Here is an 83,735-nt window from a genome sequence, read left to right on the forward strand (position 1 = left end):
GACGACGAGGAGCCGTTGGACGACGAGGAGGACCTCTCCGACGAAGAGCCGCCGGCCCGGCGGGCGAAGGCCCGCAGCGGCGCGCGGCGCGAGAGCGCGTCCTCATCCACCCGGCCGGTTCGCCGGGTGCGGAGGTGAGTTGAATGACAGAGAAGCCGGAAAACGGGCCAGTCAATGGCCCGATAAAGGTAATCGTCCAGGAGTTGCCCCTGGACCAGCTCACCGAGGGGCTCCAGGACCTGGGTGCGGCCCTGGCCGAGCGGGCCCTGTCCTCGGTGACCGACAAGGTCGAGGGACTGACCGGCCGGCTGACCGACTACGTCGACGGCGACGGTTCGGGCCTGGTGAGCGCGTTGACAGGTGGCGGAGGCCTGGGAGGCCTGGCGGGCGCCCTGAAAGGCGGCGGGGGCCTGATGGGCGCGCTGAAGAGCGGTTCGGGCCTGGTGAGCCAGCTGTCGGGATCGGAGGGGCTCATGGGCCGGGTGAAGGGGGTCGCCAAGCTGGCGAAAGGCTTCACGGGGCTGAAGTCCGCGCTGGGCGGCCAGGACGGCAAGGGCGGCAAGGGGGGTAAGGGCGGGAAGGTGAAGCTCACCAACATCGTCGAATCACTCGACGTCGGTGCCCCGAGACGGATCGTCTACAACCAGTGGACCCAGTTCCAGGACTTCCCGAGCTTCACGAAGAAGGTCAACAGCGTCGACCAGCAGTCCGACGAGAAGGTCACGTGGAAGGCGCAGGTCTTCTGGTCGCATCGGATCTGGGAGTCGACGATCATCGAGCAGCTGCCGGACCAGCGGATCATCTGGCGGTCCAAGGGAGCCAAGGGCTACGTCGACGGTGCGGTGACCTTCCACGAGGTGACTCCCGATCTCACCCGCATCCTGCTCGTGCTGGAGTACCACCCGCAGGGGCTGTTCGAGCGCACCGGCAACATCTGGCGTGCGCAGGGACGGCGGGCGCGCCTGGAGTTCAAGCACTTCCGGCGTCATGTCATGTCGCACGCCATCCTGCACCCCGATGACATCGAGGGCTGGCGCGGCGAGATACGCGACAGCAAGGTCGTCAAGGACCACGAGACCGCCCTCCGCGAGGAGAAGGAGCGTCAGGACCAGGAGGAGGAGCCTCAGGGGACCGAGGAGGAGGCTCAGGGGACCGAGGAAGAGCTGGAAGAGGACGAGCGAGACGAGGGAGAGGAAGAGCCGCGAGACGAGGAACGGGACGAGGACGAAGAAGAGCCCGAGGACGAGGAAGAGCCGCGCGGCAGGGAGCGGGACGAGGAAGAGGAAGAGGAAGAGCCCGAGGACGAGGAAGAGCCGAGGGGCAGGGAGCGGGACGAGGAAGACGAGGACGAGGAAGAGCCCGAGAGGCCGCAGCGACGCGTGCGCCCGGTGCGGCGCCGGCGCGAGGACGCGGACGAGAGGCGTCGGCGTGACGACGCGGAGGAGAAGCCGGCTCCTCGCCGTCCTGCCCGCCGTACGGCCGCCGGCCGAGGGGCGTGACCCACCGGGCCGTCGAATGAGCACTGGAGGAGAGAGCCAATGACCATAGTGCAGCCTTCGGGGGGCGGGGCGGCAGGCCGCTCGTCCTCGTCATCGTCGGGCTTGGCCGACGTCATCGACACGATTCTCGACAAGGGCCTCGTGATCGACGCCTTCGTGAGGGTCTCGCTCGTCGGCATCGAACTCCTGACGATCGACGTGCGCATCGTCGTGGCCAGCGTCGACACCTACCTGCGGTTCGCGGAGGCCGCGAACCGCCTGGACCTCTCACAGACCGGCCAGAAGGGTCTTCCCGATCTCATCCAGGACATGACGGAGGGTGGGAGCAGGAAGAAGGTCAAGGGCGCGACCCAGGGAGCCCTGGACGCGGCGGGAGAGAAACTCCGTGATTTCATCGGCGGGTCCGACGAGGAAGAGGAAGAAGAGTCGGTGCCCCGCCGGAGGCGAAGGGGGGAGGACTGAGATGTCCAGCTCTACGGAAAGGTCGAGGACCGCGGGCACCGACCAGGCTGATCGGTCCGCAGTGAGCACCGGCTCCTACGTCTACGGAATCGTGCCGACGGACGTCGAACTCGACGACGCCCGCGGGGTGGGGGATCCGCCCGGGCGGGTCAAGCTGGTACGGCACGGCGAGATCGCCGCCCTGGTGAGCGAGGTCGCCACCAATCGCCCGCTCGGTAGGCCGCAGGATCTCAAGGCGCACCAGCAGCTGCTGGATGCCGCCGCGGCCGAGGTCCCCGTGCTCCCGCTCCGCTTCGGGGCGGTGATGGCCGACGAGGAATCGGTCGTCGACGAGCTGCTGGCCCCGCACCACGAGGCGTTCCTCGCCGGGCTGAAGGAGCTGGAGGGGCGGGCCGAATACGTCATCAAGGGCCGCTACGTGGAGCAGGCGCTCCTCGCGGAGGTGTTCGCGGAGAACGCCGAGGCCGTGGGGCTGCGCCAGGAGATCGTCGGTAAGCCGGAGGACGCGACGTGGGACGCGCGGATCCGGCTCGGAGAGGTGATCAACCAGTCGGTCGAGGCCAAGCGCGACGCCGATACGAGCGCGATGGTCGAGGCCCTCGTTCCGCGATGCGTCGCCATCGCCATGCGCGAGCCGACCCACGAGCAGGACGCCGTGCATCTGGCCGTTCTCGTGGAGACCAGCCGGCAAGACGAGCTCGAACAGGCACTGGACGAGTTCGCCCGTCAGTGGGAGGGGCGGGTCGACCTGCGCCTGATCGGCCCGATGGCGGCGTACGACTTCGTCATGACGCCACAGCAGGAGCAGGAGGGGGAATGACCGATGGACCTGATGAGTCTGACCTTCGGACTGCCGCTCATGCCGCTCCGCGGGCTGATCAGGCTCGCCGAGCTCATCCAGGAACAGGTCGAGCTTGAGACCCGCAGCCCCGCCGCCGTCCGGCGTCACCTGGACGAGGTGGAGGAGGCCAGGGCGAGCGGCCAGATCACTGATGAAGAGGCTGACCAGCGAGTGGAGCAGATCCTCGGGCAGATGATCGACCAGCCGGGCCCGCCAGGGTGACCATGCGGGACTCGGACGGATCCACCAGGGTGGCCACCCGGGACTCGGGCGGAACCGCCGAGGTGATCATGCGGGCCCTGGCCAGGTTCGCCGGTGTGATCGTGCGAGGTTCGGCCGAGCCCACCAGGGTGATCGTGCGGATCTCGGCCGGGCCGGCCGGGATGGTCGTACGGGCTTCGGCCGGGCCTGTCCGGGTGGTCGCAAGGGTTTCGGCCGGATCCGCCGGAGTGATCGTGCGGGAAGGAAGCCGAGAGAGGAGATGATCTCGTGCCTGCCAAGCGCAGATCGACGGATGAGCGCGCCACAGGCGCGAACGTCTCCGATGATCTCTACGAGGAGATCGACGACGAGCCTTTCGACGAGGACGAATACGAAGACGAAGACGAGGACGAGACGCCGAGGACAAAACGGTCCCGCAACCTGTCGGCGATGTCGGCCGGCGAGGTCGGGCAGCGTCACATCGCCGCTCTGACCGGGAAGCAGAGCGAAGGGGTCACACAGGTGCAGCCGGCGGAGGACGGCTGGGTGGTCCAGGTCGAGGTCGTCGAAGACCGCCGGGTCCCGTCCTCGGGCGACATCCTGGCGCTCTACGAGGCCGAGATGGACATGGAGGGAAACCTCCTGTCCTACCGCAGGTTGCGGCGCTACAGGCGCGGCAGAGGCGACAGCAGTGAGGCGTCGTGAGATGACCAATCCAGCTCGGTTCGGCCCCGGAACCTCCCCGGTTTACGGCGGGGGAGGTTCCGCGGGGCAGCGGTCGGGGTCAGGGTCGGGGTCGGCGAACCTCGGCGACATCCTGGAGCGGGTGCTCGACAGGGGCGTGGTGATCGCGGGAGACATCCGCGTGAACCTGCTGGACATCGAGCTGCTCACCATCAAGCTGCGACTGGTGATCGCCTCGGTGGACACGGCACGGGAGCTCGGCATCGACTGGTGGGAGCACGATCCGTGGCTCAGCTCCAAGAACCAGGACCTGATCGAGGAGAACCGCCGGCTCCGCCACCGGCTCGCCACCGTGGAGGGAGATGACGCCGTGGAGGAAGACCACACCGTACGGGAGGATCGCGCCGTACGGGGAAACCACAGGGAGCACCGATCCCTCGACCCGGCGGAGGAGCGCGGGAGGAGACGCTCGTCCGGAGCGGAGAGCCACCGTGACTGACTCGGGCACGTACGTCTACGCGGTCGCACGCGACGCGGGCCACGCCCGCCCGGCGGATCTGGCGGGTGTGGCCGGGACGCCCGTGCACGCGATCACGCACGGCGGTCTCGTCGCGTATGTGAGCACCGTTCCGCTGGAACAGTTCGGGGAGGAGCCGCTCCGCCGTTCCCTGGAGGATCTGGACTGGGTCGGGGAGATGGCCCGTGCTCACCACCGCGTCGTGGAGGCGGTGGCGGAGAGGGTGCCGACGGCCCCGGTCCGCCTCGCGACCGTCTACAGCAGCGAGGAGCAGGTGCGTGATCTGCTGGATCGGTGGCACGACGACTTCACGGAGGTGCTCTCCCACGTGTCCGGGCGCAGGGAGTGGGGAGTGAAGGCGTACGTGGACCCCACCGCGGCCGCATCCGCACCCGCGCCGGCCGCGAACGGGGGTGGCGAGGGCGCCGCGGAAACGGCCAGGCCCGGGACGGCCTATCTGAAACGCCGCCAGGCGAGCCTGCGCAACCGCGAGCAGAGGTGGCGCCAGGCGACGGCACGGGCCGAGCGCATTCACGCGGACCTGTCGGCCGTCGCCGTCGCGAGCCGGCTTCACCGGCCTCAGGACCCGCAGCTGTCCGGCCGGGACGAATGGATGGTGCTCAACGGCGCCTACCTCGTCGACGAGGGCAGGGGAGAGGAGTTCGCGGCCGCCCTGGACGCTCTCCGCGGGCAGGACGTCGACCTGGAACTCACCGGTCCATGGGCGCCCTACTCCTTCATCGCCCTGGAGTTCGACAGAGCAGATCTGGAGGTTTCCGGTGACGCATGAGACCCCGCGGGGTTCCGCACTGGCCGCCGAGGGCCGCCTTCCCGCCGAGCGCGTGGCCCTCGTCGACCTACTGGACCGGTTGCTGGCGGGTGGAGTCGTCGTGAGCGGAGATCTTGTCCTCTCCATCGCCGACATCGACCTCGTGCGGATCTCCCTGCGCGCGCTGATCATGTCCGTGCGGGAGGAGTCCGACGCACCAGACCAGGGAGGCCGGTATGCGCCGACCTGGAAGTGAGCCGGTCGTGAAGATCACCGGGCCGCTGGAGGACGCCCTGGAGATCGCCGAACCGTCGGAGGACGCGACGCGGCCGAACCGCTGGCGCCTCGGAACCGACCCCGAGACGGCCGAGCGCGATCTGTCCCGCCTCGTGCTGACCCTCGTCGAGCTCGTACGCCAGCTGGTGGAGCGTCAGTGCGTGCGGCGGATGGACCAGGGCGACCTGTCCGACGAGCAGGTCGAGACGCTGGGCCTGACGTTGATGCGCTTGGAAGACGCTATGAACGAGCTGTGCGAGCGTTTCGGGCTGTCTCCCTCCGACCTCAACCTCGACCTGGGACCGCTCGGCACCCTCCTTCCCGCCGACTGAGCGCGTTCACGCTCGACGCGTGAATCCTGAGGCCCGCATCGGGCCGCCGGCCGGGGTGAGTCCCGACGTCGGGTCCGGCCCGTACGGCATCGCCGCCTCACCCCTCCACGTCCGGGTCCACATATCGCGGATCAATGCCATTCGCGTGTGCTACTGAACCGATACGACGTGCAACATAACAAACCCCGACCGTAACGAATGCCCGACCGAGATAAGCCGGTGATGGTGAGGATGGAACGCCGAAAGATACTCGGAGGAGCTATCACCAAATACCGCCGAACTGCCTAATCGGTCGAAGAAACCCCCATTCGGATTGTATTCGCGCGTTTTAAAGCGATGCGGGCGTGGGATGCGCTGCCCGACGCCGGAAAGGCCGCGTGTGAGGTGTGTCTCGCCCTGGCCGGCGACAGGTGTGTCTCGCCCTGGCCGGCGACGATCCCGACCGCACCGCGTCCGTGGTCCGCGTGCTCCGGGACGGGAACCGGCGTAGGGGATCAGGAGACGATGTCGAGGGCATCGATCGCGACCGCCGGGCTGATGGTCAGGAAGGGCCGCTCGTCGCCGTCGTTCAGGTCGGTCGTGACGAACCGCTCGGGTGAGGAGCCCGGGCGGACGACCCGGCCGCCGCTGATGGCGAGGTAGGCGTTGAAGTTCTTCCGGGTGAAGCGATGCTCGCCGCCGGTCGGGACGTCGATCGCGATCAGGGGCCCCTCGTCGTCGGGCTCCGGATAGACGATCAGCTCGCGGTCGGAGGCCCAGACGGAGTGCGGGCCGGGGAGGGCGACGCGTTCCTCGTAGGAGCCGACCTCCTTGCCGGAGAGGTCGAGGACGACGGTGGTGAGGACGTCGTCCGGCGTCAGGTACGTCGCGGCGAGGAGCCGGCCGTCGGGGGACCAGCTGATGGAGGCCTCTTCCCAGTAGCCCTCGGCCGACCAGAGCGGCAGCCGGGTGCCGGTGGCGGTCTCGATCAGCGTGACGCCGGCGCTCTCGTCGCCGACGCCGGGGATGCCGGGGCCGGCGGAGAGGTCGGCCAGGACGGCGAGCCGGGTCCCGTCCGGTGAGAGCGCCGCGCGCATGAAGTCGTCGGAGACGAACTCCTGGCGGGCGCCGGTGGCCAACGTGTGCAGCACCACCCGCATGGGGCCGGCGCCGTCGTCCTGACGCGCCAGGAACACCAGCCGGGTTCCGTCGGACGACAGCGACACCGTCTCCCGCGAGAGGTGCGCCGGGAGGTCCGGGACGGTCACGAACGCGTCGCCGTCCAGCACGATCACGGCGTTCCGGTCGAGCCCCTGGACCGCGAGGACCATCCGAGCCGCCCGCACCGGCCGCGAAGCCAGCGCGTCGAATGCGACCTCCCACGATTGGTCGACGACCACGACACCTCCTCTTGCTGATCTTGCTGATCCGGAACGGAGCCTAGCCAAAAGATTGCGGAATTGGGGAGTTCCCGACATCTATCGCAAAAAGATCTTCTTGGTGTACCGTCCCGGCTGCAGACTTATGTCCTATTTATTCGGGGTGAATGCGTGCGACGTCTCTGCGTAATCATGACGGCTGTGCTAATGGCCGGATTCCTTGTTCCCGTTCATGAGATGTTATTCGCCAAATGGGCGGAGGCGGCCGCAGCATGCGCTCCGAACAGTAACGACTGGACGAACGGCCGCAGCGGTCAGAAACGCTGCGTCTTCAACGGCATGTACTCCACGCGTCGCCGCATCAACGATGTCTGCCTGAGCAACCGTCCCGCGTTCGGGACCCACATCTACCAGCAGCCCAACGAGTGCAGCGCGTCCGGCGGCGTCGAGGCCATCGGGCAGGCACGGGCCATCAAGTATCTGAACGACCAGCTCGGCGTCGCGGCCCCCGCGGTGCCCGGCGCGGTCATCAACCCCGAGAACCAGTGGGAGCCGACCCTCAGCGGCGGCAGCGACCGACCCGACATCATCTACTACGACCGCGCCGGCAGCACCTTCGCCCAGGTGATCGAGGCCAAGGTCAAGGGCAACCCGGACTACTCCGGCTGGGGCAATCAGGTCGCCCGGTACGCCGCCGTGCTCATCGCCAACGGCGTCAGCAACGTCAGCGCCGGTACGGTGCTCAACCGCTGGGGCACGTACGAGGACTGGTTCCAGGTCTACAACAGGAACCCCTCGTGCAAGGTCGGCGACAAGGACGGGTACCAGCTGTCCACGTACAAGGCCATCTCGCCGACTCCCGGCCTCCTGCACATCGAAGAGGTGAGGAAGGCGCGCAAGTGCGAGGAGACGAAGCGGCAGCCCCCGCCGGGCAGCCCGCCCACCCAGGTCCCGGCCGAGGAGGAGGACGAGGACGATGACGACGACAAGTGGCCCATCCCGCCGATCCTGATCCCGCTGATCGAGCGGGTCACGACCGTCGACCCGCCCTCGCGCGGCGGGGACGTGGGCGAGTACGGCAGCGTCGAGGCCGCCGCGGCCGCGCTGGCCGCCGGGGTCGCGGTGTTCCTCACCAGCCGGGAGGGCGCGCTGTTCCTGCGCGCGGCCGGCTTCCTCACCATCGAGGCGGCGCTGGCGATCGGCGTGGCCGCGCTGGTCATCCTCATCCTGTGGTGGTACTTCTCCGAGTACGGCGGCCTGGTGAAGGGCGAACCGCACTTCACCACCCTGGACGGCCTGGGTTACGACCTGCAGTCCGTCGGCGAGTTCGTCCTCGCCAGCTCCGAGAAGTGGGGCCTGGAGATCCACGGCCGGCTCAGCCCCGCCAGTGGCGGCCGGGACGTGTCGGTGATGTTCGACGCCGCGATGGAGGCCGGTGGCCACAAGGTCGAGTTCCACGAGGACGACCTGTACATCGACGGCAGGAAGCGCACGCTCGAGGCCGGCAAGATCCTTTACCTGGGCGAGAACGCGTTCATCGTGCAGAAGGACGGCAAGTGGGTCGTCATGTTCGACGGTCTGGAGGGACCGGCCCTGTCCTGGCGGCGGGGCGCCGCCGGCCTCTACCTGCCGCCGGCCGCCGACAGTGACCTCGAAGGCCTGCTCGGCAACGCCGACGGCGACCCGAAGAACGACCTGAAACTGCGGAACGGCACCCAGCTTCCCGCCAACGCCTCGCCGACCCTGCTGCACACCGACTACGCCAACTCGTGGCGGATCGACGACACCGAGTCGCTGTTCACCTACGGCCCGGGCGAGAGCACCGCGACCTTCACGAACCTGCAGTTCCCCTCCAGCATCACCACGATCCACGACCTGACGCCCGAGCAGATGCAGCTCGCGACCGCGCAGTGCGAGGCGAGCGGCGTCCAGCCGGGCGTCCCGTTCAACGACTGCGTCCTGGACATGGCGCTGACCGCGGACACCTCGTTCGCGGTGGCCGCCGCCGAGCAGAAGAACGTCAGCCTCGACCCGTCGGCGCAGGCCGTCGACGTCAACGGGGACCTGGCGATCGACTACGAGGGGACGCTCGGCAAGAACGTGCTGCCGTCGCGGGTGTCGGCCGATCCGGCGGTGAGCTCGTTCGCCGGGCCGTTCAGCGGGAGCGACTCCTACCGGTTCTTCGCGCAGTCGCTGCCGCTGCACCAGCGCGGGACGTTGAGCTTCGACCTGCTGACCGTCGGCGACTGGGCGTCCGACCCCGACACCGAGACGGTCAAGGTCGAGACCGACCGCGGCGACCCGTACACGATCACGCCGAGCCAGCTGACGCCCGTCGCGTCCGGGACGCTGGCGACGGGCCGGCCGTGGGCCAGATACCGCATCACGATGCCGGCCACCCACAAGAAGAGCCAGATCGAGTTCAAGGTCTCGGCCACCGGGGTGGCGGGTATCTCGAACCAGGCGTTCGGGCTCGACAACGTCAAGCTCGACCTCGAGGTCGTCCCGCCGCAGGCGTTCGCGGTGTCGCTGCCGTTCACGGCCTCGGACGGAGTGCCGGGCGAGGGGGCGGGCAACCTGGAGAGCGAGGTCGCGACCGACGAGTACCGGTTCACGCTGGACCGGCCAGGTTCGATCTTCGTCAACGCACAGGAGTGCCCGGGGTTCGGGCTCAGCTGGCAGTTGGTGAACGCCGCGGGCACGAGCATGGCCACCTCCTACCTGTGCGGCGCCAAGCGCGTCGACGGCCTGGTAGCCGGTACCTACCGGCTGCGCGTCTCGCCGTGGAACGACGCGTTCGGCCTCTACAAGCTCAGCGTGAACACGCTGGGGGCCGACGTCGTCACGACCGCGGCGATCGGCGGGCCGAAGGTGCCGCTCACGGTCACCGACCCGGGCCAGTACGGCACCTGGACGTTCGCGGGAACGGCCGGCCAGAAGGTCTCCGCCGAGCTCGGCGACGGCACCCTGAGCTCCCTCGGCGACGCCCAGCTGCGGCTGAGGAAGCCCGACGGAAGCTCCCTGGCGCAGGAGTCCTGCGGCAAGGCCTGCTTCGTCGACACCCAGACCCTGCCGGTCACCGGCACCTACTCGGTGACGTGGGATCCGAAGGACGCGAAGACAGGTTCGATCTCGCTGCGGCTGTTCGGAGTGCCCGGGGCGATCACCGGGACGGTCGCGGTCGGGGCGCCGTCCACGCTGACGACCACCGTCCCCGGGCAGAACGCGTCCTGGTCGTTCGCCGGGACGGCGGGCCAGCGGGTCGCGTTCGGGGTCAGCGGGCTGGCCGGCTCCGCCTCCGCCTCGATCAGCAAGCCGGACGGAACGCGGCTGTTCGGCTCCACCTACTGCCCGACGGCATGTGCCTTCGACACCGTCACGCTGCCCACGACCGGCACCTACACGCTGCTCGTCGATCCGAGCGACGTGCGGACGGGGCCGGTCACGGCGAGCGTGATCGAGGGTGACGTCACCGGCTCGCTGACCGTCGGCGGCGAGGCGGTGAAGCTGACCACGACCGGACCGGGACAGAACGCGTACTGGACGTTCGCCGGGACGGCGGGGCAGCGCATCGCGTTCGCCCTGACAGGCGGGACGTTCAGCGGGTACGCGTCGGTGCGCAAGCCGGACGGCACGGACCTGCTCAAGTCCACCTACTGCAACGCGTCGTGCGCGTTCAACACGGTCTCGCTTCCGGCGGACGGCACCTACACGCTTGTCGTGGACCCCTCCGGCACGGCCGTGGGCTCCATCTCCGCGCAGGTCACCGAGGGCGACGTCACGGGCACGCTGACCGTCGCCGGTGAGCCGGTGAAGCTGACCACGACAGGGCCGGGACAGGTCGCGACCTGGTCGTTCGCCGGGACGGCGGGGCAGCGGATCGCGTTCGCCCTGACGGGCGGGACGTTCAGCGGCGGGTCCGCGCTGGTGCGCGATCCGGACGGCGCGGAACTGGCCAAGTCCACCTCGTGCAAGGCGTCGTGCGCGTTCGACACGATCTCGCTTCCGGTGACCGGCGCCTACACGGTCGTGCTGGACCCGTCCGGCGCGGCGGTGGGTTCCATCTCCGCGCAGGTCGTCGAGGGCGACGTCACGGGCACGCTCACACCGGGCGGCGACCCGGTCAAGCTGACCACGAAGGGCCCCGGACAGAACCCGACCTGGTCGTTCGCCGGTAGGGCCGGGCAGCGGATCTCGGTCACGTTCTCGGGCGGGACGTTCACCAGCGGGTACACCTCCATGCGCAAACCGGATGGCTCGATCCTGGTGCCGTCGACGTTCTGCACGAGTTCCTGCTACTTCGACACGACCGTACTGCCGGTGGACGGCACCTACCAGGTGATGGCCGACCCGGCCGGTATCCAGGTCGGCTCGATCTCGGCCCAGCTCAACCTCGTGCCGCCGGACGTGACCGCGCAGATCACCGTCGGGGGAGCGGCGTCCACGCTGACGACCACCATCCCCGGGCAGCGCGGACTGTGGACGTTCAACGGGACGGCGGGACAGCGGGTCTCGTTCGACCTCACCGATTCGACGTTCTCCTCATCCTTGGACGTCATCGTCAAGGTCAGGAAGCCGGACGGCACCGACCTGGTCGCCGACACCAACTGCGGCACCGGCTGCCTGCTTGAGCCGGTCACCCTGCCCGCGGCCGGCACGTACACGGTGGACCTGCGGCTCAAGGGATCGAAGACGGGCTCGCTGACGCTGCGGACGTACGTGGTGGCCGACGTCGCCACCACGGTTGCGATCAACGGCGCCACCTCCCGGCTGACCACCACGGTCCCCGGCCAGAACGGCGCCTGGACCTTCACCGGCACCGCGGGCCAGTACGTCAACATCGCGTTCATGAGCGGGACGTTCTCCGGCGCCTACGACGCCGGGGTCACGGTGAAGGGGCCGGACGGGGCCGTCCTGCGGGAGGACACGTCCTGCGGCAAGCTCTGCGTGCTCGATCCGATCACCCTTCCCGCGACCGGGACGTACACGATCCTGCTCGATCCGGACAAGGCACTCGTCGGCTCGCTGACCGCGCAGCTCACCGAGGGCGACGTCACCGCCACGACCTCGGTCGGCGGCCCGGCGTCCACGCTGACCACGGTCGGCGCCGGCCAGCGCGCCATCTGGTCCTTCGCCGGGACCGCGGGCCGGCGGGTGTCGTTCAACTTCACCGGGACGACGCTCACCAGCCTGTACGACGCGTACGTGTCGGTGAAGAAGCCGGACGGGACCGTTCTGGTCGCCGACACCCCGTGCGGGCGTAACTGCCTGCTGGAACCGGTGGTCCTTCCGGTGGGCGGCACCTACACCGTCGAGTTCAGGCCGCAGGACGCCAAGACGGGTTCGATGACCCTGCGGCTCCACGAGGTCACCCACCTGACCGCGGGCGTCACCACCGGAGGCGTCGCCTCGACCTTCACCACGACGACGCCGGGACAGAACGGGACCTGGTCGTTCCCGGGCACGGCGGGACAGCTCGTGTCGTTCGTCTTCACCGACGCGAGTTTCGCCGGTTCCCTGGATGCCCAGGTGACGGTGAGGAAGCCCGACGGCACCGCGTTGGTGGCCGCGAAGTACTGCGGGAAGAACTGCTTCCTGGAGCCGGTGGCGCTTCCGGCGGCCGGTACGTACACCGTGGAGTTCGATCCGCAGGACGACAAGGTCGGCAAGCTGACCATGACGGCTCATGCGGTCACCCACCTGACCGGCACCGTCACCGTCGGAGGCGCCGCCTCGACCTTGACCACGACAAAGCCGGGGCAGAACGGCTCCTGGTCGTTCCCGGGCACGGCGGGACAGCGGGTGTCGTTCAACCTCACCGACGGGAACTTCTCCACCTCCACCGTCGCACGGGTGTCGGTGAAGAAGTCTGACGGCACCGTTCTGGTGGCCGCGACGTACTGCGGGCAGGGCTGTCTCCTGGAGCCGGTGGTGCTTCCGGCGGCCGGTACGTACACCGTGGAGTTCGATCCGCAGGACGACAGGGTCGGCAAGCTGAGCCTCAGGATCTACCCGGTCACCGACCTTCCCCCGGTCGCCGTCACCATCGGCGGCCCCGTCTCGACGCTGACCAGCACGATCCCGGGCCAGAACGGAGCCTGGACCTTCAGCGGCACCACCGGCCAGAAGGTCACCGTCACCTTCACCGGCAGCAGTTTCGCCGGTGCCACCGACGTCCAGGTCTCCCTGAGAAAACCCGACGGCACGGCGCTCGGCAATACCGCCTACTGCGGCCGCAACTGCACCATCTCGGCGACGACCCTGCCCGCCACGGGCACCTACACAATCGTCTTCAACCCCCAATCCGACAAGATCGGCTCCCTGACCACGAAGGTGGCGGTGTCATAACGGAGATCGTGATTTAGGCGCCCGGACGGGCGCCGGCGGGCACGGCCAGGGTGAGACGGCCGTGCCCGCCGCCATGTCGCCCAGCGGTGACCGGGGCCCGGCACCACACATTCGGCTTCCGTGGTCTTCCCCAGGTCGTTCGGCCACCCGTCCTCCGGGGGGTGTGAGAGATCGATTCGGCGGCGAACGCCCTGTGCGGCCTTGATTTTGGGTCTTGTAGCGGTCAGGGGCGGGGGTTACGATCCGCATAATTATTAGGAAACTTTCCTTTAGGAAAGAGCATCCACATGCGCCGATTAGCCTCTGTACTGCTGATTCTCGCCATGGCGACGGCCATGACCGCTCCGGCTGACGCCGCAACCCGTCTGACTGCGGCCTTTACCCTCACCGGAGGCCAAGGCAAGTTCGTGGTGAGCAACCCCGGCGCCACCCCGGTCACCGGCTGGTCGATCCAGTTCGACCTGCCGGCCGGGGTCACCGTCAGCAACGCCCAGAACGCCACGATCACGCAGAGCGGCACGCGGGTCAAACTCACCCCCGCCTTCTACATCAACACCGTGCGGGCGAACGGGAACACCGAGCCGTACAGTCCCACGGTCACCCTCAGCTCACCGGTCCAGCCGACGAGCTGCCTGATCAACAACGCCAACTGCGACGGCAGCGGCGACCCGCCGCCGCCGGACGCGCCGGTGACCGCGACGTACGCGGGCAGCGGCACGCAGGGGAAGTTCGTGATCGCCAACAACACCGACACCGCGCTCGCGGGCTGGTCGATCCAGTTCGACCTGCCGGCCGGAATCACCGCGAGCAACGCCCAGAACGGCTCGCTCAGCCAGAGCGGTCGTCAGGTCACGCTGAGCCCGGCCCACTACAACACGACGGTGGCGGCGCACGGGACCACCGAGCCCTACAGCCCCACGTTCACGCTCAGCGCGTCCGCCGAGCCCGCGAACTGCCGGATCAACGACGTGAGGTGTGACGGTGCGGTGGACTCGCCGCCCGCCGCGCCGGGGAACCTGCGTTCACCGGTCAAGACCACCAAAACCGTGTCGCTGGCCTGGGACGCCGCGGCCGCGGGAAGCCTCCCGATCGTCGGCTACCAGGTCTACAACGGCGCGGGCCTCGCCGCGACGGTCACCGGGACGAGCGTGACCGTCACCGGCCTGACCTCGAACACCGGATACACGTTCACCGTCAGGGCCAAGGACCGCAAGGGAACCCTGTCCCCGGCCTCCGCCCCGCTCGCGGTGACGACCAACAACGCCGGTGACGACACCCAGCCGCCGACCGCACCGGCGAACCTGCGCAGCACCGGCAAGACCTCGGCGAGCGTCTCGCTGGCCTGGGACCCGTCGACCGACAACAAGGGCGTCGCCGGCTACGACGTCTACGCGGGAACGACCCTGAAGGCGACGGTGCCCGGCACCTCGGCCACGGTGAACGGGCTGTCGCCGTCCACCGAGTACACCTTCACCGTGCGGGCCCGCGACCTGTACGACAACACGTCGGCACCCGGCAACGCGCTGAAGGTGAGCACCGCCGACATCATCGGCAGCGGATACGCCAGGATCGGCTACTTCGTCCAGTGGGGCATCTACGGCCGGCAGTACTTCGTGCGCAACCTCGACACGACCGGCGCCGCGGCGAAGCTGACCCACCTCAACTACGCCTTCGGCAACATCGACCCGGTGAACCTCACCTGTCTCCAGGGCGTCACCAAGGGCACCACCGCCAACCCCCAGGACCCGAACCAGGGAGACGGCTCGGGTGACGCGGACGCCGACTACGGCAGGCCGATGAGCGCCTCGCAGTCGGTGGACGGCGTCGCCGACACCGGCTGGGAGAAGCTGCGCGGCAACTACAACCAGCTCCGCAAGCTCAAGGCGAAGTACCCCAACCTGAAGGTGCTGATCTCACTCGGGGGCTGGACCTACTCGAAGTACTTCTCCGACGTGGCGGCCACCGACGCGTCCCGGCGCAAGTTCGTGAGTTCCTGCATCGACACGTACATCAAGGGAAACCTGCCGCTGTACAACGCCGCGGGCGGGCCGGGCAGCGCCGCCGGGATCTTCGACGGCATCGACCTGGACTGGGAGTGGCCGGGCTCCGAGGGCCACGTGGGCAACCACATCGGCCCGAACGACAAGGCGAACAACACGCTGCTGATCGCCGAGTTCCGCAGGCAGCTCGACGCGCTGACCGAGGAGACCGGCAAGCGCTACCAGCTCACCGCCTTCACCCCGGCCGACCCGGCGAAGATCTCCGCGGGCTGGGACCTGCCCGAGGTCGCCAAGTCCCTGGACGTCTTCAACGTCCAGGGCTACGACTTCCACGGTTCGGGCAGCGACAACTCGTGGGAGCCGAACCGGGCCGGGCACCAGGCCAACCTGTACGCCGACACCGACGACCCCTACTCCTTCCACTTCAGCGTCGAGAACGCGGTCAACACCTACCTGCAGGCCGGAGTGAACCCGCGCAAGATCACCATCGGTCTCGCGTACTACGGCCGCGGCTGGCAGGGCGTCGCCGACGGCGGGAAGTCCGGGGAGTGGCAGTCGGCCACCGGCGCCGCGCCGGGCCAGTTCCCCGACGAGGCGGGGACCCGCGGGTACGGCAACCTGGTGGCCGGCGTGCCGGGATGCACCGTGCGGCACGACGAGCAGTCGGTGGCGACCTACTGCTTCACCGGCAACGGCGGCCAGTGGTGGAGCTTCGACGACGCGTGGTCGATCGCTCGCAAGACCGCCTGGCTGAAGAGCAAGGGCCTGCTCGGCGCGATGATCTGGGAGATGTCCGGTGACCCCGGCTCCCTGACCACCGCCCTGGACGCCGGCCTGAGGTAATCACCTCCCCGGCGGGGAAACCGGGTTCCTCCGCCGGGGGCGCCGGGCCGGGCCGTACGGCCGTAGCACGACGGCCGGCCCCCCGCCCGGCACCGAGACCTGTCGTGGCCCGCCTCCGTCCCCGGGGCGGGCCACGACAGCCTTTTCCGGAGCGGATCAGGACAGAGCCGGAACGAGGGGCGGAGAGATCCCACGGAGGCGATGCGGAGCTCGCGTGAGCATGGCGCGGGGGCGGTACGGGAGCGGTGGGGAAATCGCGCGGGAACGACGGCGGAGCCGATGATTCGTGGGCGTCCAACCTGATCGTCGGGAACTCGTCCTGATATAGCGTCGCACTCATGACCGAACTCGACAGCCGCCTCCGCGCGGTGTGTGATCTCTCCGTCGCAGACGTCCGTGAGATGGCCGGCAGGCACGAATACGACGGTATGGTCCAGGATCTCTCGCCGGAAGGCGTCCGCTCGGGACTGGCCGCCCTGGGCGAGGGGCCGCTGCCCGACGACTCCTACGACGCGGCGCACCTGCAGATCTTCGAGGAGACCGTACGGGTCCAGTTCGGCGAGCTGGAGCTGTACCGCCGCAGCCCGCTCGATCACCTGAACAATCTCGACCTCGCCACCTACGACCGCGACTACGCCCCCGAGGCCGAGCGGACCGCCGCCAAGCACGCCCACCTCGCGCTCTGGCCCGAGGCCGTGGACCACGCGATCGCCTCGCTCGACAGGCTCAGCGCCCCGGTGGCGACCGCGCTGCTCGGGGCCGTACGCGGCCTGGCCACCGGGGTGCCGGCGGGCGCGGACGAGCACGCGCGCGAGGCGGCGCTGAAGGCTCACGCCCGCCTGGTGGAGCACGTCGAGGAGGCCTCGCGTTCCGGCGACCCGGACGCGTCCCTCGGCGCGGAGGGGCTGGCCCGGCTCATGGGCGCGGGCGACGGTCTCCCGGTGGACCTGGGCAGACTCGCCGAGCGTGCCGACGCCGAACGCGACCGGCTGATGGCCCGGCTGACGGAGTCCTGCGCCAGGCTGGGATTCGCCGGACGGCCGCCGCTGGACGTCGCGCGCGAGCTGGTCCGGCAGCATCCCGGCATCGACGACGTGATCGACGCGGCCAGGATCGGCACCGAGAAGGCGATCGCGTTCACCCGTGAGAAGGACCTGGTCCCCTACCACGACGGTGAGTGCCTGGTCGGCATCGCGCCCGAGTCCCGACGGTGGAGCATGGCGATGATGAGCTGGGCCGCGCCCGGCGAGCCGGACGCCCCCTCGTGGTACCACATCACCCCGCCCGACCCCTCCTGGCCCGAGCGTGACATCGAGGAGTGGCTGGAGGTCTTCAGCGAGACCACGCTGCCCGCGATCAACGTGCACGAGGTCGCCCCCGGGCACTTCTCCCACGGCCGTGCCCTGCGCCACGCCCGCTCCGACGTGCGGCGGACGCTGATGTCGATGGCCTTCGCCGAGGGCTGGGCGCACTACGGCGAGGAGCTCTGCGTCGAGGAGGGCTTCGCGCCCGAGGACCCGCGCTTCGAGATCGGCGTGTGGCTGGAGGCACTGATCAGGGTGACCCGGCTGGCCTGCGCGATCGGCGTGCATACCGGCGCGATGACCGTCGAGGAGGGCGCCCGCCGCTTCGAGGCGGACACCCAGATCGCCGGTCCCGCGGCGCTGTCGGAGGCGGCGCGGGCCACCTTCGACCCGACCTACGGCCGCTACACCTGGGGAAAGCTGGAGATCCTCCGCCTGCGGGAGAAGGCCAGGGCCGAATGGGGCGCCGGGTTCACCCTCAAGCGCTTCCACACGGCCATGCTCGACCTGGGCTCCCCGCCCCTCGGCCTGCTCGACCGCGCGCTCTGACGAGATCCGCCGTGACGATCTTGCGATCGTCACGGCGGGTTCCCGTCCCCAGCGCCTCCAGCGCCTCCGATGTCGGATCCCGCCGGTCCTCGACTGGTGGTCGTCTTCCCGTTAGCTTGTTGACCAACCGAGCGCTGGGTACGGTTACGGCTGGAGGCAGTGGGATGCGCGAACTGTCGGGCAAGATCGCAGTCGTTACCGGTGCGGCCAGTGGGATAGGCCGGGCACTCGCCCTGCGGCTGGCCGCGGAGGGCATGGCACTGATGCTCGCCGACGTGGACCCCGGAGGCCTGGCGGAGACCGCCTCCCTGCTCGACGGGGTCTCCGACGGGGGCAAGATTCTCACCCAGATCACCGACGTCTCCGACGCGGTGGCCGTACAGCACCTGGCGGATCGGACCTTCGGCGAGTTCGGCGCGGTCCATGTTCTCTGCAACAACGCCGGAGTGCTGCAGACCGGCCGGATGTGGACGAGCGAGCCCGAGGACTTCGCCTGGATGCTCGGCGTGAACCTCTGGGGCACGCTCCACGGAATCCGCGCCTTCGTGCCCCGCATGATCGCTCAGGACACCGAGGGCCACATCGTCAACACGGTCTCGGTGGCGGGGCTGTTCGCCATACCGTTCGGCGGCGCCTACTCGGTCTCGAAGTACGCCGCGCTCGCCGCCTCGCAGGCCCTCGCCCAGGATCTGGCGCTGGCCGGATCCAGGCTCCGGGTGACGGCGCTGTGCCCGGGCTGGGTCAAGACCGGCATCGGCCACTCCGACAGGGTCCGGCCGGAGAACCTGACGGTCGCGGAGCGCGCCGAGGACGAGATGGCCACGGCCGGCGTCGTCGACGGCCTGGTGGAAGGCGGGATGGACCCCGCGGAGGTCGCGCTGGCCGCGGTGAAGGGGATCCGGGAGGAGCGTTTCCTGGTCTTCACCCACGCCGGGCACGAAGAGGGCCTGCGTGAGCAGGCCGAGGCGCTGATCGCGGGAGGACTGCCCTCGTTCCCCCTCCTCGAATAGCCGATCGCGGGAGGGCCGTCTTCGTTTCCCCCATCAGTAGTTGATCGCGAGAGAGCCGCTCTCGTTTCCTCCCACCAGTAGTTGATCGCGGGAGGGCCGTCTTCGTTTCCCCCATCAGTAGTTGATCGCGGGAGGGCCGCTCTCGTTTCCTCCCACGAGTAGTCGATCGTGAGAGGATCGCCCCCGTTTTCCCTCCACGAGTAAGCGCGTTGACGAGCGCCGATAGACTGGACCCACCGCTTGAGTTTCCCTGGGGGTCTTTGGTGTCTGAGTTCGACACGGTCCTGGTCGTCGATTTCGGTGCGCAGTACGCGCAACTGATCGCGCGACGGGTGCGTGAATGCCACGTCTACTCCGAGGTCGTCCCGTCGACGATGCCGGTCGAGGAGATGATGGCCAAGAACCCCAAGGCCATCATCCTGTCCGGCGGTCCCTCGTCGGTCTACGCCGAGGGCGCCCCGGCCGCGCCCGCGGGCCTGTTCGAGACCGGGGTGCCGACCTTCGGCATCTGCTACGGCTTCCAGGTCATGGCTCAGGCGCTCGGCGGCGAGGTGGCCAGGACCGGCACCGCGGAGTTCGGCGGGACCCGGCTCGACGTGACCCAGGAGGGCGTGCTCTTCGCCGGGCTGCCCGCCGAGCAGTCGGTCTGGATGTCCCACGGAGACAGCGTCGCCGCCGCCCCCGAGGGCTTCGTCGTCACCGCCGCGACCGCCGGAACGCCGGTAGCCGCGTTCGAGCACCCCGAAATCGGCCTGTACGGCGTGCAGTTCCACCCCGAGGTCCTCCACTCGGACCACGGCCAGGCCGTGCTGAAGCACTTCCTCGACGCCGCGGGCTGCCGCCCCTCCTGGACGATGCTCAACATCGTCGAGGACGCGGTCGAGGCGGTCCGCGCCCAGATCGGCCCCGAGGGCCGCGCCATCTGCGGGCTCTCCGGCGGGGTGGACTCCGCGGTCGCCGCCGCCATGGTGCAGCGGGCCATCGGTGACCGGCTGACCTGCGTCTTCGTCGACCACGGGCTGCTTCGCAAGGGCGAGGCCGAGCAGGTCGAGCGCGACTTCGTGGCCGTCACGGGCGTCAAGCTCCGCGTGGTCAACGCCCAGGAGCGTTTCCTCAAGGCGCTGGACGGGGTCAGCGACCCCGAGGAGAAGCGCAAGATCATCGGACGCGAGTTCATCCGGGTCTTCGAGGACGAGCAGCGGGCCATCCTCGCCGACGGCCCCGTCGACTTCCTCGTCCAGGGCACTCTTTACCCCGACGTGGTCGAGTCCGGCGGCGGCACCGGCACCGCCAACATCAAGTCGCACCACAACGTCGGCGGCCTCCCCGACGATCTGCAGTTCTCGCTGGTGGAGCCGTTGCGCGCGCTGTTCAAGGACGAGGTCCGCCGTGCCGGCGAGGAGCTGGGCCTGCCCCCCGCGATGGTCTGGCGCCAGCCGTTCCCCGGCCCCGGCCTGGGCATCCGCATCGTCGGCGCGGTCACCCACGACCGCCTGGAGATCCTCCGCGAGGCCGACGCCATCGCCCGCGAGGAGCTTTCCCGGGCCGGTCTCGACCGGGAGATCTGGCAGTGCCCGGTCGTCCTGCTCGCCGATGTCCGGTCGGTGGGCGTTCAGGGCGACGGCCGCACCTACGGTCACCCGATCGTCCTGCGCCCGGTCTCCAGCGAGGACGCCATGACCGCCGACTGGTCCCGCGTCCCCTACGACGTGCTCGCGCGGATCTCCACCCGCATCACCAACGAGGTCCGCGAGGTCAACCGCGTGGTGCTCGACGTGACCAGCAAGCCCCCGGGCACCATCGAGTGGGAGTAGCCCAGGGGGCACGCGAGACCGTCGTGTAGTGCTGGGTCCGCAGCGTGTCCTTGGTGCAGGCGGTGAGCTCTGGGGTTCGGGGGTCTTTCGGGTCTTCACACCCTGGAAGGAGCCGCCCTCCTCATCTCACGCCGCCAGGGCGGCGCGAATGCCTGGTGGGCCTTGGCGAGGACCACTGCACGATCGGGTACCTGAGGGTCGCTGCCGGTCCTCCCCGTCACCCTGCATCGCGACTTATGGGGATCACGGTGTTATGCCGATGTTGGGGCTGGCGGCCTTGCCTTGTAGGTGCGAGAAGTGGTCTACCGGGTTGTGTTATGCGGATACGGATTGGGCGGTTGCCGGCGACGGCTCCTCGACCATCGGCGGCTTCAGGAAGCTGGTCCCCCAGGCGACCGCGATGGTGACCACGGAGAAGATCAGACCGGTGATCACGGTGGCGGAAGCGTTGTATGGGTCCGCGCGGCGAAGTACGCGAGCCCGGTTGGCCGGGCGAGATGCTCAAGGACTACCGGGACGGCCCACAGAACTGAGCGTGGACGGCTTCGACGGTAGGTCTTCTTCCGGCGGTCGGATCCGCAGCGAGCAGACCACAGATGCGATGGCCCCCGGCGAGAGTGTCGCCGGGGGCCATCGCATCTGTTCACCGGAGAGGGAGAACCAGCGGGGTTGTGTCTGTCAGGCCGTATGCCGTGACGTCACGGCCTTGTGTGATCGCGGTCAGGGCGCCGCGATGGTGTAGGTCGATCCCGCCTGGGTGGCGAAGGTGATCACGTTGCCGCTGACGGTGGGGGTCACGGTCCCGCCGCCGACCCGGTTGATCACGACGGTCTGACCCGGCCACGGGTTCTGCAGCTTGACGGTCTTGCCCGCCTCGCTTGTGATGTCGACGTAGGTGACGCGTCCGCTCTGGAAGGAGCTGGAGATCACCAGCGCGTCCTTCTCCCGGAGCTTGACGAAGCTCGCGTTCTTGTTCGTCGGCCACACCGGGAACAGGCGCACGATGCCGTCGTCGCTCTGCAGGAGCAGGTTGTTGACGGCCTCCGTCGCTCCGCCCTTCTCCAGACCGTGGAAGTTGTCGCGGATGCGCAGGTTGGCGGCCATCTTCGTGGTGATCTGGTTCTTGAGCTGGTCGATCAGGCTCTGCGCCGGGTAGCCCACCCGGGCCGCCTGGGTGAAGACCTTGGGGAAGCTGTTGTCCTGGCCCCAGGAGTTCATGACGTTCAGCGTGTTGATGGCGATCTGGCGGTCGGCGGCCGGGGAGTTGATGCCCAGGACCTCTCCTGGGTGGATGAACTCCAGATTGACCGTGTTGTCGCCCGGGTGGATGTTGCGGGTGTCGTTACCCGTGATCGTTCCCGGGTCGGCGAGCGCGTAGACGGTCTGCCCGTTGTAGACGGTCGTCGGAGTCGCCGGCAGGTGCTGCAGGATCTGCGTCCAGGTCGCCCTGTCCGCGGTGTCGACCCCCAGGTCGGTGCTCGCGTCGATGAGGCCCGTGAGGAGATACTTCAGCAGCCCGACGTCGGGGCTTGAGTTCTTTCCCCAGAGACCCTCGTGCGGGCCGGTGAAGAGGTTGTACCGCTGCGCGGCCGCGTCCCACTCCAGATAGTTCTTGAAGAAGGCGGCGACCTCCTTAATGAAGGGGTAGGACTTCGTGGACAGGAAGTTCCTGTCCTGGGTGTAGTCGTAGTACGCGACGAACTGCGACGCGGTGAACAGGGAGTTGCCCACCTGCTGGTGGTAGTTGTCGTCGGCCGTCGACCCGAAGGGCCCGATTCCGACGGGGAAGAGCAGGCCGCTCGGCATCCCGCCGCTCGGGAACCGGCTGCTGATGTAGCTCGGATTGACGCGGGTGAGGTCCTGCTGCGCCCGGCGCCTCGCCTCGGGGACGTACGCGAGGATCAGGTCGTAGTAGGGCAGGGCGAGGTCTGCCCTGTTGCTGGAGTAGGCGCCGTAGAAGTTGGCCACGAAGTTGTAGTTCAGGTGCATGTCGCCGCTGAACTGGGGTGAGTCCGTGGTGGCCCAGATCCCGTAGAGGCCGGGCGCGGTCTTGCCCGCCCTGCTGGAGGAGCCGAGCAGGTAGAGGGAGCCGTAGTAGTACTTCTCGAGCACGTCGTCGTTGAGATCGACGTACGACGTGAGCCAGTACTGCTTCCACCACTCGACGTGCTGGGCGTAGAGGGTGTCGAGCGACGCGGGGGTCTGGCCGTCGACGATGGTCCGGGCGCCGGGGGCCGGGTCGGCGGGGTTCTGGCCGCCGCCGGCGACACTCGTCACGATGCGGACGGTCTGGCCGGGCTGGAGGTCGAAGACCATTTTTGCGGTGGCCCCGCTCGCGGACGGGCTTCCCACGAGGTTCGCGCCGATCGCGCGGGTGGCCAGTGACGCCCGGGAGACCCAGCGTGAGCCCGTGGGGGTCGCCCGCGTGGCCCACGTGGTGGTGCCCGACACACCAGAGGTGTTGGTGAAGCCCGACCGGGCGTCCTGGGAGCCTGACCAGGTCTGGGCCTGGAGTTGCGTCGCGGTGGAGCCGTTGGACGTGATCTGCGTCACCACGACGTTGTCGTTGGCCGCCGTCCAGGTCTTCATCGTGACGGGAACGCCGCCGATGGTCATCGTGGTGTCGACGTCGCCCTTGAGGATGTTCTGCTCCTCAAGGAACGGGCCCGAGGTCGGCGGCGGTCCCGAGGTTCCCGGGCCGTAGAGCTCCAGCTGGCCGATGCGGGCGCGGGGGTTCTGCTGGGAGTCGGAGGTCGTGCCCTGGGTCGGTTCGCTGATGCTCAGCCGTACGTAGCGGGCGCTGACGGAGGTGATCGTCTTGTCGGTGACGTTCGCCGTGTTGTTGACGACGGTGTCGGCTGCGGCCCAGGTCGTGCCGTTGACGCTGGTCTCCAGCACGAAGTTCTTCGTGTTGTTGGCCGTCTCACCGGACCGTGCCGCGCCGTCGTGCCTGACCACGTAGCGGGCGATGGTCTTGGCCGATCCGAGGTCGAGCCTGATCGACTGGGGTTTTCCGACCTCGGAGACCCAGCCCTCGTAGCCGGCGGCCCACTGCCCGTTCACCGCCCGGCTCGCCGGGAAGCTGGGGTGCGAGCTGGAGGCCGTCGCCGACGATCCCAGGGCGAGGTTCGCCGAGGGCGTGCTGCCGCCCGCGGGCGCGATCGTCACGCCGCCGAGCGCGACCAGGGAGGGCGACGGGTTGCCGGCCCAGAAGTTTCCCTTGGAGATGTAGAACGTCTTGAAACCGTCACCGCCGCCGGAGGTGACGCCGATGTCGCCGTTGCCGAGGAGCGCGGTGTTGGGCATGCTCCGGCTGACGGCGTCGCTGTACGCCTGGTTGGTCCACTGACCCTTGATGCCGGTCAGCAGTTGCTGGACCTCGGTCCACTGTTGCGTCGGTGTGGGGGTTGCCGCCTGCGCTTGAGGCATCAGCGCGAGGTTCGTGACAACCGAGACGGTGAGGACAACGGACAGGGTCCGCAGGGGGTGCCATCGTCGTTTACCGATCACGACATGTCCTTTCTCGATGAGATCGGGGACGTCGCCCCGATCGAGCCGGGTGCCGGCCGGTTCCGGGCGGACCCGGCCGTTCCCCGGCGGATCCCGGAGGCCGGCCGGTTCCCCGGTGGTCGCCGGGTGCGGGCCGACTCCGATGGATCCCGGGCGCCGGCCGGCTCCGGTGGGTCCCGGTGCCGGCCGACGCCCGATGCCGTCGTGTCCTGCGGTCGTACGATCGTGCGGTCTAGCGGGGTGAGGTCTCACCGGGCAGCCCCGGGGGAGGGGAGGCCGGTGCGACGTTGAGGTTGGACAGCACTCCGACGCCGGGCACGCGCCCGGCGGCCGGCGCGACCGAGGCGGTGCCGAGGTCGGCGAATGTGGGGTCGACGTCGAACAGCGCGATGACCGCCTCGGCGGTGGCCGCCCCGCCGATGGACTCGCGGTTGGAGACCCCTCGTTCCGCGACCCGCACGCGGACGGGATCGCCGTCGAGGACCTCCATCGCCTGTCCCCAGAGCGCACCGGACGCCGACTGCGGGGTCAGTCTGAGCAGGGCGATGGCCAGGTCACGGCGGCCGAGCTTGGCGAATCCGTTCGCCGTCACCCCCGGCCACGCGCAGAACGCCCCTCCCGCGCCGTGGTCCGGGCGGTCGGAGAAGGAGGCGATGGGATCGTCCGGCGACAGAGCCCTCATCCAGGTGCCCGTCAGAAGGTGCTCGGTGACGAACGTGACCATGTCGCGGCGCTGGGTCTCGCTGAGGTCGTCGTGCATGGCGGCGGCCACCAGACCGAAGTCCAGGGAGTGGCCGATGGTCTCGACGCCGTCCGGGTGGCGGATCGACCAGCGTCCGCCCTCGGCGTAGAGGTCGAGCACCGCGTCGGCGAGCGTGCGGGCCTCCGCCTCCGCGCGGACGGCGTCGTCGTCGCGGCCGCGGAAACGGAGCAGGGCCGCCAGCGAGCGCATCATGGCCACGTAGGCGGCGTTGAACGAGGTGACGACGTTGATGTAGTTGGGGACGCATTCGAGGAGCCGCCAGGAGTCGTCGCCGAAGTCGGCCAGGACACCCCCGGTGGCCTCCCTGCGCCTGCCCTTCCAGCCGTAGGCGAGCCGCTCCAGGTGGTCGGCGACGGTGTCCCGACCAACTCGCTCGTCGAGGAACGCGAGGTCGCCGCTGACACAGATGTAGTGCTCCACCAGCCGGAACAGCGAGCAGTCGTTGGCGGCGTAGTAGTTGCCGAGCGGGCCTCCGTTCCTGGCGTCGATGCCGAACGAGTCTCCGTAGGGGCCGCTCAGGACGCGCCGGAGCCATGACTTGAGCCCGGCGGGTTCCAGGAGCGCGTACATGCGGCTCCACTCGGAGTGGTCCCAGTAGAAGGTCGTCGTGGGGCCGAGCCGGGGCCCTCCGGTGAGGAAGATCGGCTCACTCGGGCTCGCGTACAGGTTGCGCATGTACAGCACGGTCAGCGCGCCCATGTAGTAGGCCCGCGCGAGCTCCGGATCGTCGGCCCGCAGCGCGGGCAGATGCCCGCTGAAGTCGTCGTTTCCCGGGGTGAACATGTTGTCCCAGTGCCGGCGCATGCCCTGCTCGGTGCCGCGGAGGACATCGGTGAAGGCGCCGGCCGTACGGCCCGCCGCGGCGGTGACGTCGGCCTGGTCGGTCCCGTAGGCGCACACGACACCGATGGTGCGGGTCTCGCCGGGGCCGAGGGTGAGGGACCAGCTCGCCTGCGCGCCGCTTCCGAGCTCGCGGATCTCGGTGGGCTCCGTGTCGAAGGCGTAGGCCGCCCGCGCCGGTGAGCGCAGGTCGGTGACCGCGACGGCGCCGTCGGCGATCGACGAGCTCCAGCGTCGCGACAGCGACCAGTGCCGGGTCGTCGCCACCTCGCGGTCGTCGAGTACGAGGGTGACCTGCTGCTCGCCGAGGACGACCGAGACCGCGTGCCACCGCCCGGCGGTCAGGGAGGGGGCGTCGGCGTGCTCCCGTTCGCCGGAGATGCCGAACCAGAGCCGGCCTCCGTCGAGGCCGAGCTGGAGCGAGTCCGGGTGGTTGCCGTGGGTGAGGATGACGCCGTCGCCCTCCGGCGTGGACGGGCGGAACTCGAAGCTCAGCACGAGACCGTCGCGCAGCTCGAACTCGTCGCCGTCCAGCGTCCGTTGCGTCGACGGCTCCAGCTCGGCGTCGCCGGCGAACACGAAGACCGGGTCGCCGCCGGACGCGGGGAGGCACCGGATGTCGCGGATCGTGCCGCCGGCCGAGTCATACCGGGGGAGGACCTTGTCCTGGCTGAAGTGCGAAGGCAGCTCGTACTCCAGCAACATGGCCGCGTCGGCCTCGTCCCGCTGGATTCCGGGGACCCGCGGCCGGCCCAGGCGCATCCGCCGCGGTCCCGCGCCGAGCAGGTAGGGCAGGTGCTCGCTCTGGGCGCGGGTCGTGTCGCGGATCCGTTCCAGGGTGACGAAGTCGTGGTAGTCGCCCTCGGTCCACGGCACGTCGTAGAGCCAGCCCCAGCCCACCTCCGAATGGGACATCATCGCGAACAGGTCCTGGCTGACCGTGCAGGTCCAGGGGACGGCCCGTTCGTTGGTGACATCGACCTGCCAGAGCAGCAGGTTCTCCGACAGGGCCATGCGCGTGTCCGACCGTACGGTCACCTCGGCGGAGCGATGCTCCCGCTGCACGCCCCAGGGCTTCCACCGGTAGCGCTGCGCGGCGAGCGCGACTCCGTCGAGGCGGAGAACGCCGGTGTGGTAACCGAGGGAGAAGGGCGGAGCCGCCACCCAGGACAGCGACGTGAGGTCGTGGTTGACATGGCCCTGGCCGCGCTGGTTGCGCAGGGACGGCAGGTGCGCGAGCTCGGAGGCGTCCATCCACTCGCCGGCGACGTCGTCCAGGTCGGGGACGCCCGCGGGCCGCCCCTCGGCGGAGGGGCGGGTGGAGGGCGCCTCGCTGAAAGTGTCCGTTTTCATGGTCACTTCGACGACCCGGAGGTGAGACCGGCGATGAACTGCTTCTGCACGAACAGGTAACCCACCACCGGCACGATCGCGGCGAGGAACATGATGCCGAACAGCTGTCCGTAATCCACGGAATATTGACCAATCGTCAGGTACAGGCCGGTTGTGATGGTCTGACCCTGTAGCGGGCCGAGAATGAACAGCGGATTCAGGAAGTCGTTCCAGATCCACAGCGAGGAGAAGATCGCGACCGTCGCCGTGGCGGGCCGGACCAGGGGCATGACGATCCCCCACCAGATCCGCAGCCCGCTGGCGCCGTCGAGGCGGGCGGCCTCGATGATCTCGTTCGGAACGGCTCGCATGAAGCCCACGTACACGAACACCGCGAAGGAGAGGTAGCCGCCGCCCAGGTTGGAGAGGATCAGCCCGGGATAGCTGTGATCGAGGCCGAAGAACGTCAGGATCTGGATGGTGGGCAGCAGGATGACCTGCGGCGGGATCATCAGACCGGCCGCGAGCAGGGCGAGCACCGCCGCCCGTGCCTTCGTCTTCCTCCGGGAGATGTAGAAGCTGAACGCGGAGGCGAGGGGGATGAGCAGCGCCACCGAGAAGACGACGTCGATCAGGGAGTTCTGCAGGCCGAGCTGGATGAGGCCGTCGGGCCTGGCCAGCGCGGTGCTCAGGTTGTCGATCGTCGGCGGGATCGGCAGTGCTTCGGGGCTTTCGAGGATCTGCGACTGCGCCTTGAAGGCGTTGACGATCGTCAGGTAGATCGGGGCGACGAACAGCAGGGTCACGACACCCGCGATGACGAGGCGTGCCCGGGAGCGCAGCACGTCGTTGATGGCGGTCAAAAGTTCACCTCACGGCGGCGAAGGAGGCTCGTGACCGACAGGGCGATGGCCGCGGACATGGCGAGCACCAGCATCGCGACCGCCGAGGCGTATCCGAAGCGGTTGTCGGTGAAGGCGAGCTTCACGATGTAGAGCGCGGTGGATCGGGTGGAGTTCGCGGGGCCGCCTCCGGTGAGGACGGTGATGACGTCGTAGAGCTTCAGCACCGTGATCAGTGAGATCGTGACGCTGATGGTCATCCCGGGAGCGATCAGCGGGAACGTGATCCTGGTGAACCTCTGCCACGTGGTGGCGCCGTCGATGGCGGCCGAGTCGTACAGCTCCACCGGGACTCCCTGCAGGGCGGCGAGATACACGACGGTCGTGAAACCGGTGAGGATCCAGGTGACGACGACGCCGATGGACAGCAGCGCGAGGTTCGGGCTGCCGAGCCAGGCGATCGGCGAGTCGATCAGCCCGATGCGTTGCAGGGTGACGTTCAGCAGGCCCTGCTGGGTCAGGATCGTCTGCCACACGAAGCCGACGATCACTCCGGACAGCACCTGGGGCAGGAACGCGATCGTCCTCATGACCCGGTAGCTCAGGTTGGTGCGGTTCAGCATCATCGCGAACGCGATGCCGATGGCGTTGGCCGCGATCGTGACCCCCACCGCGAGGATCAGGGTGAAGCCGAGGCTGGCGTGGAGCTGATCGTCGTGGATCATCTCGCCGTAGTTGTCCAGGCCCACAAAACCGCTGGTGGCCCGCAACGGGTTCTCGTCGGTGAAACTGCTTTTGAGGCTGAGCAGGAGCGGTAGCACGAGGAAACACAGGTACAGGCCGAAAGCCACGGCGGCTAATCCGAAGAGTCCGTTGTCCCTGCTTGCTCGACTCTTCCGAGTCCGCATGTCACTTCCTTCAGGCCCGTGTCGAGGACTTCGAAAGGAGGTGCCTCAACACGGGTCGTCGTTCGTCGGCCGGTGGGGACTACTTGGTGGCGGTGTCCCAGGCCGTGTCGAGTTTGGCCATCTCGCCCTTGACGTCCGCGCTGGTGAACAGCGCCTGGCTGGCGGCGTAGAGCTGGTCGTTGAGGCCCGGCGGCATCGCGTCGTCGTTGCTGGCCCATCCGATGGAGGCGACCTTGGTGTTCTCGTCGGTGACGTAGGCGAAGGAGTCCTTGAACACCTGGCTGACCGTGACCTTGTAGTCGTCGAGGGTCTTGCCCTTGAGCATCGGGAACGCGCCGTCGCTCTCGATGAGCGCCTTCAGGTTGCCCGGGGCCAGCGACCACGCCTGGGCGAACTTGGTCGCGCCGGCCAGGTCCTTGGTCTTCGAGCTGATCGCCATGGAGCCGCCGACGGCGAAGGGGATGACCACGGAGCCGTCATCGGTGGGGACGGGGAACGCGCCGAAGTTGTCGGCGTTGTCCTTCGGGACGGAGCCCAGGAACCAGCTGCCCATCATGTACATGGCGGCCTTGCCGCCGGTGAACTGCGTGATCGAGTCGGCGTACTTCACGCCGAGCGCGCCCTTGTCGAAGTAGCCCTCGGTGACGAGCTTCCGATACTTCTCGACCGCCGTGACGACGTTGGCGTCCGTGAACTTGACCTTGCCCGCGTACCTCTCCTGCAGCCACTGGGGGTTCTTGCCCAGGACGTCCGCGCTCAGGACGCCGACCAGCGGCATGCTGGCCGCGAACGGGTCACCGCCGCCCAGCTCCATCGGGGTGATGCCGGCGGCCTTGAGCTTGGCGCACACCGTCAGGAAGTCGGCCCAGGTCTTGGGCGGCTCCACACCCGCCTTGGCGAAGAGCTCCTTGTTGTAGAAGACCTCCGGGATGATCTGGGAGTTCGTGGGCGGGATGTAGACCTTGCCCTTGAGCGCGTTGCCCTGGGGGAGCAGGAAGTTGGCGTCCACCCAGGTCTGGTCGTAGGGGACGAGCAGACCGGCGCCGGCGAAGGTGGACGGGGTGATCGACTGCAGAAGGTCCGGGAACTGGCCGGAGGCCTGCAGCTGCTTGGCGTATCCGTCCCTGTCGGTGCTCGGGGACGTGATCCGGTTGATCTTCACCCCGGGGGCCTCTTTCGAGGCGGCCGCGATCGAGTCGTTCCAGAAGGTCGAGTTGAGGCTGGGCGTCTCGAACGTCATGTAGGTCAGGGTGCTGGTGCCGCTGCCGGTGCCGCCACTGCCGGCGCTCGTACAGGCGGTGGTCAGGGCGAGGGCACCGACAACGCATGTGGCGAGCATGGTCTTACGTATCAAGATCGTCCTCCTTCGGTCGTGTCGCACGGTTGAGTTTTTCGTCGAGCATGGTCCGGCGAGCTGTATGCAGGCACCTTGCGATAACGTTATCCCGAGAATAGGAAGTTTCGCCGGTGTGTCAAGGGTGTTGCCCGGATCGAAACCCGACGGGGCACGGAAGTCGATATCCGGGTGGATAGGTTGGCACCCGGGAAAAAGGGGAGGATCGCAGCGATGACCGAGCGCACGGTTGAGGGCACCGCAGGGCGACGCCGTGGCAAGCGGCCCACGATGCTGGATGTCGCCCGCACGGCCGGAGTCGCGCTGCGCACCGTGTCCCGGGTGGTCAACGACGATCCCACCGTGGGCCAGGACCTGGTCAAACGGGTGCGCGCGGCCATCGTCACCCTTGACTACGAGCCCGATGAGCGCGCCCAGCAGCTGCGCCGGGGCGTCAGCGGCACCATCGGCGCCGCGGTGCGCAACCTCGCGGACGCCCACCCGGTGCTCAGCGCGATCGACCAGGCGGCGCGGAAGGCCAAGCTCACCGTGCTGGCCATGTCGACCGAGGACGAGGAGCAGCGCGAGCGCGAGGCGGTCATGTCCATGTGCCGCAAGCGCGTGGACGGGATCATCATCGAACCCATAAGCGCCAACCACCAGTATCTGGCGCCCGAGATCGAGGCCGGAATGCCCGTGGTGGCCTTCGACCGGCCGACCGGCGGGGTCCCCGCGGACGCCGTGCTGTCGGACAACGCCGCGGGCATCGGCACGGCCTTCCGCCACCTCGTCCAGCACGGGCACAACCGCATCGCCTACATCGGCGACCACGAGCGCATCTTCACCGGACGCGAGCGCGCCGCCTCCTTCCGCGCCTGCGTCACGGCCAACGGCGGCCCGCTGGAGGGCATGGTCCATGCCGGGGCCGTCGAGCCCGCGCGCATCGCCAGCGCTCTGACCACGGCATTCGATGGTCCCACGCCCGCGACCGCCCTCATCACCGGCAACGTCGCCACGACCGTGGAGGTCCTGCGCTACCTCGGCGCCGACGCCGGCCGGATCGCGATCGTCGCCTTCGACGACTTCCTGCTGGCCGACCTCCTGCGCCCCGCCCTGACCGTCATCGCCCAGAACAGCGCGACGATAGGGCGAACGGCCATCGAGCTGCTCCTGGCCCGCGCCGCCGATCCCACCCGGCCGGTCCAGAGCGTGACGGTCCCGGTCGAGCTCATTCCCCGGGGGTCGGGCGAGCTCCGGCCGTAGGCCGTCGGACACCCCACGCCACACCCCGCGGTCCCGCTCCGGAACCGGTCCGTCGGGCGCGATTCCATCTCTCCACCCGCGCGTCGGGCAATGTTTCTGTCATGTCACAGAAACCCTTTCCCCAAGGACTACCTGCCCTTATCGCGATAACGTTATCTTCACGTAGGGCGACCCCGCGCTGACCCGGGTTCGCTCTGCCTTTCGAGGGAGGGCTCCGGTGGGAGACGTACTGATCGACTTCGATGTCCCCGGCGAGATGCGCGACGGCACCGTCCTGCGCGCCGACGTCTTCCGGCCGACCCGCGACGGTCCCTGGCCCGTGCTGCTCGTACGGTCTCCCTACGGCAAGCAGGACCCGAACATCTTCAGGATCCTGGAGCCCCTGGCCGCGGTGCGCCGCGGATACATGGTCGTGCTCCAGGACACCCGCGGGCGCTCCGGCTCCGACGGAGACTGGGAGCCGCTGACGAACGAGCGGGCGGACGGGCACGACACCGTGCGCTGGGCGGCCGCGCTACCCGGCTCCAACGGGCTCGTGGGCATGTACGGTCCCAGCTACCTGGGCAACGCGCAGTGGATGGCGGCGGCGGGCGGCCCGCCGGAGTTGAGGGCCATCGTCCCGGGGTTCACCTGGTCGGAGCCCTTCGACGGCCTGTTCGGCCGCGGCGGGGCGGTCGAGCTGGGCCTCAGCGCGAGCTGGTCCCTCTCCCAGGGCCCCGACCTCCTCGCCCGCAGGTGGAAGGACTCTCCCGCTGACCTCCATCGCGAGCTCACCGCGCTGGTCTCCGAGATCGACGCCCTGGCGACCAGAACGTACTGGGAGCTGCCGTCCGGCGCGTTTCCCGCGTTCGAGCGGGCCGGGGTCCCGGACCTGGGCTACCAGCGGGCCCTCGCCGATCCGGAGGCCGCGGACGACTGCCGCGTCGCGGGCACCTACGACCGGGTCGACGTCCCCGTCTTCAACGTCGGCGGCTGGTTCGACGTCTTCCTGCAGGGAACCCTGGACAACCACATCGCGATGAGCGCCGCGGGCAGGCCGTCGACCCTGCTGATCGGGCCGTGGTCGCACCAGGGGCAGTCGGGTCAGCAGGGCGAGGTCAACTTCGGGGTGGCGGCCGACCAGGGAAGCATCGACCTCCGGGCCTCCCTGGGAGACCTGCGGCTCGACTGGCTGGACCGCCGGCTGAAGCCGGGCCGTCCCGCGGCTCCGGACGGCAGGCCGGTACGGATCTTCGTCACGGGGGTCAACCGGTGGCGCGACGAGGACGCGTGGCCTCTGGCCCGGAGCGTGGACACCCCGATGTACCTGCGCGAGGACGGCGGCCTCTCATTCGAGGCGCCTCGTGCCGGCAAACAGCCGGACACCTACCGGTACGACCCCGCCGATCCGGTCATCACCCTCGGCGGCACCCTGCTGATGTCTAGTGAGTTCCCTCCCGGCCCCTACGACCAGCGCCGCGTCGAAGAACGGCCGGACGTGCTCGTCTACACCGGCGAGCCGCTCGAAGCCGACCTGGAGGTGACCGGCCGCGTCCGCGTCTCGCTGGTCACCTCCTCCACCGCGCCCTCGACGGACTGGGTGGCCCGGCTCTGCGACGTCGGCGTCGACTCCGTGTCGCGCAATCTCACGGACGGGATCCTCCGTGTCTCGGGCGTGCCGGGCGAGCCCGCGGAACACGAGATCGACCTGTGGTCGATCGGTCACGTGTTCCTCGAAGGTCATCGGATCCGGGTCCAGATCACGTCGAGCAACTTCCCGAGATGGGACCGCAACCTCAACACCGGCGAACCGGCCGAGGCGGCGACCGTCATGAGCGTCGCGGACCAGACGGTGTTCCACGACGCGGTCAGGGCATCAAAGATCGTCCTGCCGGTCGTGCCGCCCGAAGACCTCGCTCGCTGACGGCCCCGCTCGCTGACGGCCCCGCTCGCTGACGGCACCGCTCGCTGACGGCACCGTCCACGGTTGACCGATGATGCCGACTGTCGCGTAAAGTAGCCGGAGTATCGCGTAGAGCAACAGGTGAATGCTCTTTCCTCACCGCCTTACTCGCCTCCCGGCCGGACCGTCGCCCGACCGGGGGGCGAGGTGGGGAGCCGTGCTGGTGAAAGGTGGCTGTTCATCCAGTTTCGTTATGTGTGGGGCGGTAAGTTGGGGCGGGTGTCCACGTCAGCGATCGATGTCAGGTCCCCCATGACCACACCCCGCACCCGGCTGGCATGGCTGGACGCGCTGCGCGGGCTCGGTGCCATCGCGGTGCTGCTGGAGCACATGCTGCCCTGGCTCCTGCCCGCCCTTCCACGGCAGTACGTGTTCAACGTGGGGATGTACGGCGTCCTGGTGTTCTTCCTGGTCAGCGGTTACATCATCCCGGTCTCGCTGGAGGGGCGCGGCGATGTGCGGGCCTTCTGGATCAGCCGGCTCTTCCGGCTCTATCCGGTGTATCTCCTGGTCACGGTCTTCGTCCTGGTGATGGCCTTCTGGATACCGGTCCGCAACCAGGTGCCCCGGGACCTGTCGGCCGTGTCCGCGCACATCACGATGCTGCTGGACGTCGTGCACGTCGGCGGCCTGGCGGACACCATGTGGACGCTCTCCTACGAGATGGTCTTCTACCTGGTGGTCACCGCGCTGTTCATCGGCGGGCTGCACCGCCGGAGCGGGACCCTCGCCATCGGGTTCGGCGGTGTGGCCGTCGTCGCGGGGCTGGTGCTGTCGGCGCCGCTGCTCAAGGGCCCCTGGCCCGCCACCGTGTCGTGCGTGATCTTCGTGGTGGGCGTGGTGTGCCTGGTCAGCGGCCGGTTCCGGGTCCCCGCCGCCTACGTCCTCGCCGCGACGGCCCTGGTCCTGCTGCTTTTCGCGGGCTTCGTGCCGTGGCTGGGCGCGGCGATCCTCGCGGTGATGTTCATCGGGACCGCGATCCGCCGCTGGGAGCAGGGGACGGGCGGGCTCTGGCCCGTCGCCGTCGCGACCGTGCTCGTGGCGCTGTCCCCGGTGTGGTCGATCCAGGCGGGCTGGTGGTGGGTCCAGCCGGCCGCGTGGTTCATCACGATGGCCCTCGCCGGTGGGACGTTCGCGGGCGCGATGGCTCTGCGCCACCGGAGCCTGCCCCGTTTCCTCGTCTGGCTGGGTCTGATCAGCTACTCGGTCTACCTCCTGCACCACCCGCTGCTGAAGCTCGCGTACGCCGTCGCCGGAGATGTGCGAGCCATGCAGCCGGTGGTGCAGGTGATGTTGTCGGCAGGTTTTGTCGCGCTGGTGCTCGGTCTGAGCTGGCTCACCTACCGCTACCTGGAGCTTCCCATGCAGCGGCTGGGCAAGCGGCTGGCTCAGCCCGGGTTGTCGGCCGGCGACTCCGCCGACATCTCCGAGTCCGTGGTGGGCGCGTCGACGAAGAGGTCCTTGTCCAGCTCGGATCCTACCGGGTAGATGTCGCCCGGCTCCAGACCCTTCGCGCCGCGCAGCGAGGAGACGGACACGACGTGGTAGCCCTGCTTCTGCAGCGCGACCAGAAGCTTCGGCATCACCTTGACGGTCTGCTCGACCCAGTCGTGCATGAGGATGACGCCGTCACGCTTGGCGTTCTTGAGCACCTCGTTGTAGATGGCCGTCTCGTTCTTGGTCGCCCAGTCGCGGGAGCCGCCGTTCCACAGCAGGATCGGCATCTTCATCTCGGTCGCGATCGCCTGCACCCGCGAGTCGAGCTCGCCGTACGGCGGGCGGATGATCGTCGGGTACTTCCCGGTGGCCTGCTTGACGATGGCCTGGGTCTTGTCCAGCTCCTCGCGGACCTTGTCCTCGGTCAGGTCACGCAGGTGCGGGTGGGTGTAGCTGTGGTTGCCGATCTCGTGGCCCTCGACGACCATGCGCTTGGCGAAGGCCGGGCGCGACTTCACGTACTGACCTTCAAGAAGGAACGTCGCCTTGGACTTGTACTTCTTCAGGGTGTCGAGCAGTTTGTCGGCGTACTTGCCGGGACCGTCGTCGAAGGTCAGCGCGATGCACTTGACCTTCGCGCAGTCGACGGGCGCGACTGGGGCGGCGGACTTGGCCTTGTCCGTCGTCGTGGCCTTGTCCGTCGTGGTGGGCTTCGCGGTCGTGGTGGGCTTCGCAGTCGGGGTGGGCAGCTCCGCGCTCCACGCGGCTGTCGGTGTGGCGACCAGGGCGACCGCGGATACGGCGGCCATCAGCAATTGGGCTGGAGACTTCATGAGGGGGAGCTCCGGACGTTGCGGGTGATAACAGAGGGACAGAAGAAAGCATCGTATCCGGACACTTCGCCCAAGAGCCGGTCGTCCGGGCTTCTGCCAGCCGCCGTTCAGACTTCTGCCAGCCATTACTCAGGGTGGAATCCGCCCCAAAGCCGATAAGAGATCACAACGCTTGACGGCGGCCGCGGCCGTGGGGATCCACCGTCGCGGCGGCATGGCCGGTCGGGGCCAGGTGGCCCCCGGCCAATCGGCTCTTTATGACACTTGGACTCATGGTGACGGAGAGTATCCGCTACGATCGCGGACCGTGAACGACTCGTCGGAACGGGGGGACGACGATGACCGCTGTCAACGGGCATGATCACTCCTTCTCCCCGATCGCGATCTTCCTCTTCGCAGGCCAGGGGTTGCGCATGACCGGTGGGGCGGTGGGTGCCCGGGTCGTCGTGGAGACCTCTGGCCCGCCCACCGCCTCGGCGGCGAGGTGTTTCTCGCCGCCGGCCCATCGCTCACCGGCATCCATCTCCTGGTGTCCGCGCTGACGCCGGACGTCCAGGCCACACCTGACTGAATTGAGCAGTTCCATGAATACGCGTCCCGACGTCGACGTCGTGGTCACAGCCTTCGACTGCACGGAGACGGCTCTGGTCGAGACCGTGAGACATGTTCTCGACCAGTCACTGAACAACCTGCGGGTCCTCGTCGCCTTCGACGGCGAGGACGGGCAGCTTGCCGAGGCGCTCGCCCGGCTGGCGGGGGAAGACCCGCGCGTCGTGCCGGTGCCGTACCTCTCGGATGAGGTGGGGCTCTCCGGCATGCGCGAGGCCGCCCTGAAGGTGTCGGTCGCGCCGGCGGTGATGTTCGTCAACGTGCTCAGCCTGCTGTACATGCACGCCTGCAAGAGCCTGCTCCTCGAAATCGAGGAGACCGGCGCGGACTTCGCGGTGGGGCAGGTCGGGCGTTGCCCCCCCAGGCGCAAGAAGATCAGATATCCCTCCGCCAGGTTGTTCTGCGACCGGATGACCATCGACGGGGTGGAGCGCAAACCGGCTTTCCTGACCGACGGCTTTGTGGAGAACAAGCTCTTCCGCCGCGATTTCATCACCGAGCACCAGCTGGCGTTCGACCGCGCCCTGCGGGACCCCGACCGGCTTTTTGCCATCGAGGCCTACCTGGCGAGCAAACGTGTCGCGGTCGTGCCCTGGCCCGTCGTCCGGCAGACGGCGGAGATCGCCGGCACGAAGACGGGCAGGAGCGGCCTCGACGCCTTCGCCGCGCGTCTCACGGCGGAGCGGCGGGCGATGGCGTTCCTGAGAGGTGAGGGACTCGGCCGGCTGGAGCCCCGTCTGATCCGGCGTTTCCTGCGGGCGGAGCTGGCTCCGATGCTGCGCCGCCTTCCGGGGCAGTCCGGCGAGTGGGTGACCGAGCTCCAGCAGATCACAGGTGACTACCTCGACGGTCTCCCGAAGAAGATGGTCCTGAGACTGCCGATGATGCTCCGGATCTGCCTCCATCTCCTCCGGGAGGGGCAGGTGGAGGAGATCAGGGAGGCGGCGCGGCTTCTCCGCGTGTCCTCACCGATCCCCCGCCGGGTCACGAAGATCGGCGATCGCGTCTACTGGGGCGTGCACGACCCCGCGGGTGACGCGCCCGCCGAGCTCGACATCTCCAGCCTGGAGCTCGATCGGAGACCGTTCTCCCGCGCCGCGATCAGGCATGAGATCGAGAGTGTGGAGCCCGGAGACCGGGGGGTCCGGATACGGGTGCGGACCTACGACCCCCTGGGCGTGCTGCCCGCGAAGGGGGCCTCCGGCGCGGTGGAGATCCGGGCGCCCGGCGGCGGACTGTGGCGGGTGCCGATCACTCTGCGACCGGCGGGCGAGCACTTCTGGAGCGAGTTCACGCTGAACCCGGGAAACGCGCCGCGTTCCCTGCGCGGCATCAACCGTACGACCGGGATCCGCCTGCTCATCCAGAAAAAGGGCGACTCGCACCAGGCGCCGCTGGTCGCCCCGGAACGGCCTCCCGTCCGCAGGGTCGTCTGTTCCCGGCGGCTGCTGCCCGATGCCGTGGTGACGCTCACCCGCATGACCACGACGAACAAGGTGGAGATCACCTGGACCTCCAGGAAGATCACCCATGCCTCGCGTCGCTGGAAGAAGTTGCGGACCGACATGGTGGGGCGGGTCAGCAACGGCAAGTCCAGGCTCGGCTTCTACCGGATCGTCATGAGGTTCGTCCCGCGGAGCAGGAAGCTGGTGCTGTTCGAGAGCTCGGAGGGCAGGGCCTACACCGGCAATCCCCGCTACATCTACGAGGAGGTCATGAGGCAGAAGATCCGCGTGCGCTGCGTGTGGTCGTATTCCTCCAACCGCTCGCAGTTCCCGCCGGGCACGCGCGTGGTGAAGCGGGGCGGCTGGAGGTTCATGTGGAGCCTCGCCAGGGCCGGTTACTGGGTGGAGAGCCACAACCTGCCCTACTGCTACGAGAAACGGCGCGGCACCCGCTACCTGCAGACCTGGCACGGGCAGACGTTGAAGACCATCGGGCTCAACACGCCGGGGCTCCGGGGGGACCAGTGGCCCGAGCGTCACCGATGGCAGCGGAGCGTCGATCGCTGGACGACGATCGTGGCTCCCTGCGAGGAGTACGAGCGGGTCTTCCGCGCGAGCACGGGTTTCTCCGGCGAGATCCTCCGGACCGGCTATCCCCGCAACGACGTCCTGGTGCGCTGCGCCGAGCCCGAGCAGCTCGCGGTGGCCAAGGAGGTCCGCGCCAAGCTCGGTGCCCTTCCCGGGCAGCGGGTGCTTCTCTACGCGCCCACGTTCCGTGATCGCACGAGAGGGGCGGGAACGTCGGTCCGGGTCGACCTGGACCAGCTCTCCGCGCGGCTGGGCGACGACTGGATCATCGCGCTGCGCGTTCACCCCTATACCCGGTACCAGCTTCCGCCGAGACTGCGCGGGTTCGTCGAGGACGTCACCGCCTACCCGGAGATCAACGATCTCATCCTGGCGTCCGACGCCCTGCTGACGGACTACTCGTCGGTGATGTTCGACTACGCGAACACCGGCAAGCCCATCCTGCTGTTCACCGACGACTACCACGAGTACGTGCAGAACGAGCGCGGTCTCAACCACCACCTGCCCGACATCGCGCCGGGGCCGATGCTGACGGAGACCTCCGAGCTGGCCGACGCCCTGGCGGACCTTCCCGCGACCGCCGCCCGGTATGCCGAGGCCTACGAGCGCTTCCGCAGGACCTGGTGCTCATGGGAGGGCGGCGGAGCCGCCAAGGCAGTGGTGGACGTCTTCTTTTCCGACCTCAAGAACCTCAAGGGGTGACGAGTGTCCAAGGACATTTTCATTCTCGCGCCCAACATCGACAACCTCGGCGGCACCCAGCGGGTGTTTCACGTGCTGGCGCAGGGGTTCGGAGTCCGGGGCCACCGGGTCCGGCTGGTGGGCATCGAGCGGGTCCAGTCCCCGTTCGGTTTCGATGACGGCCTGGCGTACGAGAAGACCATTCTCTACCGGGAGAGACGAGGGCGTCGTGACACTCCGGCGGTGCTCCTCGCCGACGCGAGGAAGCGCCTCACCGAGCTGTTCGCGCAGGCGGAGAGTGGATACCTGATCCTCGGAACGCCCTGGAGCGTCAAATGGGCGTCGGCGGTGCCCGCGCCGCACCTGTCCAGGATCGGTCAATATCACTCCTCCTACGAGCACGCGAAGTTCTCCTCGCCCTCCCACCTGGAGCTCATCCGGCGGCTCTACCCCAACCTCGCCAAGTCGGTGTTCCTCAGCGAGGACGACGCCCGTTCCTTCAGCCGTCACCGGGTGCCGAACGCACGGGCGATCGGCAACCCGCTGACCTTCGAACCCGAGTGCGTGGCGACCCCGGGACAGAGCCGCAGGATCGTGACGGTCGGCAGACTCGCCACCATCAAGCGCTACGACCTGCTCATCGCGGCGTTCGCCAGGGCGAGCGGCGAGGTTCCCGAGCGGTGGGAGCTTCACCTGGTGGGCGACGGTTACGAGGAGGAGCAACTCCGCGCGTGCGCGGCCGAGCACGGGGTCACCGACCGGGTCATCTTCCAGGGCCGGTGCAAGGACGTTCACTCGCACTACCGGGATGCCGCGATCTTCGCGCTCAGCAGCGAGCACGAGGGGCACCCGATGGCGCTGGCCGAGGCTGCCGCGCTCGGCCTGCCGAGCGTCGCGTTCGGCGTCTCGGGCGGCGTCAAGAACCTTGTCGCCGACGGCGTCTCCGGGCTTCTGGCGCCCCCGGGGGACGTCGGAGCCTTCGCCGACGCGTTGGTGAGGTTGATGCGGGCACCGGAGTTGCGGGCGCGAATGGGCAGCACCGCCTGTGATCACGTGCGCGAGTTCTCCCTGGAGAAAATTCTCGACAAGTGGGACTCGCTCTTCGCGGAGATCCAGCGCTGACCATGTCACATTCTTTCTTCGGGGGGAGATCAATGGGACGCACGCTGGTCACGCTGCGACGTATCGCCTCCGAGCGGCTGCCTTCCGCGTTCCGCGAGAGGTTCCGTGAGCGGTTCTGCGAGACCGAGGGCAGGGAACGGGCGTTCACCCGCGCCGCGAGGATGGCGTCGATCAGGTCGGCGGTCGCGGTCCGGCGGGGCGGAGGGGAGGGGGCCTCGGTGACGTACGCCGGTGTCCTCGACGGAGGCACCCTGAACCTCCAGGTCCGCCTCCCCTCCCGCGCCGGCCACGCGCCCGTGCGTGCGGTCAGGCTCGTGGCCGGGCGAGGACGTCGGCGGTGGCGGGGCGATCTCGACCTCGACGGCGACCTCGCCGGGGGCGCGATACGGCTGAGCGAGGACGGCGGCCCGCTGTCCCGGCTCGGCACGGGCCTCTGGCGAACCCGGATCGAGCTGACCCTCGCCGACGGCAGCGGCCTGGAGGTGCCCCTGCTCGGCCCGGTCGCGAACGTGTTGCCGGCGGGTCCGACCGTCGCGGCTTCACTCTGTCCCCGTACCGGCACGGTCTACACCGTCGACGCCGGTCTGACCGGGCACGTCACGATCTCGGCGTCGCGTCCCGCCCCGCAGGCACATGTCACCGGGGTGATCGCCGACTGGGACCGGGTCGTCGTCGAGGGACGGTTCGGCGGAACCGTGCGGACCGCCGGCGCGGAGGTGCTGATGCGCCGCCTCGAAGGGAGACTCGAAGGGAGAGGGGGGCGAGAGGTCTGCCACCGGCTTCCGGTGACGACGGACGGCGCGCTGTTCCGTTTCGAGGTGCCCGGCGGCTCGCTGGCCGGAGCGGAGACGACCTGGGTCTTCGAGTTCGTCTCACCCTGGACCGGAACCCTCAAGGTCGGCCGCTTCCTGGATGATTTTCGCCACCCCCACCGCGTCGTTCACCACGAGAGGCGTCCTCTGGCGACGTCCGAGAGATCCCTGCTCTACGTGCGGCCCGGATACTCCCCGGCGGGAAGACTCCAGCTCTCCTGCTCCCATTCGGAGGAACTACCGTGAAGATTGCCTATCTGCTGACCTGGGCGGATGTCATGGGAGGCACGGAGGCGGCGGTCCTCACCCTCGCCTCGCATCTCGCCGAACACCACGACGTCGAGGTGATCAGCGTCTTCCGCAGGGAGGCGGCCCCGTTCTGCGAGGTCTCACCCAAGGTCCGTCTGCGCTACCTGGTGGATGAGACGGGCCCGGTGCGACGCCCCTGCCGCGAGACGGCCATGGACGACGCCACCTGCGCCGCGCTCGCCGCGATGCCGAGCGAGCTCGTCGATCCCGCCTGGGAGGGCGCGTTCAACCGGTTGGCCGACGTGGAGGTGGAGCACGCGCTCCGCGGTCTCGACGCGGACGTCGTCGTGTCCTCCACGCCCGCATTGCTGTCGCTCATCGTCCGTCTCTGCCCGGAGCGCACGATCACCGTCCACCAGGACCATCGTTGCTCGGAGCTGAGAGGCCCGTCCGGCGAGCCGCTCCTGAGATTCGCCCCCCGGCTGGACGCGCTCGTCTCGCTGACCCACCGGACCCAGCTCTGGTGCGCGCAGTCGCTCAAGGACGCCGCGCCCCATCTCGCGACGATCCCGAACGCGCTGCCGAGCGGATACCGTCCGCGGTCCGGCCTGGACACCCGCACGATCGTCATCGCGGGGCGGCTGGTCGGTGAGAAGCGAATCGACCACGCCGTGCGGGCCTTCGCCGGGATCGCCGGCCGGTTTCCCGGCTGGTCGCTGCGGATCCTGGGAGACGGCCCCCTGACCGGCAGCCTGCGCCAACTGGTTCAGAGCCTCGACCTCCAGGACCGGATTCACCTGCTGGGCAGGTCTCCGCACATGGCGGAGGAGTGGGCGAAGGCGAGCATGTGCCTGCTCACGTCGACGAGCGAGGGCTTTCCGCTGGTGCTGACCGAGGCCCTCGCCGCGGGGGTCCCGGTGGTGGCCTACGACTGTCCCGGCGGAACGAGCGAGATCGTACGGCACGGGGTCGACGGCTTCCTCGTGCCCGAGGGCGACATCGACTCGCTGGCCGTCGCGATGACCAAACTGATGGAGAGTCCCGGCACGCTGCGCGAATTCGGGACGGCGGCGCGGGAGATCGGGGCCCGGCTGTCGCCCGAGCGGATCACGGGAGCCTGGCTGGAGCTTTTCGAGAGGCTGGGCGCGGAGAGGGACGCGCGATCCGGGCGCAGAGCCGAGCGGATCGCCCGTCACGCCCTCCGGTCGGTCTCGGGTTTTGTGCCCGTCGCCTCCGCCGATCCGGAGCCGGGGGGAGGACCACAGCTGCGGGAGCTCGAAGCCGATCTGATGAGGAAGGACCGGACCCTCACCCGCTCCGGCGCCCGTCTCTGCGTGATCCGCGACGACGTCACCCCCGAGGACGTCCTCCGGGCGAATCTGGAAGCCGTGACGAAGGTCCTCCACGACGCCGCCATCCCGTACGCGCTGGTCCGGGACACCGGGCCACGCCATCGGATAGCCGTCGAGGAGGAACACCGGGCCGCGGTGCTCTCCGCGATCGCGCGAGAGTTCGACGGCAGGCCCGTCTACGCCCAGCCGCTCAAGCCGACGATGTGCGCTCCTCCGGTCGCCCTGGCCGGACAGGTCGCCGGCTGGGGCGACGTCGGCGGTCTGCGGGTCTACACGATCTACTCGGTCGCCTCGCGCGCTCTTCGCCACGGGTCGGCGTTCGGCTGTGACGTCGAGTTCTGGGCCCCGACCGCGGACGGGGGGCTGCGGGCCGTGCGCCCCACCCTTCTCGGCCGCGAACTGCCCCGCGAGGCGATGCGCCCGGCGAAACTCACGGTGGGAGAGCGGAGCCACCCCACGTACGAACCCTTCACGCGGCCCTTCGTGGACGACGTCACCTTTCCGATCGACGTCGTCTACACCTGGGTGGACGGCGCCGATCCGGGCTGGCGCGCCCGGCGGGACGAGGCCCTGACCGGCCGGAGCGCGACCGCGGAGGCGGTCACGAACACGTCCGCGAACGCGGCCGACCGCGGCGACGGCCGCTACGCCAGTCGCGACGAGCTCCGCTACTCGCTGCGTTCCCTGGACATGTACGCGCCGTGGGTCCGTCACATCTGGATCGTCACCGACCAGCAGGTCCCCTCCTGGCTGGACACCTCCCATTCGAAGGTGACCGTCGTCGACCACAAGGAGATCTTCAGCGACGCCGGCGCTCTCCCCACGTTCAACTCGCACGCGATCGAGAGCCGGCTGCATGTGATTCCCGGGCTCTCGGAGAATTTCATCTACTTCAACGACGACTTTTTTGTCGGGCGTCCGCTGAGCCCGGACCTCTTTTTCCTGCCCAGCGGGATCCCCCTGTTCTTCCGGTCTCCGGCGACGGTTCTCCCGACGCCGATCCAGGAGGACGAAAAATCCTTTTACGCCGCCGCGAAGACGACGCGGGACATCATGGAACGGGAGTTCGGCTGCACGACGGCGAACACTTTCCTCCACGCTCCGTACGCACTGCGCAAAAGCGTGCTCTTCGAGCTCGCGGAGAGATTCGCCCCCGAGATCGCGGCCACGGGCCGGAGCCGGGTCCGCTCACGTGATGACGTCTCGGTGGTCTCATCGTTGCATCACTACCACGCCTTCCGCAGCGGGAAGGCCGTTCCCGGGGAGATATCCGTCGACTACATCGCGCTGGGACAGCGCGATCACCTGCCCCGGCTGACACGGCTGCTGACCCTCCGCGATCGAGACGCCTTCTGCGTCAACGACGCCGATGAGAGTGACATGTCCGAGGAGGAGAAGCGCCGTGCGATCTCCATCTTCCTGGCGAGCTACTTCCCGGTCGCCAGTGAATTCGAGGTCGGCAGCCCACGCAATCGGGCTCGGCGCTGAGCGGTCATATCGATTTCGCCATCGGGCGGGCCGTTTTGGCGGAGGCCCGCCCAGGGTTGGGCAAAGAATCGGCCACGGAGGGGCAGGCTAGGTCATGGCGAATCCCCGAGAGAGGCATTCTGAGCGCGACTGAATGGACGCCCTCGACCGGAGGACTTTCTTTGAAAGCGCCACTGCTCAGTGTCGTCGTGCCGTTCTACAACGTGGTGGGTTACATCGAGGAGTGCCTGACCTCCCTCGCCGCGCAGACTCTCATGGACGTCGAATTCATCCTGGTCGATGACGGCTCCATGGACGGCGGCGACGTGACGGCCAAGGAATTCGCGGCCCGGGACTCCCGGTTCCGGGTGCTGCGACAGGACAACCAGGGGCCGGGCCCGGCCAGGAACCTGGGGATCCGGCACGCGACCGGCCTCTATCTCGCCTTCGCCGACGGCGACGACGTCGTGCCGGAGACGGCCTACGAGCTCCTCGTCGGCTCGCTGGAGGAGACCGGATCCGACATCGCCTGCGGCGGGGTGCGCAGGATCACCCCCGAGGGGCTCGTCCCGTCCGCGATGTACGCCAAGTTGTTCAGGAAACCGGCACGGCGGACCCACATAGAGACTTTTCCCGACCTGATCCGCGACCGGACGGTGTGGAACAAGGTCTACCGCCGATCCTTCTGGGACGAGCACCGCCTGGAGTTCCCCGGCGGGTTCTACGAGGACGTGCCGGTCGCGATCGCCGCGCACGTCCTGGCGTCGAGCGTGGACATCCTGAACGAGGTGGTCTACCACTGGCGGCTGCGTGACACGGGCGACGCGTCGACCACCCAGCGCCGCATGGAGGTGGCCAACGTCGAAGAACGGGTCGCGTCCCTGCGCGGGGTGCAGAGGTTCCTCGCCGAGCGGTCGCCCCAGCTGAAGCGGGAGTTCGACGACATGGTCGTCTCCTGGGACCTGAAGTTCGTGAAGGACGCGCTGGAGGAGGCGGTGGAGGAGGGCACGCCGAACGACCTGGAGCGCCTCTTCGACGTCGTGGCCCCCTGCATCGACGCCCTCGACCCGCTGATGGTGGCCGCCCTGCCCGCCTCACGGCGGTTGGAGCTGTATCTCCTGCACCAGCGGATGGCGCCCGAGCTGCGCGAGGTCCGGAGATTCCGGCGGGAGGAGGAGGATGCGCGGGTCCTGCGCCGGGGGAGCAGGCCGCCCCGGTGGTACGCCGCCTACCCGTTTTTCGGGGACAGGTCCCGCGGCATTCCCGACCACCTCTACGACGTCACCCAGGAGCTGATCCTGCGGGTCCACACCGACCGGGTGCGCTGGTCGGGCGGGCGGCTCCTGGTCGAGGGGCAGGCCTCCATCAAGCGGCTCGACGAACGGCAGAGCCGGATCAAGGTGTGGATCGAGGGGAAGGGCAAGTCAGGGAAGGGCAAATCACGGATCTCGCTGCCGGCCCGTCAGGACGGTGCCCGGTTCGTGGCCGAGGTCGAGGGGGTCGCTCCCGGCCGGTGGTCCGTGCACGCGGAGGTCTCGGCCAACGGGATGCGCCTGAGCAGCCTTCTCGGAGCGAGCCCCCGTCAGCTGCCCAAGGGCGGGCGGGCCGGGGTCAGGGCGGCGCTGGGCCGGGACGGCCGCCTGGTGGTCGTGGTCCAGTCCGATCTCTGAGTCACCGCCCACTCTTGGTCAAGAACCAGCATGGAGAATTCCAGGCGGTTGCAGAGAGTCACGAGTTGATGGCCGAATGTCGCCATGCTGGAAGGCATGAGGGCCTATTCGTTGAACGACGTTCACGCGACCCGGAAACGAAGAGACTCCTGGTGGACCGTTTTCCTGGTCGACCCGGTGGCGTGCAGGCTCACGCTGTTCGTCGCCAACCACACGGCGATCACACCCAACGGGCTCACCCGCCTGTCCCTGATCCTCGGGATGGTGTCCGCTGTCTGCTTCGGATTCGGGCAGCTGGTCGCGGGGGCCCTGGTGTTCTACGTGAGTTTCGCGGTCGACTGCATGGATGGGAAGATCGCCCGGCTCAAGGGGACGGGGACCGCGTTCGGCCTCTGGCTCGACTACGTGGGCGACCGGGTCCGGGTGGTCTGCTGTGCCGCCGGCCTGGCATTCGGGCAGTACGTGACGACGGGGGACGTCGACTACATCCTGCTCGGTGCCGGAGTGGCCGTGCTGGACCTCTTCCGCTACGTGAACGCGCCGCAGATGAAGCGCGTGCGCGAGGTGGTCAAGGAGAACCGGCTTGAGCAGCTGGCGGCGGACGCCGAGGCCGCCGCGCTCACAGCGCTCCCGGAGAGCCGGGAAAGCCCGGAGAGCTTGGAGAGCCGGGAGAGCCGGGAGAGCCTGGATCAGGAGATTCCGGAGTCGATCGAACGCGCGACACCCAGGGCGTCCAGGTCGACGAGGAGGGGCCGCCGGCTGGGACGGTTCTTCGCCCGCCATCGGGTGCGGAGCCATCTGATCAGCGGCATCGAGTTCCACGCCGCGGTGTTCGTCGTCGCCCCGCTGATCGGGGTGGCGGCGCTGCTACCCGTCTCGATCGTGGCGGGGGTCCTGCTTCTACTGAACGAGGTTTTTCTGATCTACCGAATGTGGCTGTTCACCCGGGTGGTGCCTGCTGCGCCGCACCCGCAGGAAGCGCCGCGCGTATCTGTTTGATCAAGCTCAACGGGGGTTCGTTGTCATGCAGTCCGACCGACCGATCTTTGTGATCGGATGCCCGCGCTCCGGCACCACCATGTTGCAGCTCATGCTGCACTCGCATCCGCGCATCGCGGTGCCTCCGGAGACGCGGTTTCTGGTGCCCGGCTACTACCGCAGGTTCTTCTTCGGAGATCTGCGCGAGCAGCACAACCGGCGCAGGCTTGGCCGATGGATAGTGAGCGACAAGGACACCAAGTTCAAGGAGCTCAAGCTCGACGGAGACCAGCTGATCGACGACATCGTCGCCGGACCGCCGACGCTGGGCTCGGCGTTCGGGATCTCCTTCCGCTCCTACGCCGAGCAGTACGGCAAGTCCCGCTGGGGTGACAAGCGGCCGAGCTACTACCACCACGTGGACCTGCTGCTGAGGCTCTTCCCCGACGCCCAGTTCGTCCACCTCATCAGGGACGGGCGCGACTGCGTGGCGTCGCTGAAGGAGATGCCCTGGTACACCAAGGACGTCTTCCACGCGGTGACCAACTGGGCCGAGGCGATCGACTTCGGCCGTCACCACGCCAGGAAACTCCCCGCCGACAGCTACTACGAGCTGCGCTACGAGGACCTGACGGCCTACCCGGAGACCGAGCTCGGCAAGCTGTGCGACTTCCTCGGGGAGGACTACGACCCGGCGATGAGCGAGCCGTACCACGTGGCCCGGGTGGCCATCCCGCAGCACAAGGTCTGGCACAGCAACACCCACGGCGGCGTCACCACCGCCCGGTCGGGTTCGTGGAAGGCCAGGCTGGAGCCGTGGGAGATCTCGGTGTGCGAGACCGTGCTGGCCGACCGGCTGACCGCCAACGGCTATGAGCTGAGCGGCGCGCCCAAGGCGGAGAAGAGCCACGTCGCGGCGTGCGAGAAGGCGGCGTCCAAGCGTCGCTGGGCTCGCCGGCGCAAGGAGATCCGTGACCGCCTGAACCGGTTCCGCGAGCCGGGTCCCGTGGCCGCGCAGCTCACCACCAGGCAACTGGGCGAGCTGGCGAAGGTCTGATCATGAAATCGGATCGACCTATTTTCATCCTGGGCTGTCCCCGGTCGGGGACGACGATGCTGCAGCTCATGACGCACGCCCACCCACGGATCGCGATTCCACCGGAGACCCGGTTCATGGTCTCCGCCTACCAGCGGCGACTCCAGTTCGGCAATCTCAACGATCCGGACCGCAGGCGCGAGCTGGCCGAATGGGTGGTCAACCGCACCCAGTCACGCTTCCACGAGCTGGGGCTGGACCGCGAGGAGGTGACCAAGCAGATCGTCGACGGACCGCCGACACTCGGCTCGGCACTGGGCATCGTGCTGCGCGCCTACGCGATCAGGCACGACAAGCCACGCTGGGGTGACAAGCGGCCGTCGTACTTCCAGTACACCGACGTGCTGCTGAGGCTCTTCCCCGACGCCCAGTTCGTCCACCTCATCAGGGACGGGCGCGACTGCGTGGCGTCGCTGAAGGAGATGCCCTGGTACACCGGGAGCGTCTACAGCGCGGTCTGCGCCTGGGCGGAGGCGATCGACTTCGCCCGGCACGGTGCGCCGAAGCTTCCCGAGGGCAGCTACCACGAGCTGCGCTACGAGGACCTGACCGCCGATCCCGAGTCTCATCTGCGCAGGCTGTGCGAATTCCTCGGCGAGGACTTCGCCCCGGCCATGTGCGAGCCGAGCACGCTGGCCGGCATCGCCGTACCCGCGCACAAGACCTGGCACGCGCGCACGCACGACGAGGTGACCACCTCGCGGACGGGCACGTGGCGGGAACGGCTCGACCCGGGCGAGATCTCGCTGTGCGAGAGCGTCCTCGGGGACCGGTTGGAGACCTACGGCTACGAGCTCAGCGGGGCTCCGAAGATCGAGACCTCGCGGATGGTCACCTACGAGAAGACCGCGGCCAAGCGGAAGCTGGCCAGGGTCAAGCGGGTGGCCTTCGACCGGCTGATGCGGCTCCGCGAGCCGAACCAGCTGGGTGCACGGCTGACCTCCGGCCAGATCGTGCTGGCAGGGGTGCCGATGCCGCGTAACGAACCCATCGCGGTCAACGGGTGACCTGCTCGAAAAGGATCTCCCACCGGTCCAGAACCCGGTCCAGCCGGAACGCCTCGACGTGTGCGCGAGCGGCGGTGCCCAGCCGCCGCCGCTCCTCCGTCGAGGCCATCAGCGCGGCCAGCGCGGCCGCGAACGCCGTCACGTCGCCGGGGGGCACCAGCAGCCCGGTCTCCCGGTCGAGGACGAGCGAACGAACCCCGCCCGAGACGTCGAACGCCACCGTGGGCACACCGTAGGACGCCGCCTCGCCGATCACCAGCGGCAGCCCCTCGTGCTCACTGGAGAGCCCGAGCACCGACCCGTCCAAATATTCGCGCTCCATCCCGCTCGCGGCCACCGTTCCGCGGAACACCACCTGTCCGGCCACGCCGCAGGCCAGCGCGTGCGCCCTGAGCCGCTCCAGCTCGGCGCCTTCACCGATCAGATGCAGCTCCCAGCCCGCGTCCGCGCCGTTGGGGGGCACGTCGCGGGAGGCCGCGCCATGGAGGTCCGCGCCGTCAGAGGGCGCGTTGCGGACCGCCCCGTGGCGGTCCGTGCCGTCAGGGTGTGCGCCGTTGGGGAGCGCGTTGTGCGGGGCCGCGCCATGAGAGGCCGCGCCGTGAGGGGCGGAGCCCTGAGAGTCCGCCATCCGGCAGGCCTCCGCGAAGGCCGAGATCAGCCGGTCGAACCGCTTCACACCCTCCAACCTGCCGACCCCGAGCACCCGGCGGCGGGTCAGCCCGGCGGTCTGCGACGGCCAGGCGGGCAGCGGGTTCGGGATGGTCCAGGTGTTGGGCAGTAGCGCGTGCTCGGAGAAGAGCCACGCGTCGTCCTCGCTGAGGAACACCGCCTTCTCCAGCCCGCCGTAGTGGCCCCGGACCGAGCGGAGGTGCCAGGACCCCCGTGCGTGCTCGTAGGAGCCGTGATACTGCCCGATCGGGAGCAGCCGTTCGGGCAGAAGCGGCTTGAGCCGGGGCACCACGCCGGGCGAGGAGAGCACCGCGAAGCCGGGTCCCACCTGGTGGAACAGCCCTTCGAGCATCCGGCGCTCGCGGCGCGCACCCCGCTGGGAGACCTTGCCGATGGGCGTGTGGTGAATTACGTGACGGGTGTAGCCGGGCTGCTCCACGTAGCGGAACGGGATCTCGGCGCGGTGCAGCCCGATCACGTGCACGTCGTGTCCCCGGTCGGCCAGCCCCTGGGCCACGGTGTGCGTGACCCGCTGGATCCCGCCCAGCGTGTCGGCGTCCATACAGGCGAACACCACCGAACTCATCCGCGTCCCGCTCATCCCGACCGCTCCAGGTTCGTCCGCGTCCCGCTCATCCCGACCGCTCCAAATTCGTCCGCGTCCCGTTCATCACGGCCGCCCCAGGTTCGCCCGCCCTACTCACCACGGCCACTCCAGCAGGGGCAGCCGGATCGGGCGCCGCGTGGTGACGGGTGGCCAGACCTGCACGGGAACCTGTGCCTTGGTGGGTTCGAAGAAGGCGTCCACGACCTTCGCCGCGGCGTTCCCCTTCTCGTCGGAGCACCACATCCTGCGAAACTCGGCGTACTTCGCGGCGAACGACGCGGCCACGCAGTCCAGGTCGTTCAGCACGTGGATCAGTTCCTCGGTGGTGGTCAGACAGGGGCCGGGGGCGATCTCGGGCAGGTCGTAGTAGACCCCCCGTTCGACCCTCCGGTATTCGTCCCAGTCGTCGATCAGGAACAGCATCGGCCGGCCGGTGATCGCGTAGTCGCACATCAGGGACGAGTAGTCGGTCAGCAGCGCGTCCGAGGCGAGCATCAGGTCGTTGATCTCCGGATACCATCCGGCCGGGCGGACGAAGTGGCGCAGATGCTGCGGAACCCTGTAGCGCTCGACCGGGTGAGGGCGCAGGATCACCACCCACTCGCCCGCCAGGGCCTCGGCCATCATGGTCAGGTCGGCCCTGACCGACCGCCCCGAGGATCTGGCCTGGTCCCGGTAGGTGGGTGCGTAGAGCAGCACCTTGGGCCCCCGTGGGATCTCCAGCAGGTCCTTCGCCCGCCGTACCGCCTCGTCGTCACCGTGGACGAGGACGTCGCACCGGGGCGAGCCGTACCGCAGGACGAGGCCCCTGTAGTCGTTGGCGGGCAGGAAGGTCCGCTCGAACTCGGCGCTCGGCGAGACCAGCGCGTCCCATCGCTCCACCGCGGCCCGCCACTGCGCTCGCGGCCCGGGGAAGTCGGCGCGCAGGTCGGGCGAGTTGAAGCCGGTCGACTTGATGCCCTGGCCGTGCCAGGTCTGCAGGTAGCGCGTCCCGGACGGCTTGGGATAGGACAGCGGCATGCCGTGGCTGTCCACCCAGTAGCCCGCCCTGGCCATGGTCCAGATGTGGCGCCAGCTCATCCGCCGCACCAGCTTGGCGTCCGAGGGGAAGTTCCGCCGGGTTCTGGCGACCGACCAGACCATCTCCAGCGGAGTCCCGCGCCGCCTGAGCTCCTCGTAGACGTAGCGCGGGCTGCCGGTGTATCCGGTGCCGACGTCGGACTCGAACAGTGCCAGGTTCTCGCGGGGCGACAGGAACCTGATCAGTCCCTTGTAGACGCGGAGTTTCACGTGCGGCCGGCCCAGGCGTTTCAGCAGCTTGACGTGGGTCCGCCAGAGCAGCCGGGGCATCTTCCAGACCGGGCCCTTCCGCCGCCACTGCACCCGCAGGAACGCGGCCTGTCCCTCCGCCCCGACCGTGACCTCGTGCCAGGGGACGACCGCCCTGATCGGTGCGGCGGACGGGTCGACGAGCAGCTGGTCGGAGGTGACCCGGCCGTCGGCGCGGACGATCGCGATGCTCGGGTCGTAGCGGCCGTCGAAGCCCAGGCGGCCGTGCCTCAGCGTGGCGAGGTCGATCGTCGCCTCGCTCAGGTGACTGCCGTCGTCCTGTTCACGCGGCGTCAGCCGTACCTCATGGTTCTTGAACCGCAGGAACGCGGACCAGCCCGGGTTGGCGACGAGTACCCCGAACGGGTCGTAGGTCCTGATCGCCAGCGTGATCCGGGTGCCCTCACCGGTGAAGGACGCCTCGTGACGGAGCCTGGCCTCGGTGTAGGGCAGCTCGGCCATCCGGAGCGAGGTGATCTCCATCCCCTCGGCCGGGGCGGTGCCCCAGTAGGTCCGCCCGCCCTCCTGTACGGCGAAGCGCGGCGCGGCCCTCGGCCCGTTCAGGGACCGGGCGGCGACCAGGAGCTCGTCGGTCCGGCCGTCGAGGATGAGGCGGCAGCAGACCTGGACGACCGGATCCATCGGCTCGAACGCCGCCGGGTCCAGCTCCGTCAGGTAGGGGCGGACCAGCGACACGAACTCCTCGGCCCATTCGACATCGCGCGAGGGCAACGGGTTGAGGTAGACCCGCAGGTCCTGGCGGACGAACCGGCGCTGCCGCTCGGGCACCAGGTGGGCGAGACCGTTGTCGCGCAGGATGGCGTCACTCAGCCGGGCCGCCCTGATCCGTTGCCGGACGTTGTCCATCTCCCTGATGCTGAGCGAGATCGACAGCCGCGAGTCGCCCTCCTCCACGGCCCGATGCCAGAGGTAGACGACCCACGGCACCACGGCGAACCGCCGCGCGGCGCAGTAGAGCTCGGCGGTGAAGACGTGGTCCTCGTAGTACAGGTCTTCCCGAAACGGCAGCCGCCTGATCAACTCGGCCCGGTAGAGCTTGTTGGTGCTGAAGGAGTCGAGGAACATCTCGGGCGCCTCGGAGATCCCCTCGACGGTCCTGCGCCTGGCGAACAGCTCGGGATAGTAGGCCCGGGTCTTGCCGTTCCACTCGTACAGCCGGGAGATCTGCCCGGTGACGAAGTCGGCGTCGGTCCGCTCGATCTCCAGCACCATGCTCTTGCAGGCGTGCCTGGGCAGCTCGTCGTCGCTGTCGAGAAACATGATGTACGGCGCGCGGGCCGCCTCGACCCCGTCGTTCCGTGGCGCTCCGCATCCTCCGCTGTTGACGTCCCGCCGCAGGTAGCGGATCCGATGGTCCTCCCGCTGGAGCTCACCGGCGACCCGTTCGGTGTCGTCGGTGCTCGCGTCGTCGACGATGACCACTTCCAGGTTCCGCAGCGACTGGCCGAGCACGGACCGCACGGCCCTGGGAAGCCGCGCGTCGTCGTTGTAACCGATAACGACCACGCTGCACTCTGGTGTTTTGATCACACTACGAGTTGTTCCCGTAACTAAAGGCGGTCTTGTCCGTCTTGTGGAGTGATGACCGTCTTTTGGGGCTTATCTGAAAGAAGATGATTCTCGCTTCGTCGTCTCGTCTTCCGGTCCCATGCTTGCCATTGACCAGGTGGTACGACGGAGATGTGGGTCTCAGCCAGTATCAGGTTTCGTCGTCTGATCCAGCCAGTCGGTACACGGTGTGGCTTCCGCGGCCTCCATGTACCCGCACCAGGCCGTCGGCGCGCAGAGGCTTAAGCGCGTATTGGATCTGGCGTTCGCTGAGCCCGGTCTCTGCCATCAACTGGTTCATGGTGGCAGCCTTTCTTTCGAGAGCTTCCATCAATAGGGCCGCATTGACGGATCTTGATTTTTTAGATTTCCCTTTCTTTTCCGGTAGGGCGGAATTGACGAGTCGGGCCGTGAACCGGATCGCTTGATCATGGAAATGAGGTGGAGGCATCTGAGCGGCTTGTAGGCTGGTGAGGATCGTGGGAATCCCGGAGGCGAGTGCTTCCACGACTCTTCGTTCGGGTCCGAAACGGACGTTCTGGCAGATTCGTAGGAGCCAGGCGTTGCGAGACGAGGTCACTCCCGTCCGCCCGAGATTGTCGACCGTCACCCCCCATAGGCCGCCGGGATTGGTCAAGATCAGTTGGCCGGGTTCGAGTCGCAAGGTGATGGCCTGAGTGAGCGCATAGGGTCCCAGATCGCGGTGTACGAGGGCGTTGGAGAGCAACTCTCGTACCGCCTCGGGGGGATATTCCCGCTCATCGTGCGTGTGTCCTTGAGCCGACTGGCGGATGCGGGTCTGACTGTTTCGCTGGACCCAGTTGAGAGCTTGTTCCAGCATCAAGGGGATGGGCCCGTCGAAACGTTGAACGTCGAGAGCGCGGATGCCTGCGGTACCGGCCTTTCCCGTTGTGACGCTGGCTTGAATGATCGCGTTGGGCATGAACTGCTGGGGATAAACGCCGAGAGCGAGCAGACCGGCAACTGTAGGTGTTCGGTCCGGGCCGGCAGTGACGCCAGTACGGAACAGAATGTCATCGTCGCTGAGCCGGGCGAGGCTGGTCGAGCCGGCTCGGGAGCTGACGATGTAGGAAATCAGCAACTCTGGATCGAGGTCATCGCGAGTTGCCCCGGAGATGGTCGCCTGATCGAATCGAGGAGTATCTCTGGAGGCAAGAAACGCTTGTTCCTCGATCTGCGAGAGTTCATAGTCACCGTCATACGCGCGTAGGTACGCTTTTCCTGTACTTCGAACGCGGCAGGGTTTAGCCGAGCTGGGGATCTCGTGGACCTGAGCGACGACTACGCGGGCACCTTCGAACTCGAAGTCCTGAACCTCGAAGGTGATGGGAGGTATCAGATTCTGGCGTGCCACAGTGGCGAGAGCGCTCTTGCAGAGAGCAACGTCATAGACGCCAGTGGCGGTGAAGCCGCTGCGCTCATCGACCCCAAAGATCAGCAGGCCGCCTCCTGGAGTATTCGCGAAGGCGGAAAGGGTCGAAATGACGGTTTTTGGAAAGCCGTCAGCGGCGGTCTTCGCCTCGATATCGGCAACGTCGCCGCCTTCTACGCGCAACCGGCCGATGATCGTTCTAAGCTCTCTCAAATCCACAATCTAAATCTACAGTCAAATCGACAATAAATCGACAACCTTGAAGTCTGGCATGGCACCCACAGTCTGGATCATGGGTGGTCCTGTCCGATCGCGGGTTCGGCACGGCTGGGTGCTGCTGATCGACAGTGGCTTCATGGCTGAAAAACAGGGAAGGGTGGGGTGTCCGCCGGGCAATAAGGGGTGTCCTGTCCTTCCGGCAAGGGAGACCCTTGCAGATCGTTACTCCCGGCACCGTCTCGGTCGTCGATCCCGAGCGGTTCGGCACCGTCTTCGACGCGCACTACGAGGAGATTCGCCGCTACATCGGGCGGCGGCTCGACCTCGACGTCGCCGAGGATCTCGCATCCGAGACCTTCCTGATCGCGTTCCGCCAGCGCGGACGCTTCGACCTCGCGCGGGGCGCGATCCGGCCCTGGCTGTACGGCATCGCCACCAACCTGATCGGCCGCCACCGCCGGGCCGAGCTGCGCCGCTACCGCGCCTTGGCCAGGACCGGTCCGCCGCCGGACGACGACGGTCATGACCAGCGGGTCGCCGACAGAGTCACGGCAGGGGTGACGGTCGGCCGGCTCTCGGGGGCGCTGGCGGGGCTGTCGAAGGGGGAGCGGGACGTGGTGCTGCTCATCGCGTACGGCGGGCTGACCTATGACGAGGTCGCCGAGGCGCTCGGGGTCGCCAACGGCACCGTGGCCTCCCGGCTCAGCCGGGCCAGGACCAAGCTGCACAAGTCGCTGGGAGTGGAGGTCTGATGAACGAGTTCAAGCTCATCGACGACGTGATGCCGGACGTCCCGCCCTCCGATCCCGGGAGGATGGCCGAGGCCAGGGCCAGGGTGCTGAACGACGGGCGCTCCAGGTGGCGGTTCGGCTGGACGGCCGCCGCGGTGGCGGCGGCTACGGTCGCGGTCATCGTGCCGGCCGTGGTCGTGCCACGCCTCGGGGCACCCGTCGTGTCCTCCGTGCCCGATCCCCGGCATACGCTGGAGCCCGATCCCCGGCAGGCGCTGGAAGCGGCGGCCGACATGGCCAGACGTTCGGAGCCCGGGAGCGGCGACGTGTGGCGGGCGACGATGGAGATCACCACACAGGTGCAAGGCTCGCGCTACTCCGTGAACGAGCGTGTCCTCCAGACCCTGTGGCGGTCCAGACACCCAGTGACGATGCTGAGAGAGCGACGACTCCTCGGTGTGCAACCGGTCACTCCCGCCGACCGGGCCGCCTGGAAGCGCGCGGGCTCGCCGAAGCTGTGCGAATCAACCATTAAATGTGTAAACGGCACACTTTTCCTCAAGCCCGGCCAGACGGAGTACGAGATATACAGCCGGGAGAAGGCGCCGCTGCTCCGGCGAGGGCTGGTCGGATTCGATCTGAGGCCTTCGGGGGACATCAAGCTGTCCGGCGATCCCGCCGCGCTCAAGTCGGAACTGCTGAAGTCCTGGCCCACCTACCGGGACGATCCGCAGCGTGGTAAAACTCTCCCGGGCATGTCCATGGACGAGTGGCTCTGGTCGGTGGGGACGAGCCTCCCGGAGGCGCTGCCGCTCTCCCCCGCGACGCGTGCCGCTCTCTACCTCATGCTCGCGGACCTTCCCGGTGCCCGGGTCTTCAGCCAGGGGGACGAGGTGATAGTGGCCCGACCGTTCCAGACCGGCTACGCGGAGGACCGTGTCGTGATCGATCGGGCCACCGGAACACTGGTGGCGATCCGGAAGGTACTGGTGAGATCGGTTCCCCGAGACAAGGGCTCCGGTGCCGACCGGCCCGACCTGCCACTGGGGACGGTCACCCACGAGGTCGCGTTCGTGAAGGTGGGCTGGACCGAGATCGGCCGCGGGCTTCCCATGGAATGCGCGCCGAGCATCAATAAAACGGGTCAGTGCGTTCGCTGACGCCGGCGGATCTCCGCGACGGACGTTGACGCCGATGGATCTCCGCGACGGGAGACGGACGGCGACGGCCCGGCCCTGTCGCGGGGGCCGGGCCGACGGGGTCGCCCAGACCTGTCGCGGAGGCCGGGCCGACGGGGTCAGCGGCGGCGCAGGGTCCGGCGGACCAGCCAGCCGATCAGGACGAGACCCGCCAGAGCGGCCACCACCGGGGCGACGCGCTTGAGCAGGGGGAGACCCGCGACCTCCAGGAGGTTGAGCGCCTCCTCGTCCGGCGAGAGGGAGGTGCGGGAGGTGCCGGCCGGGTGGGCCTCGCGGGAGACGGCCCTCTCCGTCGTGACGAACCCGTAGGACGAGGGCACCGCGGCGAGGTGGCGGACGGGCTCCTCCTTCTTGAGGATCTCGCTCTCGGTGACGTCGAGGCTCTCCGTGACCTCCGGGCCTTCCATGATCCTGGGGCCCTTCTCCGGGCTCTCCCCGGCCTTACCCGTCCCGACCTGGCCTGGGACCTCCGGCTCCGTCTCCGAGGTCTCCGAGCCGGTGCCCAGCAGCGCGGCCAGGTTGGCCGCGAACTTGTCGATCAGCTTGCCGCCGATCTCGGCCATCACCCCCCGGCCGAACTGGGCCGGGCGGCCGGTCACGTTGAAGGAGGTGTCGACGGTGACCCGGGTGTCCGTGCCCTCGGGGTGCAGCCGCGCGATGACCGTGGCCCCGGCCGTGCCCGAGCCCCTGGCCTCCTTGCCGGCGGCCTTGATGGTCAGGGAGTGGGCGTCCTTGTCCACGTCTTCGAACGTGGCCTCGCCCTGGTAGATGACCGTGATCGGCCCGACCTTCACCTTCATCCGGCCGGTGAAGGAGTCGTCGCCCACCGTGTCAAGGGCCGCTCCGGGCAGGCAGGGCGCGACCCGCTCGACGTCGAGCAGCACCGACCACGCCTGCTCGACCGGCACCGGAACCGTGAACTCGTGCTCGAACCGCATCGCCATCGATCCGCTCCTTGTCGGTCGGCCGCTCCCGCGACATTCCGACCACGTACGGGAGCGCATCTACCAGTATGCCGCTATCGCAGGCGGGAAGCGGACTCCCCGCCTGCGACAACGCGACTCAGCGGCCCGCGACTCCGATCGCCCTGTGGGTCAGCACCCGGGCCAGATGGCGTCGGTAGTCGGGCTGGGCGTGCAGGTCCGACGGGGGAGAGGTGCCCTCGTCGGCCCCGGCGCAGGCGTCCCTGACCGGATCGTGCGCGCCGTTGGAACCGGCCGCCGCGATGCTCACACCACGTATCGCGGCCTCCACCGCCCGTGCTCGCACGGGTGTGGAGCCCATGTTGGTCAGCCCGATCCTGGCCTCCTCGATCGTCCCGTTGCTCCGCCGTACGGCGGCCGCCACGCCGACGATCGCCCACGCCTGCGCGGTCCTGTGGAACTTCTCGTAATGGAAGCCCCATCCGGGACCGAGAGCGGGCACCTTGACGCCGATCAGCACCTCGCCGGGTTCGAGCGCCGACTCCAGATAGTCGACGAAGAACTCGGCCGCCGGGATCTCCCGCTCGCCCTCGCCCGACCGGACGACGAACACGCAGTCCAGCGCCAGCGCGACGGCGGGCAGGTCCCCGGCGGGGTCGGCGTGGGCCATCGACCCGCCGAACGTGCCGCGGTGCCGTACGGCGGGATCGGCCACCGTGGCCGTCGCCAGCGCGACCAGCGGGATCCGTTCCCTGACCACACCGGAGCGCAGCACCTCGTCATGCGTGGTGAGCGCGCCGATGAACACGTGGTCGCCCCGATCCTCCACCCCGCGCAGCTCGGGCAGCCGCCCGAGATCCACCAGCGCGGACGGATAGGCGAGCCGTAGCCGGAGCAGCGGCAGCAGGGACTGGCCACCGGCCAGCACCTTGACGTCGTCGCCGGAGGACGCGGCCTCACCCAGCACCTGGCACGCCTCGTCCAGGGACGCGGGCCGGACGTAGTCGAACGGTGCGGGAATCATCGGTCTCCTCCCTCGGCTTCGGTTCCCTCGGCCGCGGTCGGCCCCACCCAGTCGGTGCGATCTCCGGCTGTTCCCGGTTCTCCCCGATCGGTGGTGTCTCCGGCCAGTCCAGGTCCCACCCAGGCGGTGTTGCCCTCGGCGGTGCCGCCGGTGTTGCCGGCCAGTCCCGGTCCCACCCAGGCCGTCTCGCCCGCCGCGATGACGGTTCGCCAGACCCGCTCCGGCGTGCAGGGCATTCGCACGTCGTGCACGCCGTACGGGCGCAGCGCGTCGACGATCGCGTTGACGATGGCCGGGGTCGAGGCGATCGTCCCCGCCTCGCCGACGCCCTTGACGCCCAGCGGGTTGCTGGTCGCCGGGGTCTCGGTCCGGTCGGTGGTGAAGTCGGGCAGGTCGGACGCCGACGGGATCAGGTAGTCGGCCATCGTCGTGGTGAGCATGTTGCCCTCGGAGTCGTAGACCGCCTCCTCGAACAGCGCCTGGGCGATGCCCTGCGCGATGCCGCCGTGCACCTGGCCCTCGACGATCAGCGGGTTCACCACGGAACCCACGTCGTCCACGGCCACGTAGGAGCGGATCTTCGTCGCGCCCGTCTCGGTGTCCACCTCGATCGCGCACAGGTGGGTGCCGTGCGGGAAGGAGAAGTTGTCCGGGTCGAAGGTCGCGTCGGCGTCCAGGCCCGGTTCGAAGCGGTCGGGAAGGTCGTGCGCGGCGAAGGTGGCCAGCGCGAGCTCCTGGATGGTCTTGCCCGAGTCGGTGCCGCGGACCTTGAACGTGCCGGCGGCGAACTCGATGTCGTCGGCCGAGGCCTCAAGCATGTGCGCGGCGAGCTCCCGGGCCTTGTCCTTCACCTTCTCGCAGGCCTGGAGTACGGCGATGCCGCCCACGACCAGCGAGCGGGATCCGTAGGTGTCCATGCCCTTGTGCGAGATGGACGTGTCGCCGTGCAGCACGGAGACGTCGTCGAACGGCACGCCCAGCGCGTCGGCCACGATCTGGCTCCAGGCCGTCTCGTGTCCCTGACCGTGCGGGCTCGTCCCGGTGACCACCTCGACCTTGCCCGTGGGGAGCATCCGGACCGAGGAGTGCTCCCAGCCACCCGCGCCGTAGCTCAGGCTGCCGAGCACGCGCGAAGGGGCCAGACCGCACATCTCGGTGAACGTCGAGACGCCGATGCCGAGTTGCACGGGATCGCGCCGGTCACGCCGGTCGGCCTGCTCGGCACGGAGTTTGTCGTAGCCGAGCAGGGCCAGTGCCCTGTCCGTGGCGGCCTCGTAGTTGCCGGAGTCGTAGGTCAGCCCGCAGATCGTGGTGTACGGGAACTCCTCGTGGGTGATCCAGTTGCGGCGCCGTAGCTCGATCGGGTCGAGACCCAGCTCGTGCGCGAGCTCGTCCATCGCCCGCTCGATCGCGAACGTGGCCTCGGGACGCCCCGCGCCCCGGTAGGCGTCGGTCGGCATCTTGGTGGTGAAGACGCCGGTGCAGGTGAAGTCGTAGGCGTCCATCTTGTAGATGCCGTTGTACATGAACGCGCCGAGGATCGGGATGCCCGGCGTGACCAGCATCAGGTACGCGCCCATGTCGGCGAGGAGGTCCACCCGGACGCCCCTGATGAGCCCGTCCCGCCCGGCCGCGATGGAGATCCGCTGGAGCTGGTCGCGGCCGTGGTGCACGGTCAGGTTGCCCTCGGTCCGGGATTCGGTCCACTTGACCGGTTTGCCCAGCCTCCGGGTGATGAGCAGGCCGAGCACCTCCTCCGCGGTGACCTGGAGTTTGGAGCCGAAACCGCCGCCTACGTCGGGGGCGATCACGCGCAGCTTGTGCTCGGGGATGCCGGTGGTCAGCGCGAGCATGACGCGCAGCACGTGGGGGATCTGGGTCGAGGAGTAGAGGGTGAAGGTCTCGCCGTCGGTGGTGGCCACGACCGCGCGGGGCTCCATCGCGGTCGGGATGAGCCGTTGCTGGACGTAGGTGCGGTCGATCACCACGGGGGCGTCGCGGAACGCCGCGTCGATGTCGCCTCCGGCGAACTTCCAGGTGAACGCCTTGTTGCCGGTCTCATGGACCTTCGGGCTGCCCTCGGCGAGCGCCTCGGTCATGTCGATCACCGCGTCCAGCGGCTCGTAGTCGACCTCGATCGCCTCCAGCGCGTCGGCGGCCTTGTAGCGGTCGGTGGCGACCACGCAGGCCACCGCCTCGCCGACGTAGCGGACCTCCTCGACGGCCATGGGCGGGTGGTCCGGGATGACGATGTCCTCGGTGACCGGCCAGGCACAGGGGAGGCTGCCCTGCTCGTCGGCGAAGTCCTGTCCGCTGTAGACGGCGACCACGCCGGGCCGGGTGCGCGCGGCGGAGGTGTCGACCCGGGTGATCCGGGCGTGGGCCATCGGGCTGCGCAGGAAGGCCACGTACAGCATGCCCGGGAGCTGGATGTTGTCGGTCCAGGTGGTCCGGCCGGTGACCAGCCGGGCGTCCTCCTTGCGCCTACGGGCCTTGCCGACCTCGTGCGCGCCGCTGGGCCGGCTGAGCTGGTCGCTCTCGGCGATCTGCTCGGCGATCAGACCGGCGTCGAGTTGCTCGCTCATGGCGTCCGCACCTCCCGCTCGGTCTGCTCAGCCTGCTCGGGCATGCTCCGCTGAGACATCTCCCGGGCGCCGCGCCGTACCGCCCGGACGATGTTGCAGTAGCCCGTGCAGCGGCACAGGTTGCCCTCAAGCCCTTCGCGGACGGTCTCCTCCGACGGGTCGGGGTCGTCCCTGAGCAGGTCGATCGCGGCCATGATCATGCCGGGGGTGCAGTAGCCGCACTGCAGGGCGTGTTCCTCGTGAAAGGCTTTCTGCATGGGATGCCATTCGTTCCCGTGCGCCAGACCCTCGATCGTGACGACGTCGTTCCCGTCCGCCTGTACGGCGAGCACGGAACAGCTCTTCACGCTCATGCCGTCGAGCATCACGGTGCAGGCGCCGCAGTTGCCGGTGTCGCAGCCGATGGGTGTGCCGGTCTTACCGAGCCGATCTCGCAACAGGTGAACGAGGAGAAGACGCGGCTCAACGTCCTCCTGGTATGTGATTCCGTCGACAGTGACGGTGATTCGGGGCATACATCCTCCAGGTGCACCCAGAAGAAATGGAGATGTGAAAGCCGACAAATGTGAACCTACGCCCCTGTAGTTCCTGGTCAACCCCCTACGTTCTACCCTCCTTCACCATCTGTTTCACCGCTGGGTGCGGGCGGGTTGAAACGGGAGTAGTCGCCGAACCTCCAGCGGAGCGGGCTGGATCCCCGGACGTGGACGGCCAGGTCCAGCTCGAACTCGACCATCCGCTGCGCGCCGGGGACCTCGCCCGGATCCCAGCCGACGCGTGCGCGCCCGGTCAGGTGCAGCGCGTCGCCGCTGTCCCAGTCGAGGAAGAGCAGGCCGCAGCTCTCGTCCAGCTCCAGATTCCCCAGCGTCATGTACATCGAGTTGCCCACGTAGTCCGGCCAGACCAGCCGGCGCTCGCCGACGACCCGGACGAATCCAGGGTTGCCGCCCCGATGTGACAGGTCGGTGCCGAGGCCGGGAGCCCGGGTGGCGACAAAAAACGTGTCGGCGCTCTCGATCCACGCCCGGTGCTCGCCGGTGAACGTCCTCGCCGAGGAGGAGCCTCCGGCGACGGGTGGTCCCGCCGGCTCCTCGGTGATGTCCCGGGCCTGGATGTATTTGGGGCAGTTCGCATACGTCTGCTCCGTATGGACGACCAGCAGCCCGCCCTTCCGCGCGACCTGGCCGTTGACCCGCATCCTGCGCCTGGTCCGCGGCTCGATCGCGATCATCCCGATCTCGGCCTCGGACCCCTCGGCCAGCCCCGCCAGCGGATCATGCTCGCCCGGAAGCGCGTCGATCACGATCGTCCGCTCGTCCACGGCCCTGGTGAATCCCTCGGCCCCCGTCAACGCGGTCGCCCAGAGCCGCTCGTCCCGCCCCGACGCCCCGATCACGAGCATCCGCTGCCGCTCGATGAACTCGGCCGCCGCCGGGGGGATCTCCGGCCGCGTCCTGGCCGAGCCCCACTCCCCGGCTCGGACCCCCGCCCGTCGCTGTACCGCCAGCTCTCCCACGTGTTTCATGGTCGTTTAGAAGAAGCCGCAGGTGGGGGCGTCGGGGGTCGGCGCGGGAGAGGTGTCCGCACCGGTCGGCGAGAAGATCTCCAGCCTGATCCCGTCCGGGTCCTCGAAGAACACGCCGCCCGAGGAGGCACCCTCGCGGTGCGCGGCCACGCCGTCGTGGTGAAGCGTGGCTCCGAGCTCCCGGATCACGGTCTCCGCCCTGCGGACCGCCTCGATGTCCGCCACCTGGAAGGACAGGTGATGAAGTCCGGGGGTTCCGGTGGCGAAGCGGCCCTCGCTCTGCTGCCAGAGGGTCAGCAGGAGCTTGCCGTCGAGGCCGAGGAAGGCGTAGCGCCGGTCCGCCTCGCCGGACTCGCCGAAGATCTCGAAGCCGAAGACCTTCAGGTAGAAGTCCTTGGACGCGTCGAGGTCGGAGACGTTGAGGCCGACGTGGCCTGTCTGGAAGGTCATCGGTCTTCCTCTCATCGCGACTTCTAACGGTATATTCCGTTAGAACGAATGAGGCAAATATAACGGGACAATCTAAACTGTGCCGTTACAAATATGTGAGATAGGTCACTCTCGCCACGGTGTCCCGATGGTTCCGCCGGGACGGTCTCCGGCCTCGGGGCAGGCGTCGGCGGACGGAGCGGGAAGTCGGCGGGGTGGTGGAGAGCCCTGGGGGAGGTCGGTCGTCCCGCTGCCGTGATGGGGAAAACCCTGAGGAAGGGGCGGTGCGAAGGTCGCGCCCCGGTGTCGCGGAGCGGCCGGGGGAAGGGCCGTCGTCCCGGTGCCGCGGGGTGGAAACCCCAGGGAAGGACCGGCGTGAAGGTCAGTCGTCCCGGTGCTGGCGATAGTGACGGGCGGCGCGGGCCCGGTTGCCGCAGGCCACCGAGCACCACTCCTGGCGGGCGTGCTCCTTGACGAAATAGAGCACGCAGCGCGGAGCCGGACAGGCGCGCAGGTGCTCGCGGTGCGCCCCGGCCAGCAGCTCGACGGCCGACGCCGCGAGGACGGCGCGCAGGCGTGGAGAAACCTCCGCCCGACCGGCCAGGACGTTCGTCGCCTTCGGATCCTCCCCGTCGGGCCATTCCAGTCGCGGGGCCATCGGCACGGCCAGCGTCGTGGCGTTGACCAGGGCGATCGACTCGGCGAAGCCCGGCAGCCGGTCGGCGTCGGCGCTGCTCGCCGGGCCCGGCGCGACGGCCCTGGCGAACAGGGACCGTACGGCCTGCCGCAGCTCGACCACCTCGCGCCGCAACTTCTCCGAGGCGACGAACGACTGGCCGAGCCCCAGCTCGGCGGCGTGTGCCCGACCCCACTCGGTCATGCCCGCGACATCCGAGAGCGTGTCCGTCAACCCCGCTCGTGTCGCACGGAGCGTACTGACGAACTCCAGAGCCAACATCCCCGCAGTCTAACGCCTGATGCGCCATTGAGCCGTGAGAACGCCTCTCCCCCTTACCGCGCTGCCGGTGGTGCGTCCGTGCCGGAGCTTCGCTCGATCTCGCCTTCGGCCCATTCGGCCCATTCGCGTTGCATGGCGCTGAAGCGCAGGCCCCACTCCAGGGAGAGGAGACCGAAGACCGACAGGTCGTCCTCGCCCTCGGCGACGAATTCGGTCAGCGCCTCCCATTTCTCATGCTCCTCCGCCGAGATCTCGGCCTGTCGCCTCAGATAGGCACGTGCCTGCTCGGAGTCGACCTGGCCGAGGAAGAAGACGCGCAGAAGCATGTCGCTGCGCACGATCTTGCGGGGCTCGACCGCCGTCAGCCAGTGGTGGAGCTCGGCGAGCCCCGCGTCGGAGATGGCGTACTCCTTGCGGCCTCGCGGTCCCTCCGCGGCGACCGTCACCAGCTCCGCGTCCGCGAGGCGGCCCAACTCCGCGTAGAGCTGGCTCTGCGTGGCGGGCCACACGTTGGCCAGGGAGATTTCGAAGATCTTGAGGAGGTCGTAGCCGCTGGCGGGATTCCTGGCGAGCAGACCGAGCAGCGCGTGTCGAAGGCTCATGGGAGTAACCCTACCTTCCTGTGTTGACATGTCACTTTAGGAGATTCTACATTCGACCTGTCACAATAGGAACGTTGAAAAGAGCCTCCCATGCTTCGCAGCCTTCTCGGGTTCCTCCCGTGGATCGTCTACGCCGTCATCGCCACCAGCGACAACTGGCGCTACGGCGCGGTGGCCGGGCTTGTGATCGCCCTCGCGGTCATCGTCGCCGACCGCCGGGCGGGCAAGGACTGGGACCAGATGGTGATCGAGTCCAGCGCGGCGGTGTTCTTCACCGTGATCACCCTGATCTCCTTCGTCTCCCCGGATTCCCCCCTCATGCCGTACGGCCCGGCCCTGGTCAACGTCTGGCTCGGCATCACGAGCTGGGGCTCCCTGGCCATTCGCAAGCCGTTCACCCTGGGCATCGCCCGGAGCATGACACCGCCGGAGGTGTGGCGGACGCCGCAGTTCTACCGCGTCAACGCGATCATCACCTCGGTGTGGGGCGTCTCCTTCATCGTCGCCGCCGTCTCACTGGCCGCCCTGCTCCACGTCGCGCCGCACGCGACCGCCGCCGTTCTCGTGATCAAGATCGTCACCTTCGTGGCGCCCGCCGTCTTCACCGCCCGCTACCCGAAAATCGTCGAGGCCCGCTACGCGGCCTGACCCCCGCCCCCGGCTTCCCCCAAGGCCCGGAACGTGGCCTGGGTCTCCGTCTCGCCGGCTTCCCCGAAGGCCCGTGACGCCCGCCCGGATCCCCGTCTCGCCGGTCTTTCCGAAGGTCCCGGCACACCGTTTTCCCCGTTCCCCCGGCTTACCTGGAGCTCACCATGCCCTCCTATCTGTCAGGCAACCTCGCCCCCGTCCCCGACGAGATCGGCGTCGCCGACCTACCGGTCGTCGGCGCCCTCCCCGAGGAACTCACCGGCCGCTACTTCCGCAACGGGCCCAACCCGCTGCCCGGCCAGGACCCGGGCCACTGGTTCACCGGGCACGGCATGATTCACGGCCTGAGGCTCCGCGACGGCCACGCCGAGTGGTACCGCAACCGGTGGGTCCGCACCCGCGAGTTCACCGACGGCGCCCCCTTCCTCGGCCCGAACGGCATCGACCTGACCGCCGTCCCCGCCAACACCAGCGTCGTCCGGCACGCGGGCAGGATCCTCGCGCTCGTCGAGAGCGGCCTGCCGTACGAGATGACGCCGGAACTGGACACGGTCGGGCCGTGGGACTTCGGCGGGCGGCTGACCACCGCGATGACCGCGCACCCGAAGCAGGACCCGGTCACCGGTGAGCTCCACTTCTTCGGGTACGGCTTCTTCGCCCCCTACCTGACCTACCACCGGCTGTCCGCCACGGGCGAGCTGGTGGAGAGCCGGGTCGTGGACGTTCCCGGGCCGACGATGATCCACGACTTCGCGATCACGGAGAATCACGTCGTGTGGCTGGACCTGCCCGTCGTCTTCGACATGGACCTGCTCGGGCGCGGCATGCCGTACCGGTGGGACGACTCCTACGGCGCGCGGCTCGGCGTGATGGACCGTGGCGGCCGGGTGACCTGGTTCGAGGTGGACCCGTGCTACGTGTTCCACGTGGGAAACGCCCGCGAGGACGCCTCGGGGCGGGTGGTGCTCGACGCGGTCCGCTATTCCCCGGCCGCCTTCGTGGAGACCTGGAGCCGGATCGGAGGCAGCGCCAATCCCGTCGCCGACGCGGACGGCGCGATGTTGCACCGGTGGGTGCTCGACCCGGCGAGCGGCGCGGTCGGGGAGGAACAGCTCGACGACCGCGTCGTCGAGTTCCCCACCTTCAACGAGGACCGGCTCGGCCGGACCAGCCGGTTCCTCTACACGGTGTCGCGGGACGCGGTGGTGAAGTACGACACCGTGACCGGCGTCGGCCGTGCCAGGGATCTCGGCGCACGGCCGAGTGAGGCGGTCTTCGTGCCCGCCTCCGGCGCCCGGTCCGAGGATGACGGCTGGCTGTTGTCGATCGTCACCGATCACGCGGGAGAGGGTTCGGAACTGCTCGTGCTGGGCGCCGCCGACCTGGACCACGTCGCGTCGGTACGGCTCCCGCGCCGCGTCCCGGAGGGCTTCCACGGCTCCTGGATCGCCGATCACTGAGCCGCGCCGACCCCGGTTCGAGGTCGGCGCCCTCGCCCGGCGGTCCCGCACACGACGCCGAGCGGTACCCGTCCCCCCAACCGGCCCGGCCGAGGCTCGAAAGGCGTCCCGCCTAGCGCCGGATCACGCGGGCGAGGATGGCGACCAGGCCGGCGAAGCCCAGACCGCACAGGACGATCGGAAGCATGATCAGCGAGTCGACGGTCGGCTGGTTGATGAAGATGATCCCGACCGCGATGAACAGCATGCCGCTGAGCAGGGCCATCCAGTCCGTGCGGTGCCGGCGGCCACGGCCGGGCCGGTCGAGGTCAGGCCGCACGGCGCACCTCCACGTCTCCGATGCCCGCCTTGACGTTCAGAACGATGGTCGCCACGTCGCCCTTCGGGGTCACCTCGGGTTCGAGGATCTTGTTGTGCTGGATGTCGGCCCCTCCCTCCACCGCATGGTCGATTTTGACATCGCCCAGTTTGGTGTATCCGTTGACCTCGACCCTGGCCGTCGGCGGAACGATCACACTGATCTCGCCGACCGACACCGAGGCGTCGAAGACGGTCCGCGAACCCGGCGGGAGGACCAGTTCGCTCAGATCCAGGGTGCCGTCGCCGACGCCCACCGAGTAGTTTCTGACGACCTCGGAGAGCGTGGCCGGTTCCCAGTTGTAGCTGCCGAACTTCTTCGGCATCTCGGTCAACGTGGATCCCGCGACCAGGGCGATCGAGATGATGGCGCCGAGGGCGACCAGGCCGGCACCCCGGCCGAACCAGGCGGCGACCAGAAGGCCGCCACCGACGACGACGAGCATCGCGCCACCGGCGACCGTCATGTTGATCGATCCTGAGGCGGACTGGATCGCCACGATGATCCCTCCAACGATCATGGCCAGAAATAGGGTGAGACTCCCGATGAACGACCTGGGCCGTCTCGGCTGGGGCGCCGTCCGCACCGGCGCGCCGTGCCCGGACAGGTCGTAGGGGGAGTACTGCTGATGCCGCCTGCGGGGATCCAGAGGCTGGTAAGGGCCGTAGGGCGAGAACGGCTCGCCCGAGGAGTCGAACGACGGCCTGGGACGATACGGGCTCGACGGCACGTCTCCGTACGATCCCGCGGGCCCGGGCGATGGGGCGGATGCGCTGAGCCCCGGCTCGTCCCGGTGCTGAGCGGGAGCGGAGTCCGTCTCCTCGGTCGCGTCGGCGTGAGCGGGGGCCGCGCTCGTCTCCGCCGTCATCGGGGCGTCGGCGCGAGCGGTCGCGTGCGTGGACGTCCGGGCATCCGTGTGAGCGGACGCGCGTGGGCCGGTGTGGGCGGCCGGGTACGGCTCCGCGACGGGCGAGCCGCCGGGATCGGCATGAAGATCCTGACCGGGCCCGGATACGAAGGCGGCGTACGGCATCGCGGGCGGGTGGGAGGCACGACGGTTGCGTAGCCGCTCGGGCATGGACCGGGCCACCGCCAGCAGATCGACGCCGCGCGCGTGGGCGGTGAGCAGGGCGATGGCGAAGGTCGTGCCGACCACGACCGTGCCGGTGCCGATGCCGCCCGAGGACACGTTGATGATCAGGCCGAGGGCGAACACGGCGGTCAGCAGGGCGAGCACGGTCTCGCTGTCGAAGTCGCGCCGGGTCCACTGCTCGATGTAGCCGGGGGCGCCGCTGGTCTCGCGCATCAGCAGGAACGCCGCGATGTAGAGCATGATGCCGATCCCGGAGCCGAGGACCAGCACCGCGAAACCGACACGGAACAGTACGGGGTCGATCCCGGCGTAGCGCCCGAGTCCGGCGCAGACGCCGGTGAGCATGCGTCCCTCGTCGCTGCGCCGAAGATCACGAACGTCGCTGACGGCGGAGGTGGACGGCGAGTCGGACAAGGTGCTCGCCGGGTCCTGTGTGCTCCCGGTGTCGGTCATGTCCTTATCGTGGCCTTCCCGGGTGCCGATCGCATCCGGGACACCCCTGAGTCGTCCCGGAGAGGGCAGACCTCTCTCAGGGTCGTTTCAGGGGAACGCCTGATGCACTGAGAGGCCATTACGTGTGACGATGCTGACGATATGGCTGACCGACAGACAATTCGCGACGCGGCTCCCGTGACTCCCGAGAACCCCGCCGCCTTCCCCCGCCTGATGAGGCTGGTGCAGGGCAGGCTGGTCGCCGGGGTGGCACAGGGTGCCGCCGCCCAGCTGCGGCTCGATCCGGTCGTGCTGCGGCTGGCATTCGTGCTGCTCACCGTCCTGGACGGGATCGGGGCCGTGGCTTACGCGGCCCTGTGGATGTTCACCCCGCGCGAACCGTACGAGGGAAAGGAGCCTTCCAGGGACTGGAGCCAGTTCGCCGCCTACGTCGCGATCGGACTGGCCCTGATGTCCCTGGGCTGGCTCACCGGTGCCTCGTCGGGCGGGATCGGCGCGTGGCCGATCGCCGTCGGCGGGATCGGCTCTCTGATCCTGTGGCAGCAGGCCGACCCCGACCGGCGCCGGCGCTGGATGGACACGACGGTCGGGCAGGTGCGCCAGAACCGGGTCCGCACCTTCGCGGGGCTGGTGCTCGTCGTGGTCGGCGCGATCGGCTTCCTGGCGGCCAACGCCGATCTGAGTCAGGCCAGTTCCGGCATCGTGTTCACCCTGGTGGTCGTGGGCGGCGTCGGGCTGATCGCTGCCCCCTGGCTGGCCGGCCTGTGGAAGGAGCTGCAGCGGGAGCGCCGCGAGCGCATCCGGCAGGAGGAGCGTGCCGAGGTGGCCGCGCACGTGCATGATTCCGTGCTGCACACCCTGACGCTCATCCAGCGCAACGCCCAGGACTCGCGCGAGGTGATGCGGCTCGCCCGCTCCCAGGAGCGTGAGCTCCGGAACTGGCTCTACCAGCCCCAGCAGGACGCGGACGCGTCGGTGGCGGCGGCCGTACGCCGGGTGGCCGCCGAGGAGGAGGACACGCACGGGGTGCCGATCGAGGTCGTCTGCGTGGGCGACGGGCCGCTGACGCCGGAATTGTCCGCAATGATGCAAGCCGCAAGGCAAGCTATGGTCAACGCCGCGAAATACTCTGGGTCGGAGGTCATCTCCGTCTATGCCGAGGCCGAACCGGATGAGGTCACCATCTTCGTCCGGGACCGAGGCGTCGGGTTCGACATGGGAGAGGTGGCCGATGATCGAATGGGCATCCGCCAGTCGATCATCGGCAGGATGGAACGACACGGCGGCAGCGCCCGTGTGCGGACCGCGCCGGGCGAGGGCACGGAAGTGATGTTGACCATGAAGCTGGAGAAGGCGTGAGCGAGCGAGCCAGGAAGCAGCCAGTCAGAGAACGGCCCGCGGGAGGACATCCGGCGGAAGAACGGCCAGGAGGCGATCGGTCGGCGGGTCACCCGAGAGCCGGCCGGCACGGCGATTCGCGACCGGCGAAGGATGACTCATGAGCACCGTCAAGGTCCTGATCGTCGACGATCACCGGCTGTTCCGTTCCGGCGTACGGGCCGAACTGGGCGAGTCCATCGAGGTGCTCGGGGAGGCGGAGGACGTCGACTCCGCGGTCAAGGCGATCGCCGAGCTCCAGCCCGACGTGGTCCTGCTCGACGTGCACATGCCCGGTGGCGGCGGCCAGGAGGTGCTCCGCCGGGTCCTCGGCTCGGGTTCCACGGTCCGGTTCCTCGCCCTGTCGGTCTCCGACGCGGCCGAGGACGTCATCGGGGTGATCCGCGGCGGCGCCCGGGGCTATGTCACCAAGACCATCAGCGGCAGGGAGCTCACCGACGCGATCCGCCGGGTGGCCGACGGGGACGCGGTCTTCTCCCCGAGGCTCGCCGGTTTTGTGCTGGACGCCTTCGCCTCCAGCGAGGCCCCGCCGATCGACCCCGAGCTCGACTCGCTGACCCAGCGCGAACGCGAGGTCCTGCGACTGATCGCCCGCGGCTATGCCTACAAGGAGATCGCCAAGGAGCTGTTCATCTCGGTGAAGACCGTGGAGACCCACGTCTCGTCCGTCCTGCGCAAGCTCCAGCTCTCCAACCGCCACGAGCTCTCCCGCTGGGCCACGGCGCGGCGTCTGGTCTGATCCCCTATCTGTCTGGTCTGATCTGCCTGATCTGATCTGTACTATCTGTGACTTGTGTGCGACTCTGCGAAGTATGGGTCGCGACGTGCCAGCCATGGTTTTCAGCCGCGAGGACCGGAGACGCCACCGGGACAAGCTTCGCCGGTCTCTTGACGTCCTGGCGCAGATGTTGCGTGAGTCCAGGTTCGAGGACGACCAGCCGAAGGCCGGGCTGGAGATCGAGCTCAACCTGGTGGACGAGCGGGGCGAGCCCGCGATGAAGAACACCGAGGTGCTGGCGGCGATCGCGGAGCCCGACTGGGCGACCGAGCTCGGCCAGTTCAACGTGGAGATCAACGTCGCGCCGGAGTCCCTGGAGGGGGACGGCGCGACGCGGCTGGAGAAGCTGGTCCGGGACCGGCTCAACCACGCGGAGGAGCGAGCCCACACGGTCGGCGGGCACATGCTGATGATCGGCATCCTGCCCACGCTGCGGGAGAGCGACGTGCACGAGGGCACGCTGTCCGCCAACTCCCGCTACAAGCTGCTCAACGAGCAGATCTTCGCGGCGAGGGGCGAGGACCTGCATCTGTCGATCGAGGGCGACGAGGGCCTTGAGACCTTCGCCGACAGCATCACCCCCGAGGCGGCCTGCACGAGCCTTCAGCTCCACCTCCAGGTCAGCCCGGAGGCGTTCTCCGCCCACTGGAACGCGGCCCAGGTCCTCGCGGGACCCCAGGTGGCGGTGGCGGCCAACTCGCCGTTCCTGTTCGGCAGGAGACTCTGGCAGGAGACCAGGATCCCGCTGTTCGAGCAGGCCACGGACACCCGGCCCGTGGAGCTGAAGACCCAGGGCGTACGGCCCAGGGTGTGGTTCGGTGAGCGGTGGATCACCTCGGTCTTCGACCTGTTCGAGGAGAACTCCCGGTACTTTCCCGCGCTGCTGCCCCTGTGCGACGACGTCGACCCCCAGGAGCAGCTGGCTCGCGGCGTGACCCCCGAGCTCGGCGAACTGACCCTGCACAACGGCACCGTCTACCGGTGGAACAGGCCGGTCTACGCGGTGGTGGACGGGATCCCGCACCTGAGGGTGGAGAATCGGGTGCTGCCCGCCGGACCCTCGGTGGTGGACGTCGTCGCCAACGTCGCGTTCTACTACGGCCTCATGCGCGTGCTTCCCCATGCCGAACGCCCGGTGTGGACGCGCATGTCGTTCGTCGCGGCCGAGGAGAACCTGCACTCGGCCGCCCGGCACGGGCTGGACGCCCGGCTCTACTGGCCGGGGCTCGGCGTGGTGCCCGCCTCCGAGCTGATCCTGCGCCGCCTGCTGCCGCTCGCCCATGAGGGGCTCGACCTGTGGGGGACGGACCCCGGGGTGAGGGACCGGCTGCTGGGAATCATCGAGCGGCGGTGCGTGACGGGCACGACCGGGGCGAGCTGGCAGACCGACGCCGTGAACGCGATGAACGGCCTCGACAGGCACGAGGCGTTGCGCCGGATGACCCTGCGCTACATCGAGCACATGCATACCAACCAGCCCGTCCACACCTGGCCGTCGTTCTGACCGTCCCGACGGCAGGAGGCGACGTGCCCGGAAGCCGCGGTACGCGGGAGACGACGCGTTCGGGAGCCGAGACGCGTGCCCTCGCGCCAGGGGTGGCGCAACCGGGAGCCGAGGTGCGGGGAGACCGGGGTACGGGATCGCACTCGCGCCAGAGCCTCCGACTTGTCACGATAGAAGAATGAGAGCCATCTCGCTTTTCCTCGCGCTGCTCATGGTCACGGTCGTGGCCTGCGGGAGTGAGCAGCCGAACACGGACTCCGGCGTGGGCCCGGGTGCGGACTCGAGCACGGGAGCCGCCACACCCAGCGCGCGCGGGCAGACGTTTGAATCGGATGTCGAACTGGCCAGGGAGACCACCGAGGCGTACTGGAAGCAGACCTTCGCCGCCGGCGGGCTGACCTACCGCCCGGTCGAGGCCTTCATCGCCTACCAGGGAGAGAACGGCCCGGCCTGCGGCGGCCGGCCGGCGGTCCCGAACAACGCCTTCTACTGCCCGGCCGGGCACTTCATCGCCTACGACGAGAGCTGGATGCGCAAACTCAACGAGCAGATGGGCGACGGCTCGATATACGTGATCATTCCGCACGAGTTCGGGCACGCCGTACAGGCGCAGCTGAACACCACCTCCCAGCTCAACGTGGAGCTGGAGCTCCAGGCCGACTGCTACGCGGGCGGGACCCTCGGGGCGCTCGTCAAGAACGGAACGCTGGACGCGGAGGACGGCGACGAGGACGAGCTGTTGATCAACCTCGCCGCGGCGGGAGATCCCACCGACGACTGGCTGCGCCCCGACGCCCACGGTACGGCGGAGCAGCGCCAGTCGGTGTTCGTCAAGGGCTACAACGAGGGCACGGCTGTCTGCTGAGGTACACCCTGACGACTACCCGGCAATCCGCCGGAAGGTTGATGTCACGCAGGTGCGATCCACCTAGGCTGAGGGCCGGTGACCCACCAGGGGGTGATGTCATGCGGATGATGATCCGCGAGATCGGCTGGGCCACGCGGGGTGCGTGCCGCGAGAGTGATCCCGAACTGTTCTTCCCGCTGACGCCGTCGGACGAGCACGAGACCCGGGCGAAGGCGGTCTGCGAGGGATGTCCGGTGCTCAAGGAGTGCAGGGCCTACGCGATCCGGGAGGGGGAGCCCGAGGGAATCTGGGGCGGCCTCACCGTGAAAGAACGGCGCAGCCTGCGGTTCCCGTCCGGATGGCGGCGGTCCGCCGCGGGATGAACGGTTCCCGTCCGGACCGGATGGCGGCAGCCGCCGCGCGATGAACGGTTCCCGTCCGGAACGGCGGTAGCCCGCTGAGGGATGAACGGTTTCCGTCCGGATGGCGGCGGTCCGCCGCGGGATGAGCGTCGCTCGCGTAACCTCGAATCGAGCCGGAGGGGGCGGGATGCGCGAATTCAGGCCGCGGGGCGCCGCGTCCGCCGGTGTTCTGGCCGGCGCGGTAGCCGTGCTGGCGGCGGCCAACGTGCTCAACAACCGGGTGGCGCCGCGTCTGGCGCCGCTGACCTCGGTCGCGGCCACCGGTGCGCTGCTCGCCCTGGCGCGCCGTTCCGGGCTCTCCTGGTCCGATCTGGGGTTCCACAGACGCGCGCGGGGCCTGCGGATCGGCGGCGTGCTCGCCTCCGCCGTCGCCGTGGTCTACGGGGCCGGAATCGCCGTCCCCGCCACCCGCGGGTTCTTCCGCGACGAGCGCGCGCTGTCCCTGTCCCGCGCCCGCGCGCTTGAGGAGGCCCTGCTCCAGGTGCCGTTCGGCACGGTCCTGCTGGAGGAGGTCGGCTTCCGCGGCGTGCTCCACGGCCTTCTCACCCGCTCCCACGGAGCCGGTACGGCCACCGCCGTCTCCTCGGCCCTGTTCGGCCTCTGGCACGTGCTCCCCGCGGTCGACATGATGGCCGCCAATCCCGCGCTGAGCCGTCTGGCCGCGGGGGAGGCCCCCGCGGGGGAGACCTCGCGGGTGGTGATCGGGTCCGTGGTCGCGACGGGGTTCGCCGGGGTGTTCTTCTGCGAGCTGCGCCGGAGGGGAGGCCTGGCCGCGCCTTCGCTCTTCCACCTCGCGACCAACTCGCTGGGCTACCTGTTCGCCCGCCTCGTCCCACCGGAATCCGGCAGCGGACCCGGCAGTGAGGGTGGTCTCGGGGCTGACCGTGGCCTCGACCGGGGGGACATTCGCCGCACCGTGTCCTGAAACAGGGGGTTCGAGCCCGATCGCGGGACCGTCTCACCAGGTCCTGAACCGGCCGCGCGCCGCCAGTTCGATCGTGACGACCACGGCCACGGCCTCCGCCGCCAGCAGCGCGACCAGCACGATGAGCTGCACCACCCCGGCCTGGAGCGGGTCGGCGCCGCCGAGCAGCATCCCCACGAACGCCCCCGGCAGGGTGACCAGGCCCACGGCTCCCGTCTGGTCCAGCGCGGGCACCAGCGCCTGGGCCGCCGCCGGCCGGCAGATCTCCAGCGCCGCGTCCCGCTCGGACAACCCCAGCGCGAGCGCCGCCTCGACCTCGCCGCGCCGCTGGGTTAGCTCGTCCAGCGCCCGCCGTCCCGCGAGCGCCGTGACCGTCAGGCACCCACCGAGCAGGATGCCCACGATCGGGATCACCGTGATGCCCTTCAGCGGGACGGTGCCGGTGCCGAAGAGCAGGGCGAGAACCGGCAGGGTCCCCGCGGCGACGGGCACCGCGGCCCATCGGACGGCCGCTCCGGTGGTGATCCTGCGTCCCGCGGTCAGGCTCGCCACGCCGTACATGATCAGCACGAAGACCGTCACCGCGAGCGGTCGCTCGACGGCCCACACGATGATCAGCGACACCACGCCGAGCTGGACGACGGCGCGCAGGCATGACGTGAGCACGGCGCGCGCGTGCCCGAGGCGGCCGAGATAGGCGACGGCGGCACCCGCGAGGGCCAGAAGAAGGACGACGGCGACGGTGATGGCCGACAGGTGGACGGTGTTCACTCAGATCACGGTTTCCCTACCCGGTTCTCCGCCGGAGAACTCAGGCGGTGGAGACCCGCTGGAAGCCCTCGACGTAGCGGCCCTCGCCGAAGCCCGCCTCACGGGCGGTCTGGGAGAACCGGGTCCGTACGAAGTTCTCGAAGCCCTCCACGTGGCCAGTCTGGCTCACATGGGCGCGCAGCGCGGCGAGCTTGCGGTCGAAGGTCTCGGTGATGTCGATGTAGTGGTCGGGGGTCGTGCCGCCGCTGAGCCAGACCTCGCGGACCGTCCACGCCTCCAGGCCCTCTTCGACAAGAAGCGAGGGGAAGGTGTAGGGGTTGCGCGCGTCGGGGTAGACGGCGTCGAGGGTGGAGCCGCCGACCGCCCGGTGGTCGGGGTGGCTGGGGGCGATGAACCTGTAGTTGCGCTCCGGGGTATGAGTGATCACCAGGTCCGGCCTGACCTGGCGGATGACCCGGCAGATGTCGCGCCGCAGGTCCAGGCTCTGCACCACGGTCCCGTCGTGGTGGCCGAGAAAGCGCAGGTCGGTCACTCCGACGGCCTTGGCGGCGTCGGTCTGCTCGGTACGGCGGAGCTGGGCCATGCCGCCGTTGTCCAGCTCGCGGTCGAAGCCGCCGGCGTCGCCGTCGGTGGCGACGCAGTAGGTCACCTCGACGCCGCGGTCGGTGAACAGCGCGATCGATCCCGCGGCGGCGAAGTCGACGTCGTCCGGATGGGCGGTCACCACGAGGACCCGGTTGATCTCGTTCTCAGACAGCATGAGAAGCCCTTCTCCTTTTTTCTGTTTTCCGCAGATCGTTCCTGTTTTCCACGGATCGCTCGACCTTCGCAACCGCCGACGACTCTGTCCGCATTCCTTTCCGTCCTTGGACTCGGTTGTCGGTGAGCCGCTCTAACCTAGATGACGTGTCGATCCCAGCCGTTTCCCTGACCCACTCGTTGCTCGACGGGCTCAACCCCCAGCAGCGTGAGGCCGTCGTGCACCACGGCAGCCCGCTGCTCATCGTTGCGGGCGCCGGTTCGGGAAAGACCCGGGTGCTGACCCATCGCATCGCCTACCTGCTGGCCGAGCGGGGCGTGCAGCCGCAGGAGATCCTGGCGATCACCTTCACCAACAAGGCCGCGCGGGAGATGAAGGACCGGGTCGACAAGCTCGTCGGCCCGCGCTCCGCGGCGATGTGGGTGATGACCTTCCACAGCGCCTGCGTGCGCATCCTGCGCCGTGAGGCCAAGCGTCTGGGCTTTCCCACGAGTTTCTCCATCTACGACCAGGCCGACTCCCAGCGGCTGATGGCGATGGTCTGCCGCGAGATGGACCTCGACCCCAAGCGCTACCCGCCGCGGTCCTTCTCGACCCAGGTCAGCAACTTCAAGAACGAGCTGATCGACTACGAGACGGCGTCCGAGCGGGCCTCCACCCACCTGGAGCGCAAGCTCGCCGAGGCCTACCGCAGCTACCAGCAGAAGCTGACCGAGGCCGGGGCGATGGACTTCGACGACCTCATCATGCTGACGGTCACGCTGTTCCAGATCTTCCCCGACGTGGCCGAGCACTACCAGCGCCGCTGGCGCCACATCATGGTGGACGAATACCAGGACACCAACCACGCCCAATACACCCTGATCCGCGAGATCGCCGGCCGCCCCGAGGTCCGCACCGTGGACGGCGATCTGGTCAGGGAGGGCGGGGTCACCCCGGCCGAGCTGTGCGTGGTGGGTGACGCCGACCAGTCGATCTACGCCTTCCGCGGCGCCACGATCCGCAACATCCTGGAGTTCGAGCGCGACTACCCGGAGGCCAGGACGATCCTGCTGGAGCAGAACTACCGCTCCACCCAGACGATCCTGTCCGCGGCCAACGCGGTGATCTCTCGCAACGAGAGCCGCAAGCCCAAGAACCTCTGGTCCGACCAGGGGGCCGGGCCGAAGATCGTCGGTTATGTCGCCGACAACGAGCACGACGAGGCCATGTTCGTCGCGCAGGAGGTCGACAAGCTCACCGACGACGAGGGCATCGTGCCCGGCCACGTGGCCGTGTTCTACCGGACCAACGCCGCCTCCCGGGTGTTCGAGGAGACCTTCATCCGGACCGGCCTGCCGTACAAGGTGGTCGGCGGGGTGCGCTTCTACGAGCGCAAGGAGGTCCGTGACCTGCTGGCGTATCTGCGCATGCTGGCCAACCCGAACGACGTGGTGTCGCTGCGCCGCATCCTCAACGTGCCCAAGCGCGGCATCGGGGATCGGGCGGAGGCGATGGTGGAGGCGTTCGCGACCAGGGAGCGGATCCCGTTCTGGGAGGGGCTCCGCCGGGCCGACGAGGCGCCGGGCATGGCCACCCGGTCGCTCAACGCCATCAAGGAGTTCGTCGCGCTGATGGACGACCTGATGGTCAAGGCGGAGGACATGCCGCCGTCGCAGCTCGCCCAGGAGGTGCTGGTCAGCACCGGTTACCGGCTGGAGCTCACCGCTTCGGACGACCCGCAGGACGAGAGCCGCCTGGAGAACCTGGACGAGATGATCTCGGTGGCCTCGGAGTTCGAGGAGGCCAACCCCGAGGGCACGCTCGTGGAGTTCCTGGAGCAGGTCTCGCTGGTGGCCGACGCCGACCAGATCCCGCCCGCCGACGGAGGCCAGGGCGTGGTCACGCTGATGACCCTGCACACGGCCAAGGGCCTGGAGTTCCCGGTGGTGTTCCTCACCGGCCTGGAGGACGGGGTCTTCCCGCACATGCGCTCGTTCGGCGAGCCCAAGGAGCTGGAGGAGGAGCGCCGGCTGGCCTACGTCGGCATCACCCGGGCCGAGAAGCGCCTCTACCTCTCCAGGGCCGCCGTCCGCAGCTCGTGGGGATCGCCCGCGTTCAACCCGGCCTCCCGGTTCGTCGCCGAGATCCCGGCCGAGCTGGTCGACTGGCGCAGCGACCCCCAGAAGAGCGCCTGGAGCGCCGCCACCTCTCGTCGCGACTCCCGCCCCGCTCCCGCCAAGAAGCCCGGCGGCAAGCCGATCCCCAACCTGGCCCCGGGCGACCGGGTCACCCACGACTCGTTCGGCCTGGGCACGGTCGTGTCCGTGGACGGCATCGCGGAGAAGACCAAGGTCAAGGTGGACTTCGGCTCCAGCGGGGAGAAGACCCTGCTGCTGAACTACGCGAAGCTGGACAAGCTCTGAGGTTCGTGAAGCCGGACGGGCTCTGAAGTCCGTGAAGACGGACGGGCTCTGAATCGCGTGAAGCCGGACGGACTCTGAGGTTCGCGAAGGCGGGCGAGTCCTGAGGGGCGCGAATTCACAGAGGCTCTGAGAGCGCGGGCGGCCCTCAGAGCCGGTTCAGCGCTCGAAAAGCCGGATCATTGGGTCAGAAGCTGGGTGATGGGGTCCTCGCTCTGGTCCGCGCCGATGCTGAGCTCGTCGAAGTCGGCCACCGTGCCGGCGGGCGGAGCCTTGATGGCGGACTTCACGCCCCAGTCGGTGTAGCGGGTGTCGTTGACGTAGGTCAGCTCGGTGCTGTTGAGGCCCCGGGTGGACTCCGTGTAGGACGACACGACCCGGCGGACCAGCTGGTCGGAGCCGAGATAGATCTTCCACGTCACCGGGAGCGTGGCGGACCTGCCGGAGGGCTTCTTGCGCAGCATCGTGCGGACCGACGGGGAGATCCTGTAGAGCTCGGCCAGCGTGATCGTGCCGGAGTGGACCGTGGTCCGGGTGCCGTCCCACGTCCCGCCGGGCCGCTTGGCAGCGGTGTGGGTCAGGGTGCTCTTCAGCGTGGCGGGCTCGACGATGTTGATCATCTGCTGGTAGGGGCTGACCAGGGCGACGGCGTCGTTCTTGGTGCGCAGCCACTTCTTGCCCTCGGGCATGGAGTCGTCGTAGATTCCGCCGGAGGTGTAGGAGGAGCCCTTCACCGAGAGCGTCCGCGACGGGACGAACAGGCCCTTGAGGTTGCCGGCGCCCGTCGGCAGGCCGAACGTGGTGGTCAGGTCGGAGGCGACCATGCCGGACCTGCCGAACTCCAGCACGCCGCTGCGCCGCGTGAAGATCGATCGGTTCTTCCCGCCCTCACCGATGATCTTCGTGTTCTCGGCGAGCTTCACGCCGTGACGGACTCTGAACTGGCTCTTCAGCGCGGACGCCGGGTCGGCCGCCGCGGTTTGGACGGTCTGGGTGCTCTGGGCGTTCGCCGGGGTCGCGGTCGCAAGCGCGGGAACGATCAGCGCCGCCGCGGTGGCGCCGGTCAGAGTGGCGATCATTCGCCTCATCTGGGGGGTCCTCCCGTATGGGTCCTCGCCTTCCTCGCGTCATCGCGGAGAAGTGAGAGAGATTCTTGCCTACATCGGTGCCTTGGCGGATCAAGAGTTGGTGAACGCGACGCGCCCGGCAGGCGATGCCTGCCGGGCGCGGGGCGTTCGGTAGGGCTCGCGATCAGCCCGGGTTGAGCACGGTGAAGGGGGGCTCGACCTTCCCGTCGAACTCCAGCTCGCTCAGCTTGGCGACCTGGTCGGCGGGCGGGGCCGCCACCGTGACCTTGGAGCCCCAGCCCGTGTAGCTGGTGTCAACGGTGACCGCGTCCTTCGAGCCCGCGGGGTACGAGGTCGTGAGCCGCTTGGCGAGTTTGTCGGCGCCGAGGTACAGCTTCCAGCTCAGCGAGACCTTGGCGTTCTTGCGGTCCAGCGGTGTCCCCAGCGAGACCCGGAACCACGGCGAGACCTTGTGGAGCTCGCCGAGGGTGATCTTTCCGGCGTAGGTGCCGGCTCGCTTCACCGTGGTGTGTGCGAGGAGCGCCTTGAGGGTCGAGGGCTCGGCGACGTTGACAAGCTGGCTCAGGCTGCCGGTGGCGCCGGCCGTGGTGTCGAACCGGAGCCAGGTCTTGTCCGCAGGCAGGAACTCGCCGAACATGCCGCCGGAGATGTAGGTCGCATTCTTGATGCGGACGACTCGTTCGGGCTTGGTCATACCGGTGAACAGTTTGGTCAGCTGACTGTCCTCGTCGGTCGTCGACTCTTCGCTCAATCCCAGATCGCTGGGCTTGATGCGGAGCTGAGCCGTGTGATCCGACGCGCGGATTCCCGAGGTGCCGAACTGGAACACGCCGGTGCGCTTGGCGACAACGGCGTTTCCGGCGATGCCCCGCACCTTGGTCGTGTCGACGGTCTTCACGCCGAGACCGGTTTTGAACTGACTCCTGAGCGCGGAGATCGGATCGGAGGCCTGCGCGGTCGCGGTCGATGCCAGTGCCGGAACGCTCAGCACGGTCATTGCGGCGCACGCCAGACCGGCGATGTGTCGCTTCAAAGGAAATTCCTCCTGATGGTTCCCTCCGCTCTGTTCGCGGAGGGACCAGAGCATCTTTGCATAAGAAGATCAGGAGATAATCCCATATTCGATGATTTATATTGAATTACTTGTGCACATTTGGTGCAGATGCCTTCGCCATCTGCCTGTTTCGCCGCCGGGCCTACTGGGGACGCCGAATTCCGTCTCCTCTTCATCACGGACCGTCATATTCCATTGGCGGTTCGCCATACCAGAATGGTGTGACATTTTTCTATCGGTTCTGCGGTCATTCGCCTTCGGAGTGGCAGCGGAGCCATTGCCGGAAAAGGCGGCGAAAGCCGGTCGGGTTCTCGCCGGGACGCGGGCTCGTGGACCCACGGCGCAAGGCTTCTTCGGACGGCCGGCGGCACGGCGGGCTCCGGGAAGCCGGCGAGGTGTCCTTTCGGGGGATGATCGCCGTTGAGGCGTGATTTGCGATGGCCGACGAGAACGGGAGAGGCTGGGCCGGTTACGCTGCGGACAGCTCCTACGTTGCGGGGGAGCGCGGACAAGGAGGTCTGCATGGATGTCGAGCCGAGGATTCGCGTCGTCATCGCCAAGCCCGGACTGGACGGGCACGATCGAGGCGTGAAGATCGTGGCACGGGCGCTGCGGGACGCCGGGATGGAGGTCGTCTACACGGGCCTGCACCAGACACCCGAGCAGATCGTGCGCACGGCCATTCAGGAGGACGCCGCGGCGATCGGGCTGTCCATCCTGTCCGGTGCGCACATGACGCTCTTCGCCAAGGTGATCGAGCTGCTGAAGGAGAACGACGCCATCGACATCGTAGTGTTCGGCGGCGGGATCATTCCCGAGGCGGACATGCCCGCACTCCAGGAGATGGGCGTCGCACGGATCTTCACCCCGGGTGCGACCACGCAGGAGATCGTCGAGTGGGCGCGGAGTGCGATTCCCACCCGCGTCTAGGGTTCCGACCCGTGTCCGGGCCGTGTCCGCGAGGGGGCGATCTCCCCAAAAATCTCGGGATGCGATCTGGGACCCGGTTGCCTGGCCATGCCGTTTGGCGGGCTAGGCTTCATTGGCGCGAAAATACCGGGCTCCCCCTCAGATCATGGAGCCGGCCCGCCGACATCTATACACCAGCCGGACAAGCAAGGACGGACCCTCGTGGACCTGTTCGAACATCAGGCGAAGGAGCTCTTCGCGGAGTACGGCATCCCGGTGCCGCGCGGCATTGTCGCGCACACCGTGGAGGAGGCACGGGCGGCAGCCGAGCAGCTGACCGGCCGTGTCGTCGTCAAGGCCCAGGTCAAGACCGGTGGACGCGGTAAGGCCGGTGGCGTGAAGGTCGCCGCCGACGCCGCCGACGCCGAGCAGAAGGCCACCCAGATCCTCGGCATGGACATCAAGGGCCACACGGTCCACAAGGTCCTGGTCGAGGAAGCCAGCGCGATCGCGGAGGAGTACTACTTCTCCTTCCTGCTCGACCGCGCCAACCGCACGTTCCTCGCCATCTGCTCCGCCGCGGGCGGCATGGAGATCGAAGAGGTCGCGCACAGCGCCCCCGAAAAGGTCGCGAAGGTTCCGATCTCCCCGCTGGACGGGGTGAACCGCGCCAGGGCGCGCGAGATCGCCCAGGCCGGTGGCCTGCCGGAGGTCGCGCTCGACGGCGCCGCCGAGCTCATCGAGAAGCTCTGGTGCGCCTTCGTCGACGAGGACGCCTCCCTGGTCGAGGTCAACCCGATGATCCTGTCCGCCGACGGCCAGGTCAAGGCCCTCGACGGCAAGGTCACCCTCGACGACAACGCGACCTTCCGCCAGAAGGACCACGCGGCCTTCGAGGACAAGAACGCGGAGGACCCGCTGGAGGCCGCGGCCAAGGCGAAGGACCTCAACTACGTCAAGCTCGACGGCTCCGTCGGCATCATCGGCAACGGCGCGGGTCTGGTCATGTCGACCCTCGACGTCGTCGCCTACGCCGGCGAGGCCTTCGCGGGCCGGCCCAAGCCCGCCAACTTCCTCGACATCGGCGGCGGCGCCTCGGCCGAGGTCATGGCGGCGGGCCTGGAGATCATCATCTCCGACCCGTCCGTGAAGTCGATCTTCGTGAACGTCTTCGGCGGCATCACCGCCTGTGACGCGGTCGCCAACGGGATCGTCTCCGCCTTCGAGCTGCTGGATTCCCGCGGCGAGACCGTGCGTCTCCCGCTGGTCGTCCGGCTGGACGGCAACAACGCCGAACTCGGACGGCAGATTCTCGCCGACGCCAAGCTTTCCGGTGTCGAACTGGTGGACACCATGGACGATGCGGCCAAGCGCGCCGCCGAGCTCGCTGCGGTAGGTGCGTAATGGCTATCTGGTTGACCGAGAAAAGTAAGATCATCGTCCAGGGCATGACCGGCGGTGAGGGCACCAAGCACACCCGTCGCATGCTCGCCTCCGGCGCCCGCGTCGTCGGTGGTGTCAACGCCCGCAAGGCCGGCACCACCCACGAGGGTCTGCCCGTCTTCGGCACCGTCGCCGAGGCCATCGAGCAGACCGGCGCCGACGTGTCGGTCGTCTTCGTGCCCCCGGCGTTCACCAAGGTGGCGGTCCTCGAGGCGATCGACGCCGAGATCCCGCTCTGCGTGGTCATCACCGAGGGTGTCCCGATCCACGACACCACCGAGTTCTGGGCCTACGCGATCGCCAAGGGCAACAAGACCCGCATCATCGGGCCGAACTGCCCCGGCATCGCCTCTCCCGGTGCCTCCAACGCGGGCATCATCCCGGCCGACATCACCAGCGCCGGCCGGATCGGCCTGGTGTCGAAGTCGGGCACGCTGACCTACCAGCTCATGTACGAGCTGCGCGACATCGGGTTCTCCACCGCGGTCGGCATCGGCGGCGACCCGGTCATCGGCACTACCCACATCGATGCCCTGCAGGCCTTCCAGGACGACCCGGGCACCGACGCGATCGTGATGATCGGGGAGATCGGCGGAGACGCCGAGGAGCGTGCCGCCGCCTACATCGAGCAGCACGTGACCAAGCCGGTCGTCGCCTACGTCGCGGGCTTCACCGCCCCCGAGGGCAAGACCATGGGTCACGCGGGCGCGATCGTGTCCGGCTCGGCCGGCACCGCGCAGGGCAAGAAGGAGGCTCTGGAGAAGGTCGGCGTCC

At 68.7% G+C, this 83,735-nt stretch carries 65 protein-coding genes; 40 read left to right on the forward strand and 25 right to left on the reverse strand.

The annotated features are described in order from the left end of the window. The first annotated feature begins 203 nt into the window (after positions 1-203). From CHC08_RS22455 to CHC08_RS22500, 10 genes are read left to right on the forward strand one after another with little or no spacing between them, the layout of a single operon-like run. Positions 204-1,499, forward strand: a complete 1,296-nt coding sequence (locus CHC08_RS22455; RefSeq protein WP_245878474.1) for an SRPBCC family protein — start codon at positions 204-206, stop codon at positions 1,497-1,499. A gap of 39 nt (positions 1,500-1,538) precedes the next feature. Continuing rightward, positions 1,539-1,961, forward strand: coding sequence for a gas vesicle protein GvpJ (gene gvpJ, locus CHC08_RS22460; RefSeq protein WP_089209318.1), 423 nt, complete (start codon positions 1,539-1,541; stop codon positions 1,959-1,961). A gap of 1 nt (position 1,962) precedes the next feature. Next, the gene (locus CHC08_RS22465; protein ID WP_089209319.1) at positions 1,963-2,781 is read left to right on the forward strand and encodes a GvpL/GvpF family gas vesicle protein; all 819 of its coding nucleotides are present in this window, start codon (positions 1,963-1,965) and stop codon (positions 2,779-2,781) included. Between the two features lie 3 nt (positions 2,782-2,784). After that, positions 2,785-3,024, forward strand: coding sequence for a gas vesicle protein GvpG (locus CHC08_RS22470; protein ID WP_089209320.1), 240 nt, complete (start codon positions 2,785-2,787; stop codon positions 3,022-3,024). 2 nt (positions 3,025-3,026) lie between these two features. Continuing rightward, complete coding sequence (locus tag CHC08_RS22475; protein ID WP_089209321.1) at positions 3,027-3,287, forward strand: hypothetical protein; 261 nt, start codon at positions 3,027-3,029, stop codon at positions 3,285-3,287. Between the two features lie 4 nt (positions 3,288-3,291). Then, positions 3,292-3,708, forward strand: a complete 417-nt coding sequence (gene gvpO / locus CHC08_RS22480) for a gas vesicle protein GvpO (protein ID WP_089209322.1) — start codon at positions 3,292-3,294, stop codon at positions 3,706-3,708. A 1-nt stretch (position 3,709) separates the two neighbouring features. Beyond that, a complete protein-coding gene (locus CHC08_RS22485) occupies positions 3,710-4,186 on the forward strand; it encodes a gas vesicle protein (RefSeq protein ID WP_089209323.1) in 477 nt (158 codons plus the stop codon). Further along, the gene (locus CHC08_RS22490) at positions 4,179-4,994 is read left to right on the forward strand and encodes a GvpL/GvpF family gas vesicle protein (protein WP_179282156.1); all 816 of its coding nucleotides are present in this window, start codon (positions 4,179-4,181) and stop codon (positions 4,992-4,994) included. The genes CHC08_RS22485 and CHC08_RS22490 overlap by 8 nt, the downstream gene beginning before the upstream one ends. Then, the gene (locus CHC08_RS22495) at positions 4,984-5,229 is read left to right on the forward strand and encodes a gas vesicle protein (RefSeq protein ID WP_089209325.1); all 246 of its coding nucleotides are present in this window, start codon (positions 4,984-4,986) and stop codon (positions 5,227-5,229) included. The genes CHC08_RS22490 and CHC08_RS22495 overlap by 11 nt, the downstream gene beginning before the upstream one ends. After that, entirely contained in the window at positions 5,210-5,581 is a 372-nt protein-coding gene (locus CHC08_RS22500; RefSeq protein ID WP_089209326.1) for a gas vesicle protein K, read from the forward strand. The genes CHC08_RS22495 and CHC08_RS22500 overlap by 20 nt, the downstream gene beginning before the upstream one ends. 494 nt (positions 5,582-6,075) lie before the next feature. Here the strand turns inward: CHC08_RS22500 and CHC08_RS22505 are convergent, their stop codons facing one another. Further along, a complete protein-coding gene (locus CHC08_RS22505) occupies positions 6,076-6,960 on the reverse strand; it encodes a PD40 domain-containing protein (protein ID WP_089209327.1) in 885 nt (294 codons plus the stop codon). A gap of 216 nt (positions 6,961-7,176) precedes the next feature. Between CHC08_RS22505 and CHC08_RS22510 the strand changes: the two genes are divergently transcribed. From CHC08_RS22510 to guaA, 5 genes are all read left to right on the forward strand, one after another. Next, a complete protein-coding gene (locus CHC08_RS22510) occupies positions 7,177-13,287 on the forward strand; it encodes a VWD domain-containing protein (RefSeq protein WP_143653313.1) in 6,111 nt (2,036 codons plus the stop codon). 287 nt (positions 13,288-13,574) lie between these two features. Next, positions 13,575-16,130, forward strand: a complete 2,556-nt coding sequence (locus CHC08_RS22515; protein WP_089209329.1) for a glycosyl hydrolase family 18 protein — start codon at positions 13,575-13,577, stop codon at positions 16,128-16,130. A 338-nt stretch (positions 16,131-16,468) separates the two neighbouring features. Beyond that, positions 16,469-17,983 carry a DUF885 family protein gene (locus CHC08_RS22520; protein ID WP_089209330.1) on the forward strand — a complete coding sequence of 505 codons (1,515 nt, stop codon included), beginning with the start codon at positions 16,469-16,471 and terminating at the stop codon, positions 17,981-17,983. A 164-nt stretch (positions 17,984-18,147) separates the two neighbouring features. Then, positions 18,148-18,993 (forward strand): SDR family NAD(P)-dependent oxidoreductase, encoded by an 846-nt coding sequence (locus CHC08_RS22525; protein WP_179282159.1) that lies wholly within the window; start codon positions 18,148-18,150, stop codon positions 18,991-18,993. Between the two features lie 227 nt (positions 18,994-19,220). Then, positions 19,221-20,807 (forward strand): glutamine-hydrolyzing GMP synthase, encoded by a 1,587-nt coding sequence (gene guaA, locus CHC08_RS22530; protein WP_420823582.1) that lies wholly within the window; start codon positions 19,221-19,223, stop codon positions 20,805-20,807. A 720-nt stretch (positions 20,808-21,527) separates the two neighbouring features. Here the strand turns inward: guaA and CHC08_RS22535 are convergent. From CHC08_RS22535 to CHC08_RS22555, 5 genes are all read right to left on the reverse strand, one after another. Next, on the reverse strand, positions 21,528-24,317 hold the full coding sequence (locus CHC08_RS22535; RefSeq protein WP_089209333.1) for a discoidin domain-containing protein: 2,790 nt from the start codon (positions 24,315-24,317) through the stop codon (positions 21,528-21,530). 232 nt (positions 24,318-24,549) lie between these two features. Continuing rightward, the gene (locus CHC08_RS22540) at positions 24,550-27,273 is read right to left on the reverse strand and encodes a laminin G domain-containing protein (RefSeq protein WP_089209334.1); all 2,724 of its coding nucleotides are present in this window, start codon (positions 27,271-27,273) and stop codon (positions 24,550-24,552) included. Positions 27,274-27,275: 2 nt separating this feature from the next. Beyond that, positions 27,276-28,115 carry a carbohydrate ABC transporter permease gene (locus CHC08_RS22545; RefSeq protein ID WP_089209335.1) on the reverse strand — a complete coding sequence of 280 codons (840 nt, stop codon included), beginning with the start codon at positions 28,113-28,115 and terminating at the stop codon, positions 27,276-27,278. Further along, on the reverse strand, positions 28,112-28,945 hold the full coding sequence (locus CHC08_RS22550) for a carbohydrate ABC transporter permease (RefSeq protein WP_218825423.1): 834 nt from the start codon (positions 28,943-28,945) through the stop codon (positions 28,112-28,114). The genes CHC08_RS22545 and CHC08_RS22550 overlap by 4 nt, the downstream gene beginning before the upstream one ends. 136 nt (positions 28,946-29,081) lie before the next feature. After that, on the reverse strand, positions 29,082-30,356 hold the full coding sequence (locus CHC08_RS22555) for an ABC transporter substrate-binding protein (RefSeq protein ID WP_218825424.1): 1,275 nt from the start codon (positions 30,354-30,356) through the stop codon (positions 29,082-29,084). 213 nt (positions 30,357-30,569) lie between these two features. Between CHC08_RS22555 and CHC08_RS22560 the strand changes: the two genes are divergently transcribed. The 3 genes from CHC08_RS22560 (at position 30,570) to CHC08_RS22570 (ending at position 35,028) form a co-directional block, all read left to right on the forward strand. Then, positions 30,570-31,598: a LacI family DNA-binding transcriptional regulator gene (locus tag CHC08_RS22560; RefSeq protein WP_218825425.1), complete on the forward strand. Its 1,029-nt coding sequence runs from the start codon at positions 30,570-30,572 to the stop codon at positions 31,596-31,598. Positions 31,599-31,815: 217 nt separating this feature from the next. Next, entirely contained in the window at positions 31,816-33,501 is a 1,686-nt protein-coding gene (locus CHC08_RS22565) for a CocE/NonD family hydrolase (protein WP_089209338.1), read from the forward strand. A 291-nt stretch (positions 33,502-33,792) separates the two neighbouring features. Then, positions 33,793-35,028: an acyltransferase family protein gene (locus CHC08_RS22570; protein ID WP_089209339.1), complete on the forward strand. Its 1,236-nt coding sequence runs from the start codon at positions 33,793-33,795 to the stop codon at positions 35,026-35,028. Here CHC08_RS22570 and CHC08_RS22575 read toward each other — a convergent pair. Next, the gene (locus CHC08_RS22575) at positions 34,929-35,810 is read right to left on the reverse strand and encodes a polysaccharide deacetylase family protein (protein ID WP_089209340.1); all 882 of its coding nucleotides are present in this window, start codon (positions 35,808-35,810) and stop codon (positions 34,929-34,931) included. The two genes, CHC08_RS22570 and CHC08_RS22575, sit on opposite strands and share 100 nt — an antisense overlap. 361 nt (positions 35,811-36,171) lie before the next feature. Further along, positions 36,172-36,333 carry a hypothetical protein gene (locus CHC08_RS49685; RefSeq protein WP_179282160.1) on the reverse strand — a complete coding sequence of 54 codons (162 nt, stop codon included), beginning with the start codon at positions 36,331-36,333 and terminating at the stop codon, positions 36,172-36,174. 61 nt (positions 36,334-36,394) lie between these two features. Here CHC08_RS49685 and CHC08_RS22580 point away from each other — a divergent pair, with 61 nt between their 5' ends. The 8 genes from CHC08_RS22580 (at position 36,395) to CHC08_RS22615 (ending at position 48,886) form a co-directional block, all read left to right on the forward strand. After that, on the forward strand, positions 36,395-39,154 hold the full coding sequence (locus CHC08_RS22580) for a bifunctional glycosyltransferase/CDP-glycerol:glycerophosphate glycerophosphotransferase (RefSeq protein WP_089209341.1): 2,760 nt from the start codon (positions 36,395-36,397) through the stop codon (positions 39,152-39,154). A gap of 3 nt (positions 39,155-39,157) precedes the next feature. After that, positions 39,158-40,255 (forward strand): glycosyltransferase, encoded by a 1,098-nt coding sequence (locus CHC08_RS22585; RefSeq protein ID WP_218825426.1) that lies wholly within the window; start codon positions 39,158-39,160, stop codon positions 40,253-40,255. Positions 40,256-40,287: 32 nt separating this feature from the next. Next, the gene (locus CHC08_RS22590) at positions 40,288-41,313 is read left to right on the forward strand and encodes a hypothetical protein (protein ID WP_089209342.1); all 1,026 of its coding nucleotides are present in this window, start codon (positions 40,288-40,290) and stop codon (positions 41,311-41,313) included. Further along, a complete protein-coding gene (locus tag CHC08_RS22595) occupies positions 41,310-44,156 on the forward strand; it encodes a stealth conserved region 3 domain-containing protein (RefSeq protein WP_089209343.1) in 2,847 nt (948 codons plus the stop codon). The genes CHC08_RS22590 and CHC08_RS22595 overlap by 4 nt, the downstream gene beginning before the upstream one ends. 161 nt (positions 44,157-44,317) lie before the next feature. Continuing rightward, complete coding sequence (locus tag CHC08_RS22600) at positions 44,318-45,805, forward strand: glycosyltransferase family 2 protein (protein WP_179282161.1); 1,488 nt, start codon at positions 44,318-44,320, stop codon at positions 45,803-45,805. A gap of 96 nt (positions 45,806-45,901) precedes the next feature. After that, positions 45,902-46,804 (forward strand): CDP-alcohol phosphatidyltransferase family protein, encoded by a 903-nt coding sequence (locus CHC08_RS22605; RefSeq protein WP_245878475.1) that lies wholly within the window; start codon positions 45,902-45,904, stop codon positions 46,802-46,804. 25 nt (positions 46,805-46,829) lie between these two features. Beyond that, positions 46,830-47,840 (forward strand): sulfotransferase family protein, encoded by a 1,011-nt coding sequence (locus CHC08_RS22610; protein ID WP_089209346.1) that lies wholly within the window; start codon positions 46,830-46,832, stop codon positions 47,838-47,840. A 2-nt stretch (positions 47,841-47,842) separates the two neighbouring features. Further along, entirely contained in the window at positions 47,843-48,886 is a 1,044-nt protein-coding gene (locus tag CHC08_RS22615) for a sulfotransferase family protein (protein ID WP_089209347.1), read from the forward strand. Here the strand turns inward: CHC08_RS22615 and CHC08_RS51620 are convergent. From CHC08_RS51620 to CHC08_RS22635, 3 genes are all read right to left on the reverse strand, one after another. Further along, positions 48,876-50,141 (reverse strand): glycosyltransferase, encoded by a 1,266-nt coding sequence (locus CHC08_RS51620; RefSeq protein ID WP_245878476.1) that lies wholly within the window; start codon positions 50,139-50,141, stop codon positions 48,876-48,878. The two genes, CHC08_RS22615 and CHC08_RS51620, sit on opposite strands and share 11 nt — an antisense overlap. Before the next feature lie 114 nt (positions 50,142-50,255). Continuing rightward, positions 50,256-53,042 (reverse strand): bifunctional glycosyltransferase/CDP-glycerol:glycerophosphate glycerophosphotransferase, encoded by a 2,787-nt coding sequence (locus CHC08_RS22630; protein ID WP_089209348.1) that lies wholly within the window; start codon positions 53,040-53,042, stop codon positions 50,256-50,258. A 169-nt stretch (positions 53,043-53,211) separates the two neighbouring features. Then, entirely contained in the window at positions 53,212-54,672 is a 1,461-nt protein-coding gene (locus CHC08_RS22635; RefSeq protein ID WP_089209349.1) for an ATP-binding protein, read from the reverse strand. A 212-nt stretch (positions 54,673-54,884) separates the two neighbouring features. On the opposite strand from CHC08_RS22635, the gene CHC08_RS22640 reads away from it, so the two are divergent. Continuing rightward, positions 54,885-55,424 (forward strand): RNA polymerase sigma factor, encoded by a 540-nt coding sequence (locus CHC08_RS22640; protein ID WP_245878477.1) that lies wholly within the window; start codon positions 54,885-54,887, stop codon positions 55,422-55,424. Next, the gene (locus tag CHC08_RS22645) at positions 55,424-56,563 is read left to right on the forward strand and encodes a hypothetical protein (RefSeq protein WP_089209350.1); all 1,140 of its coding nucleotides are present in this window, start codon (positions 55,424-55,426) and stop codon (positions 56,561-56,563) included. Before CHC08_RS22640 ends, CHC08_RS22645 begins: the two co-directional genes overlap by 1 nt. A 137-nt stretch (positions 56,564-56,700) precedes the next feature. On the opposite strand, the gene CHC08_RS22650 is transcribed toward CHC08_RS22645, so the two are convergent. The 8 genes from CHC08_RS22650 to CHC08_RS22685 all read right to left on the reverse strand — a co-directional run bounded on the left by CHC08_RS22650 (position 56,701) and on the right by CHC08_RS22685 (position 64,648). Next, the gene (locus CHC08_RS22650) at positions 56,701-57,546 is read right to left on the reverse strand and encodes an SRPBCC family protein (protein WP_089209351.1); all 846 of its coding nucleotides are present in this window, start codon (positions 57,544-57,546) and stop codon (positions 56,701-56,703) included. A 118-nt stretch (positions 57,547-57,664) separates the two neighbouring features. After that, complete coding sequence (locus CHC08_RS22655) at positions 57,665-58,549, reverse strand: FAD binding domain-containing protein (RefSeq protein ID WP_089209352.1); 885 nt, start codon at positions 58,547-58,549, stop codon at positions 57,665-57,667. Further along, positions 58,546-61,134: a xanthine dehydrogenase family protein molybdopterin-binding subunit gene (locus CHC08_RS22660; protein ID WP_245878478.1), complete on the reverse strand. Its 2,589-nt coding sequence runs from the start codon at positions 61,132-61,134 to the stop codon at positions 58,546-58,548. The genes CHC08_RS22655 and CHC08_RS22660 overlap by 4 nt, the downstream gene beginning before the upstream one ends. Next, positions 61,131-61,649 carry a (2Fe-2S)-binding protein gene (locus CHC08_RS22665; RefSeq protein WP_089209353.1) on the reverse strand — a complete coding sequence of 173 codons (519 nt, stop codon included), beginning with the start codon at positions 61,647-61,649 and terminating at the stop codon, positions 61,131-61,133. The genes CHC08_RS22660 and CHC08_RS22665 overlap by 4 nt, the downstream gene beginning before the upstream one ends. A gap of 92 nt (positions 61,650-61,741) precedes the next feature. Continuing rightward, positions 61,742-62,659: a pyridoxamine 5'-phosphate oxidase family protein gene (locus CHC08_RS22670; protein ID WP_089209354.1), complete on the reverse strand. Its 918-nt coding sequence runs from the start codon at positions 62,657-62,659 to the stop codon at positions 61,742-61,744. 6 nt (positions 62,660-62,665) lie between these two features. Beyond that, the gene (locus CHC08_RS22675; RefSeq protein ID WP_089209355.1) at positions 62,666-63,109 is read right to left on the reverse strand and encodes a VOC family protein; all 444 of its coding nucleotides are present in this window, start codon (positions 63,107-63,109) and stop codon (positions 62,666-62,668) included. Positions 63,110-63,470: 361 nt separating this feature from the next. Further along, positions 63,471-64,046 (reverse strand): CGNR zinc finger domain-containing protein, encoded by a 576-nt coding sequence (locus CHC08_RS22680; protein ID WP_089209356.1) that lies wholly within the window; start codon positions 64,044-64,046, stop codon positions 63,471-63,473. Positions 64,047-64,099: 53 nt separating this feature from the next. Continuing rightward, positions 64,100-64,648, reverse strand: a complete 549-nt coding sequence (locus tag CHC08_RS22685; protein ID WP_089209357.1) for a PadR family transcriptional regulator — start codon at positions 64,646-64,648, stop codon at positions 64,100-64,102. A gap of 90 nt (positions 64,649-64,738) precedes the next feature. On the opposite strand from CHC08_RS22685, the gene CHC08_RS22690 reads away from it, so the two are divergent. Together CHC08_RS22690 and CHC08_RS22695 are read left to right on the forward strand one after the other, a co-directional pair. After that, positions 64,739-65,296 carry a DUF3159 domain-containing protein gene (locus tag CHC08_RS22690; RefSeq protein WP_089209358.1) on the forward strand — a complete coding sequence of 186 codons (558 nt, stop codon included), beginning with the start codon at positions 64,739-64,741 and terminating at the stop codon, positions 65,294-65,296. Between the two features lie 164 nt (positions 65,297-65,460). After that, the gene (locus tag CHC08_RS22695) at positions 65,461-66,756 is read left to right on the forward strand and encodes a carotenoid oxygenase family protein (RefSeq protein WP_089209359.1); all 1,296 of its coding nucleotides are present in this window, start codon (positions 65,461-65,463) and stop codon (positions 66,754-66,756) included. A 112-nt stretch (positions 66,757-66,868) separates the two neighbouring features. Here the strand turns inward: CHC08_RS22695 and CHC08_RS22700 are convergent, their stop codons facing one another. Continuing rightward, positions 66,869-67,075 (reverse strand): hypothetical protein, encoded by a 207-nt coding sequence (locus CHC08_RS22700; RefSeq protein WP_089209360.1) that lies wholly within the window; start codon positions 67,073-67,075, stop codon positions 66,869-66,871. Continuing rightward, positions 67,065-68,660, reverse strand: a complete 1,596-nt coding sequence (locus CHC08_RS22705) for a PspC domain-containing protein (protein WP_089209361.1) — start codon at positions 68,658-68,660, stop codon at positions 67,065-67,067. The genes CHC08_RS22700 and CHC08_RS22705 overlap by 11 nt, the downstream gene beginning before the upstream one ends. Before the next feature lie 141 nt (positions 68,661-68,801). On the opposite strand from CHC08_RS22705, the gene CHC08_RS22710 reads away from it, so the two are divergent. The 6 genes from CHC08_RS22710 to CHC08_RS22735 all read left to right on the forward strand — a co-directional run bounded on the left by CHC08_RS22710 (position 68,802) and on the right by CHC08_RS22735 (position 74,534). Then, on the forward strand, positions 68,802-70,019 hold the full coding sequence (locus tag CHC08_RS22710; RefSeq protein ID WP_089209362.1) for an ATP-binding protein: 1,218 nt from the start codon (positions 68,802-68,804) through the stop codon (positions 70,017-70,019). A gap of 139 nt (positions 70,020-70,158) precedes the next feature. Continuing rightward, the gene (locus tag CHC08_RS22715) at positions 70,159-70,797 is read left to right on the forward strand and encodes a response regulator (protein WP_089209363.1); all 639 of its coding nucleotides are present in this window, start codon (positions 70,159-70,161) and stop codon (positions 70,795-70,797) included. A gap of 94 nt (positions 70,798-70,891) precedes the next feature. After that, complete coding sequence (locus CHC08_RS22720; protein ID WP_245878482.1) at positions 70,892-72,340, forward strand: glutamate-cysteine ligase family protein; 1,449 nt, start codon at positions 70,892-70,894, stop codon at positions 72,338-72,340. A gap of 178 nt (positions 72,341-72,518) precedes the next feature. Then, positions 72,519-73,205, forward strand: a complete 687-nt coding sequence (locus tag CHC08_RS22725; protein ID WP_089209365.1) for a neutral zinc metallopeptidase — start codon at positions 72,519-72,521, stop codon at positions 73,203-73,205. A 101-nt stretch (positions 73,206-73,306) separates the two neighbouring features. Then, positions 73,307-73,570: a WhiB family transcriptional regulator gene (locus CHC08_RS22730; protein ID WP_179282162.1), complete on the forward strand. Its 264-nt coding sequence runs from the start codon at positions 73,307-73,309 to the stop codon at positions 73,568-73,570. Positions 73,571-73,736: 166 nt separating this feature from the next. Beyond that, positions 73,737-74,534 carry a CPBP family intramembrane glutamic endopeptidase gene (locus CHC08_RS22735; RefSeq protein WP_245878479.1) on the forward strand — a complete coding sequence of 266 codons (798 nt, stop codon included), beginning with the start codon at positions 73,737-73,739 and terminating at the stop codon, positions 74,532-74,534. 33 nt (positions 74,535-74,567) lie between these two features. On the opposite strand, the gene CHC08_RS22740 is transcribed toward CHC08_RS22735, so the two are convergent. Both CHC08_RS22740 and CHC08_RS22745 read right to left on the reverse strand, forming a co-directional pair. Further along, positions 74,568-75,305: an ABC transporter permease gene (locus CHC08_RS22740; RefSeq protein WP_089209367.1), complete on the reverse strand. Its 738-nt coding sequence runs from the start codon at positions 75,303-75,305 to the stop codon at positions 74,568-74,570. Positions 75,306-75,345: 40 nt separating this feature from the next. Then, positions 75,346-76,065, reverse strand: a complete 720-nt coding sequence (locus CHC08_RS22745; protein ID WP_089209368.1) for a PIG-L deacetylase family protein — start codon at positions 76,063-76,065, stop codon at positions 75,346-75,348. 152 nt (positions 76,066-76,217) lie between these two features. Between CHC08_RS22745 and pcrA the strand changes: the two genes are divergently transcribed. Continuing rightward, a complete protein-coding gene (gene pcrA / locus CHC08_RS22750) occupies positions 76,218-78,470 on the forward strand; it encodes a DNA helicase PcrA (RefSeq protein WP_420823583.1) in 2,253 nt (750 codons plus the stop codon). Between the two features lie 176 nt (positions 78,471-78,646). Here the strand turns inward: pcrA and CHC08_RS22755 are convergent, their stop codons facing one another. Both CHC08_RS22755 and CHC08_RS22760 read right to left on the reverse strand, forming a co-directional pair. Beyond that, positions 78,647-79,546, reverse strand: a complete 900-nt coding sequence (locus tag CHC08_RS22755; protein WP_089209370.1) for a hypothetical protein — start codon at positions 79,544-79,546, stop codon at positions 78,647-78,649. 172 nt (positions 79,547-79,718) lie between these two features. After that, positions 79,719-80,588 carry a hypothetical protein gene (locus CHC08_RS22760; protein WP_143653315.1) on the reverse strand — a complete coding sequence of 290 codons (870 nt, stop codon included), beginning with the start codon at positions 80,586-80,588 and terminating at the stop codon, positions 79,719-79,721. Between the two features lie 543 nt (positions 80,589-81,131). Between CHC08_RS22760 and CHC08_RS22765 the strand changes: the two genes are divergently transcribed. From CHC08_RS22765 to sucD, 3 genes are all read left to right on the forward strand, one after another. Further along, positions 81,132-81,539: a coenzyme B12-dependent isobutyryl CoA mutase small subunit gene (locus CHC08_RS22765; RefSeq protein ID WP_089209372.1), complete on the forward strand. Its 408-nt coding sequence runs from the start codon at positions 81,132-81,134 to the stop codon at positions 81,537-81,539. Positions 81,540-81,740: 201 nt separating this feature from the next. Next, on the forward strand, positions 81,741-82,922 hold the full coding sequence (gene sucC, locus CHC08_RS22770) for an ADP-forming succinate--CoA ligase subunit beta (protein WP_089209373.1): 1,182 nt from the start codon (positions 81,741-81,743) through the stop codon (positions 82,920-82,922). Then, a partial coding sequence (gene sucD / locus CHC08_RS22775) for a succinate--CoA ligase subunit alpha (protein WP_089209374.1) occupies positions 82,922-83,735 on the forward strand: 814 nt, incomplete at its 3' end. The genes sucC and sucD, both read left to right, overlap by 1 nt.

Source organism: Streptosporangium subroseum (assembly GCF_900188345.1).
Lineage (GTDB): Bacteria > Actinomycetota > Actinomycetes > Streptosporangiales > Streptosporangiaceae > Streptosporangium > Streptosporangium subroseum.

What these genes read in the sequence shown, in the direction of transcription:
- CHC08_RS22485 (WP_089209323.1), top strand. Translation starts at nt 3,710, where the DNA reads ATGACCAATCCAGCTCGGTTCGGCCCCGGAACCTCCCCGGTTTACGGC.
- CHC08_RS22615 (WP_089209347.1), top strand. Translation starts at nt 47,843, where the DNA reads ATGAAATCGGATCGACCTATTTTCATCCTGGGCTGTCCCCGGTCGGGG.
- CHC08_RS22540 (WP_089209334.1), bottom strand. Translation starts at nt 27,273, where the DNA reads ATGAAAACGGACACTTTCAGCGAGGCGCCCTCCACCCGCCCCTCCGCC.
- CHC08_RS22610 (WP_089209346.1), top strand. Translation starts at nt 46,830, where the DNA reads ATGCAGTCCGACCGACCGATCTTTGTGATCGGATGCCCGCGCTCCGGC.
- CHC08_RS22580 (WP_089209341.1), top strand. Translation starts at nt 36,395, where the DNA reads ATGAATACGCGTCCCGACGTCGACGTCGTGGTCACAGCCTTCGACTGC.
- CHC08_RS22680 (WP_089209356.1), bottom strand. Translation starts at nt 64,046, where the DNA reads ATGTTGGCTCTGGAGTTCGTCAGTACGCTCCGTGCGACACGAGCGGGG.
- CHC08_RS22510 (WP_143653313.1), top strand. Translation starts at nt 7,177, where the DNA reads ATGTTATTCGCCAAATGGGCGGAGGCGGCCGCAGCATGCGCTCCGAAC.
- CHC08_RS22670 (WP_089209354.1), bottom strand. Translation starts at nt 62,659, where the DNA reads ATGAAACACGTGGGAGAGCTGGCGGTACAGCGACGGGCGGGGGTCCGA.
- CHC08_RS22730 (WP_179282162.1), top strand. Translation starts at nt 73,307, where the DNA reads ATGCGGATGATGATCCGCGAGATCGGCTGGGCCACGCGGGGTGCGTGC.
- CHC08_RS22525 (WP_179282159.1), top strand. Translation starts at nt 18,148, where the DNA reads ATGCGCGAACTGTCGGGCAAGATCGCAGTCGTTACCGGTGCGGCCAGT.
- CHC08_RS22520 (WP_089209330.1), top strand. Translation starts at nt 16,469, where the DNA reads ATGACCGAACTCGACAGCCGCCTCCGCGCGGTGTGTGATCTCTCCGTC.
- CHC08_RS22685 (WP_089209357.1), bottom strand. Translation starts at nt 64,648, where the DNA reads ATGAGCCTTCGACACGCGCTGCTCGGTCTGCTCGCCAGGAATCCCGCC.
- CHC08_RS22575 (WP_089209340.1), bottom strand. Translation starts at nt 35,810, where the DNA reads ATGAAGTCTCCAGCCCAATTGCTGATGGCCGCCGTATCCGCGGTCGCC.
- CHC08_RS22515 (WP_089209329.1), top strand. Translation starts at nt 13,575, where the DNA reads ATGCGCCGATTAGCCTCTGTACTGCTGATTCTCGCCATGGCGACGGCC.
- CHC08_RS22660 (WP_245878478.1), bottom strand. Translation starts at nt 61,134, where the DNA reads ATGAGCGAGCAACTCGACGCCGGTCTGATCGCCGAGCAGATCGCCGAG.
- CHC08_RS22560 (WP_218825425.1), top strand. Translation starts at nt 30,570, where the DNA reads ATGACCGAGCGCACGGTTGAGGGCACCGCAGGGCGACGCCGTGGCAAG.
- CHC08_RS22475 (WP_089209321.1), top strand. Translation starts at nt 3,027, where the DNA reads ATGCGGGACTCGGACGGATCCACCAGGGTGGCCACCCGGGACTCGGGC.
- CHC08_RS22570 (WP_089209339.1), top strand. Translation starts at nt 33,793, where the DNA reads ATGACCACACCCCGCACCCGGCTGGCATGGCTGGACGCGCTGCGCGGG.
- CHC08_RS49685 (WP_179282160.1), bottom strand. Translation starts at nt 36,333, where the DNA reads ATGGATGCCGGTGAGCGATGGGCCGGCGGCGAGAAACACCTCGCCGCC.
- CHC08_RS22645 (WP_089209350.1), top strand. Translation starts at nt 55,424, where the DNA reads ATGAACGAGTTCAAGCTCATCGACGACGTGATGCCGGACGTCCCGCCC.
- CHC08_RS22665 (WP_089209353.1), bottom strand. Translation starts at nt 61,649, where the DNA reads ATGCCCCGAATCACCGTCACTGTCGACGGAATCACATACCAGGAGGAC.
- CHC08_RS22655 (WP_089209352.1), bottom strand. Translation starts at nt 58,549, where the DNA reads ATGATTCCCGCACCGTTCGACTACGTCCGGCCCGCGTCCCTGGACGAG.
- CHC08_RS22735 (WP_245878479.1), top strand. Translation starts at nt 73,737, where the DNA reads ATGCGCGAATTCAGGCCGCGGGGCGCCGCGTCCGCCGGTGTTCTGGCC.
- CHC08_RS22755 (WP_089209370.1), bottom strand. Translation starts at nt 79,546, where the DNA reads ATGATCGCCACTCTGACCGGCGCCACCGCGGCGGCGCTGATCGTTCCC.
- CHC08_RS22675 (WP_089209355.1), bottom strand. Translation starts at nt 63,109, where the DNA reads ATGACCTTCCAGACAGGCCACGTCGGCCTCAACGTCTCCGACCTCGAC.
- CHC08_RS22465 (WP_089209319.1), top strand. Translation starts at nt 1,963, where the DNA reads ATGTCCAGCTCTACGGAAAGGTCGAGGACCGCGGGCACCGACCAGGCT.
- gvpJ (WP_089209318.1), top strand. Translation starts at nt 1,539, where the DNA reads ATGACCATAGTGCAGCCTTCGGGGGGCGGGGCGGCAGGCCGCTCGTCC.
- CHC08_RS22745 (WP_089209368.1), bottom strand. Translation starts at nt 76,065, where the DNA reads ATGCTGTCTGAGAACGAGATCAACCGGGTCCTCGTGGTGACCGCCCAT.
- CHC08_RS22705 (WP_089209361.1), bottom strand. Translation starts at nt 68,660, where the DNA reads ATGACCGACACCGGGAGCACACAGGACCCGGCGAGCACCTTGTCCGAC.
- CHC08_RS22720 (WP_245878482.1), top strand. Translation starts at nt 70,892, where the DNA reads ATGGTTTTCAGCCGCGAGGACCGGAGACGCCACCGGGACAAGCTTCGC.
- CHC08_RS22725 (WP_089209365.1), top strand. Translation starts at nt 72,519, where the DNA reads ATGAGAGCCATCTCGCTTTTCCTCGCGCTGCTCATGGTCACGGTCGTG.
- CHC08_RS22605 (WP_245878475.1), top strand. Translation starts at nt 45,902, where the DNA reads ATGAGGGCCTATTCGTTGAACGACGTTCACGCGACCCGGAAACGAAGA.
- CHC08_RS22470 (WP_089209320.1), top strand. Translation starts at nt 2,785, where the DNA reads ATGGACCTGATGAGTCTGACCTTCGGACTGCCGCTCATGCCGCTCCGC.
- CHC08_RS22765 (WP_089209372.1), top strand. Translation starts at nt 81,132, where the DNA reads ATGGATGTCGAGCCGAGGATTCGCGTCGTCATCGCCAAGCCCGGACTG.
- CHC08_RS22695 (WP_089209359.1), top strand. Translation starts at nt 65,461, where the DNA reads ATGCCCTCCTATCTGTCAGGCAACCTCGCCCCCGTCCCCGACGAGATC.
- CHC08_RS22500 (WP_089209326.1), top strand. Translation starts at nt 5,210, where the DNA reads ATGCGCCGACCTGGAAGTGAGCCGGTCGTGAAGATCACCGGGCCGCTG.
- CHC08_RS51620 (WP_245878476.1), bottom strand. Translation starts at nt 50,141, where the DNA reads ATGAGTTCGGTGGTGTTCGCCTGTATGGACGCCGACACGCTGGGCGGG.
- CHC08_RS22710 (WP_089209362.1), top strand. Translation starts at nt 68,802, where the DNA reads ATGGCTGACCGACAGACAATTCGCGACGCGGCTCCCGTGACTCCCGAG.
- CHC08_RS22590 (WP_089209342.1), top strand. Translation starts at nt 40,288, where the DNA reads ATGGGACGCACGCTGGTCACGCTGCGACGTATCGCCTCCGAGCGGCTG.
- CHC08_RS22650 (WP_089209351.1), bottom strand. Translation starts at nt 57,546, where the DNA reads ATGGCGATGCGGTTCGAGCACGAGTTCACGGTTCCGGTGCCGGTCGAG.
- CHC08_RS22715 (WP_089209363.1), top strand. Translation starts at nt 70,159, where the DNA reads ATGAGCACCGTCAAGGTCCTGATCGTCGACGATCACCGGCTGTTCCGT.
- CHC08_RS22690 (WP_089209358.1), top strand. Translation starts at nt 64,739, where the DNA reads ATGCTTCGCAGCCTTCTCGGGTTCCTCCCGTGGATCGTCTACGCCGTC.